The organism is Nocardia sp. NPDC055165, from assembly GCF_053606985.1.
This window is the reverse complement of the sequence record NZ_JBSGSS010000001.1, coordinates 448322-563664: the sequence shown is the minus strand read 5'-3', so window position 1 is coordinate 563664 and position 115343 is coordinate 448322. Positions and strand designations below refer to the sequence as shown.

At 65.9% G+C, this 115343-nt stretch carries 105 protein-coding genes and 2 pseudogenes (2 of these 107 running past the window's edge); 55 read left to right on the top strand and 52 right to left on the bottom strand.

Annotated features, from left to right (window positions below; all coding sequences use genetic code 11):
* A protein-coding gene (locus tag ACWFRF_RS02760) for a protein kinase domain-containing protein (RefSeq protein ID WP_452448656.1) crosses the window boundary here: on the bottom strand, positions 1-2987 show its 5' portion. 331 nt of this gene lie to the left of the window's left edge; the window shows 2987 of its 3318 coding nt (coding positions 1-2987); its start codon is at positions 2985-2987; its stop codon lies beyond the left edge, outside the window.
* Positions 2988-3103: 116 nt separating this feature from the next.
* Positions 3104-3754 carry an alpha/beta hydrolase gene (locus ACWFRF_RS02755; protein WP_452448833.1) on the bottom strand — a complete coding sequence of 217 codons (651 nt, stop codon included), beginning with the start codon at positions 3752-3754 and terminating at the stop codon, positions 3104-3106.
* Positions 3755-4070: 316 nt separating this feature from the next.
* On the opposite strand from ACWFRF_RS02755, the gene ACWFRF_RS02750 reads away from it, so the two are divergent.
* Positions 4071-4463 (top strand): pyridoxamine 5'-phosphate oxidase family protein, encoded by a 393-nt coding sequence (locus tag ACWFRF_RS02750; RefSeq protein WP_452448655.1) that lies wholly within the window; start codon positions 4071-4073, stop codon positions 4461-4463.
* Between the two features lie 200 nt (positions 4464-4663).
* Here ACWFRF_RS02750 and ACWFRF_RS02745 read toward each other — a convergent pair whose 3' ends face one another.
* A complete protein-coding gene (locus ACWFRF_RS02745; protein ID WP_452448654.1) occupies positions 4664-5878 on the bottom strand; it encodes an amidohydrolase family protein in 1215 nt (404 codons plus the stop codon).
* Positions 5879-6073: 195 nt separating this feature from the next.
* Positions 6074-6829 (bottom strand): hypothetical protein, encoded by a 756-nt coding sequence (locus ACWFRF_RS02740; protein WP_452448653.1) that lies wholly within the window; start codon positions 6827-6829, stop codon positions 6074-6076.
* 156 nt (positions 6830-6985) lie between these two features.
* Here ACWFRF_RS02740 and ACWFRF_RS02735 point away from each other — a divergent pair, with 156 nt between their 5' ends.
* Positions 6986-7402, top strand: a complete 417-nt coding sequence (locus tag ACWFRF_RS02735) for a hypothetical protein (RefSeq protein ID WP_452448652.1) — start codon at positions 6986-6988, stop codon at positions 7400-7402.
* Here the strand turns inward: ACWFRF_RS02735 and ACWFRF_RS02730 are convergent.
* Complete coding sequence (locus tag ACWFRF_RS02730) at positions 7332-8330, bottom strand: porin PorA family protein (RefSeq protein ID WP_452448651.1); 999 nt, start codon at positions 8328-8330, stop codon at positions 7332-7334. The two genes, ACWFRF_RS02735 and ACWFRF_RS02730, sit on opposite strands and share 71 nt — an antisense overlap.
* A gap of 284 nt (positions 8331-8614) precedes the next feature.
* Here ACWFRF_RS02730 and ACWFRF_RS02725 point away from each other — a divergent pair, with 284 nt between their 5' ends.
* Genes ACWFRF_RS02725 through mhpA (ACWFRF_RS02705) form a run of 5 tightly spaced genes read left to right on the top strand, consistent with a single transcriptional unit; the run spans position 8615 to position 14481 of the window.
* Positions 8615-9748: a VOC family protein gene (locus tag ACWFRF_RS02725; protein WP_452448650.1), complete on the top strand. Its 1134-nt coding sequence runs from the start codon at positions 8615-8617 to the stop codon at positions 9746-9748.
* Positions 9745-10683 (top strand): fumarylacetoacetate hydrolase family protein, encoded by a 939-nt coding sequence (locus ACWFRF_RS02720; RefSeq protein ID WP_452448649.1) that lies wholly within the window; start codon positions 9745-9747, stop codon positions 10681-10683. Before ACWFRF_RS02725 ends, ACWFRF_RS02720 begins: the two co-directional genes overlap by 4 nt.
* On the top strand, positions 10680-12596 hold the full coding sequence (locus ACWFRF_RS02715; protein WP_452448648.1) for an acyl-CoA synthetase: 1917 nt from the start codon (positions 10680-10682) through the stop codon (positions 12594-12596). Before ACWFRF_RS02720 ends, ACWFRF_RS02715 begins: the two co-directional genes overlap by 4 nt.
* Complete coding sequence (locus ACWFRF_RS02710; protein WP_452448647.1) at positions 12593-12949, top strand: DoxX family protein; 357 nt, start codon at positions 12593-12595, stop codon at positions 12947-12949. The genes ACWFRF_RS02715 and ACWFRF_RS02710 overlap by 4 nt, the downstream gene beginning before the upstream one ends.
* Positions 12946-14481: a bifunctional 3-(3-hydroxy-phenyl)propionate/3-hydroxycinnamic acid hydroxylase MhpA gene (gene mhpA, locus ACWFRF_RS02705; RefSeq protein ID WP_452448646.1), complete on the top strand. Its 1536-nt coding sequence runs from the start codon at positions 12946-12948 to the stop codon at positions 14479-14481. The genes ACWFRF_RS02710 and mhpA (ACWFRF_RS02705) overlap by 4 nt, the downstream gene beginning before the upstream one ends.
* Before the next feature lie 50 nt (positions 14482-14531).
* Here the strand turns inward: mhpA (ACWFRF_RS02705) and ACWFRF_RS02700 are convergent, their stop codons facing one another.
* From ACWFRF_RS02700 to ACWFRF_RS02685, 4 genes are all read right to left on the bottom strand, one after another.
* The gene (locus ACWFRF_RS02700) at positions 14532-15170 is read right to left on the bottom strand and encodes a TetR/AcrR family transcriptional regulator (RefSeq protein WP_452448645.1); all 639 of its coding nucleotides are present in this window, start codon (positions 15168-15170) and stop codon (positions 14532-14534) included.
* A 127-nt stretch (positions 15171-15297) separates the two neighbouring features.
* Entirely contained in the window at positions 15298-15960 is a 663-nt protein-coding gene (locus tag ACWFRF_RS02695; protein WP_452448644.1) for a TetR/AcrR family transcriptional regulator, read from the bottom strand.
* Between the two features lie 148 nt (positions 15961-16108).
* On the bottom strand, positions 16109-16903 hold the full coding sequence (locus ACWFRF_RS02690) for a hypothetical protein (protein ID WP_452448643.1): 795 nt from the start codon (positions 16901-16903) through the stop codon (positions 16109-16111).
* 210 nt (positions 16904-17113) lie between these two features.
* Positions 17114-18748: an MFS transporter gene (locus ACWFRF_RS02685; protein ID WP_452448642.1), complete on the bottom strand. Its 1635-nt coding sequence runs from the start codon at positions 18746-18748 to the stop codon at positions 17114-17116.
* 53 nt (positions 18749-18801) lie between these two features.
* Here ACWFRF_RS02685 and ACWFRF_RS02680 point away from each other — a divergent pair, with 53 nt between their 5' ends.
* Entirely contained in the window at positions 18802-19584 is a 783-nt protein-coding gene (locus ACWFRF_RS02680; RefSeq protein ID WP_452448641.1) for an LmeA family phospholipid-binding protein, read from the top strand.
* A gap of 116 nt (positions 19585-19700) precedes the next feature.
* Positions 19701-20351 carry a TetR/AcrR family transcriptional regulator gene (locus ACWFRF_RS02675; RefSeq protein WP_452448640.1) on the top strand — a complete coding sequence of 217 codons (651 nt, stop codon included), beginning with the start codon at positions 19701-19703 and terminating at the stop codon, positions 20349-20351.
* A 43-nt stretch (positions 20352-20394) separates the two neighbouring features.
* Here the strand turns inward: ACWFRF_RS02675 and ACWFRF_RS02670 are convergent, their stop codons facing one another.
* The 3 genes from ACWFRF_RS02670 to ACWFRF_RS02660 all read right to left on the bottom strand — a co-directional run bounded on the left by ACWFRF_RS02670 (position 20395) and on the right by ACWFRF_RS02660 (position 24007).
* Positions 20395-21117 (bottom strand): ABC transporter ATP-binding protein, encoded by a 723-nt coding sequence (locus ACWFRF_RS02670; protein ID WP_452448639.1) that lies wholly within the window; start codon positions 21115-21117, stop codon positions 20395-20397.
* The gene (locus ACWFRF_RS02665) at positions 21114-21908 is read right to left on the bottom strand and encodes an ABC transporter ATP-binding protein (protein ID WP_452448638.1); all 795 of its coding nucleotides are present in this window, start codon (positions 21906-21908) and stop codon (positions 21114-21116) included. Before ACWFRF_RS02665 ends, ACWFRF_RS02670 begins: the two co-directional genes overlap by 4 nt.
* Positions 21909-21982: 74 nt before the next feature.
* Positions 21983-24007 (bottom strand): ABC transporter permease, encoded by a 2025-nt coding sequence (locus tag ACWFRF_RS02660; RefSeq protein ID WP_452448637.1) that lies wholly within the window; start codon positions 24005-24007, stop codon positions 21983-21985.
* A 183-nt stretch (positions 24008-24190) separates the two neighbouring features.
* On the opposite strand from ACWFRF_RS02660, the gene ACWFRF_RS02655 reads away from it, so the two are divergent.
* Together ACWFRF_RS02655 and ACWFRF_RS02650 are read left to right on the top strand one after the other, a co-directional pair.
* Positions 24191-25438: an ABC transporter substrate-binding protein gene (locus tag ACWFRF_RS02655; RefSeq protein WP_452448636.1), complete on the top strand. Its 1248-nt coding sequence runs from the start codon at positions 24191-24193 to the stop codon at positions 25436-25438.
* A 308-nt stretch (positions 25439-25746) separates the two neighbouring features.
* Entirely contained in the window at positions 25747-26802 is a 1056-nt protein-coding gene (locus ACWFRF_RS02650) for a porin PorA family protein (protein ID WP_452448635.1), read from the top strand.
* Positions 26803-26873: 71 nt separating this feature from the next.
* Here the strand turns inward: ACWFRF_RS02650 and ACWFRF_RS02645 are convergent, their stop codons facing one another.
* Positions 26874-28133: an amidohydrolase family protein gene (locus ACWFRF_RS02645; RefSeq protein WP_452448633.1), complete on the bottom strand. Its 1260-nt coding sequence runs from the start codon at positions 28131-28133 to the stop codon at positions 26874-26876.
* 132 nt (positions 28134-28265) lie between these two features.
* Positions 28266-29138, bottom strand: coding sequence for an acyl-CoA thioesterase (locus ACWFRF_RS02640; protein WP_452448632.1), 873 nt, complete (start codon positions 29136-29138; stop codon positions 28266-28268).
* Between the two features lie 194 nt (positions 29139-29332).
* On the opposite strand from ACWFRF_RS02640, the gene ACWFRF_RS02635 reads away from it, so the two are divergent.
* Positions 29333-29554 carry a hypothetical protein gene (locus ACWFRF_RS02635; RefSeq protein WP_452448631.1) on the top strand — a complete coding sequence of 74 codons (222 nt, stop codon included), beginning with the start codon at positions 29333-29335 and terminating at the stop codon, positions 29552-29554.
* Between the two features lie 43 nt (positions 29555-29597).
* On the opposite strand, the gene ACWFRF_RS02630 is transcribed toward ACWFRF_RS02635, so the two are convergent.
* Together ACWFRF_RS02630 and ACWFRF_RS02625 are read right to left on the bottom strand one after the other, a co-directional pair.
* Complete coding sequence (locus tag ACWFRF_RS02630; RefSeq protein ID WP_452448630.1) at positions 29598-31001, bottom strand: amidohydrolase family protein; 1404 nt, start codon at positions 30999-31001, stop codon at positions 29598-29600.
* The gene (locus ACWFRF_RS02625) at positions 30998-32236 is read right to left on the bottom strand and encodes a CoA transferase (RefSeq protein ID WP_452448629.1); all 1239 of its coding nucleotides are present in this window, start codon (positions 32234-32236) and stop codon (positions 30998-31000) included. Before ACWFRF_RS02625 ends, ACWFRF_RS02630 begins: the two co-directional genes overlap by 4 nt.
* Before the next feature lie 81 nt (positions 32237-32317).
* Between ACWFRF_RS02625 and ACWFRF_RS02620 the strand changes: the two genes are divergently transcribed.
* Together ACWFRF_RS02620 and ACWFRF_RS02615 are read left to right on the top strand one after the other, a co-directional pair.
* Positions 32318-33370, top strand: coding sequence for an enoyl-CoA hydratase/isomerase family protein (locus ACWFRF_RS02620; protein ID WP_452448628.1), 1053 nt, complete (start codon positions 32318-32320; stop codon positions 33368-33370).
* A gap of 111 nt (positions 33371-33481) precedes the next feature.
* Positions 33482-34279, top strand: coding sequence for an SDR family NAD(P)-dependent oxidoreductase (locus tag ACWFRF_RS02615; protein ID WP_452448627.1), 798 nt, complete (start codon positions 33482-33484; stop codon positions 34277-34279).
* Here ACWFRF_RS02615 and ACWFRF_RS02610 read toward each other — a convergent pair.
* The 7 genes from ACWFRF_RS02610 to ACWFRF_RS02580 all read right to left on the bottom strand — a co-directional run bounded on the left by ACWFRF_RS02610 (position 34272) and on the right by ACWFRF_RS02580 (position 40309).
* Positions 34272-34760, bottom strand: coding sequence for a hypothetical protein (locus ACWFRF_RS02610; RefSeq protein WP_452448626.1), 489 nt, complete (start codon positions 34758-34760; stop codon positions 34272-34274). The two genes, ACWFRF_RS02615 and ACWFRF_RS02610, sit on opposite strands and share 8 nt — an antisense overlap.
* 156 nt (positions 34761-34916) lie before the next feature.
* Positions 34917-36107, bottom strand: coding sequence for an acyl-CoA dehydrogenase family protein (locus ACWFRF_RS02605; RefSeq protein WP_452448625.1), 1191 nt, complete (start codon positions 36105-36107; stop codon positions 34917-34919).
* 64 nt (positions 36108-36171) lie between these two features.
* Positions 36172-36630, bottom strand: a complete 459-nt coding sequence (locus ACWFRF_RS02600) for a MaoC family dehydratase (RefSeq protein ID WP_452448624.1) — start codon at positions 36628-36630, stop codon at positions 36172-36174.
* Between the two features lie 2 nt (positions 36631-36632).
* On the bottom strand, positions 36633-37844 hold the full coding sequence (locus tag ACWFRF_RS02595) for an acetyl-CoA C-acetyltransferase (protein ID WP_452448623.1): 1212 nt from the start codon (positions 37842-37844) through the stop codon (positions 36633-36635).
* Complete coding sequence (locus ACWFRF_RS02590) at positions 37837-38733, bottom strand: FAS1-like dehydratase domain-containing protein (RefSeq protein WP_452448622.1); 897 nt, start codon at positions 38731-38733, stop codon at positions 37837-37839. The genes ACWFRF_RS02595 and ACWFRF_RS02590 overlap by 8 nt, the downstream gene beginning before the upstream one ends.
* Positions 38730-39458 carry a 3-oxoacyl-ACP reductase FabG gene (fabG, locus tag ACWFRF_RS02585; protein WP_452448621.1) on the bottom strand — a complete coding sequence of 243 codons (729 nt, stop codon included), beginning with the start codon at positions 39456-39458 and terminating at the stop codon, positions 38730-38732. The genes ACWFRF_RS02590 and fabG overlap by 4 nt, the downstream gene beginning before the upstream one ends.
* 29 nt (positions 39459-39487) lie before the next feature.
* Positions 39488-40309 (bottom strand): mycofactocin-coupled SDR family oxidoreductase, encoded by an 822-nt coding sequence (locus tag ACWFRF_RS02580; protein ID WP_452448620.1) that lies wholly within the window; start codon positions 40307-40309, stop codon positions 39488-39490.
* Positions 40310-40556: 247 nt separating this feature from the next.
* Between ACWFRF_RS02580 and ACWFRF_RS02575 the strand changes: the two genes are divergently transcribed.
* Entirely contained in the window at positions 40557-41366 is an 810-nt protein-coding gene (locus ACWFRF_RS02575; protein WP_452448619.1) for an NAD(P)-dependent oxidoreductase, read from the top strand.
* 101 nt (positions 41367-41467) lie between these two features.
* Here the strand turns inward: ACWFRF_RS02575 and ACWFRF_RS02570 are convergent, their stop codons facing one another.
* Positions 41468-42655 (bottom strand): acyl-CoA dehydrogenase family protein, encoded by a 1188-nt coding sequence (locus tag ACWFRF_RS02570; RefSeq protein WP_452448618.1) that lies wholly within the window; start codon positions 42653-42655, stop codon positions 41468-41470.
* A gap of 198 nt (positions 42656-42853) precedes the next feature.
* Between ACWFRF_RS02570 and ACWFRF_RS02565 the strand changes: the two genes are divergently transcribed.
* Both ACWFRF_RS02565 and ACWFRF_RS02560 read left to right on the top strand, forming a co-directional pair.
* Complete coding sequence (locus tag ACWFRF_RS02565; protein WP_452448617.1) at positions 42854-43363, top strand: DoxX family protein; 510 nt, start codon at positions 42854-42856, stop codon at positions 43361-43363.
* Positions 43360-44853: a class I adenylate-forming enzyme family protein gene (locus tag ACWFRF_RS02560; protein WP_452448616.1), complete on the top strand. Its 1494-nt coding sequence runs from the start codon at positions 43360-43362 to the stop codon at positions 44851-44853. The genes ACWFRF_RS02565 and ACWFRF_RS02560 overlap by 4 nt, the downstream gene beginning before the upstream one ends.
* 50 nt (positions 44854-44903) lie before the next feature.
* Here the strand turns inward: ACWFRF_RS02560 and ACWFRF_RS02555 are convergent, their stop codons facing one another.
* Genes ACWFRF_RS02555 through ACWFRF_RS02540 form a run of 4 tightly spaced genes read right to left on the bottom strand, consistent with a single transcriptional unit; the run spans position 44904 to position 48417 of the window.
* The gene (locus ACWFRF_RS02555; protein WP_452448615.1) at positions 44904-45326 is read right to left on the bottom strand and encodes a PaaI family thioesterase; all 423 of its coding nucleotides are present in this window, start codon (positions 45324-45326) and stop codon (positions 44904-44906) included.
* A gap of 6 nt (positions 45327-45332) precedes the next feature.
* Positions 45333-46811 carry a class I adenylate-forming enzyme family protein gene (locus ACWFRF_RS02550; protein WP_452448614.1) on the bottom strand — a complete coding sequence of 493 codons (1479 nt, stop codon included), beginning with the start codon at positions 46809-46811 and terminating at the stop codon, positions 45333-45335.
* Positions 46811-47617 (bottom strand): enoyl-CoA hydratase/isomerase family protein, encoded by an 807-nt coding sequence (locus ACWFRF_RS02545; RefSeq protein WP_452448613.1) that lies wholly within the window; start codon positions 47615-47617, stop codon positions 46811-46813. The genes ACWFRF_RS02550 and ACWFRF_RS02545 overlap by 1 nt, the downstream gene beginning before the upstream one ends.
* Positions 47614-48417, bottom strand: coding sequence for an enoyl-CoA hydratase/isomerase family protein (locus ACWFRF_RS02540; RefSeq protein ID WP_452448612.1), 804 nt, complete (start codon positions 48415-48417; stop codon positions 47614-47616). Before ACWFRF_RS02540 ends, ACWFRF_RS02545 begins: the two co-directional genes overlap by 4 nt.
* Positions 48418-48528: 111 nt before the next feature.
* Between ACWFRF_RS02540 and ACWFRF_RS02535 the strand changes: the two genes are divergently transcribed.
* Positions 48529-49206, top strand: a complete 678-nt coding sequence (locus ACWFRF_RS02535; RefSeq protein ID WP_452448611.1) for a hypothetical protein — start codon at positions 48529-48531, stop codon at positions 49204-49206.
* Positions 49207-49212: 6 nt separating this feature from the next.
* Complete coding sequence (locus ACWFRF_RS02530) at positions 49213-50112, top strand: enoyl-CoA hydratase/isomerase family protein (protein ID WP_452448610.1); 900 nt, start codon at positions 49213-49215, stop codon at positions 50110-50112.
* A 3-nt stretch (positions 50113-50115) separates the two neighbouring features.
* On the opposite strand, the gene ACWFRF_RS02525 is transcribed toward ACWFRF_RS02530, so the two are convergent.
* The 3 genes from ACWFRF_RS02525 to ACWFRF_RS02515 all read right to left on the bottom strand — a co-directional run bounded on the left by ACWFRF_RS02525 (position 50116) and on the right by ACWFRF_RS02515 (position 53133).
* Positions 50116-50940: a TetR/AcrR family transcriptional regulator gene (locus ACWFRF_RS02525; RefSeq protein ID WP_452448609.1), complete on the bottom strand. Its 825-nt coding sequence runs from the start codon at positions 50938-50940 to the stop codon at positions 50116-50118.
* Between the two features lie 238 nt (positions 50941-51178).
* Positions 51179-51943 (bottom strand): SDR family NAD(P)-dependent oxidoreductase, encoded by a 765-nt coding sequence (locus tag ACWFRF_RS02520; protein ID WP_452448608.1) that lies wholly within the window; start codon positions 51941-51943, stop codon positions 51179-51181.
* Positions 51940-53133: a cytochrome P450 gene (locus tag ACWFRF_RS02515; protein WP_452448607.1), complete on the bottom strand. Its 1194-nt coding sequence runs from the start codon at positions 53131-53133 to the stop codon at positions 51940-51942. Before ACWFRF_RS02515 ends, ACWFRF_RS02520 begins: the two co-directional genes overlap by 4 nt.
* Before the next feature lie 159 nt (positions 53134-53292).
* On the opposite strand from ACWFRF_RS02515, the gene ACWFRF_RS02510 reads away from it, so the two are divergent.
* On the top strand, positions 53293-54789 hold the full coding sequence (locus ACWFRF_RS02510) for an acyl-CoA carboxylase subunit beta (protein ID WP_452448606.1): 1497 nt from the start codon (positions 53293-53295) through the stop codon (positions 54787-54789).
* 57 nt (positions 54790-54846) lie between these two features.
* Here ACWFRF_RS02510 and ACWFRF_RS02505 read toward each other — a convergent pair whose 3' ends face one another.
* Together ACWFRF_RS02505 and ACWFRF_RS02500 are read right to left on the bottom strand one after the other, a co-directional pair.
* A complete protein-coding gene (locus ACWFRF_RS02505; RefSeq protein WP_452448605.1) occupies positions 54847-55974 on the bottom strand; it encodes an NDMA-dependent alcohol dehydrogenase in 1128 nt (375 codons plus the stop codon).
* Positions 55975-56020: 46 nt separating this feature from the next.
* Positions 56021-56839: an enoyl-CoA hydratase/isomerase family protein gene (locus ACWFRF_RS02500; protein WP_452448604.1), complete on the bottom strand. Its 819-nt coding sequence runs from the start codon at positions 56837-56839 to the stop codon at positions 56021-56023.
* Between the two features lie 357 nt (positions 56840-57196).
* Here ACWFRF_RS02500 and ACWFRF_RS02495 point away from each other — a divergent pair, with 357 nt between their 5' ends.
* From ACWFRF_RS02495 to ACWFRF_RS02450, 10 genes are read left to right on the top strand one after another with little or no spacing between them, the layout of a single operon-like run.
* A complete protein-coding gene (locus tag ACWFRF_RS02495; RefSeq protein WP_452448603.1) occupies positions 57197-58822 on the top strand; it encodes an AMP-binding protein in 1626 nt (541 codons plus the stop codon).
* Positions 58819-59658, top strand: a complete 840-nt coding sequence (locus ACWFRF_RS02490; protein WP_452448602.1) for an amidohydrolase family protein — start codon at positions 58819-58821, stop codon at positions 59656-59658. The genes ACWFRF_RS02495 and ACWFRF_RS02490 overlap by 4 nt, the downstream gene beginning before the upstream one ends.
* Before the next feature lie 26 nt (positions 59659-59684).
* Positions 59685-60737 (top strand): acyl-CoA dehydrogenase family protein, encoded by a 1053-nt coding sequence (locus ACWFRF_RS02485; protein WP_452448601.1) that lies wholly within the window; start codon positions 59685-59687, stop codon positions 60735-60737.
* A gap of 13 nt (positions 60738-60750) precedes the next feature.
* On the top strand, positions 60751-61956 hold the full coding sequence (locus tag ACWFRF_RS02480) for an acyl-CoA dehydrogenase family protein (RefSeq protein ID WP_452448600.1): 1206 nt from the start codon (positions 60751-60753) through the stop codon (positions 61954-61956).
* Positions 61957-61979: 23 nt separating this feature from the next.
* The gene (locus ACWFRF_RS02475; RefSeq protein ID WP_452448599.1) at positions 61980-63638 is read left to right on the top strand and encodes a thiolase C-terminal domain-containing protein; all 1659 of its coding nucleotides are present in this window, start codon (positions 61980-61982) and stop codon (positions 63636-63638) included.
* Complete coding sequence (locus ACWFRF_RS02470) at positions 63635-64564, top strand: alpha/beta hydrolase (protein WP_452448598.1); 930 nt, start codon at positions 63635-63637, stop codon at positions 64562-64564. The genes ACWFRF_RS02475 and ACWFRF_RS02470 overlap by 4 nt, the downstream gene beginning before the upstream one ends.
* Entirely contained in the window at positions 64565-64993 is a 429-nt protein-coding gene (locus ACWFRF_RS02465) for a Zn-ribbon domain-containing OB-fold protein (protein ID WP_452448597.1), read from the top strand. It begins immediately after the preceding gene.
* A gap of 1 nt (position 64994) precedes the next feature.
* Positions 64995-66143, top strand: a complete 1149-nt coding sequence (locus ACWFRF_RS02460) for a thiolase family protein (RefSeq protein ID WP_452448596.1) — start codon at positions 64995-64997, stop codon at positions 66141-66143.
* Positions 66144-66180: 37 nt separating this feature from the next.
* The gene (locus ACWFRF_RS02455; RefSeq protein WP_452448595.1) at positions 66181-67191 is read left to right on the top strand and encodes an aromatic ring-hydroxylating oxygenase subunit alpha; all 1011 of its coding nucleotides are present in this window, start codon (positions 66181-66183) and stop codon (positions 67189-67191) included.
* Positions 67192-67217: 26 nt separating this feature from the next.
* Positions 67218-67835, top strand: coding sequence for an isochorismatase family protein (locus ACWFRF_RS02450; RefSeq protein ID WP_452448594.1), 618 nt, complete (start codon positions 67218-67220; stop codon positions 67833-67835).
* A gap of 73 nt (positions 67836-67908) precedes the next feature.
* On the opposite strand, the gene ACWFRF_RS02445 is transcribed toward ACWFRF_RS02450, so the two are convergent.
* The 5 genes from ACWFRF_RS02445 to ACWFRF_RS02425 all read right to left on the bottom strand — a co-directional run bounded on the left by ACWFRF_RS02445 (position 67909) and on the right by ACWFRF_RS02425 (position 72522).
* Positions 67909-68211, bottom strand: a complete 303-nt coding sequence (locus ACWFRF_RS02445; protein ID WP_452448593.1) for a hypothetical protein — start codon at positions 68209-68211, stop codon at positions 67909-67911.
* Positions 68208-69725 carry a class I adenylate-forming enzyme family protein gene (locus tag ACWFRF_RS02440; RefSeq protein WP_452448592.1) on the bottom strand — a complete coding sequence of 506 codons (1518 nt, stop codon included), beginning with the start codon at positions 69723-69725 and terminating at the stop codon, positions 68208-68210. The genes ACWFRF_RS02445 and ACWFRF_RS02440 overlap by 4 nt, the downstream gene beginning before the upstream one ends.
* Before the next feature lie 77 nt (positions 69726-69802).
* Complete coding sequence (locus ACWFRF_RS02435; protein ID WP_452448591.1) at positions 69803-71101, bottom strand: amidohydrolase family protein; 1299 nt, start codon at positions 71099-71101, stop codon at positions 69803-69805.
* 54 nt (positions 71102-71155) lie between these two features.
* Positions 71156-71302, bottom strand: coding sequence for a DUF1059 domain-containing protein (locus ACWFRF_RS02430; protein WP_452448590.1), 147 nt, complete (start codon positions 71300-71302; stop codon positions 71156-71158).
* Positions 71302-72522, bottom strand: a complete 1221-nt coding sequence (locus ACWFRF_RS02425) for a CaiB/BaiF CoA transferase family protein (RefSeq protein WP_452448589.1) — start codon at positions 72520-72522, stop codon at positions 71302-71304. Before ACWFRF_RS02425 ends, ACWFRF_RS02430 begins: the two co-directional genes overlap by 1 nt.
* 91 nt (positions 72523-72613) lie before the next feature.
* Between ACWFRF_RS02425 and ACWFRF_RS02420 the strand changes: the two genes are divergently transcribed.
* From ACWFRF_RS02420 to ACWFRF_RS02395, 6 genes are read left to right on the top strand one after another with little or no spacing between them, the layout of a single operon-like run.
* Positions 72614-74155: an aldehyde dehydrogenase family protein gene (locus tag ACWFRF_RS02420; RefSeq protein ID WP_452448588.1), complete on the top strand. Its 1542-nt coding sequence runs from the start codon at positions 72614-72616 to the stop codon at positions 74153-74155.
* 53 nt (positions 74156-74208) lie between these two features.
* Positions 74209-75057: a mycofactocin-coupled SDR family oxidoreductase gene (locus ACWFRF_RS02415; RefSeq protein ID WP_452448587.1), complete on the top strand. Its 849-nt coding sequence runs from the start codon at positions 74209-74211 to the stop codon at positions 75055-75057.
* Positions 75058-75060: 3 nt separating this feature from the next.
* Complete coding sequence (locus tag ACWFRF_RS02410; RefSeq protein ID WP_452448586.1) at positions 75061-75249, top strand: rubredoxin; 189 nt, start codon at positions 75061-75063, stop codon at positions 75247-75249.
* The gene (locus ACWFRF_RS02405; protein ID WP_452448585.1) at positions 75246-76508 is read left to right on the top strand and encodes an NAD(P)/FAD-dependent oxidoreductase; all 1263 of its coding nucleotides are present in this window, start codon (positions 75246-75248) and stop codon (positions 76506-76508) included. The genes ACWFRF_RS02410 and ACWFRF_RS02405 overlap by 4 nt, the downstream gene beginning before the upstream one ends.
* Before the next feature lies 1 nt (position 76509).
* The gene (locus ACWFRF_RS02400; protein WP_452448584.1) at positions 76510-77697 is read left to right on the top strand and encodes a thiolase family protein; all 1188 of its coding nucleotides are present in this window, start codon (positions 76510-76512) and stop codon (positions 77695-77697) included.
* A 34-nt stretch (positions 77698-77731) separates the two neighbouring features.
* The gene (locus ACWFRF_RS02395; RefSeq protein WP_452448583.1) at positions 77732-78502 is read left to right on the top strand and encodes an SDR family NAD(P)-dependent oxidoreductase; all 771 of its coding nucleotides are present in this window, start codon (positions 77732-77734) and stop codon (positions 78500-78502) included.
* A 56-nt stretch (positions 78503-78558) separates the two neighbouring features.
* Here ACWFRF_RS02395 and ACWFRF_RS02390 read toward each other — a convergent pair whose 3' ends face one another.
* A complete protein-coding gene (locus ACWFRF_RS02390; RefSeq protein WP_452448582.1) occupies positions 78559-80244 on the bottom strand; it encodes an FAD-dependent oxidoreductase in 1686 nt (561 codons plus the stop codon).
* A gap of 175 nt (positions 80245-80419) precedes the next feature.
* Between ACWFRF_RS02390 and ACWFRF_RS02385 the strand changes: the two genes are divergently transcribed.
* Positions 80420-81271 carry an SDR family oxidoreductase gene (locus tag ACWFRF_RS02385; RefSeq protein WP_452448581.1) on the top strand — a complete coding sequence of 284 codons (852 nt, stop codon included), beginning with the start codon at positions 80420-80422 and terminating at the stop codon, positions 81269-81271.
* Positions 81268-82068 (top strand): enoyl-CoA hydratase/isomerase family protein, encoded by an 801-nt coding sequence (locus tag ACWFRF_RS02380; protein WP_452448580.1) that lies wholly within the window; start codon positions 81268-81270, stop codon positions 82066-82068. The genes ACWFRF_RS02385 and ACWFRF_RS02380 overlap by 4 nt, the downstream gene beginning before the upstream one ends.
* Before the next feature lie 15 nt (positions 82069-82083).
* Here ACWFRF_RS02380 and ACWFRF_RS02375 read toward each other — a convergent pair whose 3' ends face one another.
* Entirely contained in the window at positions 82084-82962 is an 879-nt protein-coding gene (locus ACWFRF_RS02375; protein ID WP_452448579.1) for a TetR/AcrR family transcriptional regulator, read from the bottom strand.
* Between the two features lie 321 nt (positions 82963-83283).
* Between ACWFRF_RS02375 and ACWFRF_RS02370 the strand changes: the two genes are divergently transcribed.
* Both ACWFRF_RS02370 and ACWFRF_RS02365 read left to right on the top strand, forming a co-directional pair.
* The gene (locus ACWFRF_RS02370) at positions 83284-85227 is read left to right on the top strand and encodes a sensor histidine kinase (RefSeq protein WP_452448578.1); all 1944 of its coding nucleotides are present in this window, start codon (positions 83284-83286) and stop codon (positions 85225-85227) included.
* A complete protein-coding gene (locus tag ACWFRF_RS02365) occupies positions 85224-86120 on the top strand; it encodes an HpcH/HpaI aldolase/citrate lyase family protein (protein WP_452448577.1) in 897 nt (298 codons plus the stop codon). The genes ACWFRF_RS02370 and ACWFRF_RS02365 overlap by 4 nt, the downstream gene beginning before the upstream one ends.
* 42 nt (positions 86121-86162) lie before the next feature.
* Here ACWFRF_RS02365 and ACWFRF_RS02360 read toward each other — a convergent pair whose 3' ends face one another.
* The 7 genes and pseudogenes from ACWFRF_RS02360 to ACWFRF_RS02330 form a co-directional block, all read right to left on the bottom strand.
* Positions 86163-87383, bottom strand: a complete 1221-nt coding sequence (locus tag ACWFRF_RS02360; protein ID WP_452448576.1) for a CoA transferase — start codon at positions 87381-87383, stop codon at positions 86163-86165.
* On the bottom strand, positions 87383-88963 hold the full coding sequence (locus ACWFRF_RS02355; RefSeq protein WP_452448832.1) for an AMP-binding protein: 1581 nt from the start codon (positions 88961-88963) through the stop codon (positions 87383-87385). Before ACWFRF_RS02355 ends, ACWFRF_RS02360 begins: the two co-directional genes overlap by 1 nt.
* Before the next feature lie 333 nt (positions 88964-89296).
* Positions 89297-90142: pseudogene (locus tag ACWFRF_RS02350) on the bottom strand (AMP-binding protein); the annotation flags it as partial.
* Between the two features lie 118 nt (positions 90143-90260).
* Entirely contained in the window at positions 90261-91211 is a 951-nt protein-coding gene (locus ACWFRF_RS02345; protein ID WP_452448575.1) for an alpha/beta hydrolase, read from the bottom strand.
* 13 nt (positions 91212-91224) lie between these two features.
* The gene (locus tag ACWFRF_RS02340) at positions 91225-91938 is read right to left on the bottom strand and encodes a TetR/AcrR family transcriptional regulator (protein WP_452448574.1); all 714 of its coding nucleotides are present in this window, start codon (positions 91936-91938) and stop codon (positions 91225-91227) included.
* Complete coding sequence (locus ACWFRF_RS02335) at positions 91935-92741, bottom strand: enoyl-CoA hydratase/isomerase family protein (protein WP_452448573.1); 807 nt, start codon at positions 92739-92741, stop codon at positions 91935-91937. Before ACWFRF_RS02335 ends, ACWFRF_RS02340 begins: the two co-directional genes overlap by 4 nt.
* Before the next feature lie 4 nt (positions 92742-92745).
* On the bottom strand, positions 92746-93945 hold the full coding sequence (locus ACWFRF_RS02330) for a CaiB/BaiF CoA transferase family protein (protein WP_452448572.1): 1200 nt from the start codon (positions 93943-93945) through the stop codon (positions 92746-92748).
* Between the two features lie 268 nt (positions 93946-94213).
* On the opposite strand from ACWFRF_RS02330, the gene ACWFRF_RS02325 reads away from it, so the two are divergent.
* Positions 94214-95125, top strand: a complete 912-nt coding sequence (locus ACWFRF_RS02325) for a TIGR03619 family F420-dependent LLM class oxidoreductase (protein ID WP_452448571.1) — start codon at positions 94214-94216, stop codon at positions 95123-95125.
* A 21-nt stretch (positions 95126-95146) separates the two neighbouring features.
* Here ACWFRF_RS02325 and ACWFRF_RS02320 read toward each other — a convergent pair whose 3' ends face one another.
* Complete coding sequence (locus tag ACWFRF_RS02320) at positions 95147-95785, bottom strand: TetR/AcrR family transcriptional regulator (protein ID WP_452448570.1); 639 nt, start codon at positions 95783-95785, stop codon at positions 95147-95149.
* A gap of 203 nt (positions 95786-95988) precedes the next feature.
* Here ACWFRF_RS02320 and ACWFRF_RS02315 point away from each other — a divergent pair, with 203 nt between their 5' ends.
* The 8 genes from ACWFRF_RS02315 to ACWFRF_RS02280 all read left to right on the top strand — a co-directional run bounded on the left by ACWFRF_RS02315 (position 95989) and on the right by ACWFRF_RS02280 (position 105817).
* On the top strand, positions 95989-98115 hold the full coding sequence (locus ACWFRF_RS02315) for an ABC transporter permease (RefSeq protein WP_452448569.1): 2127 nt from the start codon (positions 95989-95991) through the stop codon (positions 98113-98115).
* Positions 98116-98243: 128 nt separating this feature from the next.
* A complete protein-coding gene (locus tag ACWFRF_RS02310) occupies positions 98244-99113 on the top strand; it encodes an alpha/beta fold hydrolase (RefSeq protein ID WP_452448568.1) in 870 nt (289 codons plus the stop codon).
* Entirely contained in the window at positions 99110-100117 is a 1008-nt protein-coding gene (locus ACWFRF_RS02305) for a VOC family protein (protein WP_452448567.1), read from the top strand. The genes ACWFRF_RS02310 and ACWFRF_RS02305 overlap by 4 nt, the downstream gene beginning before the upstream one ends.
* A complete protein-coding gene (gene mhpA, locus ACWFRF_RS02300) occupies positions 100117-101904 on the top strand; it encodes a bifunctional 3-(3-hydroxy-phenyl)propionate/3-hydroxycinnamic acid hydroxylase MhpA (protein WP_452448566.1) in 1788 nt (595 codons plus the stop codon). The genes ACWFRF_RS02305 and mhpA (ACWFRF_RS02300) overlap by 1 nt, the downstream gene beginning before the upstream one ends.
* Positions 101901-102704 (top strand): 2-keto-4-pentenoate hydratase, encoded by an 804-nt coding sequence (locus ACWFRF_RS02295; RefSeq protein ID WP_452448565.1) that lies wholly within the window; start codon positions 101901-101903, stop codon positions 102702-102704. The genes mhpA (ACWFRF_RS02300) and ACWFRF_RS02295 overlap by 4 nt, the downstream gene beginning before the upstream one ends.
* On the top strand, positions 102701-103642 hold the full coding sequence (locus ACWFRF_RS02290) for an acetaldehyde dehydrogenase (acetylating) (RefSeq protein WP_452448564.1): 942 nt from the start codon (positions 102701-102703) through the stop codon (positions 103640-103642). Before ACWFRF_RS02295 ends, ACWFRF_RS02290 begins: the two co-directional genes overlap by 4 nt.
* Entirely contained in the window at positions 103639-104649 is a 1011-nt protein-coding gene (gene dmpG / locus ACWFRF_RS02285; protein WP_452448563.1) for a 4-hydroxy-2-oxovalerate aldolase, read from the top strand. Before ACWFRF_RS02290 ends, dmpG begins: the two co-directional genes overlap by 4 nt.
* A gap of 40 nt (positions 104650-104689) precedes the next feature.
* Positions 104690-105817, top strand: a complete 1128-nt coding sequence (locus ACWFRF_RS02280; protein ID WP_452448562.1) for an amidohydrolase family protein — start codon at positions 104690-104692, stop codon at positions 105815-105817.
* A 2-nt stretch (positions 105818-105819) separates the two neighbouring features.
* Here the strand turns inward: ACWFRF_RS02280 and ACWFRF_RS02275 are convergent.
* A pseudogene (locus ACWFRF_RS02275) lies at positions 105820-105965 on the bottom strand (NAD-dependent epimerase/dehydratase family protein); the annotation flags it as partial.
* 1172 nt (positions 105966-107137) lie between these two features.
* On the opposite strand from ACWFRF_RS02275, the gene ACWFRF_RS02270 reads away from it, so the two are divergent.
* The 4 genes from ACWFRF_RS02270 to ACWFRF_RS02255 all read left to right on the top strand — a co-directional run bounded on the left by ACWFRF_RS02270 (position 107138) and on the right by ACWFRF_RS02255 (position 109947).
* Positions 107138-107482, top strand: coding sequence for a hypothetical protein (locus ACWFRF_RS02270; RefSeq protein ID WP_452448561.1), 345 nt, complete (start codon positions 107138-107140; stop codon positions 107480-107482).
* The gene (locus tag ACWFRF_RS02265) at positions 107479-107865 is read left to right on the top strand and encodes a hypothetical protein (protein ID WP_452448560.1); all 387 of its coding nucleotides are present in this window, start codon (positions 107479-107481) and stop codon (positions 107863-107865) included. The genes ACWFRF_RS02270 and ACWFRF_RS02265 overlap by 4 nt, the downstream gene beginning before the upstream one ends.
* Before the next feature lie 325 nt (positions 107866-108190).
* Positions 108191-108928 carry a hypothetical protein gene (locus ACWFRF_RS02260; RefSeq protein ID WP_452448559.1) on the top strand — a complete coding sequence of 246 codons (738 nt, stop codon included), beginning with the start codon at positions 108191-108193 and terminating at the stop codon, positions 108926-108928.
* Positions 108929-109095: 167 nt separating this feature from the next.
* Positions 109096-109947: a hypothetical protein gene (locus tag ACWFRF_RS02255; protein WP_452448558.1), complete on the top strand. Its 852-nt coding sequence runs from the start codon at positions 109096-109098 to the stop codon at positions 109945-109947.
* A gap of 233 nt (positions 109948-110180) precedes the next feature.
* Here the strand turns inward: ACWFRF_RS02255 and ACWFRF_RS02250 are convergent, their stop codons facing one another.
* The 3 genes from ACWFRF_RS02250 to ACWFRF_RS02240 form a co-directional block, all read right to left on the bottom strand.
* The gene (locus ACWFRF_RS02250) at positions 110181-111068 is read right to left on the bottom strand and encodes a DAPG hydrolase family protein (RefSeq protein ID WP_452448557.1); all 888 of its coding nucleotides are present in this window, start codon (positions 111066-111068) and stop codon (positions 110181-110183) included.
* Between the two features lie 196 nt (positions 111069-111264).
* A complete protein-coding gene (gene fdxA / locus ACWFRF_RS02245) occupies positions 111265-111591 on the bottom strand; it encodes a ferredoxin (protein ID WP_452448556.1) in 327 nt (108 codons plus the stop codon).
* A complete protein-coding gene (locus ACWFRF_RS02240; protein WP_452448555.1) occupies positions 111588-114065 on the bottom strand; it encodes a molybdopterin-dependent oxidoreductase in 2478 nt (825 codons plus the stop codon). Before ACWFRF_RS02240 ends, fdxA begins: the two co-directional genes overlap by 4 nt.
* Positions 114066-114169: 104 nt before the next feature.
* Here ACWFRF_RS02240 and ACWFRF_RS02235 point away from each other — a divergent pair, with 104 nt between their 5' ends.
* Both ACWFRF_RS02235 and ACWFRF_RS02230 read left to right on the top strand, forming a co-directional pair.
* The gene (locus ACWFRF_RS02235) at positions 114170-114745 is read left to right on the top strand and encodes a TetR/AcrR family transcriptional regulator (RefSeq protein ID WP_379312513.1); all 576 of its coding nucleotides are present in this window, start codon (positions 114170-114172) and stop codon (positions 114743-114745) included.
* 218 nt (positions 114746-114963) lie between these two features.
* Positions 114964-115343, top strand: the 5' portion of a protein-coding gene (locus tag ACWFRF_RS02230) for a TetR/AcrR family transcriptional regulator (protein WP_452448554.1). 211 nt of this gene lie beyond the right edge of the window; the window shows 380 of its 591 coding nt (coding positions 1-380); the start codon lies at positions 114964-114966; its stop codon lies beyond the right edge, outside the window.

Genomic DNA, 115343 nt, shown 5'->3' with positions numbered 1-115343 from the left:
TCCGCTACTGTCCCGGGATCGAGCTCGACGCCGAGTCGCACTCTTTCATTGCGCAGGCGGGCAGCCAGGCGGGGCAGATCGGGGTGTTCGGTATGGGACGAGCCCTCGTCGAGTAGCTCGAGAGCGCCGTTCCAGTCGCCACGCAGCGCGCGGACCCGCGCCCCGGTCGCGTAGGTGGCCAGCATGAAATCCACGCCGCCGCCACCCTCGGTGGACAGTTCTCTGCTCTGCTCGAGCAGTTCCGCAGCGTCGTCGAGATCGCCTGTTTCATACCGTAATTCGCCGAGTAGTGCGCAGGCGAGCCGGGTTGCGTACGACGCCGGGCCCATCGTCGACCGGGCGGTATCGAGTGCGGTCGTGAAGAGCTCGGCCGCGGCCGCGATGTCGAGTTGTTCCCGCGCCGCCAGCCCAGCGAAGCACCACCCGTACACGGACAGGAACGGGCCGGTCGCCTCGTGGAACGGCGCCGCCCAGAGTTGCCACCGCCGCGCCTCGTCGTAATCGAAGCGCTGGATCGCCGCGTAGGTGGCGACATTGGCCGCCACGCTGGGTATCCGCGAGGCGAATTCGTCGGGGCGGGCGAGCACTTCGCCGATTAGACCGTCCAGCTCCGTCACCCGGTCGGCGAACATCTCGCGGACGCTGATCGCCACGTCGGCTTCGGCGCGGAGGTTGGTGCGTTCGGGTTCGCCGGGTGCCGACGTGGCGAGTGCCGTTTCGAAACGGGCGAGACTGGCCGCAGTAGCAGCGTGCCTGCGCAGCACCAGGTTGATCCAGACGCCGAACAACTGGATCCGGGGTCGCCCCCGGCACACCCGCGCAGGCAGTTTGGTCAGAATGCCCTGCAGCATCACCATTTTCGATCGCTCCAGCAGGTAGCCCGCGCCCTCTTCGACGAGATCGGCCGCGCGTTCGGGGTTTTCCGCGGCCAGCGCCTGCTCGACCGCGTCGTTGAGCAGGTGATGGTGGGCGAACCAGTCGGCGGCCCGCAGCCGCAGCCCGGTGATCTCGGTGGGGCGGTCCTGGGCCAGTCTGCGGCACAGGTACCCGGCGAACAGCTGGTGGTAGCGGTACCAGTTGTGGTCGGGGCTTGTCGGAAGCAGGAACAGGCCGCGGTCGGCGATGTCGGCGAGCAGGGTGGCGGCGTCGGCGCGGCCGGTCAGTGCGGTGGCCAGTCCGCCGCAGATCCGCTCGCAGATCGAGGTCGTCATGAGGAATTGGAGTGTGTCCGGGTCCAGTGCGCCCAGTACGTTCTCGGCGAGGAACAGACCGATGTCGGGGTGGATGGCGAGGCTGTCGAGCAGATGTGCCGGGTTCTCGCCGGCACGTAGCGACAGGACCGTCAGCTGCAACGCCGCTACCCAGCCGTCGGTGGCGCGGGCAAGGGCGGACACCTCGTCGGTGCTCAGATGTACACCACCCGCTTCGGCCAGGAAGTCGCGCACCTCGTCGGGATCGAACCGCAGCGTCGAGGCACCGATATCGGCGAGTTCGGCGTGGATGCGAAGTCTGCTCAACGGCAGGTCGAGTCGCTCCGTGCTCGTGATGACCAGGGGCAGATGGTGACAGCCGTGCTCGAGCAGGAACCGGACCGCTGCGACAGAGGCGGGACTGGTGACTCGCTGCCAGTCGTCCAATACCAACGTCAGCCGATGCTCGCTGGTGTGTAGACCGTCGACGAGTGCGGTGAGCACGGCGCGGGTCGGGTCTTCGGGGTCGGCTTCCAACAGTCGGTCGAGGTCGTCGGAGAGAGCGGGGACCGTGGGTCTGATCGCCTCGGCGAGGTGGGTGAGGAACCAGGCGACATTGTTGTCGTCCTCGTCGACGGTCAGCCAGGCGACCGCGGCGCCGTGCTCGACCAGCTCGTCGTGCCACTGGGCGGCCAGCGTCGTCTTGCCGAATCCGCTCGGGGCGTGGATCGCGGTGAGCCGGGTGCGTTCGTTCCTGCGCAGGTGCTCGAGCAGGCGCTTTCTGGCGAGGGTGGCGCGCGCCGGGGTCGGCGGGCGGTATTTGGTGGCGGGGGTGGGTGGCGCGGTGGTGCGTTCGCGTGGCAGCGCGGCCCTGACAGTCGGCACTGCGACGGGCTGGTGAGTGCTCGGGACCCGCGGGACGTCGACCGGACCGCCGGTGCTGCGCTGGGCGGCGCACAGTTCGGCGCCGAGCGCCGCGGCAGTGTCCGGCCGGTCGGCGGGTTCGGTGGCCATTGCATGTTCGATGGCGGCGCGGACCTCGTCGGGCACGTCTCTGTCGGTGAGATCGGGACCGGGCTGCGCGGAGACCCGCAGGAACTGCGACAACACCTGCTCTCCCACCCGCCGCTCGTAGGCGACATGGCCGGTGAGGGCGCAGAACAGGGTGGCTCCGAGGCCGTATATATCGGCGGCGACGGATGCAGGAGCCCCGCGCAGCACCTCCGGCGCGGCGAATGCGGGGGACCCGGTGACGACGCCGGTAGTTGTGCGGAACCCGCCCTGGATCCGCGCGATGCCGAAATCGGTGAGCTCGGGTTCGTCGTAGTCGCTGAGCAGGATGTTGGACGGTTTTACGTCACGATGCAGAATGCCCGCTCGGTGCGCGGTCTCGAGCGCACCGGTCATCTTCACGCCCAGCTGTAGTACTGCTGCCCAATCGAGCGGGGCGACGGTGTGGATGCGCTGCTCGAGCGAACCTCGCGCGTGATAGGGCATCACCAGGTAAGGGTGGCCGCCGTGGGTGGTACCGGTCTGGAAGACCGCGACGATGTGCGGGTGTCCGGACAGGCGGCCCATCGCCTGCTGTTCGCGCACGAAGCGTTGCAGTCCGTCGGGGTCGAGCTCGGCGGTGAGTACCTTCACCGCGACGACACGGTCCAGATCGGGCTGGGCACACCGGTAGACCACCCCGAAACCGCCGCGCCCGATCTCCTCGGCGTCCTCGAAGCCCTCGGCGGTCAATTCCGCCGCGATCCCCGTGGCCGAGCTGCGTTGCGTCGGCATGTTGTCGGCCATCTCGGCTCGATTCGGTGCGGCTTTCTGGCGGTGCGCTGGTGCGCTCGCCCTCTACTGAGGATAGTCCTGGAGCCGCGAGCGTTCGCCCGGCTCGGTTGGTGTGGAAAAGTAAACGCTCAACGATTCAGCGCGGATTGTCGTGCCCAGCCTGCTCGATCGAAGCAGCGGACGAACTGTCGCGAGCGTTCGTCAACGATGGTGGGAGCGGGTGTGTCAGGCACCATCGCGTACAGGAAGTCGACAATCGCTTCGGATACCGCGCGTTGCGACGGTTCGTGTAAGAGGTCGTGCCCGGCGTCGGGGAGCTCCCGCATGGTGACCGTCGGGTGACCAGCACACCAGCTTCTGATCGGGCCGATCGGTGCACGGCGGTCGTCTTGTCCGTGCAGTACCAATGTCGGTACTTTCGGGGCCGGTACGGCAAGCGTTCGAGCTTGCTCCGGTGTTCCGGTGAGGACGACCGCTGAAATGTCTTGTGCGGCGATGGAACCGGACTGCATCGCTATCAGAGCTGTCCCGGCCCCCAGGGAATGCCCAACTATCACCAACGGAACCGCTGGGTTACCGGACCGGACCAAGGTGACCAGCTCCAAGGCCGATGCGGCTAGATCGTCTACCGGCGGAACGTCCTGGATCTCGCCTTCGCTCAGGCCATGACCGAGGTGGTCGATGCCGAAGACCTCGATGTCGTGCCGGTTCAGAAACCGGCTGAACCGATGGTAGTCGGCGCTCTGCTGGCCGAGTCCGTGTAGCAGTACCACTGCCATGCGCGAGCGCGCCACCTGCCAATGGCGGTAGTGCATCAGCCCGTTCGGTCCTTCGAAGAATGGCACATCAGGAGTGTGCCAGAACTTAGCTAAGCCTTACCTGTGCTGTTCATCACTGACGGCGGGGCGTTGCCCATATATTCGCGAGTGTATACAGTGAGGCATACTGTAATCATATCGGTGCGATCGCGTCTTCGCCTCGAACATGGGTGGCGGAGGTTGCCGAGAGGAGTGGGCAGCGCTCGCGCGACTCTCTGGTGAACCTGACGGTGCGGCAGCGGTATGTCTCACTGCGAACATATGGTGGAGGTTTCTCATGATCTCGAAAGTGCCGGCCGAATACGAGGATCTGCTTCAGCGGCCTCTTGTCGGCGTTCTCGGAACCGTTACCCCGCACGGCTCTCCGGACTTGTCGCCGATGCGCTTCAAGTGGGATGGCGCGCGCCTACGGCTGAGTCATACGATCCCCCGGCGCAAGTTCACCAGTTTGCAGGCGAATCCGAATTACTCCTTTCTCATCACTGATCCCGACGTGCCGTCTCGTTGCTTGGAGACGCAGGGATGGCTGGTCACGGTCCTGGCGGACGAGGAAGGTGTGTTCTATCGTGAGCTCGGTGAGCGCTACGGCGATACCGGCAACGCACTGCCCGACGACGTATATGACCGTGTCGTGCTGATTCTCGATGTCACCAGATTTACCGCAAAATGACTGGTGCTCAACAATTGTCAACATGATATCGCGAGTGCGGTGAGCTGCGTGTCCGGTCGGCGTCTGCGCCGATCGGACACGCTTTTGCGCGCATCATGGCGTGAGCATCCCGATGAATGTCGGCACCTGGATCGACGCGGGTCGCCCCACGCCGTCAGTTCTCAGAGAACCTGTTCGGCGCGGGGCGACCCGTTCGGATTTCAGGCCGTCGGCTGTGAGATCTTCGAGCCGAGCAGGGTGAGCGCATTCTCGCGCATCACCATTCGGGTGTCCTCGTAGGAGAACTCCGGAAACTGCGGGATGTCGGCGGTGAAGGTCGTCGGATCGGCGAGTCCTTCGCCGTGTGGCCAGTCGGAGCCGAACAGCACCTTGTCCACGCCGATCGTCGCGGCAAGCAGTTTGACGTCGTCCTCGTAGTAGGGCGCGATCCACACGTTGTTCTTCAGCTGCTCGACCGGATCCTCGGTGAAGTGGTACGGAGCGGTGTTCGCGGCCTTCTTCAGGCGCTTGATCAGTCGGTAGACGAAGTACGAGCCGTTCTCGATGCTGGCCACCTTGAGCTTCGGGTGGCGGGTGAAAACCTGGTGCACGATCATCGAGGCGATGGTGTCGTGGATAGCGCGATCATCGAGCAGGATCTGATCGAGCGGGTCCTTCTTGCCGAATCCCTCGAACGTCGCCTTGCCGCCCCACAGCGCGTTGATGGCGAGGTATCCGCTGTCGGACAAGTGGAAGCCGACCGGTACGCCGGCCTCGGCCAGGCGGGCCCACACCGGGTCGTGAAGCGGGTCGCCGAGGGATCGCGGGTGTGTCACGCCGGGTACCGGCGCCGGCCGGACCAGCACCATCTTGGCGCCGCGGCTCAGCACGAACTCGACTTCCTCGACGGCCGCTACCGGATCTGCCAGCGAGATGATCGGGGCGGAGATGATGCGGTGATCGGGGCGATCGAATCCCCAGTCCTCGTCGAGCCAGAGGTTGAAGGCGTGCACCGAGGCCATCGTGGCCGGGATGTCGTGCTTGAGCGCTTCTTCGACCCCACAGGCGAAGGTCGGCAGCATGAAGACAGTCTCCAGGTTCTGCCGGTCCAGGACGGTCACGCGGGCATCGCGATTCTGGTACTCGGGGTGATCTGCCATGCGATCGACCTTCATCAACGAGGCCGGATCGACACCCTCGGGGATCTCGCCGCGAAACAGCAGGTCGAGGCAGCCGGGCTCGATGATCGGGTCGAAGGTCGGGTTGGGGACGAACTGGTTGACCTTGCCGCCCATGATCGCCAGCGTGCGCTTGCCGTCGTTGACCATCTGGACGCCGCGCTGCTTGAACTCTTTGGGGAGATGGCGGGTGAGCGCATCCAGCGTTTCGTAGTAGTGGTTGTCGACATCAACTGCCAGGTAGTCCAGCTTTGTCATTCCTTGTCCTTTCGCTGTGGACTGTCGAGGTTCTGTCTTGGCGTCGGCCAAAGCGCGTGAGATCCGCGATGGACATCGTCATCAGACCTCCCGGCAGACCGTCGTGACGCAAACGTTAGACTTACTGTACCCCTTTCGGTACTGGCTTGTACAAGTCCGATTCCGGGGGCAGGGAGCGGCTGTTCGACGGCGATGTCACATGGTTCGGATCACGGCGACCGAGCGTTGGATCGTGTACGCGTGGGCGGCGATGACTGCTCGGGCTTGATCGTTGACGAGGGTGGCCACGCCGGGCGAGGCAAGCAATTCGGTCAGATGGTCGCGGCTGTTCGCGCCGATCACCAACGCGCCGTGATAGCGGCGGTGTGGGGGATTGTCGTGGGAGACGCCGGGGGTGGGATGGGCGAGTCGGTTGTAGGGCAGAAACGTATATGTTCTGAGATCGCGAGCCCCCGCGGCGTGCAAGGCTGGACCGAGATCCTGGTGGACGAAGCGGCGAAAGGTGCTGCCGCGCACCCCTCGGCGTCGCCGTAGTAGCACGGCGGTCCGGTGTGGCACCGCATCGTTGTGCCCGGGTGTCCACCATCGCCCGCCGGCTGGGCCGGTCGGGTGGCCGACGACCCGTTCGAAAACGTTCTGTTCGTCGAGGAAGACGCCCCGCATATGGATCGGCGTCGTCAAGGCTGCGACGGTCAGGCTGCGTAACCGTACCTCGGCGAAGCCGTCCACCTGCCACGCCGGCGCGACCGATGTTCCGACCCGTGGCGTTGCCGGCCAGTATCCGTGGTCGGTGGGTGAGAAATGGCGCTGGATGTATTCGAGGATATGTGGATGGCGCCGCACGATGTCGGCGTGCGGCCCGGCCCAGTAGGTAGTGGTGGCCTCGCGCGGCATGTCGCTACGCAACGACACCGGGTACAACGCGGAACTCGTGCGGCGCACGCTCGTCATCGCAGGTCCGCCGTCTCGGCCGGGTTGGCGTCGGTCACCCGAGTGAACCGCGCCGATACCTTTCGTGGTGATGGAGTTGTCAAATATGACCTGAACATCAAATTATAGTAACTGACACTCTCATCACATCTGACTGAACTGGCAGATAGCAATGAAATGATCGACGATCTGCTGGCCGTCTACGAGCCGAGGGTGCGAGCCGGGACGCCGAAGGACGGGTTCAACCTCCCCTTCGCTCGTCTCTTTGCTGAAGCGCTCGAGATTTCGGTGATCGTGGTCGGCGGATTTCATACCAAGGATGCGAGGGGGGACGCCATAATCAGTGGCTGCGCCGATGCTGTATCAGTCGCCAGGGCCCTCATTGCTGATCCCTGCCTCTACCGCGCGGTCACTACGGCTGACCTGGAAGATCCGGTCTGCGGGTACTGCAACGGATGCATCGCACGGTTCACTGGCTCACGTATCGACGGCTATAGCAACGACATTCGCGCGCGGCGCGAAGTCATGCTGAGCATCGTGCGCGGACGGGTCCGCCGAGAAGACTGGGAAGCCGACCTCGCACGGCAGTGGTGAAGACGACGATTGCCATGAAGCCCAACCCGATGGGGAGCCCGGTACCGAAAATGGTGAGCTTGCGGCCGCTATCGGCCATGTATCGCGCGGACAGCGCGGCTGATTCCTCATCGCTGTGCAACACGATCCGTGACAGTGGTACGACCGGAATCAGGGTGAAGTCGTCGAAGATGTTCAGGATCGTCGTCTGATCGCCTGACAGGGTGATCGGTGCACCCAATTGCTTGTCCAGATTCAGTGAGGTCGTGTCGAGGACGGTGAGCCGGACAGGGACCTCATTGGGGAGTTCGGGCAGGACAGCCGACAGCCCAGCGGCGTAGCGGGGCGGTAGATCGGCGGCGATCATCTCGAGGAGCAACTTCGGAAGGGTTGTCCCGTCACCGGTGTTCGCCATCTGAGCGATGGCGGATCGGTAGGGGGCGGCGAGCTGCTGATCGGCGAGCACGCCGGACGCGGTACCGCTGAAGCCGTTGGCTTCCCGGCCCGCGATCTCACGTGTACCCGTGAACGTCATGCGCTGTGTGCTGTCGATCAGAGGGTTGTATATGCGGAAGCTGTCGGTGCCGGCGCCGATCGGCCGAGAGATCACCATGCCTCCGTGCTGATTGCGGACGCTTGTCCCGAGCGGTGGGCGGTTCTGGCTGTAGTCGTAGCGATCCACGGAGTAGTGATATTCGGTGCGTTGCTCTCCGGATGGCAAGTTCACGACGGTGGCGGATTTGACGATCGCTGTCGACTGCGCGGTCCGCTCGACTGTCGTGTCCCGGCGGGCGTCGATGGCGGTCGGCGAGCCCAAGTCGAACGTTGCCGGGTCGAGCGTTTGATATGTGCCGACCAGCCGCTGTGACGAACTGAATCCGTCTTGCAGCCGGCATGCGAACGGCACGCCTACGAACACGACCAGCGCTGCTGTGACCAGCAGCGACACGCCAATTGCAACCCGTACTCGGATGGAACGCACGCCTATCACGACTCTCTCCGCCTCACTGGTAAACGACAGTGGTGTCCGCCATATCAGGTCGCGACAGTGACCCGGGTTACACCGTGTGGCAACAGAGTGTAGGTGCTCGTAACTGACATGTCGATCGGTATTGGCATATGCGAGCAGTAGTGACGATCTACTCAGTCAAATGCTGATGAATTCGTCAAAACCCTTGACTGAGGACCTTCTCGTAAGTGACGATATCGTCACAACCTAGAAGGGAGTGGTCCATGAGTGGCCATCACGACGTGCACAGCGGGCTGCACAGCGAGAGTGGTGCGGTGGCAGGTGAGCATCCCGGCCGAGCGCTCAACCCGGTGGTGAAGGTCCTCGATCTGGCATGGCTGGAGTTCGAGAAGCCCGATCTGGAGGCGGCCGAAACGTTCGCTCATGCTTTCGGGTTCACGACGGCGATGCGGTCGGCGGACGAGCTGCAATTGCGGGGTGCCGACTCCGGCGCACCCTGCGTGCTCGTCCGCCGCGGGGTGCGGTCGAGGTTTGTCGGTCCCGCATTCCGTGCTGCGGAACCAGCGGACCTGCTACGGCTGGCCACTGCCATGCATTCGCGACCGGTACCGCTACCGGAGCCGCTCGGCGGGCAGACTGTCGACCTCGTCGATCCCAGCGGTCTTCGGGTACGGGTGGTCGCCGGCACCCACGAGCTTCCCGCCCTACAGCCTCAACGACCTCAGGTGTACAACCTCGGGTACGAGGTGGCGCGGGTCAACGCGACCCAACGACCGGCTCGGGCACCAGCACGAGTGCAGCGTCTCGGTCATGTTGTCGTGCAGACCACCAAATATCGGCAGACCCTCGACTGGTACCTGCGGAACTTGGGTCTGATCGTCAGCGACTTCCTCTTCTACCCGGGCCAGCGCGAGCGAGGCCCGGTCATGAGCTTCATTCGCTGTGATCGGGGTTCGGTTCCGGCGGATCACCACACGCTCGCGCTGACGCTGGGTCCGTCCAACAGGTACGTGCACTCGGCCTATCAAGTGGCGGATCTGGACGCGCTCGCCGCCGGTGGAGAATTTCTGCGGGAGCACGGTTTTCACCGCTCATGGGGGATCGGCCGCCATATCCAGGGCAGCCAGATCTTCGACTACTGGCGTGACCCCGACGGCTTCATGGTCGAGCATTTCAGCGACGGCGACATGTTCGACTCGTCTCTCGAACCCGGCTGGGCTCCGATGAGTGCCTCCGGTCTCGCCCAGTGGGGACCCCCGGTCACCAAGGACTTCCTCGGTATCGCCCCCGGCACCGACTCGCTGCGGGAACTGCGCGCGGTCGTCGATGCGCTGCTCGGTAACAACGAATTCGATCTCCGCCGCCTGCGCGGCCTGTTGAAAGTAGCCAACTCATGAGCATTTCCGTACTCCGCACCGCCGAATCCTGGTGGGTGCAGACGCCCGCAGGCGCTGCCCGCATCGACACGGCCGCGTCGACCACACGGGAGCTGCTCGGCGATCGTGCGGCTGTCGCCGCCGCGGCATCCAGCTCGGACACCGTCCCCGTGGACAGCCTTTCGCTGCTCTCTCCGGTCACCGTGCCCTGCCGGGTGGTGGCCCAGATGACGAACTTCGTCTCGCATGTCGACGATTCCGGGATGGACCCGAAGACTGTGCCGTTGACGTTCTTTCGCAAGACCTCCGGCTCGATCAGCGGACCGTACGCGGATGTCATCCGGCCTGCCCACGTCCAGTTGCTCGACTACGAGGTGGAGATCGGGCTCGTCTTCGGCAAGGAGATGCCCGTCGGGTCCGAGGTCGATTCGGCGAACGTGGCCGACTACATCGTTGGCCTGGTCGTCACCAACGACGTCTCCGCACGTGATGTCCAGTTGCCGAAAACGCAGTTCTACGAGGCGAAGTCCTATCCCACTTTCACCCCGGTCGGACCTGCGCTGGTGCTGCTCGACGACGGCGAGCTCGAGCGGTTCGTCGACCTTCGGCTGCGCTTGTGGGTCAACGGCGACGTGCGCCAGGACATGACCGTGGCCGACATGATCTATCAGCCGACGCAGGCCCTGCGCGAACTGACCCGGTTCCAGCGAATGGAACCCGGCGACCTACTGCTCACCGGAACTCCGGTCGGCACCGCGATCAGCGCCCCCGCGAAAGTCGTCGAGATCATCGGCTCGTTGCTGCCGCCGAAAGTCAAGTGGAAGTTGTTCTTCCAGGGACAGGCGAAGAATCCGAAGTATCTGAAGGACGGCGATGTAGTGGAGGCAACCGTCGGCACCGACGACGGCGCCATCGATCTGGGTCGTCAGCGTACGGTCGTGCGGTACGCCCGATGACCGAGAACCCGACTCTTTCCGTGGCGGCCGAGGAACTGCTGTGGCCGCGGTACGCCGACCCGGAAGATCTCCGGGCCATCGAGTCCGTGGAGCTTTTCGCGCGCGGCCTGCCCGAATCCACCTACGCGCTGCTCGTCCGCGCGGCGACGCGGTGGCCGGAGCGCGACGCGATCACCGTGTTGCCCGAAGCCACGCGGTGGCGGGAACCGGTGCGGCGCACCTACGGCGAACTTCTCGCGGATGTCCATCGGTACGCGAATCTGATGCACGCTCTCGGAGTGCGGCGCGCTGACGCGGTCGCTCTGATCGCCCCCAATTGCGCGGAGTTGATCCCCGCGACCCTCGCTGCACAACTGGTCGGTATCGCGGCACCGATCAACGGCGGCCTTTCCCTCGACCACATGGCGGAATTGCTGGCCCGTTCCGGGGCACGGGTCTTGATCGCCGCCGGCCCCGATCTCGACGCCGACATCTGGGCATCGGTGCGGCAGCTGGCCGGTCGCGGATTGCTGGATGCGGTGTTGGTGCTGCGCCCCACTCTCGCGGTCGAGGTGGCTCCGACGTTGCCGTCGATCGACGGTGTGCCGGTCGGTTACCTCGATGCCCTTGCCGCTGAGCATGATTCGTCGCGCTTTGCCGGTGTGCCGCCGGGTGGTGAGGATCTGGCGGCTCTGTTCCACACCGGCGGTACCACCGGTGTGCCGAAGCTGGCCGCGCACCGGCACGTCGGTGAGGTCTCCAACGCCTGGATGCTCGCGGCCAACTCCTTGCTCGACGAGGACGCGGTCGTCTTCGCCGCATTGCCCCTCTTTCACGTCAACGCGCTCATCGTTACCCTGCTCGCGCCGCTGTTCCGCGGTCAGTCGGTCGTGTGGGCAGGTCCGCTCGGCTACCGGGACTTCTTCCTGTACACGGAATACTGGAATATCGTGGCGCACTATCGGATTGCCGCGATGAGCGCCGTGCCGACGGTATACGCCGTGCTCGCACAGTGCCCGATCACCGCTGACATCTCGAGCTTGCGCTACGCGATGGTCGGCGCGTCCGCGCTCCCGGTCGCGGTACGCGAGAACTTCCAGGGACACACCGGTGTGACCCTCGTTGAGGGGTACGGCCTTACCGAAGCCACCTGTATTACCGCCCGTAGCTTCCCGCATCGGCCACGGCCCGAATCGGTCGGACAGCGGATGCCCTATCAATCCGTGTCGGTCGTTCGCATCGACGAGGACGGCACGTGGGTGGACTTGCCCGCCGGGGAGACCGGCTTGCTCGTCATCAACGGCCCCACAGTCTTTGCCGGATACGTCATCGGCCGGGACGACCGCGGCCACCTCACCGGCGGATCGGGTGCGCTGGTCGACGGCTGGCTGAACACTGGCGACCTTGCCCACATCGACGATGACGGGTTCATCCATCTGCACGGCCGTGCGAAGGATCTGATCATTCGGGGCGGTCACAATATCGATCCAGCGACGATCGAAGACACCCTCCTGTCGCACCCACAGGTCGCCGCGGCGGGTGCGGTGGGTCGGCCGGACCCGCACTCCGGTGAGGTGCCCGTGGCTTACGTGACGCTCGCGCAGGGCGCGACCGTCAGCGAAGCGGACTTGGTCGATTGGGCGGCCGAGCGGGTACCCGAGCGCGCCGCCGCCCCGAAGACCGTCACCGTTCTCGACGTGCTTCCGGTCACCGATGTCGGGAAGCCCTACAAGGTGGGTCTGCGAGCCGACGCTACCCAGCGTGCGTTGGCCGAGGCACTCTCCCGACGTGTCGGAATCCACGCCATCACCACCGAGGTGGTCGACGGTGCGATAGTCGCGACCGTCACCCTCGATCCAGTCGTCGATCCGAGCGAGGTCGAGGCCATCCTCGGCCACTATGCGATCACCTGGAAAGTAGTGATCGGGCAATGAAAATCATCTCGATCGTTCTCGCTGGTGTGCTGGCGGTGGAATTCGTGTCGTTCGGCGCGGCCAAGCTGGCCGCAGTGGGCCCGATGCGGCAACGTGCCGCGCATCTCGGCGTGACCGAGGCAGTCTTTCGCGGCGTCGGTGCGCTCGAGGTCGCGGCCGCGGGCGGGGTGTTGTTCGGCCTCGTCGCTCCGGTGGTCGGCGTGGCAGCTGGTCTCGGACTGGCGCTGTTGATGTGCGGTGCCATCACATCTCATCTACGCCGCGGTGACGGCATGCTCGAGTTGTTGCCCGCGGCCGGGTCCGGTCTGGCTGCGGTTGCTTACATGGTGGCTGTCGTGGGAGCTTCCTCGTGACCGCCGAGGCGGTCCCGGTCGTGGTTGTCGGCGCAGGCCCAGCCGGGCTCACCGCGGCGACACTGCTGGCGCAATACGGGATCGAGACGACGGTCCTGGAACGGTGGGACGGGGTCTATCCGCAACCACGCGCCGTTCACCTCGACGGCGAGATTCGCCGGGTATTGGAGCGGCTCGGTGTCGGCGACCAATTCGACCAGAAGTCCAGGCCTGCGCTGGGATTGCGGCTTGTCGATGCTGACCAACGGGTGTTGGTCCAGTTCGACAGGGATCCTGCGGGGGGCCGCAACGGGCACCCGGAGGCGAATCTCTTCGATCAGCCCGAACTGGAAGCGATCCTGCGCGCGAACCTTCGCTCCTATCCAGAGGTCACACTGCGTGCCGGTGCCGAGGTTGTCGCTGTTGTCGAGGAGAACGGCTGCGTGCGAGTGGATTTCGAAGATCGGACGACGCGTCGGACCGAGTCGTTGCGCGCAGCATATGTGCTGGGCTGCGACGGGGCCAACAGTACAGTTCGCGGTGCGATCGACGGGCAGCTGCGCGATCTGCGGTTCGAACAACGCTGGTTGGTCGTCGACATCGCCACGACGACGGAACTGGGCTGTTGGGATGGTGTCCACCAGATCTGCGATCCTGAGCGTCCGGCAACCTATATGCGTATCGGGCAGACTCGCCACCGCTGGGAATTTCGGCTTCGTGCAGGTGAGACCGCCGCTGACTACCGCGACCTGACCCAGCTACGACCACTGATCGCGCCATGGATCGACGTGAATGCGGCGGAGAACCTCGAACTGGTGCGGGTCGCCGACTACACATTCCGTGCCCAGCTCGCTGACCGGTGGCGCGAGGGGCGGGTGTTCCTTTTGGGCGATGCCGCCCATCTCACACCACCGTTCATCGGCCAAGGGATGGGTGCGGGGATTCGCGACGCCGCCAACCTCACGTGGAAGGTGGCTGGTGTCCTGCGAGGTGAGCTGCCCGACAACGTGCTCGACACCTATCAGACGGAGCGGAAGCCGCACGCGCGGGCCATGATCCGGCTCGCGAAATTCATGGGTGTGACGATGACCGAGGGCGGCGAGTGGGGTAACCGACTTCGCGGTTTCATCGCACCGCGGGTGCCACGAGTGCCTGGCCTGACCGGCATGGTCGTCGGCGGCGAGTCTCCGCCCCTACATCGTTCCGAACTCGTGGTCGCACCGTTGTCGACGCGTCGCCTTGCCGGGCGCTTGATTCCGAATACCCGGCTTGCCGACGGACGATGTGTCGATGAGGTGATCGCTGGTCGGTTCGCCATCGTCACCACGGTCGAACTGACTCCCGAGGCCCGCGCTGTGTGCGATCAACGCAACGGCGTTGTTCTTCAGGTGGCGCCGGGGACAGACCTGCATCGCTGGCTACGCCGTGGTCGCTCAGCGGCGGTATTGGTTCGGCCGGATGGCGCCGTTCTGCGCAGTGCCCGGCAACCAGCCGTGCTGTGTGCGAAGCTACCGGCGTTCACACCGAGCCGTCAGCTGCCCCGCGTACGGTGAAACCGGGCGCGGGTCGGTGACCACTGCGTGGAAATGGTGAGCGGCCTCGGCTACAGCTCTGGCTGTGGGGGCAGGGCAGTGGTGGTGAGCTTCAGGGCGGTGCGCTTGTTCATCCCGAACATGCGAAGCATGTGAAAGGTCATCTCGTCGGTTCGTGCGTCGACGTCGGCATCGGGGTTCGCGTCGAGCAGCTGAAGCAGACCGAGAAGTGCGCCGCCCGCGGCCATGACCGCCATGTCGGGATCCATCTGTTCGAACCGGCCCGCCTCCTGCGCGGCGATGATGTCCCGGCGGGCGCGTGGGGCCAAGCCTTCATCCCGCAGTAGAACCGACATGCCGGAGTGCAGGATTACTCGCACCATCTCCGGTGCTTGCCGTTGAAGGCGACCGGTCATACGGAAGCTGACAGCGAAGACTTCGGCGGGATCGTCGTACAGTGCCACGATGCCGTCGCGCATCTCGCTGTAGACCTGCAACGCTGAGCGCACAGCTTCGTCGAAGAGCTGATCTTTGGAATCGAAGTGGTTGTAGAAGGACCCGAAACCTACGTCGGCCTCATCGGTGATCTCTTGGATGCTCACCGCGGAACGACCTTCGGACAGGAACTTCCGGGCCGCGCCGAGCAGCGCGTTACGGGTGCGCTCGCGTCGGCGGTCGACACGGTTGCGTACTACGGGTTCGGCAGTCACGGACTCGCCCTTCGTCGGAGTCGTTGTCGAAATCGTATCTGATCGAAGCGTCAGTGACGATTTCTGAGCCGGTGTGACCAGCGCCGGGTTGGGTGGCTTGCCGCGACGAGTCGCCGGGAAATGATGTTCAGTCGGCGGAGCCCGATTGCGGTAGTTCCGCGAGTGCCGGAAGTGGGCGATGGGCGATCTCGTGCGCTTCCTCGGCGGGAAGGCCGAACATCCGCAGGAGGTCTGCGGTGATCTGGTCCGCCGACGCGGCGTCGTCGCGTTCGGGCCGGCTGTGGAGCAGCTGGCCGAGGAAGACAGCAGAACCGGCGACGACGGTCATGGCGAGTTCGAGATCACTGATGTGGAATCGTCCTGTGCGGGCGGCATTGTCGATATCACGGCGAGCGCGGGGTGCGAGGCCCTTGTCGGAGTGAGTGAGGGCGAGACCGTTGGTCAGCAGGATCTTACTGAGAGTGGGATTGTGGCGGTGCAGGCGCCCGGTGAGTCGGAAGCCCTGGGCGAACGCGTGCGCCGGGTCGTCGATGTCCGCGCAGAGGAGGTCGAGCGCCGCGCCGTGCTGGTCGAGCGCTTCTTCGAGCGCGACCTCGAACAGTTCGTCGCGGGTCTGGAAGTGGTTGTAGAACGACCCCATCCCGACGTCGGCGGCCTGCGTGATCTCGAGAATCGGCACATTCAGTCTCCCGGTCGCGATGAGCGACTGTGCCGCGCGAACCAATGCGGCGCGGGTGCGCGCCTTACGGCGCTCCAGTCGGTTGGGCTCCGAACCAGTGTGCGTGGCCATCGCTGCTTACCTTTCCGTGACGAACTCGCACGTCACCCTAGCTCAATCGGTCAGTATTGACGAACTAGTCACTACTGTGGTCCGGCTCGCCGTGGAGCCGAGCTGGACCGGTATTTCTCGCGTGATCACCGTTGCTGACATGCCGCCTTCATCGGCTGGGGTGGAATGGCTCCGTGCCGAGCACCAGACGCAAGCCTGAGAGGCCGGAATGGGCTCGGGCATAGGAGAGTTCGCGATCGATGTCGCCGATATTGTTGACAATGGGCAGCGCCGCCCCCAGGGTCGACAGGGTGCCGAGCGCACGGCCTTCGCGGTCGAGGAACGCGCTGCCGCTGTCGCCGGGGATGCCGGGTGTAGGTGAGACGAGGGCATGTGTCCAACCGTTGGTGGCGGGGTCATCGTCCTGGCACTGCCCGGTTTGTGGGGACAGCCCGGTGATTCCGCCGCGGAGGCCGGAATTGCCGTAGCTGTAGACACGCTCGCCGGTACTGGCGCCGGAGGTATTCATACCGACCGGGCCGCCCCAGTACGGCAGGCTCGGATTCACCTTTCCGACGTCCTCGGCGGGCACCTCGACCAGTGCGAAATCGTTAAAGGCGCAGGTATTTCGGTCCGTCTCGGCGCTCTGCTGCATCGCCAGCCAGCTGCTGTAGACGAGTTTTCCGGTGGCGACTGCTGTCCCGTGGGAGAGCAGGGAGCCACCGCGATTGAAGGTCACGGCAGTACCGGTGGGGAGGCTGGTGGCGGCGCAGCCGTCGGTGATACTCGCCTCGCCGGTGGCGGCGCAGTGGGCGGCCTGGCCGAGATATATGGCTCCGGAGTCGTCGGTGAAGACATAGTTGGTTGTGCACTGTCCCGCGCCGTCGGTGTAGGTCTGAGTTCCGGGAGTGATTGTCGCGGTCGCTGCCGCACCCCACTGATGCCCGGCCTTGTCGGCGGCCACTGTGGCTTGCCGTCCGCTGTCGGTGGAAGGTCGTTGCGTCGTAGTCGAGGCCGTGTCGACCTCATTGATGGCGGAGTCGTGGGATCGACCGCATCCGGCAGTCATCGCCAACCCGGCGGCAAGAACAGCGGCAGTTACCGGGAGTGCTCGGCTACGGCGAGAGGTGAAGGGGCACATATTGATTACCTTTGGTAGTCAGTGCTCGAAGAGCTACTGGGGGGTGGTTTGGGTACGGGGTGCGCAGAGCAGCGCGCCGAGGGCGGCTACGGCCACCACTATCGCGACGACGATCAAGGAGGCTGACAAGCCGTCGATGAACGCTGCGCGGACGGCAGCCGCGAGTGCCTCACCCCCGCCGCCGCCGAGATGCTCGGCGACCTGGAGTCCGGCCGCGGTGGAGGACTCGACGGAATGCGCGGCGTCGGGCGGCAGTTGGTCGAGCGTAGGCAGCGACGACTTGTAGTGGCCGGCGAACACCGAACCCATCACGGCGATGCCGATCGCCGCCCCGACCTCGCGCGTTGCGTCGTTCATCGCCGAGGCAACGCCCTGCTGGTCGGCGCGTAGCGAGCCGACGATCACCGAAGTGCCGACCGCGCTCGTCAAGCCGATGCCCAGACCCGCGACTATCAAGCCGCCGAGGAAGGGAAGGTAGCCGGAATCGACATCCAGGAACGACAGCGCGAACAATCCACCCGCGAGCAGGAGCAGTCCGACGCTCATCACAGCCTTGATGCCGAGACGATCGGTCAGCCGCGGCGTGAGCGCGCTGACGGGCATGACGATCAGCGCGATGGGAATCAACGCGACCGCGCTCTTCAGCGGGCTGTAGCCGAGCATCAGCTGCAGGTATTGCAGCCCGACGAAGAAGAACCCGAACACGGCCATGAACTGGACAAGGATGGTGACCGCTCCGGCACGGAAACCGCGAATGCCGAACAGTCGGGGATCGAGCAACGCGTGCTGATTGCGCAGCCCGAGCACGGCGTAGAGCGTGAGTGCCGCGGCGGCGACGACGAAGCTGCCGATCACCCGACCACTCGTCCAACCGGCCTCACTGCCTTCGATGATTCCGAACACCAGGGCTCCGATCGCGACCGCGCTGGTGTACGCACCGGCATGGTCCAGGGGCCGGCCCTCCTCGTCGCGAGTGTTCGGTGCGAGCACCATGGCCAGAACTCCGCCGAGTAAGGCAACTGCCGCGCTGGCTACGAAGATCGAACGCCAGCTCCATACTTCGAGCAGCAGACCGGCCGCGAGCAAGCCGAGAATGGCCCCCGCGGCGGCGAATCCGGACCAGATCGCCACGCCCCGGTCCCGCTGTGCAGCCGGGAACGCTGACGTGATCGTCGACAGTGTGCCCGGCATGATCATTGCCGCACCCACGCCCATGACCACCCGCCAGACGATGAGCATGGTGGTCGAGTCGGCGAAGGCGGCCGCGGCTGAGCCGACCGCGAAGACCAGGGTGCCCGCCAACAGGACGTTGCGGCGGCCGAACTTGTCACCGAGCGCACCGATCGGCAGCACCAGCGCGGCCAGCGCCACCGTATAGGCGTCGGCGATCCAGGTCAGCGATGTCGTCGACGCCGACAGATCCACTGCCAATTCCGGCATAGCGAGGTTCAACGCCGATACCGACGCCACGACGAGCACCAGACAGGTGCACATCGCCAACAAGATCCCCTGTGTTCCCGCTCGACCGGCCTGGACGGTATCCGAACCCGGGCCGGGCAACGCTCGGGCTGTGTATCGCTTCATCGCATCTCCCTGGTCAGCGGCCGACTTGTCATCAACTGTCGATCTATTGATGACATCGTCACTTATGAGGGTAGGATCAGTCAACAGTTATGACGAAATAGTCATAAATGATCATCTCGTTCCGGAGGTCTGTCGAAATGTCCGAAGTTCCTACCCTGAGCAGCGACGAAGCGCCGTCTGATCGATCAACGTCCGGTCGGGAAACCGGATCGGGCCTGGGTCGTGGTCTGCGTACGCGCAAGCTGCGAGCGGCCCTCGTGGGTTCCGGGGTCGTGCTGGCGCTTGCCGTGTCCGGCACCGCCGCGGCCGAGATCTACTACCGGAATCGGATCGAAGGTTGTATCGCGCACGAGGTGGAACGGGAACTCGGGTCGCGGGTCTCGGTCCGATTCGGGCCGAGACCGCTACTGTTGGCTGAGCTCGACCATCGGATCCCCTTCGCGGATGCCGACAGTGCGGACACGCGGTTCGGTCCGGCTGTCGGTATGCGAGTGCGTGCGCGTTTACACGACATCGAGCTCGCCGACGGCGGGGCCGGCGCCGCCGTCGGCCACAGCAGCGCTCAGGTCGTCTGGGGCAATGACGGTATTGCCGAGACGCTGCACGAACCGACCGCAGTGGTCGCCTCGGACGCGAGCACGGGGATCCTGGCGGTGTCCGCGCTGGGAGGGTTGGCTCATCTGGAGCTGCGTCCGTACGTCGTCGATCATCGGATTCTGATCGACACTGTCGCGGTTCGCGGCCTGCCGACCGATCTGGTCGACATCATGGTCGAAACCCTCGTGCGCAGCCTGCAGGGCTATCCGCTGAATCTGCGTGCCGACACCCTCCGGGTGACTGACGCGGGCATCGTGGTTGCGCTGAGTGGTGGGCCTGCACCGCTCCGAGTGGACGGTAGTTCCGGGACGGAATGTAGTTGATATTACTGTAATGCATACGGTAACCTGACGACCGAACGGCCCACCGTAGTGGTCGACGGTTTTCGGTAACGAGTCTCCGTTGAGTTCGATGCCTCGGGAGACAAAGGAATCCGCGGATGAAATCGGTCGACGTACGCCGCCCGGCTCTTGCATCGACATTCGAGTTTCGAGGATCCGAGGCCCAGGGACGCCGGCGCGCCGCGGCACTGGTGGCCGCGCAGGCGGTTTTCGTCGCCAACGGCTATCACGGCGCGACGATGGACGAGATCAGTACGCGGGCGGGAATCAGCAAACCGGTGTTGTACGGATACTTCATCAACAAACTCGATCTGTATCTTACTGTCCTGCAACGTTATCTGGATACGATGGTAGATGGTGTCCGCGCCGGTCTGGCCGCGGACACCGGGCGTCGGGACAGGTTGCGCCGCACAGTGCTCACCTACTTCGACTTCGTCGAGGACGATTCGGGCGGGCACGTACTGGTCTTCGAATATCCGGTACCCAGTGAGCCGAGTGTTGAACTGCGGGTGCGTAGTGCGATGCGCCAATGCGCGACCCTGGTGAGCGCCGAACTTCGCGCGGCGGGCGTGGTTTCCGTGGCGGCCGACAGCTGCGCGTGGAGTTTGGTCGGCGCAAGCCACCTGGCTGCCCGTCAATGGCTGGCTACCGGGCGGCCGATCGCCAAGAACGACGCAGTAGACGTCGTCGTCGCGCTGTGCTGGAACGGGCTTTCGGCACTCGACATCGAGTTGGCCTCGCACAGTTGAGATTGCCGCAACGTGGAGATCGCGGCAACGGCTTGCCGCGGAATCAGGTGGCGCTGGCCGCGCCCAGGTAGCGATACAACAGTTCCTCGCGAGCTTGATCGGTCGGGCCTGCCCAGGACAAGTGTCCCCGCTGCAGGATGATGCAGTGCTCGGCAAACGCCAGTGCCCGGCCGGCGAACTGTTCGATCATGATCACCGATACGCCCACGGCGCGGGCCCGCGCGAGGCTGTCGAAGACCATGTCCACCATCTTCGGCGCCAAGCCCAGCGACATCTCATCGGCGATGATCATCCGCGGCGTCACCATGAGTGCTCTGGCCAGGGAGAGCATCTGTTGCTCCCCACCGGACAGCGTGCCCGCTTGCTGCCCGCGGCGCTCGCTGAGCACAGGGAATATCTCGAACGCCCTGGCGAGCGCTTCGCTGCGGCCACGCTTGTCGGCGACCAGCGCCATTCGCAGATTCTCCAGCACAGTGAGCCCGGGAAACACGCCGCGGCCTTCGGGCAGGTACACCAACCCGGTCCGGCGAATCCGGGAGGGGGAAAGCGACGTGATGTCATGGCCGTCGAAGCGCACCGAGCCGCCACACGACGGAACGAGGCCGGACAAAGTCCGGGCCAAAGTACTCTTGCCCGCGCCGTTGGCCCCCAGCACCGCGACCGCGGTGTCGGGGGGAACGTCGAAGGTCACGTCGAACAATGCCTGGGCGGCGCCGTAGCGGACGAACAGGCCACGGACCTCCAGCAACGGCTCGTCGGTACTCATGCCGGTTCTCCCTGCTCGTGGTGGATGCCCTCGCCCGTCGGCGGGTTGTCGATGTCCTCGCCGAGATAGGCCGCCCGAACTGCCGGATGCACACGAATCTCCGCCGGCGTCCCGGCCGCGATCTCGACCCCGAAGTCCAGGACATGGACGACGTCGCACATTCCGAGGACGAGTTCCACGTCGTGCTCGACGAGCAGAAGCGAGGCACCGTGGTCGGTGACCACGCGCCGCAGTGCGGCTGCCAGCTCGGCGGTTTCCTCTACATCCAGACCGGAAGACGGCTCATCGAGCAGCACGACCTCGGGTTCGACGGCCAACGCGCGAGCCACTTCCACAAGCCGAGCCGAGCCGAGCGGTAGGCCGGCGGCAGGCAGATGGGCGATAGGACCCAGATGCAGGGAGTCGATCAGCTCATCGACCCTGCTGTTCTCCACCGCAGCGGCTCGGCGCAATCCGCGTCCCGTCACCAGATCGGTCCAGATCCGGTGAGGGGTGTGCCGCATCCGATAGGCGAGGACGACGTGCTCGCGCACGGTCAGCGACAAGAAAAGCTCGGGGTGCTGAAAGGTCCGGGCCAATCCACGGCGGGCCCGCTGCTGGGGCGAAGTCCGGGTGACATCGCGCCCACCCATCAGGACTGTGCCCGCGGTGGGCTGGAGTAGTCCGGACAGGACAGCGAACAGCGTGCTCTTGCCGGCCCCGTTCGGGCCGACGAGCCCGATGATCGAACCGGCAGGGACTTCGAGATCGACATCGTCGAGGGCAACCAGTCCGCCGAATCGTACTGTCACCCCCCGCGCTGCGAGCCGGGGAACAACCGGTGTCGCCGGCTGTGTGTTCCCGGACGGAGGAGAGGTTGTGGTGCTCATGCTTTGCCTCCCGCGGGCAGCCGCTCAGTAGTGCTGAGAGCGCCCGGGTCCATCGATGGCGCCGACTTGCTCACCGGTGAGCTCGTGTTACCGGGAACGTCGATCGGGCGGAGTCGGCGCCGGGCGAGAACCCGCGCGCAGGCGTGAGCTGCCTGCATCACAACACCCTCGGGATGCAGCGCGAGCCCGACGGCGCCGAGGCCGAACAGGATGACCGGAATGTCGCTGAACTCCGACGGCAAGTAGGTGGAGAACAATGCCGGCACGAGAAGGAAGACAATGCCCGCGATCAGCGCCGCGATGATCGAGCGTGCTCCCATCGTCACCAGCACTGCCAGCCAGACGAGGCCGACGGATGGATGGAAAGCGTCCGGGAGTGTCGACTGGGCACTCATGGCGAAGAAGCCGCCTCCGACCGCCGCGACATAGGTGGCCAAGCCCGAGACCAGCACTTTCGTTTGAACGATGCTGATGCCCAGCGTGCGGGCGCCGTTCTCACTCCACCGCACGGCATTCATCGCGAGGCCGACGGTCGACCGGCGCACGTTGATGATCAGGAAGGCGAGGACGAGAAACGTGGCCAGCGCGAGGTAGGTGAATGACGCGTTCTCCTCGGCGAACGCCGGTCGGCTCATCGGCTGGCCTGAGCCGAAGTTGTAGAACGGGTCCCGAGTCAGCACCAGCGTCTGGATCAGAGATCCGAACGTCAGGGTCACCAGCGCTACGTAGAGGTTGCCCAGCCGGATGGTGAGCAGGCCGAGAAGGACGCCGACCGGAACGATGACGAGCGGTCCGGCGATCACAGCGACCAGCGGGTCCCAGTTCGCCCGGTTGACCAGCTCGGCAGTGAGAACCGCGCCGGCACCCGCGAAAGTGATCTGGCTCAGCCACACCATGCCGCCTTCGCCGGTCACCAGCGTGTAGGACAGCAGCGCGATTGCGAGCGCGATGCCGGATGCGAGCAATCCGGTCCAGTACGTGTCGAGTACGGCAGGCATGGTCACCACCACGCCGATAATCACGACCGTTGCGGCCAGGGCCGAACCGATCCGTCCGGTTCCGGTTGTGATCGGCGCCGAGATCAGTGATGGATCGCCACCCTGGGGGCGGATGGACACGTCGAGGGCCGCGCCCGATTGGGTGTTGCCGGTTTGTCCGCGGAGTGCGTAGTAGAGCAGGAACGCCAGCATGAACGCGAACGGCACGCTCGAGACCACTGCGGAGGTGAACTGACTCGACGCGTCGAGATATCGCTGAACGACCAGGGTGACGACGCCCATCACGAGCGCGACGACAACGGCCACCGGCAGGCTGCGCAACCGTGCCGCGACGACCGCCGCGAACGCCGCGGACATCATGTACGTCATTCCCTCGACCGAGAGTCCGGAAGTCGGGGCGATGAGGATGCCTGCCAAGCCCGCGAGGGTGGCGCTCGCCGCCCATACGCCGAGGGCCACGTGCCCGGGATTCGTGCCGCTGAGCCCTGTCAGCGCCTCGGAGTCGACCAGCGCCCGGACCTTCAGCCCGACGTCGGTGAAACGAAGGACGCCGACGCCGACGATCAGGACCACCACCAGCCCGGCATAGGTGACCAGTTGATCGGCGTTGACGACCGCGCCGAAGATGTGCACGACACTGAGGGGCCGGGGTGCGAGCCCCGGTGCGGTGACGTTGACCAGGCCACCGAGGACGAGACCGACCAGCGGTGGCAGGGCGACCGAGAGCCCCACGGTTACCATCAGTTTGACGACCGGCGAGCTGTGCCGCAGGTGCCGGAAGAGCGTCGCGTAGAGCGCCATGCCGAGCAACGGCGCGAAGACCAGGAGCGCGACCACCGCCGCCTCGACGTTGCCCCAGCTCATCTCCGTATCGAGGAAGTAGTAGAACCGGGCGACGGTGAAGGCCATCGCCGCGAACGCCAGGTTGAAGATTCCCGAGGATACATAGGTGATCACCAGGGATCCCGCCGCGATGGCATAGATGGACCCGAGACTCAGGCCTGCGAGGACGTACGAGAGCAATTCGTCTCCAAAAATCTTGGCGAAGTATCAGCCGCCCTCATATTGTCCATCTAACAGTAAGACGCACAGTATGATGCTCAGGAAGTATGGGCCAGAGCCTGAGGCATGTCAATCACGTTGCGGCACAGAACCCGCGGCTGTGAATGGTTGTGCGGCGGCTTCCGAGAAGAAGGTTGTGCAGTGATGCTTCCCAGCAAGGGTGCCGCCACGCGTGGCAGAGGTTCGGTACTCGCCGCGATATGCGCGGTGGTACTGACGGTCGCGGCGTGTGGCAGCGCCGGCGACGACACCGTTGGTACCGGCCCGGTGAAGATCGGGCTGCTGACCTCACTCAGTGGTCCGGCCAGCTCCGCCTACACCGGTGCGGCCCCGGGTGCGCAAGCCCGTTTCAAGGCATACGAGGCAGCGGGCGGCAAGTGCGCCGGCCGGGGCTTCGAAGTGTTGGTGACCGACGACCAATCCAGCGCTCAAGGCGCGCTGAGCGGGGCGCAGAAACTCATCCAAAAGGATCAGGTCTACGCACTCATCACGGTGAGCCCGTTGTTCTACGGCGCGTCACGATGGGTGACGACGCAGGGCAAGGGCACTCCGGTGCTCGGCGGAGCCTTCGAGGGGGCCCCGGAATGGCTGCAGGCCCCGGAGAACAATCTGTTCGCCGCCAGTCAGATTCAGGACTACCGCGACACGTACTCGACCCAGCCCGATTATCTGAAGACCAAGGGCGTGACCAAGCTGGCCGCGGTGGCCTACAACAGCCCCAGTTCGCAGGAGTCGATGCGCTCGGTGATGAACGCTGCGCAAGCCAGTGGGCTGCAGCGGGGGTATGTCATCGATACGGTTCCCTTCGGTAGTACCGACGTCGGCGCGATCGTGCTCGGCATCATCGCCTCGGGCACCGACGCGGTCACCATGGCGGTCAATCCCGACACGGCCTTCGCGGTCGTAGCCGGTCTACGGCAAGCCAACTATCCGCTCAAAGCCGTTATGTCGGCCACCGGCTATGGATCCGACCTGCTCCAGTCGGCGCCGGCGGTCGAGGCCGGTCAGGGGGTCAGTTTTCTGGTGGTCGGCGGTATCGCCCCGGTGGAGTCGGGTACACCCGCGGCCAAGGCGTTCTCGTCGGCTCTCGAGCGGTACGCGGGCAACGCGACGGGCATTCCGAGCTTCGCCAATATATATGGGTGGACGGCGGCCGATCTGTTCCTGCACGGATTGGAACTGGCCGGATGTGACGCGTCTCGGCAGGACTTCATGTCGACTCTGCGACACGATGCCACCTGGACGGCGGGTGGTCTGATGCCCGAACCGCTCGATATGAACACCACGAAGTACGACGATCTGTGCCAATACTTCGTGAAGCTGCAGGGCGCGGCATTCGTCCTCGACCCCGCGGACGGCACTCCGATCTGCGGCAAACTCATCACATCCTGATTGCAGGACCGCCGGTTTACCGAAAGCACTCCCGTAATGCCAACAGTTGACCTATCGTCAGTGTGTCGGATCACAGTGGGTCGACAAGTCGGCGGTATTTCCGACGGCATGACCGAGCCGGAATCGGCCGACCCCCTGTGCCGAGGCCTTACGGCTTGCGCGGCGTGGTACGTGGCGCACGAGGTGTCGAAAGCGTCAGCGCTTTCTTCGCATAACGACCGGTAGAACACCGGCCATCAACGGGCGTCGCCAAGCCCATATACATCCAGCACTGTGCTGGACTGATCTCCTTCAGGATAGAGGGTTTCATGACAAAGAGGTCATACACCGGGGTCGCGGCATGCGTCGCGGGGATCTCGGTTCTCGTTGCCGCGGCATTGTTGCCGACATACGTGCGTGGATCTGTCGTCGGTCTTCCGGACGATCTGGACCAAACCACGGTTGTGGTCGGAAAAGGTGAGTTGATCGACCGATCGAGCTTCCGATCCGCGACGCCGGTTCAGACATCGAAGGATGTTCCGGTGTCCATCACCTCCCGGCTGACCGCCGAGTCGTCCAGCGATTCCGTGGTCGTGGTCCACGGAAATCTGGTGGGGGCACGAGCCGATGCCACGGGTGATGCGGCGGTATTCATCAACAGCTCCGACGTCGTGAGCGTCGATCGTCAGGAATTCCTGGTGAACGGCACGCCCGTGCCGACGTGGACTGCGCCGCCCGCACCGGTTGTCGAGGAGCCTGCCCGGATCGGGACGCTGTTCACTTTCGCACCCGGCGTCGAGAAGACCGACCACCAGGTCTATGAGGTCATGGCACACGCCCCGGTGACGGCACGGTATGTCGACGATGACCGGACCATCGACGGAATGCAGTTGTACCACTTCCGTTCCGAGTTGAAGCCTGTGGATATGACGCAGACCGCAGGCGTCACGCAGCAGACGCAGTTGACTCTGCCCGCGTTCAAATGGGGTCTGCCGGGTGGCATGGAAATGGTGACGATGAACCAGTTCTATGGCAATGCCCGCGACATGTGGGTGGAGCCCACGACGGGGGCAACGGTAGACCTGCAGAGTCGGCCCCAGATCTATTACGCGCAGACCGCCGACGATCCCCACAAAGTGGTGGCGTTCTCCGGCGAGCTCCAGTACGACGAGGCGACCAAGGCGTCGATGCTCGCCGATGTGAAAGACGGCCGAGACATGATTCGGGGGCTTTTCCTGTGGCTGCCGATCGGACTTGCGGTCCTGGGGCTCCTCTTGGTCGGTACCTCGGTGATCATCGCTGTGCGCGGTAGGGCAAGACGTCGTTCCGGCGTCGCCGTGAATTCGACGGTTTCGACCGAAACCCCCGACGTCAAGGTCGGCTGAGAAGCCACGCGACCCAAAAAGGCGCAACGGACGAAATGTCCGTTGCGCCTTTTGGTGTATGCAGTACGGGCTCAGGCCGAGGTCGCCGCGTCTGCGTGCGACGGTATCCTGTTGTCGCCGGCCGCGGAATCCGGGTTGGCGAGGGGAAGGCCGAGGAAGCGCCTAGCATTGTCGCCCATGAAGTCATAGGTTCGCCGGACATCCATGCCCTCGGCGTACTTCCAGAAATCCTTCGGCTCCGCCAAGCCCTCCGGATGCGGGTAGTCCGAGCCGAACAGGACCTTGTCCCAGCCGACGGTGTCGACGACGTCGGCCACGCATCCTTCCCAGAACGGGCTGACCCAGATATTGCGACGGAAGACTTCGTGCGGATGCTCGGCGAAGTTCTGCGGCATCTTCTTGTAGAGGTCTTCGAAGTCGTGGAACAGCGGCTGGATCCACGAACTGCCGTTCTCGACGCTGGCGATGCGCAGCTTCGGGAAACGAGTCAGCGTACCGTGACAGATCAGGCTGGTGATCATGTCCGCGATTTCGCGATGCCCCAGCGTCATCCACCGAAACGGGCTCTGCGCCATGAAGTTCGCGGTATGCGGTGGCTCCCATTTGGCGATGTAGCCGTCCAGCGGAGGGTAGCTGGCGTGCAAGACGATAGGCAGGCCTGCGGCTTCGACGTCACGCCAGAACGGATCGAATTCCGGCAGCGCCGGTGAACGCCACCCGTGCAGACCGTTCACCGGGCCCGGTTTGATCAACGCGGCCTTGGCGCCGTTGGCCAGGACGTAGTCCAGTTCGCGCTGGGCCGCGTCGACCTCGGACAGATTGATGATCGGTGTCGAGAAGATGCGGTCGGCATAGCTGTAGGTCCAGTGCTCGGCCATCCATTGGTTGAGCGCGTGGATGATCGCCAGGGTGAGCTGAGGATCGTCCGCCGCCGAATGCTCGACAAGGCTGGCCAGGGTCGGATAGTTGAGTGCCTCGACGACCCCTTGCCGGTCGAGCTCGGTGATCCGGTCGACCGGGTTGCGCGTACCTTCGGGTGCCTCGATCGCCGGGCCCTGCATCTCCCGCAGAGTCAGCCCCTCGGTGTTCTCGCCCGCGAAGAACTTCTCGTGAGCACCGGGAGCGGCCACCCGCTCGAACGTCGGATTCGGGATGAAATCGGTGACCTTGTTGTTGATCACGATTCGCGTCTGACGACCGATCTGCGCGAATTGCACGGCCCGCTCGTACTGCTCCGGAAGGTACTTGGTCAGCGAATCCGGGGTCTCGTACATGTGCTGGTCGGCGTCGAAGATCGGCGCGTCGCGGAACTGATCCTCTGATCGGCTCATGATCGCGCTCCTCGGGGGGTGGGGATCCTCTCGCCGGCGCGTGCGCCGTGCTCCCGGATGGCAATGTCGGTCATCTGTTTCCTTCCGCCAATGCAGTGTTATCTACTGTAAACACTACAGTAATGGGGTATATCAGGTGCTGGGGATTGCTTCGATGTGGAATCTGAGCAGCGCTTCTTGAGCGAACGAGGCGATCAGCGTCCCGTCGGTGTCGAAGACGTCGCCGCGGCCGAAGCATCGGCCGTGGGCGACGATCATGTTGTAGTGCCGCATCAGAAGCCACCTGTCGGCGTCGAGCGGGCGATGGAACCAGATGGTGTGCGAGGTCGTGGCCGAGGTGAACGTGGTTCCGTTTCCGCGTTGGTCGACGCCGTCGAACGGCCGCAGGGCATTGCCGATCACGTTCAGATCCGTCGCGTAGGCGAGGAGGGCGGCCGTGGAATCGTTTCCGGCGTCGGGAATGCGCATCCACAGGTCGTAGTCGGTGTGCGGGCTGGGTGCGTCGAGGTCGGTCACCGACCGCGTGTCCCAGGGGAGCAAGTCGAAGACGACCCGGTCGGCGATGCCGGGAAGTGGCGCCGCGGGTCGGCTCGGTTGGTGCTGCGGGCCGCCCTCTTCGGAGTGCAGCGACACGGCGCACGTGGCGATCGGTCGGCCCAGCTGGGTCGCGGTCATGGCGAGTGCGCCGAATGAGCGCCCGTTGTGCAGTGGTTCGCAGCGGTAGCGGACGGGGCCCTCCGCGGTTCCCTCGCGAAGAAACGACACGTGCAGCGATTTGACGGTCTTGCCGGCGTCGATCGCGTTCGCCGCTGTGACGAACTGTGCCAGCAACTGCCCGCCGAACAGTCGCCGGTGCGGCAGGCGCTGATTCGCGCCTTCGAAGAAGGTCGGCGAATTCAGGGGTTCGGGCTGGTTGTCATCACCGGGTGGGTTCGGCAGTCGCCGCAGGTCGAGGCAGGCAGCGAGGTCGCTCCAGGTATCAAGCACCACTCGATCGTAAGTCATACGGGAAGCATTGCGGTAAAGCTCGTCGTTACTCTGCGAGGAGACTGTTGTGCGGCGTACTGTAATGACAACAGTAATGGTGATCAGAGTGGTGAGGATGATGGATGACAAAGTATTTGGGCTTCCGGCGGAAGTCTCGGTCAGGGAAACGTTCTGCGCCTACCGCGTCACCAGAGGCGTTCGATGAACAGGGCATGCGGATTCCGGGAGACCTGATCCGGACCACCACACGGGATCTGCTCGACTTCTTCGCGAAGTGCCCGCAGTGTGGGTACGCGGCTCAGGCGACGGAAACGGTGCGAGCCTTTTCCAGCGGGTTGCTGGAGCGGCGGGTGCACCGCACCTGCGGTCTGCCGTGTGGGTGGCATGAGTTGTCGTCCGAGATCGCCGACACGGTTCCGTCCGTCCAGCAGTGAACCGGCGGACACCCGCCGGCAGATCTCGCCGTCGATGTTCGGGCTATCGCGGTGGTGTCGGTTCGGCTGTCAGAGTGCGGCGTACCACGTCGGCCGACGGATTGCGCAGTGCCCGGTCCAGGGGCTCGTGCAGCAGGACGAGATCTGCTGCGGTTCCACGCCGAATACGGCGCGGCGGTCCGCCCGGATCATCCGCCGGGGCGAGGTAGGCGGCGAGTGCCTGTGCGGGGGTGAGGGATTCGGTGGGGTTGATGGTGTTCCCGGTCTCGGTCGAACGGAGCGTGGCCGCCGAGATCACGGCCCAGGGGTCCAGTGGCCCGTACGGGGCGTCGCTGGACAGCGCAACGGGGATGCTCGCGTTCAGCAGGGACCGGCAGCGGTAGAGGTCCGGCAGGTCGTCTGGGTCGACGTGATCGAGGTAGTAATCGCCGCGGTCGGCGAGAAATCCGGGTTGGGTCACCACCCGCACACCGTGGCGACGAAGTTCATCGATACTTTCGACGGGAACGAGCGCCGCGTGTTCGACCCGGTCGCCGGGGAAGTCGCCCGCGACATCGAGAGCGGCGAGCAGTACGAGCAGCGCCTCACGGCTGACGCAGTGTGCGGCGATCGCTCGTCGGTGGTCATGGACCATCCGGATTCGTTCCACCAGGTCGTCGAACGCCGGAAGTGCGGAATCGGCGATGACGATCTTGTACGGTCCGACACGGATTCGGCCGGGCAGGTAACTGCCGTGATCCACAGGAGCACCGAGAAGATGTACACGCTGGGGGAGATCGCCATTGGTGACAGCGGCGACAAGCGCGGCTTCTGAGCGTGACGACAGGTCAGGACTGGCGTCGGTGACCCCGGTCAGGCCGTAGCCGGTGAGGATGGCGCCGAGTGCGTTCAGGCGTGGTGGCTCGGCTGTGGGTAGTCGGGTCCGTAGCCAGTTGTCCGCGCGCCAGATTCGGCCTGTCGGGTTGCCTTCGTCGTCGCATTCGACGCCTGGATGCGCAGGGCCGGTGATCCCGGCCGCGGCGAGTGCGGCGGAATTGAGGATCCACATCGCGCCACTGCGGTGTTGCACACGGACCGGACGTGCAGCGTGGAGTGCGTCGAGCGCGGTCGCGTCGAGGTCTCCGGCGACGGTATCGACGTAGCCGACGCCGCGGACCCAGCCGTGCGTGTCCCCCGGGGCGGTGGTGAGTGCGGCGGCCAAGGTGCCGTGGTCGCGAACCATCGGCGGTCCGCAGCGCACCGAGGCGGCATCGGCGGCTGTCGCGTGCAGGTGCAGGTGATGGTCGTGTAAGCCGGGGATCAGTGCACCGCGGCGTGCGTCGATGACCTCCGTGGCGCCGAGAGTGGACAGCGCCGACCCGATCTCCTCGACGCGCCCATCACAAATGCGCAGGTCCATGCCCGGGCGGCCACCGATCTCCGCATCGCGCACCACGATCACGGTCATGGAGCGGGGATTCGGAGTGAGTTGAGCACTCGGGAGGTGTCGGCACCCGAGGCCGAGGCGGTGCCGGTCGGTACGCGAGCGGAGGGCCCCGCCACCGGAATCGGCTCGTCGGCGACGTCGACGAACCAGTCGTCGCCACGACGCACTGTTCGGGGCACCGGATCGGTGGTCAGGGTACTCGCGACGACCTCGGTCATCGAGATGTCCCACAACACACCCGATCCATCAGGCGGAGCGGAAAGAGCGAGTGTGGCCGCAGTGAGCCCGGTGAGCGGATCGGCGATCGCGTCCCCGACGAAAACTGGTGTGGCCGTGGGAGTCTCGCGTGCAACGAGGCCTGCGGCCGCCGCGACGTCGTCTCCGAAACCGATGCGGTTGGAGGCTCGACCGGCGGCCGTGATCGACACCCAGGTCGCGCCACGGGCGACCGCGGCATCGGCATCCAGTCCGAAACCGGTGAGTGCCCGGGGGCGGGACGCTTCGATGACGATATCGGCGGCGTCGACCAGGGCGGCCAGCGCCGACCGCCCGGCCGGGACGGTCGGATCGAGCACCACCGATTCGTGTCCGTGGTGCAGCAGGTCGTAGAAGCGTGGGCTGCCGCGACGTGCGCCGTCGGGCCGGTCGGGAGTCTCCACCTTGACAACCCGCGCGCCTGCCAGGCCGAGGAGGTGGGCGCACAACGGGCCTGCCCACAACGCGCTGAAGTCGACGACGAGGAGCCCGTCGACTGCCCGTGGCGTCGCCGGGGGGAATTGTGTGGGCGCGCGACGCCGCACCGGACCCGCGGCGACGCCGAGCAGTTCGGCGCGCTCGGCGAGTTCGTCGCCGCGATGGCGCCGCAGCCAGGCCGCGACCACGGACCACAGGTTGTCGGTGTTCAGATCGGTACCGACGAGCGCGCCCAGCAGGAGGGGATCATCGGGACGCGCGCACGAGACCGCCGCCCACCCGTCGGCGGTGGGCAGCAGTCGGCATCGGCCACCGGCCGAGATCTCGCCGCGGCGACGCAGGCCGGTGAGCGCGGCGCGTTCGCCCAATAGGCGGGCGCCGTCGACGGTGACCTGTCCAGCGGTGGAGGCCGTGATCGACGCGGTCAATTCCCGCGCACGCGTGGCCGCGCGACCCGGCGGTACCAGAGGTGGCCCGTCGGGCGGACCGGTTATCGCGACCACTCCGCTGTCCGCCCAGTCCACGGCGAGCGGGCCGAGATCGGGGGATGTCGAAGGGTGCACCGCTCGATAGTAGGTCCGCGCCCGACCGGGCCGGTGGGGAGAGCGTGACCCCTTGTCCGGACGGCGTGTCACTATTGCGCGGTGAGCCGCGATGCGACCGATCTCGCCCCGGCGGATCTGGAACTCGAGATCAGCCCGGATGGCACGCCCGAGAATCCGCTGCTGGTCATCCCGCTCGACGCCTGGACGAGGGAGACCCCGGAGCGGATCGACAGTGCTGCCGCTCTGCTGGCCGGATCTCTTCGACTGACGATCGGGACCCTGCGTGGCCCGGCGACACCGAAGCTGACCCCGTTGTTGCGCGCGGCGACGCTGACCCTCGCCGAGCGCGCTGACCAGGCGATGATCGTCGAGCATCCTGATCCGGCCGCGGGCGTGGACCACCTGGCCGACGCGGTCCGGCGCAACCCACGAGCCAGTGTGGCGCTGGGGCGGCTGCTGCGTCAGACAGCAGTGCCCGACACCACCGCGGGACTCGGGGCCGAGGCCGCTGTGTACTCGATGCTGTTGGCGGGCAGCGAGTTCCGGCGATGGCTCACCGCGCGGGGTGGGCCGAAGGCTGTGGCTTTCCCCGACCGCCCGCTGGTTCGGATCGAGCGCGACGACGACCAGTTGTCGGTGGTGCTCGACCACCCGGAGCGACGCAACGCACTCAGCGCCCGTCTGCGCGAGGAACTCCTCGACGCCGTCCGGTTCGCCGAGCTCGATCCCGGCATCGAGCGGGTGCTGCTGCGTGGCTCCGGGCCGGTCTTTTGTAGCGGTGGCGATCTCGACGAATTCGGTCGGGCGGCAGACGTGGTCGCCGCATACCAGGTACGGCTCGAACGGGCGCCGTGGCGTGTCATCGACCGGCTGCGCGATCGGGTCACAGCCCATGTCCATGGTGCGGCCATCGGCGCGGGGATCGAGATGACGGCCTTCGCCGGTCGGCTGGTCGCCGCGCCGGACACGTACTTCCGGCTGCCCGAGATCGAGATGGGGCTGGTTCCCGGGGCGGGCGGCACGGTGAGTATCCCTCGGCGCATCGGCCGGTGGCGTGCGGCGTGGATGATGCTGACCGGTGACCGCGTCGATACCGCAACGGCGTTGCGGTGGAGCCTGATCGACGAGGTGGCCGACATCACCACCACCTAGCGGCCGATGCCGCGGCCACTCCGTTGACTTTACTGAATGAATTACAGTAAACAATATTGGACAGCCGGTGCCGAGTTTCGCTGTCGACGACTCGACGTGAGGTGGATGCGGATGGACCTGGGATTGCGTGACGCGGCGACGGTGGTCGTCGGGGGAAGCCGTGGAATGGGCTTGGCCACGGCACAGTGCCTGGCGGAGGACGGGGCCAGGGTCGCCGTGGTCGGTCGCTCCGCCGAGGATGTCGAGCAGGCGGCGAAGGATCTCGCCGGGCGTGGCAGCCCGGATGCGGTCGGCCTCGTCGCTGACGTCCGCGATACCGCGCAGGTCGAGAGGGTGTTCTCGGTGCTGGGCGATCGGTGGGGTGGAGAACTGAACTCGCTGATCAACACCGTCGGGCCGAATGTGCAAGGCACCGTGGAGGACTTGTCCGACGACCAGTGGCGCGAGGCGGTCGATCACGGCGTGCTCTCGATCGTGCACTGCGTCAACGCCGCGCTGCCTCTGCTGCGCAACGCCGCGTGGGCTCGAATCGTGAACTTCTCCGCGCATTCGACGCAGCGCCAGACCGCCTCCCTCGTCGCGTACACCGCCGCCAAGGCGATGGTCACGAGTGTGTCGAAGAATCTGTCGTTGCTGCTCGCCAAAGACGAGATCATGGTCAATGTGGTCTCTCCCGGGACTTTCGTGACTCCGGCGCTGCTCGATTGGGCACGCTCGGTCGGTGTCGACGACGACGATCCCTACCGGCTGATGCAGGCGATCGAGACCCACTACGGCCACCCGGCGCAGATGCCGCGGGCGGGTCTGCCCGAGGAAGTGGGCCCGGTGGCCGCCTTCCTCGCTTCGCGCCGCAATTCCTATATGACCGGGGCCAACGTGAACGTCGACGGCGGGTCCGACTTCATCTGAGGGAGTCGGCGCGCTCGAGCGGTGCGAAGAAGGCATCCATGCCGCGGGCACTCAACGCGTGGCCGAGCGCGATGAAATCGAACCAGGATCCCGGCTTCGCCGAATTCCGGCCGATCGCGGCGAGGCGGGCGTGGGAGTCGTCCGCGATCCCTACCGCGCGCAGGCGGGTGAAGTCGATCGGTGGGGTGAAGTCGGCGGTGCCACGTCGAGCTTGTACTGCCTCGGCGTAGTCGATCATCAACGCCAGGCACAGCTGCTGCGCCGGCGTCTGCGGCCGGGGCATGATTCCCGTCGACACCGTTGCCGACAGGGCGGTGAAGGCCAGCTCGGTGTAGTAGAGGAAGACCGGTCGTGGGCCGCGCAGGGTCGTACTGCGCACCTGGGCGGCCAAGACATTGCCTGCCGCGAGCAACGTCGAGGCTGCCTGCGGGGACAGTGCGTGGTAGCGCGCGGGCATTACATGGGTCGTCGGTGCACTCACTGGTTCTCCTGGATGTCGGCCGTCGCATCATCGCGGGGCGCGGAGTCAATACTGTATTGGCCAACTGTAAGGCTTACAGTACGAGTCATCAAGGGTTTGTGATCACAATCGAGACAACTGTGCCCCTGACGCAAGGTCGTCAGGGGCACAGTTGTCTCAAATGCGGTAGTCGCGCAGCACGCCCTTCTCGATGATCCGCTTCTGGATCTCGCTGGTGCCCTCTCCGATCAGCATGAACGGTGCCTCACGCATGAGGCGCTCGATTTCGTACTCGGTGGAGTATCCGTATCCGCCGTGGATGCGGAAGCTCGCCTGGGTGACCTCGTTGCAGAACTCGCTGGCCAGGTACTTGGCCATGCCCGCGGCGACATCGTTGCGCTGGCCGGAGTCCTTGAGCCGGGCCGCGTTGACCATCATGAGGTGGGCTGCCTCGACTTTGGTGGCCATCTCGGCGAGCGAGAAGCCGATGGCCTGATGTTCGACGATGGGCTTGCCGAAGGTGGAGCGTTGCTGGGCGTAGCGAGCACCGAGTTCGAAAGCACGCAGGGCGATTCCGCACGCGCGGGCGGCCACATTGACGCGGCCCACTTCGATCCCGTCCATCATCTGCCTGAATCCGCGGCCGGGATCGCCACCGAGCACCGTGTCCGCGGCGACGACGTGGCCGTCGAGCAACATCTCGGTGGTGTCGATGCCCTTGTAGCCCATCTTGCTGATCTTGCCGGGGATCGTCAGTCCCGGAGCGACCTCACCGAATCCCGCCGGCTTCTCGAGCAGGAAGGTTGTCAGGTTGTCGTGCGGACGCTCGTGGCCTTCGTCGGTGCGTACCAGCGTGGCGACCAGGGTGGCCGTCGATCCGTTGGTCAGCCACATCTTCCGGCCGTCGAGGGTGTACGAACCGGAGTCGTCGCGGACAGCCTTGGTGCGGATGGCAGCCACGTCCGAGCCGAGTTCGGGCTCCGACATCGAGAACGCTCCGCGGACTTCGCCGGTGGCCATACGTGGCAGGAAACGCTGCTGCTGCTCCGGGGTGCCGTGGTGGGCAAGCAGGTAGGCGACGATGAAATGGGTGTTGATGACCCCGGACACACTCATCCAGCCGCGCGCCAGCTCCTCGACGCACAGGGCATAGGTCAGCAGTGACTCGCCGAGGCCGCCGTACTCCTCGGGGATCATCAGCCCGAACAGGCCCATCTCGGCCATCCGATCGACGATGGCCTGCGGGTAGGTATCGGCGTGTTCGAGTTCCTGCGCGACCGGGATGATCTCCTTGTCCACGAAGGTGCGTACGGTGCTGAGGATTTCGGCCTGCACCTCGGTGAGGCCGTGTGTTTGTCCGAGTTTCATCGGGAGATCCGTTCGGGGGAGTCGGAGCCCGCGAGCAGGGTGCTCGCGGCGGATACGGCCTGGCTCACAGCATCACCACCGTGAGAGTTTCGGCGACCAGCACCGGCTTGTCCTGACCCTCGTTCTCGACCGCCCAGCGCACCGTGATCAGGGCGCGGGAGTTCTCGATCGACACCGCTGCCGGCGTCGCTGTGGCTCGAACCCGGGAACCGACGCGGACGGGTGCAGGGAAGCGAACCTTGTTGCTGCCGTAGTTGACTCGTGCGGTGCCGAAATCAAGGGTGAACAGATCGCGGCCGAGGAACGGAATCATCGACAGCGTCAGATAGCCGTGGGCGATGGTCGTGCCGTAGGGGCCCTCGGCGGCGCGAGCCGGGTCCACATGGATCCATTGCTCGTCGCCGGTGCACTGGGCGAAGGTGTCGACGCGGTCCTGGTCGATCGTGAACCATGCTCCGGGACCGACTGTTTCGCCGATCGCCGTCGACAGATCCTCGACAGAGGTGAAGGTACGGACGGGCACGCTCACACCACCCGCTCGAAGACCGCGGCCAAGCCCTGGCCGCCGCCGATACACATCGTCTCCAGGCCGTAGCGCAGCTCACGGCGGTGCAGTTCCCTGGCGAGGGTGGCGAGCATCCGGCCGCCGGTGGCGCCCACCGGGTGCCCGAGCGAGATGCCCGAGCCGTGCACGTTCGTGCGGTCCAGATCGTGCTCGCCGAACTTCCATTCCCGCATGACGGCGAGAGCCTGGGCCGCGAACGCTTCGTTGAGCTCGATCAGATCGATATCGGCGAGCGAGAGTCCGGCCTGACCCAGAGCGGCCTCGGTAGCGGGCACCGGCCCGATGCCCATCACATCGGGCCGGACACCGGCTACGGCCCACGATTTGAGAGAGACCAGGGGAGTAAGGCCGAGCTGGTCGGCCTTCTCGCGGGTGGTGACCAGACACATCGATGCCGCGTCGTTCTGTCCGCTGGAGTTGCCCGCGGTGACCGTCGAATCCGGATCCAGCTTCGCCCGAACGGCTTTCAGTGCCGCCAGCGACTCGAGGGTGGTTTCGGCGCGCGGATGCTCATCGGCGTCGACGACCGCCTCGCCCTTCCTCGACGTCACAGTGACCGGAATGATCTGCTCGGCGCTCGCACCACCGCGGTGTGCCTGGACTGCCCGCTGATGGGAAGCGAGCGCGAGCCGATCCTGTTCCTCGCGAGCGATCGAATAGGTTCGGCGCAGGTTCTCCGCGGTCTCGAGCATGCCACCGGCGACCGGATGGTGCTTGCCGCCGGCGGTTTCGCGTCCACGGGCCAAGGCGTCGTGCATCCTGACACCGCTGCGGGCACCGCCCCATCGCATGTCGAGCGAGTAGAACGGAGCATTGGTCATGCTCTCGACGCCACCGGCGACCACCATCGAGCTCGCGCCACTGGCGACCTGCATGACCGCTTGGATGACGGCCTGCAGGCCCGACCCACAGCGCCGGTCGATCTGCATGCCACCGACAGTCACCGGCAGCCCCGCGTCGAGCGCGACGACCCGGCCTATCGCGGGAGCCTCGCTGTTCGGATAGCAATGGCCGAGGATGACGTCCTCGATCGTGTCGGGGTTGATGCCGGTGCGCGTCAGCAAGCCCTGCAAGGCGGTGACGCCGAGGTCGACCGCGGTGAGCGAGGCGAACACCCCGCCATAACGTCCGATGGGGGTGCGGACTGGTTCGCAGATCACTGCTTCACGCATGGGCTCGGTCTCCGTCTAGGTCGAAATCGGCGGTCAGAACGGTGTGTTCGACGGGTCGGTCGGTGCCGTGGCCGGTGCGGACGGCCAGGGCGAGATCGGCGTCGGTGAGGTTGCGACGCTCGATGCGGGCGGGTTGGGCACAGAAGAGCGGTGCGTGATTGCGGTGCCGCAGGCGCACCGGGGGCGTACCGGGCTGTTCCCGCCGGAGAGCTTCGGCCAGCGCCAATGTCATCAGCGGCCCGTGCACCACCAGGCCGGGATATCCCTCCACCCCGGTCGCGTATGGCCAGTCGTAATGGATGCGATGGGGATTGGCGGTGGCGGCGCTGAACCGCATCAGCACGGTGGGGTCGGTGTGTAGTTCCCAATCCCAGTCGCCCATTCGGCGTAGCGGCGGGCCGACGGGCGCCATCTCGAACAGTGCCGCGGGGCGGGAAGTTCCGGCCGCCGTCGGCGCCTCTCGGTAGATGAGGTGCTGGCGTTCGGTCACGGCGAGAGTGTCGCTGTCGGTGTAGAGGCGGATCTCGACATCGACGACTACGAGCGGACCGGTGCGTCCGGTCTTCCGCGTCACCGCGACGACAGCTGCCTCACGCCGCACTGTCGACCCGACGATCACGGTGTCGTAGAAGGACACCTCGCCGCCGGCGAACATTCGCCGCGGCAGTTCCACCGGGGGAAGAAACGAACCGCGCGCCGGATGTCCGTCCGGGCCGATCGCCGATGACGCGGGCCAGCGGGCCAGCGCGGCCCAATGCCACAGTGGCGGAAGGGGATGGCCGGGGCCGACCGGTGGCGCGCCGGAATCGAGTACCGCGCGCAACGCCGCCACCGGTGCGGGATCTACGTACTCCTCGGTGACGACGGTGTGTGCCTGCCACTCGGTCACATGAATCGCCCGCCCGTCACTTCCAGGGTGGTGCCGGTCATGTACGAGGAAAGGTCCGAGGCGAGGAACAACGCGACGTTGGCGACTTCTTCGGGCTCACCCGCCCGCGACATCGGGATCTCCGACATCTTCTGCTCCCAGATCCGTTCGGGCATCGCGGTGGTCATGGGAGAGCGGATCAGGCCGGGCGCGATCGCATTGACCCGCACCCCGAAACGCGCCGTTTCCTTGGCCGCTGCCTTGGTCAAGCCGATGATTCCCGCTTTGGCGGCCGAGTAGTTGGTCTGTCCGGCCATGCCGACCTTGCCCGACAGAGACGAGATGTTGACGATGCTGCCCCTGCCCTGCTCACGCATGATCGAGGCCGCGAGCCGGGTGCCGTGCCAGCTGCCTTTCAGATGCACCGACACCACCTGGTCGAAATCCTGCTCGCTCATCGTGCGCATGGACGCGTCGCGGGTGATGCCCGCGTTGTTGACCATCACGTCGACCGCGCCGAACTCGGTTACCGCGGTATCGAGCAACGCTGAGACGTCCTCGGCGCGGGTGACATCGCAGCGGACCGCGCGCACGCCGTCCGTGCCGAGTGCTTGCTGTGCGGCTTCGGGATCGAGGTCGCCGACGACCACTCGTGCGCCCGCGCGCAAGAAGCTCGACGCGATGGCGAGGCCGATGCCCTGCGCCCCGCCGGTGACGACCGCGACGCGGCCCTCGAGAAGTGACATTGCGTAGATCCTTTCCGCGTGCGGGGCATTCAGTACTGGGTGGAGCCGAGGTCGACCGCGATCTGAGTGGCGGTGATGTACCGGGACTCGTCACCGGCGAGCCAGCTCACCGTGGCGGCGATATCGTCGGCCTCGGCGATCCATGCGGGCAGGAACGGTGTGGTCATCTGTGCCAGTTGAGGATTGGACTCGAGAGCATGGGTGAGTGCGGCCACCATGTCGCCGCTGCCCATCGGTGTGTTCACCGCACCCGGGTGGACGCTGTTGACGCGGATCCGGTGCTTGCCGAGTTCGGCGGCCAGCGCCCTGGCCATGCCTGTCACCGCGTGCTTACTGGCGGTGTAGTGCACCATGAACGGCTGCATCTTCATTCCGGCGGCGGAGCTGATCAAGATGATCGAGCCGCCGCGGCCGCCGTCGATGATGTGTTGTGCGCCGGACAAGACGGTGTTCCAGGTGCCGGTGACGTTGATGTCCATCACGTCGCGAAACGACTCGGGCGTGATCTCGTTCCAGATCTGGGGGATGCAGATGCCGGCGTTGGCGACGATGATATCGAGCCGGCCGAGCACGGCGACCCCTTCGTCCACCGCCTTGCGCAGACCGTCGAGATCGCGGGTGTCCACGGTGGCGGCGACGATACGGCGCCCGGTCGCTTCGACCAGCCGCACTGTCTCGTCGAGATCCTGGGCGGTCGCCGAATCGTAAGGAACTGCGGCGGGCAGCGGAGCCGCGATGTCGACAGCGATGATGTCTGCGCCTTCCTCGGCCAGACGCACCGCGTGGGCGCGTCCTTGGCCACGTGCTGCCCCGGTGATGAAGGCGACTTTGTCTGTGTGTCGGCCGGTCACGTGCTCTCCTCGTGCTCTGGGGGTGGTCGGCAGTCGCGCCGGAAATATTTATCGTATGGCATATCGTAAAGGCAACGGTAATGCCTGTGTCCGGTCAGCCTATGGTCGCGGTGATCGAGGCGCAAGAAGGCCGTGAACGGCGGCCGCGGTCCGCGCCCACTGTTACAGTTGTTATTACTGTAATCACGATTGTCCGTGGCCTCATGCGGTATCCCTCATGTGACTCACGGCGAAGGAGGAGGCGCGGATGTCGCACGTAGTCGGGTTTATCGGGGCTGGTCAGATGGGTGAGCCGATGGTGGCTCGTCTGGTGGCCGCGGGTCATCGGACCATCGTGTACGCGCGCCGCGACGACGTCCGGGGGCGACTGCGGGCCGTGGGCGCGGAGATCGTCGATTCAGTGGCGGCTGCGTCGGTCACGGCCGATGTCGTCATCGCCTGCCTCTTCTCGGACAAGCAGTTGGTCGAGGTGCTCGGAGGGCCGGAGGGGGTGCTGGCCATGACTCGCCCCGATGCGGTGGTGGTGTCACACACGACCGGGGCGGTGTCCACGATCACCGAGCTGGCTGCCCTGCGCCCGGACGGGCCTGTCCTGCTCGACGGGCCGGTCAGCGGATCGGCTGAGGACATCGCGGCGGGTCGTCTGACGGTTCTGCTCGGTGGTCCGTCCGATGCTGTCGAGGTGGTCCGGCCCGTGCTGGCCGCCTACGCGAATGCGGTGCTGGCGACCGGTGCGCTGGGCAGTGCGCTCGGCGTGAAGCTGGTCAACAACGCGCTGTTCGCCGCGAACGCGCAACTGGTCGCCGTAGCCGCCGAGGTCGGCAAGAAGCTGGGCATCGGGGAAGGCCAGCTGCTCGAGGCGCTGGCCGTCGCGAGTGGCAACAGCTACGCCGCTGATTCCATCCGGCGTACAGGCGGTTTCGCCGAATTCGAGAAGCGGGCCGCACCATTCCTGCGCAAGGACGTCGCTGCCTGCCTGGCCGCCACCGCCGAGCTCGGTATCGATCTCGGCGGCCTCGGTGCCGCCATCTCCGACGGCCCGTTCGATCTGACCTGACGCAGACCGGGCGGGATGAGTGTCGTCGGTCTCCTTCGTGGCGATGGCACTGACCGATGAGGTCGACCGCGCCAGTGGTGGTGCGGTCGACCTGCCGGTCGCTACTGCGCGTCCCGCTCCGCTTTCCTGACAAGTCCGCCGCCGATGATGAGGCGCTGGATCTCGCTGGTGCCCTCGTACAGGCGCAACAGCCGCACGTCGCGGTAGATCCGCTCCACCGCCACGTCGCGCATGTAGCCCGTTCCGCCGTGCACCTGGACCGCCGAATCGGCCACGCGCCCCGCCATTTCCGTGCAGAACAGCTTGGCCACCGACGGTGCGAGGCGACGGTCTTCCTCGGTCACCCACGCGCGCGCGGCCTCACGTACCAGCGCACGGCCTGCCATCACCCCGGTCTGCATATCGGCCAGGTGTGCCTGCACGAGCTGGAATCGTCCGATGGGGGTGCCGCCTTGGGTGGCCGTCGCGGCGTAGGCGACGGATTCGTCGAGTGCCCGTTGCGCGGTGCCGACGGCGAGTGCGGCGATGTGCACGCGGCCGCGCGCCAACGAGGTCATCGCGGCGCGGTAGCCGATGTCCTCGTTGCCGCCGACGAGTGCGTCGGCGCCGACCCGGACGTTGCGGAAATAGACTTCCGCGGTCCACGCTCCCTCCTGACCCATCTTGCGGTCCTTCGGGCCGATCTCGACGCCGGGGGTGCCGGCCGGGACGAGAAAGACCGAGATGCCCGCGCCGTTCTCGTCGGCGGGACGGGTGCGAGCGAAGACGACGAACAGGTCGGCAACCGGAGCATTCGTGATGAATCGCTTCTCGCCGTTGATGACCCACTCGTCGCCTGATCTGGTCGCGGTCGTCCGCAGTGCGGCCGGATCCGAGCCGGCACCGGACTCGGTGAGCGCGAAAGATGCCACGACACCGCCGGACGCGATGCCCTCGAGCCACCGCGACTTCTGTTCCTCGGTGCCGAACCCGACCAGGACCTGGCCGGCGATGCCGTTGTTGGTGCCGAACAGTGAACGCAGCGCGAGGGTGGTGTACCCGAGTTCCATCGCCAGTTCGACATCGTGGGCGAGGTCGAGCCCCAGCCCGCCCCATTCCTGGGGAATCGCGTAGCCGAACAGCCCCATCGCCTTGGCCTGTTCGACGATCTCCTCGGGCATCCGGTTCTGCTCGGCGATCTCCCGCTCTCGCTTCATCACCACATTGCGGACGAAATCCCTGGTCTGGGAAAGTATTTCGCGGAAGTCCTCCGCGGTCACCGCGCCGGGTGCGGTGGATGCGCTCGTCATTGGCAGGGCCTCCTCGTTTACGGCGATCTGTCGCCGAAGTACTGGTCGGAGCGTGTGGGCGGATGCGTCGACTAGGGGGTCGCTTGACCACACGCTTCTTATGTCTAACATTACTGTAATGACAGCAGTATGTATGACGGTAAGCATTCCTGTAGTAGCGAATGCTGTGCGGATCGCCACGGAACGGGCAGTGCGCTGATGACTGCTTACGATGCGGGTGCCCTGATCTTGCGAGCGTGCCTCGGCCTCACGATGGCCGCGCACGGCTACCAGAAGTTCTTCTCCGGTGGACGGATAGCCGGTACCGCGCGGTGGTTCGACGGCATGGGAATGAAGCCAGGTATCGCGCACGCGCGACTCGCGGCGAGTAGCGAGGTCGGTGTCGGTATCGCTCTCGCGCTCGGGTTGTGCACACCGGTCGCCGCCGCGGGCTTCGTTGCGCTCATGCTGGTCGCCGGGTGGACCGTGCATCGTTCCAACGGCTTCTTCATCGTCCGTGAAGGTTGGGAGTACAACCTCGTTCTCGCGGTCGCCGCCGTGAGCGTGGCGGTCTCCGGCCCGGGGCGGGCCAGCATCGACGAACTGATCGTCGGCTCGGACGTGGTGGACGGCTGGTGGGGCTTCGGCATCGCCGCCGGGCTCGGCCTCGCGGCTGGGGTAGGTCAGCTGGCAGTGTTCTATCGGCCACCGACCCCCGCTGCGTCGTGACCGAGCACGACGCGGGCCTTGACGCCGCTACCGAACTCGTGACGAGGTTGGCCGACGGCATCGCCTCGTTCGGCGATGAGCCGTGTATCGAGTTCGAAAGGCGTTGGTATTCCGGCACCGAGGTAACCGCCTATCGCCGCCGGATAGCGACGGAGTTGGACCGGGCGGGAGTCGGCAGTCAGGAGCGGATCGGAATCGTCGTTCGCAACCGGGTGCCGCACGCGGCGGCGATCCTCGGTTTTCTTACCGAGCGGCGCCCGGTTGCCATGATCAACTCGTATCAGTCCCCAGCCGCGATCGCTCGCGACATCGAACAGTTGCGGTTGGGTGCGGTTGTCGCCGACCGGCAGGACTGGACGGTTCCGGTGGTGTCCGCGTGCGAAAAGGCGGGCAGCGCGGGTATCGCGGTGGCGCTGGAGGATCCGCGGGTCGAGGCGATCGTGAAGCCCGCGCACGATCGAGAAGCGGCACCGGCTGAGCCCGGAATTCATATCTTGACCAGCGGGACGACCGGTCCGCCCAAGCGTGTGCCGATTCCGTTGTCCGCCTTGGGCCATACCGTCCGCACGATGACCGGCGGCGCCACCGAATTCGAGCCGGCCGGCCCCCCGGACATGGTGTACTGGCCGTTCGGCAGCATCGGCATCTGCCAGCTGCTCGCGGCGCCGTTCCTCGGCAAGCGAATGGTCCTGCTCGAGAAATTCACTGTCGAAGACTGGGTTCGGGCGGTCAAGACCTATCGGATCACCCGGACCGGAGTGCAGCCCACGATCCTTCGGATGCTCCTGGAAGCCGATGTGCCTCGAGCGGATCTGGCCTCGCTGGCATACCTGCCTGGTGGTTCCGGTCCCCTCGATCCGGAATTGCGCGAAGAGTTCGAGCACCGCTATGGCATCCCGCTGCTGTGGGCTTACGGCGCGACCGAGTTCGCAGGCTCGGTCAGCGCGTGGACCCCGGAGCTGCACCGGCGATACGGCGCCGCGAAACCGGGCAGTGTCGGCAAGCCACTTCCGGGCGTCGACGTCCGCATCGTCGATGCGGAGACCGGGAACGAGGTAGCTGCCGGGGAATCGGGACTGCTGGAGGCACGAGTGTCTGCTCTCGGTCCCACGTGGGTGCGGACCACCGATATCGCCTCCCTCGATGACGACGGCTTTCTGACGGTGCACGGACGGGCCGACGGCGCGATCATTCGCGGCGGCTTCAAGATCCTCCCGGAGACCGTCCGCGCCGCGCTGCTCGCTCATCCCGCGGTCCGCGACGCCTGTGTGGTCGGTGTCCCCGATCTTCGCCTCGGCCAGGTCCCCTTCGCTGCGGTTCAACCCCGACACGGCACAGCGCCTTCGGAGTCCGAGCTCCTCGCCCATGTGCGGGACCGCCTGCCGAGCCACCATGTGCCGATAGCGGTAGTCATCACCGATGACCTGCCCCGTAATGCCGCGATGAAGGCGAGAACGGACGCGGTAGCGGCCTTGCGCACCGAGAAATGACTTCGGGCCCGATCCGCCAGGATCGGGCCCGAAGTCGCGGTGGGATCGGCCTATTCGGGTGCCGAGGCCGAACCGTCGGTAGCGAATTCGACGGTCGCGAAATTGACCGTGGCGAGGGCGGCCACAGAGTCATCGTCTCGGTCGAAGATCTCGACCTGGACGACGATGGACCGCTTGCCTGCGTGCACGATCTTGCTGACCGCTCTGGCCGCGCCGGTGGTGATCGCGCGGAAATAGCGGACGCTGAGGTCTGAGGTGACCACACCGGTGTGCGGTGGGCGCTGTGCCATGGCCAGCGTGCCCGCGGAGATGTCGGCGAGGGTGGCGATCAGCCCGCCCTGAAGGCCGCCGGAGGTGTTGATCACGTGCTGTGCGACGGGCAGTTCCCAGACTTGTTCGCCCTCGGGGCCGGTTTCCTTGTGGAAGCCGATGTGGTCGAAGAGTCCGCCGATCCCGTGAATCGTTGTTGTCATGTCAGCTCAATTCTTTCGGATCAGGGTGCTGTCGAAATGGTGCCGGACCGCGGACAGGTCCGCCTTGCCCGACGGAGTGCGGGGGATGGCCTCGACGATGGCGATGTCGGTGGGGATTTCGTAGCGCGCCAGCCGGGCGCTCAGATACGCCACGAGTTCGTCGACGTCGGTGCTGCGCTCGGCCCGCAGTTCGACCATCGCGACCGGCGTCTCGCCGAGGCGCTCGTCGGGCCGGGAGACGACGGCGGCGCCGCGGACCGCGGGATGTCCTTCGATGGCGGTGCGAACATCATCGGGCATGATCTTGAATCCACCGCGGATGATGGCCTGGTCGGCGCGACCGAGGATCCACAGGAATCCGTCGGTGTCGATCCGGGCCATATCGGTGGTGCGAACCCAGTCCGCGCCGGGACCGAGCTGTCCGGGCACGACCTCGAGCAGACCGGGCTCGTCCGGGCCGAGTACTGTGCCGTCGTCGCCGACGACGCGCAGGCGCGCACCGCCGCTCGCTCGACCGACACTGCCGCGCTTGGTATTCCAGAATTGTTGATGGTCGGGCAGCGTCCAGCCGGCCACGCCGCCGCCGAACTCGGTGGCAGCGTAGGACGTCAGGACCGGGATCCCGAACTTGTCCTGGAAGGCGTCGGTGTCAGCCGCCGAGAGTGGGGCCGTTCCGGAGGTGACCACCCGGATGCTGTCGAGGTCCTGCTTCGCCAGATCCGAGTGCAGCACCATGCGCAACGCGGCGGGTACCAGCGACACCGCTCCCGGTCGATGCTCTCGCACCGCTGCCGCCCAGCGTTCGAGGTCGAAGCGTGGCAGGAAGACGAACGGCCGCGCGTCGGCGATGCACTGCAGAATGCGGAAGATCCCGCCGATGTGGACCAGGGGAGCGTTGACGATCGCGACGCCGCGGCGCGGGCTCGCGGGCGCGGGTGCCTGCTCGGGATCGGCACCCATCACACTGCGGGCCAGCATGTCGTAGGTGATGTCGACGCGTTTGGGCGGGCCGGTCGTGCCACTGGTCAGCATGCGGACCGCGACCCCCGGCATCGGCATCCACGCATCGCCGACCCGTGCCGACGCATTGAGCACCGGTGCTGTGTCGAGGTCGGTCACGGTCATGGTGGCGGCGCCGGGTGTCACGAGCGCCGTGAGGTCCTCGGCCCCGCCTATGACCAACGGAAGATCCAGCACGGCGATATCGGATCGGGTCCGCTCATCGCCGCGCGAAGGATTGATCACCACCACGGTGCCACCGGCGAGCAGGACGCCGAGGAAAGCCGCGACATGTTCGGGACGGTTGCGCAGCAGGATGCCCACGCGGCGCGGAGTCGGGATCAGCGCTTGGACGCGGCGTGCCGCGGTGCCGAATTCGCCCCAGGCATGCCAGTTCCCGTCGAATTCGACGGCTCGTGCGCTCGGGGCGAGATCGAGGACATGGGCGATGCGCCCGCTCAGTGGATGGTCGTGGGTGTAGGTCATCAGCGGATCCTCGGTTCGGTCGTAACAGCTCGGCGCCCTGGATCTTTCGTGGCGGCGGCCAGCTCCGCCTTGGCTATCGGGTTGCCCAAGCGGGTGTAGATCAGGCCCTGGTCGAGCGCGGCGCGGTAGGGCTTGTCCAGCGATTCCCAGATCGCCTTCACCGTGCCTTGCGTAGCCGTCGGCGGCTTCGCCGCGATGGCAGCTGCGATGGCGTGCGCGCGTGCCCAGAGCTGGTCGCCGGCAACCACCTCTGTCACCAGGCCGATGCGCAGCGCCGTGTCGGCGCAGACCCGTTCGTCGTTGCCCATCAACGCGATCCGCAACGTCTCACCGAGCCCGACCCGGCGCATGAGACCGATCGGTTCGAGAGCGCAGACGAGTCCGGCCGAGACATGGGAGTCGAAGAAGGTCGCTTCCTCCGAGCAGATCACCACATCGGACTCGTTGACGAAGTAGAACGCTCCCGCCGTGCACATGCCGTTGACAGCGCACACCACCGGCTTCCACATCTTCTGCCACTTCGGGCTCAGGGCTTCGCCGGGATCTTCGTGGTGCCAGATCCCCTCCGGCTGACCGTAGGGGACCTTGATGTCGAGTCCGGCGCTGAAGGCGCGCGAACCCGCCGCCCGCAGGACGACCGCGTTGACGGAGTCGTCGAGCCGGATCCGGTGCCAGGCGTCGCGCACCTCCTCACACATGGTGCGATCGAAGGCGTTCAGTCGGTCCGGTCGGTTCAACGTGAGCGTCGCGACGTGGTCGTGCGGGTCCACCTCGAGCAGGATGGTGCGGTAGGTAGTTGAGGTCATCGGCACTGCCAATCCGGGGTGCGCTTGTCGACGAAGGCGCGGGGGCCCTCGAGGGCGTCCTCGGTACGGGTGACTCGTTCACGGAACGACTCGGCCAGCATCTCGGCCTCGTGTAGCGGCACATCCAACCCTTTGACGATGGCCAGCCGGGTTCCGCGAACCGCCAGTGGCGCATTGGAATTGAGAATCTCGCCGATTTCCTTCGCCCGCTCGAGCAGACGGTCGTGCTCGACGACCTCGGTGACCATGCCGAGCTCGTAGGCGCGCTGGGCGCTCATGCGCTCGTGCTTGCCCATCATGGCCATGCGCAGCGCCACCGATCGGGGCAGCACCCTGGCCAGCCGGACCACTTCCCGGCCCGCTACCAGCCCGATGCTGACATGCGGATCGAAGAAGGTCGCACGGTCCGAAGCGATGACGATATCGCCCGTGGTGACCCAGTCGAGCCCAGCGCCGCAACATATTCCGTTGATCGCGACCAGAATCGGCTTGGTCATCGTCCGGAACGGCGGCGTGCCCTCCTGCGGGGCTTCCCACTGCTCGTAGGTCGACAGGTACGGGCGTTCGTTGAGTACCTTGCCGTCGCCTGGGATCGCCTTGACATCGGCACCGGTGCAGAAGGCGCGACCGTTGCCGGTGACGATCAGCAACCAGATCTTGTCGTCGTTCTCGGCCTCCTCATACGCCGCGCGGAGCTCGGTGATCATGTGCGGGCTCAGCGCGTTGAGGGCATCGGGGCGGTTCAGCGTGATGGTGGCCGTATGCCCGTCGACCTCGTAGCCGATGGTGTCGAACGGCATGTATTCCTCCTGGGTGCGCGGGTTTGAAGACCATACTGTTATAGATACAGTAGACAATACCGGTAACCTTCTGCCAAGGTGGCGTGAAGTGCCGGCGAGGAAAGGGTGTCGATGTCCGAGAGCGCAAGCACATCTTTCGGCGAGAGGCCGTTGCCGCAGACAGTGGCCGCGGCCGCGGCGATCCGGCGGCTCAGTGGGTTACTGCTGTCGCTGGAGCACGCACACCCGGCGGTGGACGGCATACTCGGCGATCTGGCCTACTGGGAACGCGTGCTCGCCGCCATAGCGCCACCGGATTCGGCACCGCGAATCGGCGATGCCGCCGACCTTCTATCCCACCGGGTCTACCTCGATCACGCCGTCGACATCGGCGCGTACAACCCGTGCTTTCCCCAGTACACGTTCGACCACATCGACGCCGAATCCGCTCGGGGTCGCATCGCCTTCCCGCTGGTGTACGAGGGCCCTCCCGGCCTGGTGCACGGGGGATTCCTGGGTGTCTTCTTCGATTCGGTCGTCCAGCATCAGAGTTGCACGACCGGGCTGGCCGGCAAGACGCGATCGATGGAGATCACCTACCGCCGCCCCACCCCGATTCTCGCCGAACTCGACTTCGACATCGTTCGGGCGGTAGGGGACCGGGACATCGAATCGACCGCCCGGCTCTTGCGCGACGGGGAGGTGCTGTGTTCGGCGCTCGTCCGGACCGTCGCCGTGCCACTGGACCGTCTGACCACCACGCGCTATGGAAAGCGCGCGACCCATTCGCAACGAACGACAGGAAAGTGACATCAGATGACCAGCTCCAGCGCCGCCGACGGCCGTGTGCTCTACGAGGTCGATCCGGACCGCAGGATCGCCACCATCACGCTGAACAATCCCAAGCAGCACAATTCCTACGACGCGATTATGCGTGACGGGGTCGAGCGCTATCTCGACGAGGTCGCCGAGGATGACGACATCACCGTCGTGCTACTGCGTGGTGCGGAGCGGGTGTTCAGCACCGGTGCCGACATGAACAACGCTTACGGTTGGTACGGCGAGCGCGCGAAGGTCGACGGCGACCGCCCGGCCAAGAGCAGGCCGAGTCAGCGCAGGCGGCTCACCGTGGATCGCAAGTCGTTCGGCTTCTATCACAATTTCATGGGCTTCCCGAAGGTCACCGTCGGCGAGATCAGCGGCTATGCGCTCGGTGGTGGGTTCGAGATGGCCTTGATGACCGATATCTCGGTCATCGCCAGGGATACCAAGATCGGTATGCCTGCGGCCCGTTTCCTCGGGCCCGCACTGGGCAGCTTGCACATGTTCTTCCATCGCCTCGGCCCTGTCCTCGCGCGCCGAATGCTGTTGACCGGCGACATCATCGGCGCCGATTCGGTCGAGCACCTCGGCGTCTTCACCGAGACGTGTGAACCGGACGCGGTCACCGCGCGCGCTCGATACTGGGCGGAGAAGGCCGCGAAGATGCCGGCCGACGGTGTCGTCATCGCCAAGGAGGCGTTCCGGATGGTCGAGCAGAGCCAGGCCTATCAGGGCGAGGAAGTGGCGAGCTATCTGTTCCACGCATACGGCACCAACCTGCAGTTCGCGCCGGGGGAGTTCAACTTCGTCAAGACCAGGGCCGAGCACGGGACCAAGGAAGCGTTCCGTCTGCGCGACGCCCACTTCCACGTGCCCGAACCCGACCTGGGCTAGCGGCTAGCCCGCCACCCGTTCGATGGCTCGATGCGATCGTGTCGACCCATCGAGCGCGTGGCGCAGGCGCGGTTCCGGCCGGTTGGCACGCTCGTCTCGGCGCCAGGGGCCTGCCCGGCGCATGTCGCCGCCGCTGATCTCGATCAGCTCGCTCGCGCGGTCGAGGATGCAGTCGAGGCCGATATCGAAATTGTGGTCGTCGGGTGCTCCGGTCTTGCGGCCCTTGGCCATCGCCTCGGCGAGCAGGGGAGTGGTCGCGGGTTCGATGCGGATCTCGTCGTAGTACGCCCCGGCCTCGGCATCCTGATTCTTGTTCTTGTCGTAGAGCCGTTGCAGCACAACCGATCCGCGAACATGCAGATTCAGTGCGGAGTAGGTGTCGAAGGCGTCCTCGACCGACAGCCCCGCCTCCACCAGGCTCGCGATCGCGTGTTCCATCTGCCGTGCGCCGAACTGTGCGGCGAGTGGGCTCAGGGCCGAGCGGATCAGGATCAGGTCGCACAGAATCGGATTGCCCAGGAACACGCTGCGCATGCTGTGAGCGTGTTCGGTCAGCGATTGGCGCCAGTCACTCGACTCGACGAACGGGGTGGCGAAGGCGTATTTGCTCAATGCCCAATCGGTCATCGCGTTGAGCAGGTCGTCCTTCTTGCGGAAGTACCAGTAGATGCTCGTGACGCCGACATCGAGGTGCCTGCCGAGCATCGGCATGCTCAACCCGTCGATCGATACCTGCTCGGCGAGTTCGAAGGCGCCCTCGATGATGTCTTGCGGGTTGAGTGACCCACGCTCGCGCCTCGGTCGCTTCGCGACGTTTCGTTTCGTCATAGCCGATCCCACTTCCGTGATAGGTCCTCGTGCCTGACTGCTCGCTCAACAGATCAGGCCCAGGCCGGGGGCCTGGGCCTGAAATCCGGTCCGTAAGCAGTCTTTCCGGGCAACCATCGTCCTAACTGGAAGCCGCACAGTAAAACATACCATGATGACTACTGTCTTGGATTCAAGGAAACCTGTCTCACATTTTCGGCGCGAGGTAGGCTGCGTCACGATTACTGGTCGAGCGTCATCACATGACCAGACCGCCATCGACCGGCAGTACCTGGCCGGTGATGAACGACGCGGCATCGGAGGCCAAGAAGACGAAGGCGCCGGCGACCTCGTGCGGTTGCGCCCAGCGACGCAGCGGGATTCGACTCAGCATCTGCTCAGCGAATTTGGGGTCGGTGCGGATCGTCTCGGTCATCGGTGTCGCCGCGGCGGGTGCGAGGGCATTGACCGTGATCTGCTTGCGAGCGAGTTCCTTCGCGAGTGATTTCGTCATTCCGACGATGCCGGACTTCGCCGCTGAATAGTTGACCTGGCCGAGTGTGCCGACCAATCCCGCCGACGAGGTCACATTGATGACGCGCCCGGTGCCGTCGGTCGGCAGATAGGGCAACGCGGCCTGGGTGCACCGGAATGCGCCGAGCAGATGGATGTCGAGCATACGCAGCACCGATTCCTCGGTGGTGGCGCCGAACATCGCGGGCTCGGTGACACCGGCATTGTTCACGACGATGTGCAACGTTCCGTCGGCGAGTTCGGCCGCGGCCGCGGCGGCCGCGTCGGCGGCCGCGCGATCGCGGACATCGAGTGCCGCCGAGGCGGCGCGGCCACCGTCCCCGACGATCTTCTCGGCCGTGGCCGCCGCGGCGTTCCCGTCGACATCGGTGACCAGTACCGCGGCGCCCTGTGCCGCGAGAGCGGCGGCGACCGCTGCACCGATGCCGCCCGCGGCGCCGGTGACCAGCGCGGAACGGCCGGTGAGATCGAAGATGTTGCGCTCGGTCACCGGTCTCCTCGCGCGATGTCGAAGGTCACCGGCAGCTCGGTCGGGGAGCGGAACGGCTGGCCGAAGATGTGCGGGTTGCCCTCGGTCAGCAGGGTGATGTTGTCCAGGCGCTTCAGCAGCGATTCCATGGCGACCCGGGTCTCCAAGCGAGCCAGGTGCAGGCCGAGGCAGGTATGTGCCCCCGCGGTGAAGCTGATGTGTGGAATATGGGTGCGGAAGATGTCGAATTCCTCCGAACGCTCCCAGCGGGTTTCGTCACGGTTCGCCGAACCGAGGCACAGATCGAGTACCGCGCCTTCGGGAATGGCGACACCCTCCAGTTCGGTGTCCTTGGTGACGTAACGCTGCACCAGGGTCAGCGGTGTCTCGAAGCGCAGTCCTTCCTCGATCGCCTGCGGCAACAGGGCATGATTCTGCTGAACCGCGGCGAACTGGTCGGGGTGGGTGAGCAGCTGGAAGAGCAGGTTTCCCGACGATCGGTAGGTCGTTTCCAGCCCGGCGGGCAACAGCAGCCGCAGGAAGGAATAGATGGCCCGGTCGCTGAGCTTCTCGCCGTCGATCTCGGCGGTGACCAGATCGCTGATGATGTCGTCGCTCGGCGCCGCGCGCCTGTTTTCGATATGACCGAGGAAATACTCTTTGAGTTCCTTGGCGGCCTGCAGGGCCCGCGGCACGTTGCCGGCGTAGCTGATGATGGCGACGGCGGCTTCCCGGAAGAAGGGCAGGTCCTCCGCGGGCAGGCCGAGCAGGCGGGCGATGACGCGAGTGGGGAACTCGAAGGTGAAGTCGCGCACCAGATCTGCGCGCCCTTCCGCGATGAACTCGTCGATGAGTTCCTCGCAGATCGGACGCACGACGTCCGGCTCCCACACCGCCAGGGACTGCGGTTTGAAGGCGGCGGATACCAGATTGCGGTGCGCGCGGTGGCTCGGTCCATTCATCGCGAGGATGGTCGGACCCATGAACACCCCGATCGTGGTGTCGTAGAGCTGGGTGCTGAACACGGTGTTGTCGCGCAACGCCTTGTTGACCGCGCTCCAGGACACCGCGGCGTAGCTGTCGGCGGGCCGCAATTCCTTCGGGGTTCTGGAGTAGTCCATCACTGTCCCGTGGAACACGCCGCCCTCCCGCCTCCGTGCGGCGAAGAAGGGATAGGGGTCGTGGGGATCGGGGACCTCCCCGATCGTCACGGATTGATCCTCAACTGGGCTGTTCACAGCTCACCTCTGGCTTCGTCACACCGTACGGCTGTTCGGGGTTATGCTTACTGTAAGACATACGGTATCTGACCGTGGCGGCGCGGGCAATGTGACCGCTCCGCTCGACCACTCACAGAAGACAGGCCCGATATGACAAATGCCAAGACCTGGAACGAGACGCTCGACGACCTCGAACTACGTCGCGCGCGTGTGCTGGAGATGGGAGGGCCCGAGCGGGTCGCCAAACATCACGGGAAGGGAAAGCTGGATGCCAGAGCGCGGATCCAGCGACTGCTCGACCCCGGCACGTTCCAGGAGTTCGGCACTCTCGTCGGCGGCGAGGTGGCCGCCGACGCGATCGTGACCGGATCCGGCCTGATCAATGGTGTCCCGGTCATGGTGGGCGCCGAGGACTTCACCACATTGGCGGGCACTATCGCCCCGGGTAGCAACTCCAAGCGCTACCGGCTGGCCGAGTTGGCGGTGCGTGACAAGGTGCCGCTGGTGATGCTGCTGGAAGGAGCCGGATTCCGGCCGACCGGCGACCATTACGGGCGCACTCCCACCGATCTTCTCGCCCAGGCCAAGTGTTCGGGCAAGGTGCCGATGGTCACCGGCGTGCTCGGGCCCTCGGCGGGGCACGGCGCACTCGTCGCACCGGTCGCGGACTTCTCGATCATGAGCAGGCAGGGCGCCATCTTCACAGCGGGTCCGCCGGTTGTGAAAGTCTCCACGGGCGAGGACATTTCGAAGGAAGACCTCGGCGGCCCCGGCGTGGCGCTGCCCAGCGGTGTGATCCACAATGTCGCCGAGACCGACGAGGACGTCCTCGACGAGATCCGCCGCTACCTGTCCTACTTCCCGCCGAGCGCGTGGTCCTACCCGCCGACCTATCTCCCCGACGAGTCGACCGGTCCCCGCGCGACGCCGGAACTGCTGGATCTGATCTCCCGCGACAACCGGCACAGCTACGACATGCGTGCGGTGCTGGACGTGGTCTTCGACGGCACCGACTGGTTCGAGGTGCAGCCGGAACGCGGGACGCCGATCATCTGCGCGCTGGCACATCTGGGCGGTCATCCAGTCGCGGTGGTGGCCAATCAGCCACAGGTGCTGGCCGGGTCGATCGACACCGAGGCTGCCGACAAGGCAGCGCATTTCATCATGGTCGCGGATTCCTTCCACTTGCCGATCATCTTCCTCGCCGACAACCCGGGCATGCTGCCGGGCAGCGAGTCCGAGCGCGAGGGTGTGCTGCGCGCCGGAGCGCGGATGTTCGTCGCGCAGACTGCGGCGACCACGCTGAAAATGCATGTGACGCTGCGCAAGGCGTACGGATTCGGGTCGATGGTGATGTCGCTGATCGGTTTCGACGGTCAGGAGGGCACCTTCGCCTTCCCCGGCGCGACGATGGGGGCGATGGGTGCGGCCGCGCTGAGCAATGCCTCGAACGCTGAGGCGGACCTCGCCGCCGAACTGCGCGACATGGAACTGAAGGCGTCCTATCATTCTGCCGAGCACATGGGCTTCGACGAACTCATCCGGCCCGAGGAGACGCGCGACGTCCTGCTGCAATCCTTGCAGCGCGGCCTCTACGGCAGGCAGACGCCCGCGGAGCCGGTGCAGCGCACCGTCATCATTCCCTGAGCAGGCGACATGAAGGGGCCGGACATACTGTCCGGCCCCTTCTCTTTCGGCAAGGGTTCAGCGGTCGGCGTCGGTGAATCGGATGATCCCGCGCAGCCCGTTGGCTCGATGGATCTCCTGATAACCCTCGTTGATCTGGTCGAGCCGGAATTCCTTGGTGACCATGCCGTTCAGGTCGAGCTCGCCGAGCTTGTACAACGCCAGGACCTCGAGGATGTCTTCGTGCGGATTGCCGCCGCCGAACAGGCTGCCCTGCAGATTCTTCTGCATCAGCGTGCGCATCGACAGAGTGAGCGGCACTTCAGCGGCCATCGTGGTGCCCATCGCGGTCAGGACGCAGGTGCCCGCCCTGGCGGTGAGATCCATCCACGCCTCCAGTTCGTGGCTGTCCCGACGGCCCATGGACGCGATCACCTTGTGGCACATGCGTCCTCCGGTTGCCTCGGCGATACCCGCGGCGGCGGTCTCGAGGTCGGGATAGACGTCGGTGGCGCCCAGTTTCTCGGCTTGCTTGCGTTTCCACTCGATCGGATCGACGACGAAGATTCGGTTGGCGCCTGAGATGACCGCGCCCTGCAGGGTGGATGAGCCGACGCCGCCGAGGCCGATGATGGCGACATCCTCACCCGGCTGGATCCGCGCGGTGTGCACGGCTGACCCGTAGCCGGTGGTGATGTCACAGCCGACGAGGCAGGCGACGTCGAACGGGATCGACGGGTCTATCTTGACCACCGAGGCACGATGGACCACCGTGTACGGTGCGAACGCTCCGACCAGGGCCATCGGATGGACGCGATGTCCCCGCGCGGTGACGCGGAAGGTGCCGTCCGCGACGGCGGCGCCACCGAGTAGGCCGGCACCGAGGTCGCACAGATTGCACAGCCCTGCCCGGCACGGCTGGCACGTGCCGCACGACGGGACGAACGACATCACTACATGGTCGCCGACGTTCAGGTCGTGGACGTCCGCTCCGACTTCGACGACCACACCCGCGCCTTCGTGTCCGCCGAGGACCGGAAAGTCCGCCATCGCGATGTCGCCGGTCACCAGGTGATGATCGGCATCGCAGAGCCCGGCGGTCTCCATCCGGACGGTGACCTCGTCGGCTCGTGGCTCGCCGATCTCGATGTCCTCGATCGACCACGGCTGGTCGCGCTCCCAGATCAGGGCGCCTTTGGTCTTCATCCGAACCTCTTCGTTGTCTCGGGCTTGATCGGGGGTGTTCGCGTTCTCAGTAGCCGAGGAACTCGGGAGTGCGCCGTTGCCGGAAAGCCGCCAGCCCTTCTTTGAAGTCCTTCGTACGGCAAGCGAGCTCGAGTCCGTAGAGCTCGTTGTCCATCGCCTCGGTGAGACCGGCGCCGAGGTTGCGGTGCAGAGCCTGCTTGGCGAGTCCGACGGCAACGGTCGGTGCGGCGGCCAGTCCGGCCAGCAGATCCTCGGTGGCCCGGTCGAGGTCGTCGGGTGTGGTCGTCTGGTGGATCAGCCCCCAGTCGGCCGCCTCGGGAGCGCCGATCCGTTCGCCGAGCAACAGCATCCGCTTGGCTCTGGCCAGACCCACCAGCCTCGGGAGCAACCAGGTGGAGCCGGAGTCCGGGCTGAAGCCGCGTGGCAGGAACGGCTCCCAGAACACCGCGTCGGTGTCGGCGAGAGTGAAGTCGGCGGCGATCGCGAGATTGCAGCCGAGTCCGGCGGCCCAGCCGCGCACCGTGCACACCACCGGCAGGTGCAGGGTGTGTACGAGCTCGATGAGGCGGTGCGCGGTATGCGGGATGCGGCGGACCAGGTCTCCGGTGCGAGGACGGGCGTCCCCGCTGTTCGTCGCGACCCAGTCCACGCCCGAGCAGAAGTCCGCGCCCGCACCGCTGATGTGCACCGCTCGCAGCTCGGGATCGGTGGCCGCGGCGGTGAGCGCGGCGACGAGGGTGTCGATCATCGCGGGTGAGAGTGCATTGCGCCGGCTCCCACGGTCGATGGTCAGGCGAAGAACCGGCCCGTCGTAGGTGACGCCGACGGCCCCGGAGCCGTCATCGGATGCGTTCTCGGTGGTCACTGTTCCCCGATTCTTCCTGGTCGGTCCATATTTCCAGACATACTGTTGCGAATACAGTAAATGATACTGTCTTGTTGTCGCGTCAGTGGTGGATCCGGGCGGGTGGGAGGCGCGAGCGATGCCGGGCATTCCCGCGCAAACCCTTCGCGATACCTTGCGCAAGGCGCTACTGTTACGTATACAGTAGTCGTATCTATTTGGTTTGCGGCAAGCCTTTCGGCGGCAGAAGGGTACGGCCGGATCCGATGACTCTCTCGATCTGCTCGGCGTGCCCGTCGCCGCGCTTTCCCGCTAGGACAACGAGGACCGAACCATGCATACAGTGACGATTTCCGGCTCCGGCATCGGAGTGTTCTGTTGACCGAATGGACGATCAGCGCAGTCTTCGACGAGGTCGCGGCCGCCGTGCCCGATCGGACGGTGACCGTGTGCGGCGAGCGCCGTCGCACCTTCGGCGACACTGCGCTGCGAACGAGGAAGTTCGCGAACTACCTGGCCGAGCGCGGCTTCGGTGAGCGCACACCCCGCGCCGAGCTGGAACGGTGGGAGTGCGGGCAGGATCGCGTCGCGCTGCTGATGCGCAACGACCAGTACCTCGACGTGATGATCGGTTGCATGAAGGCGCGTGTCGTGCCGGTCAACATCAACCACCACTACACCGAACACGAGATCCGGGATCTGCTGGCCTACATCCGGCCGACTGCCATCGTGTTCCACAAGTCCTTCGGGCCCGTGGTGGAGCGGGCCGCGCCGGAGGGCGTCGAACTGCTGATTTCGGTCGATGACGACAGCGATGTTCCCGAGCTCGAGAGCGCGGTCGTCTACGAGGACGCGATAGCCCTCGGCGCCGACGAACCGGTGATCGAGACCTCGCCCGACGATCTGGTCATGTTGTGCACCGGCGGCACGACGGGCAGGCCCAAGGGCGTGCTCTGGCGCCAGGGCGACATGTACGTCTCGTCGATGAACGGCGCCGATCACGAATCCGGTGAGGGGCTGCGCCAGCTCGCGCTGATGACCGGGCACGTCTGGTTCGCGGTGTCGCCGCTGTCGCACGCGGCAGGCATCTGGACCTCGTTCGCCGGTTTGCTCTCCGGCCAGACAGTCGTGCTCTACGACGATCGGCAGAAGTTCGACGCGCACAACGCGCTGCGGATCGCCGAACGGGAGAAGGCGGCGTTGTTGACGATCGTCGGTGACGCGTATGCGGGCCCGCTGGTGCGGGCCCTGCGTGAGGGCACCTATGACATGTCCTCGCTCATGGCGATCGGCAGCGGCGGCGCGGCGACCAACCCCGTGCACAAACACGACCTGCTGGAGCTGATTCCCCACGCCTTCGTGGTCGAGGGTTACGGCTCGTCGGAAACCGGCGGCATGGGCTTCGGCCGCAGCACCAAGGGCAACGAAGTCGACGCTTTCGCGCCGATGCCGGGTGGAACCCTGGTCTCCGACGACCGCACCCGATTCATCAAGCCCGGGGATCCGGAGGTCGGCTGGGCTGCCCGGACAGGTCGTGTCCCGCTGGGATACCTCGACGATCGCGCGGCCACCGAGCGGACCTTCCCGGTCATCGACGGGTTGCGCATGGCGATCCCGGGTGACCGGGCGACCGTCGACGCCGACGGCGCACTGCGTCTGCTCGGCCGTGACGCCCTTGTGGTGAACACCGGTGGCGAAAAGGTGTTCGTGGAAGAGGTCGAGGAGGTGTTGCGCGGACATCCGCAGATCAACGACGCGCTCGTCGTCGGCAGGCCGAGCGAACGGTGGGGCAACGAAGTGGTCGCCCTGGTCTGCGTCGGATCCCGCGACGATGCCAGCCCGAAGTCGTTGCAGCAGCTGTGCAGGTCGCGACTGGCCGGCTTCAAGGTGCCCAAGGCAGTGATCTTCGTCGACGAGATCCGCCGGCTCGGCAACGGCAAGCCGGATTACCGATGGGCGATGCAGCGGGCCGTGGAGGCCGCAGGCGAAGAAGTCGGGGCATGACGATGCGCAAGGTCAACGACTGCTTGGTGAATGTTCACTTCGGTGAACGCGAGCAACCCACCTGGATGCTCAAGGTGCGCGACGACTACTTCAAGGGCGCGAGCTCGATGTACGCCCAGGTCGAACTCTCCGAGCTGGTCGACGAGATGGACGAGCAGGGCGTCGAGAAGGCCGTGTTGATGTACTCGATGGTGAAGCCGTCGAAGACCGCGCTGTCGTTCGTAGAGGCCCGCCCTGACCGGTTCTCGTTGGCGGTGAACGGGGTGGATCTGCTGCACCCCGTTCCCTCGCTGCGTGAACTCACCGCGCTGGTCGAGAGCCTGCCTGTCACCTACACCACCACCGGGGCGAGCTTCTGGGGTGACGGCCGGTATCCGCCGACCGACGCGGTCTACTACCCGCTCTATTACAAATGCGCCGAAATCAGTCTGCCGCTGTGCATGAACACCGGGATCCCGGGTCCTCCGATCCCGGGTGAGGTCCAGAATCCGATCTACCTGGACCGGATCTGTTACCAGTTCCCCGAACTGCGGCTGTGCATGATCCACGGTGCCGATCCGTGGTGGGAGACCGCGATCCGGCTGCTCATCAAGTACGACAACCTTCGGTTGATGACCTCGGCGTGGTCGCCGAAACGGTTGCCGGACAGCCTCATCCACTTCATGCGTACGCGTGGCAAGAACAAGGTGATCTTCGGTTCGGACTGGCCGGTGCTCTCCATGCGCAGGCTGGTTCCCGAAGCCGAGGCGCTGGATCTGCCAGAGGACGTGCTGGACAACTACCTCTACAACAACGCGCAGGAGTTCTTCTTCGGCGACCGATCCGTCGGCGATTGACGCGCCGGAACCAGGAGCAAAGGAATATGGACCGTTACGAATTGCGTCGCCAGGACTACAGCCTGTCGGCGGATCAAACCGAACTCCAGGCCGTATACGCGAAGTTCTTTCGTTCGAAATGCTCACTCGACACTGTCCGGGCGGCCGAGGAAACCGGCTTCGACAAGAACTTGTGGGAGCAGTTGTGCGCCACCGGCGCGACCACGATGGCGCTGCCGGAGTCGGTGGGCGGCGACGATGCCACCTTGGTCGAACTGTCGCTGGTCGCCGAGGAACTCGGGCGCGTGATCGCCCCGCTGCCGTGGATCGATCATGTCTGCGCAGCGCGCCTGCTGGCCAGGCTCGGCGCATTGGGCGAGAACGACAGTGCGGCCGCCGACATCGTCGAGGGTAGGCAGTTGCTCGCCCTCGACACCCGCGTCGGCCACGCCGATGGGGTGCGGTTGATCGGCGCCGGCTCGGTCGCCGACCACATCGTTGTGCGCGACGGCGAGGAGATCGTGCTGCTGCGCTTCGACACCCGGCCTGCGGCAGTAGACAATATCGGCCGACTGCCGATGGCCTGGGTCGACCCGGCCGCCGCGAACCAACGGACCGTGCTGGCCAGTGGTGCCGAAGCACTCGCCGAATACCAGCGTGCTCTCGATGAATGGCGTGTGCTCACGGCGGCCGCCCTTGTCGGTCTGGTCGACGAAACACTGCGGATCGCCGCGGAATTCGCCACAACCCGCTACACGATGGGGGTCCCGATCTCGACGCTGCAGGGTATTTCGCACCCACTGGCGAACATCGCGATCACCGTGAACGCTGCGCGCAACCTGACCCGGCGCGCGGCCTGGTTCCTCGAACACGAACCCGGCTTCCAGCCCGGCCTGTCCGCGGCGGCGTTCGTGTTCATCGCCGAGGAAGCACCGCGCGCGGCAACGATGGCGGTTCAGGTCCAGGGCGGACTCGGGGTCTCCGAGGAAGCGGCCGCGTCGGCCTATCTGCTGCGCGCAAGGGGCTGGCCGCTGGCCGCCGGCGATCTGGGCGCCAGCGCCGTAGAGGTCGCTGAACTTTTCGCCGCAGCGTCGGCATAGGACGGAGTAGAACATGGATTTCTCACGAGTCGAACTCGCCGATGAGGACCAGAAGTTCCTCGATGAAGCGCGAGCTTTCCTCGACACCCACGTCACCGACGAGGTCCGTCGCCGTGATCGCGAGACCGGTGACAACTTCGACGAGGGCGTGCATCTCGCGCTCGCCGAGGCCGGCTGGCTGAGTGCCGAGCTGGCCGCTGAGGAGGACGGCGGTCTGAGCCGTCTGCGGCGCCGGATCTGGGATCTGGAGCGGCGACGGGTGCACATCCCCTGGGTCACCTGGGGGACGACCGGGATCGTCTCCAAATCTGTCCGCACCCACGGTTCGCCGGAACTCCAGCAAGAGGTCCTGCCCGGCCTCGAGCGCGGCGAGATCCGGTTGTGCCTGGGATACACCGAGCCCGAAGGTGGGTCCGATGTCGCGACGTGCAAGACAAGGGCGGTGCGCGACGGCGATCAGTGGGTGATCAACGGTTCGAAGATGTTCACCACTGGCGCGCACAACTGCCAGTACGTCTTCCTCATCACCAACACCGATCCCGAGGCGTCGTCGAAGCACAAGAGCCTCACCATGTTCCTGGTTCCGCTGGACAGTCCCGGCATCGAGATCCAGGGCATTCGCACGGTCGACGGCGACCGCACCAACATCGTCTACTACAGCGATGTCCGGGTGGACGACAAATACCGCCTCGGTGAGGTGAACGGCGGCTGGGCGGTGCTGATGGGCCCGCTCAACGAGGAGCACGGCGTCGTCGGCGCCGGCGACGACGGCCTGCAGGACGTCTCGATCCTCGTCCATCAGGGCACGATGATGGCGACCTCGGTCGACGCGGTGGTCTCGATCGCGGACCGCAAGGGCCCCGACGGGCGCAGGCTCCTCGACGACCGGTCCGTCGGCTACCGCCTCGGCCGCAGCATCGCGCGGATGGAGGCGTCGCTGTCGGCGCCGCACATGTTCGGCCGCGTCGCGATCGCGCAGACCATGCGTGACATCTCGCCCGATCTGATGGACATCCTCGGCCCCGCCTCGGCGCTGCCGGTGGACGCCGACGGCGCCGCGGACAACGGCGCGATGGAGTACATCTACCGCTGGGCGCCGCTGTGTGGCATCTACGGCGGCACGCTCGAGGTGTTCCGCAACATGATCGCCCAGCACATTCTCGGACTGGGCAGGCCCAACTACTCGCTGCCCGCCAAACCCAAGGCGAAGGCGAGCTGACACCCAGCTCGGAAGGAGTACCCGTGGCCGAGGCCACCCAGCGGCCGCAGCCGTCGATCACGCCGGAGACCGAGTTCTACTGGGCCTCCGGCGCCGACGGGCGCCTGCGGATCAAGAAGTGCGGGTCCTGCGCCGCACTCGTCCACCCGCCGCGCCCCGCGTGCCGGTACTGCCGAGGCGAGCACCTGGAGGTTACCGAGGTCTCGGGTTTCGCGACCCTGATCGGATTCACGGTGAATCACCGATTCACCGTGCCCGGACTACCCGCGCGGTATGTGGTGGCGCAGGTCGCGCTCGAGGAGGACACCCGGGTCCGGCTGACGACCAATGTCGTGGAATGCGATCCCGCCGACCTGGTGCTGGGGCAGCGGATGGAGGTGGTGTTCGAACAGGCCGGTGCGGCGTGGATCCCGCTGTTCCGGCCCGCGGACCCGGCGTCACCGCCTGCCCCCTTACCCGCCGATCCGATCGAGCCGTCCGCCATGCGCGAGCACGTCCGGCCGATGGTGACTCGCGAGAAGTTCGAGGACAAGGTCGCGATCACCGGTATCGGAAGGTCGCGGATCGGGCGCAGGCTGATGGCCGATCCGCTGGCACTGACGCTCGAAGCCTGTCGTGGCGCGGTCGAGGACGCCGGGCTGAGCCTCGACGATATCGACGGGCTGTCCACCTACCCTGGTTCCGGCAACCTCGGGCCTTTCACCGAGGGTGGCGTCACGGCCGTGGAATCGGCGCTCGGCTTGCACCCGACCTGGCACAACGGCGGGGCGGAAACTTTCGGACCCGGCGGGTCGATCATCGCGGCGATGCTCGCCGTGGCGACCGGCCTGGCCCGGCACGTCCTGTGTTTCCGCACCGTCTGGGAGTCGACCTATGGCGAACTCGTTCGCGCCGGGTCGATCTCGCCGTCCGGCGGCATCACCGACCCGTGGCTGACCCCGTTCGGCGCGATCTCGGCGGCACACCTGCTCGCGCAGACCGCTCAACGGCACTTCCATCGCTACGGCACAGATCGGGAGACGCTGGGCTGGATCGCCCTGAACCAGCGGGCCAACGCGGCGCTGGACCCCTCGGCGATCTACAGAGATCCGCTGACCATGGACGATTACCTGTCCGCCCGCACCGTCACCACGCCGTTCGGGCTCTACGACTGCGACGTACCGTGCGATGGCGCTGTCGCAGTGGTGGTTTCGGCGCGGGAAACCGCAGCCGATCTCGCACAACCACCGGTCTTCGTCGAGGCGGTCGGAACCCAGATCATCGAACGGCTCGAATGGGATCAGAGCACGCTCACCCACGAGCCGCAGGTGCTGGGACAAGCGGCGCATCTGTGGTCGCGCACGACCCTGGGCCCCACCGATGTGGACGTCGCCGAACTCTACGACGGCTTCACCTTCAACTGTCTGTCGTGGATCGAAGCGCTCGGATTCTGCGGTATCGGCGAGGCCAAGGATTTCCTCCAGGGCGGCAAGAACATCGCCCGTGACGGACTCCTGCCCCTGAACACCCACGGTGGTCAGCTCTCACACGGACGCACGCACGGTATGGGCCTGGTCTACGAGGCGATCGAGCAACTGCGTGGGCGGGCCGGTGCGCGCCAGATTCCGGACGCGCGGGTTGCGGTCGTCAGCAGCGGTGGTCTGACTCCCAGCGGTGTGATGCTGCTGCGGGCGGACGCATGAACATCGACAGCACCGGCCTGCTGCCGGATCCGAACGCGGTCGACAACGTCGTCGCCCGCGAAGTCCAAGTGGACGGAATGCGGTTCTCGGCGCTGTGCGCCGAGGTCGCCGACCCGCGCGCGGTGCTCGTCGCCGTCCACGGCGGGGCAACCACCGCTCGCTACTTCGACCTGCCCGGCCTGCCCTGGTTGTCACTACTGCGGCTCGGCGCCAGGCTGGGATACACCGTCCTCGCGCTCGATCGCCCGGGCTACGGCGCCTCCGAATCATGGGGCTGGGCTTTCGACGTACCTCAGCGCCGAGTCGACGTGAGCTATGCCGTGATCGATGAACTGCTGGGAACGAGCCGTCGCGGCGCGGGTGTCTTCATTGCCGGACATTCGGCGGGCTGCGATCTGGCGGCGCGCATGGCCGCCGACGACCGCGGTGATGATCTGCTCGGCCTCGAACTGGCCGGCACCGGTATCCACAAACGCCCCGACGCGATCCGGATCATCGAACAGATCCGCGCGACCGGCAACGCGAGCGGGATTCGAGACCTGCTGTGGACCCCACGTGGGGCTTACCCGGCGGAGGTGTTCGGCGGCCGGTCGCTCACCTCGGGCACGCCGCGATACGAAGCATCCGTTGTCCAGACCTGGCCGACGGATTTCCCGGCGCTCGCCGCACGTGTACGCGTGCCCGTGCGGGTAACCGACGCCGAGTACGAGCGGGTGTGGCGGACCGACCCTGCCGCACGTGCAGAAATCGAAGAATCCTTCACCGCGACACCACGTTTCGTGGGCTATGACCAGCACGGGTCCGGGCACAACATGAGCGTCGGTTTCGGCGGTGTGGCCTATCACCTCGGCCTGCTGTCGTTCGTCGAGGAATGTGCCCTGCGGTCGAACCACTCTGGCAACGAATCCGAAGTCGAGGAACGATAAATGCAACGAATTATTGCCCCCGAGATCTCCAACTGGCCCGAAGACGACTTCCGGCTGGTCGGGGGATCGTGCGCCGATTGTGGCGCCACGGTCTTCCCGATCCAGGACTTGTGTCCGAAGTGCAGTATGCCGTCGATAGCACCGACCACTTTGCCCCGCACCGGAACTCTGGTCGCGTGGACAACGCAGGGCTTCCTGCCCGGCGCCCCGTACCTCGGTGACGAGACGCCGAAGACGTTCGTCCCCTTCGGCGTCGGCCTGGTTCAGCTCGGTGACGTGATCCGCGTCGAAGGCCGGCTCACCGAGAACGATCCGAAGAAGCTGGTATTCGGCATGGCGGTCACGCTCACCACCGCCCCGCTCGGTACCGACGACGAGGGCAACGAGGTCCTCACCTTCGCCTTCCAGCCTGTGGAACAGGAGCTTTGAGATGACCGACGAGGTAGCGATCATCGGCGTGGGGATGCATCCCTTCGGCCGGTTCGACGGTAAGTCCGCGATGCAGATGGGAACCGACGCGATCCGTGCCGCGCTCGCCGACGCGGGTTTGGCATGGCGCGATATCCAATTCGCTGTCGGCGGCAGCTGGGAGATCGCCAATCCCGACGCGATCGTGGGCATGATGGGGCTGACCGGCATCCCGTTCACGAACGTGTTCAACGCGTGCGCGACCTCGGCCAGCGCCACCGAGGCGTGCGCGGACGCGATCCGGCTCGGCAAGTACGACATCGGCATCGCGATCGGCATGGACAAGCATCCCCGCGGAGCGTTCACCGTCGATCCGACGCTGGTCGGCATGCCCAAGTGGTACGGCGAGAACGGCCAGTACCTGACCACCAAGTTCTTCGGCATGAAGGCCAACCGCTACCTGCACGATCACGACATCTCGGTGGAGACGTTGGCCAAGGTAGCCGCCAAGAACTACCGCAACGGTGGATTGAATCCGAATGCCTTCCGCCGCAAGCCGATATCCGAGGAAGAGATCCTCGGTGCGCCCATGTTCAACTACCCGCTGACCCACTACATGTTCTGCGCGCCCGACGAGGGCGCGGCCGCGGTGATCATGTGCCGGGCCGATATCGCGCACCGGTACACGAGCAAACCCGTGTATGTGCGCGCGGTCGAGGTTCGCACACGTACCTATGGCGCCTACGAGGTCAATACGACTTATGCGCCGGTCCAGGAGGATGTGTCCCCGTCGGTGTACGCGTCCCGGGCCGCGTTCGAGACGGCGGGCATCTCGCCGAACGACATCGACGTTGTGCAACTGCAGGACACCGACGCGGGCGCGGAGGTCATCCACATGGCGGAGGCCGGCTTCTGTGCCGACGGCGACCAGGAGCGGTTAATTGCCGAAGGCGCCACCGAGATCTCGGGGTCACTGCCGGTGAACACCGACGGTGGACTCATCGCCAACGGCGAACCGATCGGTGCCTCGGGTATGCGCCAGCTGCACGAACTGGTGCTGCAACTGCGCGGGACCGCGGGCGAGCGGCAGGTCGCCGGTTCGCCCAAGGCCGGATTCGCCCTGCTCTACGGTGCTCCCGGCACCGCGGGTGCCACGGTCGTCACCACATGAATCACCCCGAAGATTTCTCACGCACTGGAGGTGCCCTGTGAAAGTCCCGTTCACCTGGAAGGTCACCGGCTGGTTCATGGTCGGCTGGTCGGCGGAATTCCCGATCGGCGAAACCCGCCCGCTGCGGTACTTCGGCGAGGACCTGGTCGCCTACCGTGACGAGGCGGGCGAAATGCACATCCTCACCGGCCACTGCCGCCACCTCGGCGCCCATATCGGTCACGGCGGCAAGGTCGTCGGTGACTGTGTGGAGTGTCCGTTCCACGGCTGGCGATGGGGGCCCGACGGCACCAATCGCCACATCCCGGGGGAGGACCGGGTCAACCGCGGCCTGAAGTTGCAGGTGTACCCAGTGAACGAGCAGAACGGCTGCGTGTTCATGTGGCATCACCCGGAGGGCAAGCCCCCGACCTGGGAGATGCCCGACATCCTGACGATGTTTCCCGACCTCGGTTCCGATCCCACCCAGTACTACCGGCCCTACCCCGAGTTCTCGAGCAAGACCGAACGCGAGCCGGTGCATCCCCAGGTCGTTCTGGAAAACGGTCCGGACAGCCTGCATTTCGAGTATGTCCACGGCGCGACGGTGACCCCGCAGATGCTCGACTACAGCGCGGTCGATCACAATTGGAACTTCCTGACCGGCTGGCCCGACGCGCGCAGCGACGACCCGAACAAGATGGCGTTGAAGATCCACGCGCAGATGTTCGGCCTCGGCGGCTCGATCAGCGCCTTCGAGGGATCGTCGAAACACCGGCTGATCTTCGCCACGACCCCGGTCGATGACGAATGCTCGGATCTGTTCTATTCGATCTGGTGGCCGAAGAACCCGGGCGACGACTCCGACGTGCCCCCGCCGGAAGTCCGCGCGCGTGTGGAGAAGCAGTTTTTGGTGACGGTCTGGGAAGACCTGAGTATCTGGCGCTACCAGAAGTATGTCGAGCGCCCACCGCTCTCACCCAAGGACGCCAAACCGTATCTGTCGCTGCGGAAGTGGGCCACCCAGTTCTACGACGTTCCACCCGCGGACGCTTCGGTTCCGGTGTGAGCGCGGCGGGCGGGGGTGGTGGTCGAATGAGCACACGGTCGCTTGCCGATTTGGTGGCGCCGGCGCATACCGCCCTCATCACGCAGGAGTGCCAGGGTGCGGTGGTCGGCCGGGCCGCCGGTCTGCCCGCTCTGGCGCAGGAGGCACGCCGTGCCGCGCTACCCAATATCGCCACTTTGCTCCCGGCCGCGCGTGCGGCCGGGGTGAAGGTGGTGCACTGTCTGGTCTGGCGGCGAGCCGACGGTCTCGGCTCCAACCACAACGCCAAACTGTTCGCGCTCGGCCGCCGCGGCGTCGCGGTGACACCGGGAAGCGAAGGCGCGACCCTGCTGCCCGAATTCGGTCCGGCTCCCACGGATCTGGTGCTCGCCCGTCAGCACGGACTGGGGCCGATGGGTGGCACCGACCTCGACGCTGTCCTGCGCAACCTCGGAGTCAGAACCGTGGTGACGGTCGGGGTCTCGTTGAACGTGGCCATTCCGAACCTGGTGATGGACGCGGTCAACGCCGCCTACGAGGTCGTGGTTCCCCGCGATGCGGTGGCAGGCGTCCCGCGCCAGTACGGGGAATCGATCGTCGACAACACGCTGTCGCTGATCGCCACCGTCACCACCACCGAGGAACTGCTGGCCGCCTGGCATTGACGAGTCCGCACGAAACGACGAACGGCGCTCCACCTCCTCGAGGTCGGAGCGCCGTTCGCGTCGGCACGGTAAGTCAGTCGCTGGACGGAAGTTGCTTGGCGTCCTTCAGATTCAACGGGACCGCATCGACCGCGAGTGTGCCGCTACCCGCCTGGGTGACCAGGATTTCGGCGCCGGTGTCGTGCACGTACCGCTTGCCCACCGCGGTGCCGGTGGAGAACTCCGGATCGATGACGGCCTCAGCATCCTTGTCCTGACCGAACGGCACCATCGGGGCGCCACCACACCGCAGCCCATCGACCGCCTCGGTGTACTTGATGACGATGACCTGGGTCTGACAGACCTGGCTCTCGAGCCGGGTGCCGCTCTTGATCACGATGACTCCTCGCGGGTAGTGGAAACAGGTGAGAATTCCTGGATGAGGGTGCGCCGCAGAATCTTTCCTGTCGGCGTGGTCGGGAGTTCGTCGCGGAAGACGACCCGATCCGGGGTGCGCGATCCGCGCAGACTCAGGCGCACATGGGTGCGGAGCAGCTCGGGATCGGGTGCGGTGCCGGGGGCCGCCACGACCACGGCGACGATGATCTGGCCCCACTCGTGGTCGGGCACGCCGACCACGGCGACGTCGTGCACATCGGGATGCTCGACGAGAACGTCCTCGATCTCCGCGGGTGCGATGTTCTCGCCGCCGCGGATGATCGTGTCGTCGGACCGGCCGCCGATGAACAGGAAGCCGTCGGCGTCGAGTTCGGCGAGATCCTTGGTCGGGAACCAGCCGTCGGCGTCGAGTACCGAGCCGATCTCGGCGTAGACGCCCGAGACCTGGGGGCCGCGGACGAACAATTCGCCGACCTCGCCGGAGGTGAGGACGGTGCCGTCGGCGTCACGGATCTGCAACTCGACACCGGGTACCGCGCGGCCGACGGAGCCGAGTCGTCGCACGATCGCCGGATCGTCGGACTCATAGGCGGTCCGGTGATCCTCCGGCGTCGAAACGGCGATGGTAGAGCTGGTTTCGGTGAGACCGTAGGCATTGACGAGACCGACCGAGGGCAGCAGCTCGAGTGTCGCGCGGACCAGCGGCAACGGTGCCTTCGATCCGCCGTAGGCAAGGGTTCGCAGGGTCGGCAGTTCGATACGAGGCATGCTCTGCAGCGCGGTGACGATGCGGTCGAGCATGGTGGGCACGACGGTGGCATTGGTGATCGGTTCCTCGCGCACGAGCTCGATCCAGCGGGCCGGGTCGAAGTGGCGTAGATACACGACCTTGCGACCCGCGTACAGATTCGACAGCGCCGCACCTACTCCGGCGATGTGATAGGGCGGCAGACAGACCAGCGCGGCGTCGCCCGGTTCGGCCGAGGCGAACTCGACCGTGCCCATCACGTAGCTGGTCAGGTTGGCGTGGGTGAGTTCCACCGCCTTGGGCCGCGATGTCGTCCCCGAGGTGAACAACAGCACCGCGACGTCGTCGGGGGAGACCTCGGCGATCGTTTCGTTCCCCCCGGCTTCGGCAGCGGCGATGAAGGTCTGCGAATCGACTACCTGCTTGCCGCAGTCCGCGACCATGGCGGCGTATTCGGCATCGACGACGACCAGCGGCGCGGGGAGCCGCTCGATCAACTCGCGCAACGCCGATGCGCTGAGTCGGTAGTTCAATGGCGTGAACGGTTTGCCGGCTCGCGCGGAGCCGAACATCAGCAGCGGCAGCATGATTCCGCCGGTGCCGACATAGGCGACGTGTTCGGCGCCGGAGTCGGCGATCGATCCGGCGGCCCGGTCGGCCAGTTCGCTCAGCTCCGCCGCGGTCGTCCTGGTGCCGTCGCAGACGACGGCTATCCGGTCCGGTTCACTCGCCGCGACCATCTCGAGCATCACCGAAATGCTCAATACATCACCTCATCGGTTTCAGAGAAGGAAGCGGCCACCGTGGCCATGGATGCCAGGGTGGCCGCACCGTCGTACGGTCAACTCGCGTTCTGCGCGGTGGCCGCTTTGATCTGGGACTGGAATGCCTGGAGTTTGTCCTCGGACGAGGTCGACCGGTGGCTGCGCGCCTGGATGCTCACATCGTGGTCGGCAGCCGCGGCCCGCAGTGCCCCGACGGTGGCCTGCTCGCGCGGGATGTGCTTGAACGGGTCGAAGGAGTACCAGCGCATCGCGTTGAGATGGGTCATCTTGTCGATCTCGTCGTCGGGCACCTGCTCGCGCCCGAGCACCTGCGCGAGCACCTCGGGTGCGTCGGGCCACATGGAATCGCTGTGCGGGTAGTCCATCTCCCACATGATGTTGTCGATGCCGATCTCGTGGCGCAGCCGCACGCCGATCGGATCGCTGATGAAGCAGGTCATGAAGTGGTCGCGGAATACCTCCGAGGGCACCTTCCCGCCGAAGTCCTGCATCGTCCAGGTGGAGTGCATCTCGAAAGTCCGGTCGACGCGCTCGAGGAAATACGGAATCCAGCCGGTGCCGCCCTCGGACAGCGCGATCTTGAGGTCCGGATAGTCCTTGACCGGGCGTGACCAGAGCAGATCCGCCGCGGCCTGGACGATGTTCATCGGCTGCAGCGTGATCATCACATCCGGAGGCGAGTCGACCGCGGGGATCGACAGGCGGCCCGAGGAGCCGATGTGGACGTTGAGCACGGTGTCGGTGTCGACGAGTGCCTTCCACAGCGGATTCCAGTACGGATCGTGGAAGCTCGGGTATCCCAGCGCGGCGGGGTTCTCGCTGAAGGTCAGTGAGCGCACGCCTTTGTCCGCGACTCGGCGGACCTCGGCGGCGCACAACTCGGCGTCCCAGATCACCGGCAGCGCCATCGGGATGAAGCGGCCGGGGTAGGCGCCGCACCACTCGTCGATGTGCCAGTCGTTGTAAGCCTGCACCAGGGCGAGGGAGAAGTCCGAGTCCTCGGTCGCGAACAGTCGTCCCGCGAAGCCGGGGAACGACGGGAAGTTCATCGATGCCAGGACCCCGCCCGCGTTCATGTCCTTGATGCGCTCGTGGACATCGAAACATCCGGGGCGAATCTCGTCGAGGCCGTCGGGCTCGAGGCCGTATTCCTCCTTCGGGCGTCCCGCCACGGCATTGAGCGCCACATTGGGGATGACGATGTCCCGGAACTTCCACACATCCGCGCCGTCAGGGGTGCGCACCAATTGCGGCGCCTCGGCCGCGTACTTCGCGGGGAGATGGTTCTTGAACATGTCCGGCGGTTCGATGATGTGGTCATCGACGCTGATCAGGATCATGTCGTTCTTGTCCACGATCACACTCCTAAAATCGTTACAGTAAGGCTTACAATATAGCTCATGGTCGCCTCAGTAGGCCATGAACAGAATCTGTTCGCGGGTGTAGCTGTGGTCGGGGTGCTGCTCGGTGAGGTGCAGGCGGGCCTTGACGACGAGGTCCTCCTCGTCCTCGCCGACCAGGAACTCCCCGCACGGGCAACTCAGGTGCCGCTTCATCAGAGGATCGCTCCGCTCTCCTTGGCCGCGATGATGTCGTCCCACTCCATGCCGAGCTCGAGCAGAATGGTCTCGGTGTGCTCGCCGTATTCGGGTGCTCGGCTCGCCGGTGCCGGCGTTTCATCGAATTGCACAGGGGCGGAGACGGTTCGGTATTCGTTTCCCGCACTGTCGGTCGGGGTCATCAGATATCCGTTGGCCACGACCTGGGGATCGTCGAGTACCTCCTGCGGGCTCGCGATGGTGGCCCACACGCCGGGCTCGTCGGCGAGCGCCTTCTGCCAATCGGCGAGGTCACGCTCGGCGAAGGTCTTGCGCAGCTCGGCGGTGGCGGCTTCGTGGTTGACGACCAGGTTCGCGAGCGGCACGAACCGCTCGTCGACGCCGAGGTCGGGCCTGCCGATGCGCTCGCAGAAGCCACGCCAGTAGCGGTCGGCCTGCAGCAGGACGAGCTGAACCCAGCGGTTGTCCCTGGTTCGGTAGCGGTTCACGGCCGGATTGAGCGCGGTGCCCGCTTCGCCGGCCGGAATGCGGTCGATGCCGTAGTAGTCGGCGGCTGCGATGTCGGGCGCGACAGCCCACATTCCCTGGGCGAGCAGGGAGCTGTCGACAAGGGGGGCGTGGCCGGTGCGTTCGCGGTGGAACAGTGCCGCGGTGACGCCGCCGGCCAAGGTGATGCCGCCCTGGAGGTCGCCGAAGGCGGGGCCCTGTGCCATGGGGAATTCGGCGTTGGTCGGTGTCAGGGCGTAGGCAACGCCGGCGCGCGCGAGATAGCTGGCCGCGTCGAACCCGCCACGGTCCTTCTCCGGGCCACGGCTGCCCTGACCGCTGCCTCGGGCGATGATCACATTCGGGTTGAACTCGCGGATCTGCTCGATGGTCAGGCCGGCGCGCTCGAGCGGCGCGGGCAGCCAGTTCGTGAGGAAGACATCGGCTTTCGCGATCAACCGGCCGAGGATCTGCCTGCCCTGTTCGGACTTGATGTCGATCCCGATGCTGCGCTTGCCGTGATTGCCGAGCTCCATCATGAAGTTGGCCTCGACCTGCGTACCGGTGCCGTCGAGTCCGCCGATCGTCAGGTTGCGGCACGGATCGCCACCGTTGGTGTCCTCGATTTTGATCACGTCCGCACCCCAGTCGGCCAGCGCGGCCCCCGCGCTCGGGACGTAGGTCCACGATGCCAATTCGACCACTGCGACGCCACTGAGCAGACCGGACATCGGTGCTCCTTTCCGGTGATTGATACGTGTCGAAAAGTACTATACGGTAAGCATTACAGTTATTCATCCAGGATGGTTATCGGGAGGCAATGTGAGCGACGTCGTCGAAGTGCGGACAGCGCTGAGTCCGGAGCTGGGGCTCGCCGCCGCGGAGCAAGCGGAGTTCCGCATGCTCATCGACGGTGAGCTGACGGCAGCAGCGTCGGGCGGAGCCTTCGACAATCGCAGTCCGGCGACCGGGCGCGTGCTCGGCAGCACCGCCGCGGCGGACGAGCACGACATGCTGCGCGCGATCGCGGCCGCCCGTCGAGCTTTCGACCACACACCGTGGTCGACCGACGGCGCCCTGCGCAGGCGCTGCCTCGAGCAGTTGCAGTCGGCGCTCGAGTCGGAGAAGGAACTGCTGCGCACCGAACTCGTCGCCGAAGTCGGCTGTCCGGTGATGACGACCCAGAACGCGCAACTGGACTGGCCGCTCACCGAAGCGCTGCGCTATCCGGCGAAGCTGATCGAAGAATTCGAGTGGGAACGCGTCCTCGACGGCGGTGGGTTGTTCGGTGACCGCAACAAGCGCACCGTCCTGCAGGAACCGGTCGGCGTGGTCGCCGCGATCTGTCCGTCGAACTTCCCGATCGAGGTCATCCTCAACAAGCTCGGTCCCGCCCTGGCAGCGGGCAACACCGTCGTGCTCAAACCGGATCCGAATACGCCGTGGAACGCCACGCGGCTCGGCCGGTTGATCGCCGAGCACACCGACTTCCCGCCCGGGGTGGTGAATGTCGTGACCACACCGTCCAACGAGGTCGCTGGATTGCTGGCGACCGACCCGCGCGTGGACCTCATTTCTTTCACCGGTTCGACCGGCGTCGGGCGCACTCTGATGCGTCAGGCCGCGGGCACCATGAAGCGCACCTTCCTCGAACTCGGCGGCAAGTCTGCGCTGATCGTGCTCGACGACGCGAAACCGGAGAGCGCCTTGCGCGCGGCGGTGGGCGTGTGTGTGCACGCGGGCCAGGCATGCGCGGCGACGAGCCGAATGCTGGTGCATCGCTCGATGTTCGACGACATGGTCGCCGCGGTCGGCGCGGCCTTCGCGGCCGTACCGGTGGGGGATCCGGCGCTGCCGCAGACGCTGGTCGGCCCGCTCATCAGCGCGGGCCAGCGGACGCGGGTGCTCGATACCTGTGAGCAGGCCATCCGTGACGGGGCACAGCTGGTCACCGGCGGCGGCGTTCCCGCCGATCTCGCCCCCCACCTCGCCGACGGTCACTTCGTTCAGCCGACCGTGTTCGTCACCGAGGACCCGGGGTTGGCGATCGCTCAGGAGGAGATCTTCGGACCGGTCCTGGTGATGATCCCGTACTCCGATGACGAGGAGGCGCTGCGCATCGCCAACAACAGTGCCTTCGGTCTGGCCGGTGCGGTGCTCTCACGATCCGACGAACGAAGCATGGACATCGCACGTCGGCTCAGGACCGGTGCGGTCGGCGTCAACGGCGGGATGTTCTACGGCGCCGACGCACCGTTCGGCGGTTACAAGAACAGCGGAGTCGGGCGCCAGTGCGGCATCGAAGGATTCCAGCAGTACCTCGAGACCAAGACCATCGGATCCAGGATCCCGCGCACGAGCTGACCGCTCGTCCGGGACAGATCACATCATCGAGAAATATCGAAAGGTTGTCAGCAGTGGGAAAATTGGACGGCAAGGTCGCGGTCATCTCGGGTGCGGCCCGAGGCCAGGGCCGATCGCACGCGGTGAATCTCGCGGCCGAGGGCGCGAGCATCATCGCCTTGGATATCTGCGCCGATCTCGACGGCAACACCTACCCGCTCGCGCGGCCCGAGGATCTCGAGGAAACGGGCCGACTGGTCGAGAAGGAGGGAGTTCGCTTCCATCCTGTGATCGTCGACGTGCGTGAGCGCGCCGCCGTCTGGGCGGCGATCGGCGCGGGCGTCGAGGCGCTCGGACGGCTCGACATCGTGGTGGCCAATGCCGGCATCGCCGCGATGGGCAAGGGGCAGACGATTCAGTCGTGGTCGGACACCATCGACACCGATCTGGCTGGTGTGTTCAACGTGGTGCAGGCGAGTCTGCCGCATCTCGGTGCGGGATCGTCGATCATCGCGACCGGCTCACTCGCCGCGCAGCTGGGCAGCTCCACCAAGCAGGGCCCCGGCGGTTCCGCGTACAGCCTCGCGAAACAGGTGGTGGCGCACTATGTCAACGATCTGGCGATCCAGTTGGCGAAGCAGATGATCCGGGTCAACGCGATCCACCCCACCAACGTGGACACCGACATGCTGCACAACGAGGGCATGTACAAGGTGTTCCGTCCCGATCTGGAAACTCCGACCCGCGAGGACGCGGAGATGTCGTTCCCGGCGATGCAGGCCATGCCCGTCCCGTACATCCAGGCCCAGGACGTCTCCAACCTCGTCGTCTTTCTCGCGTCCGAGGAAGCCCGGTACATCACGGGCAGCCAATTGCGCGTCGACGCGGGCGGTTTCGTCAAGGCAGTGCCGTGGGGGAAGTGAACCATGACGACTACTACCGCCTATAAGCTCTACCGCTGCATCATCTGCGGCTGGGAGTACGACGAAGAACTGGGCTGGCCTGATGACGGCATCGCGCCGGGCACCCGCTGGGACGATATCCCCGAGGACTGGACCTGCCCGGACTGCGGCGCCGAGAAGGCCGAGTTCGAGATGATCGAGGTGCAGCGATGACTGTCCCGCGCACCGGCCGGGTGGTCATCATCGGGACCGGAATCGCTGGGGCCACCGCAGCGGAGACGTTGCGCAAAGAAGGGTTCGTCGGATCGATCGTGCTGGTCGGCGACGATCCGTCGGCGCCCTACCGTCGGCCGATGGTTTCCAAGGAGTTGCTGTCCGGAACGGCCACCGCGGACAAGGCGCGACTGAAACCGCCCGGATTCTGGGCCGAGATGTCGATCGAATTGCGCACGGGTGTTTCCGCTCGTGACCTCGACACGGCTTCTGCCCGTGTCGAACTCGACGACGGCTCCGGCCTGGAGTACGACGCTCTCGTCTTGGCGACAGGTGGGCGCGCTCGCCGGCTGGAATCGGTGCTGCCAGAGGCTGAAACGCTGCGAGATCTGCAGGATGTCACCGCGCTGCGTTCAGTGTTCGAGCGCGTGGGTGCCACCGGAGAGGCGCCTTCGGTTCTCGTCGTCGGTGGCGGCCTGGTCGGTATGGAGGCCGCGGCCGCGGCCCGCACCATGGGCGCCGAGGTCACCGTGCTGGAAGCGGCCGACCGGGTGCTCGAACGTGTGGTGCCCACGAACGTATCGGCGAGTTATGAACGGCTGCACCGGGATCGTGGGGTAGCGGTGCACACCGCGATACGGCTGGACACGGCGCACCACGAGAACGGTCGAACCCGATTGGTGGACGAGGACGGACGGGAGTGGATCGCCGATGCCGTAATCGTCGCCGTCGGCATGACGCCCAACGCCGAACTGGCGGTCCGTGCCGGCATCACCGTAGCCGGGGGCATCGTCGTGGACGAATTCTGCGCGACCTCGGTGTCCGGGGTGTATGCGGTCGGCGACGTGGCTCGGCTCCCCAACCTGGTCCTCGGTGGCAGTGAACGAATCGAGCACTGGAACCACGCCCAGGCCCACGGCGCCGCGGCCGCGCGCACGATCCTGGGTGCGCGCGAGCCGTACGCGGAAGTCCCGTGGTGCTGGACGAATCAGTTCGGACGCAGCCTGCAGATCGCCGGCTGGCCCCGGCTCGGCAACGAGTTGGTCGTGTTCGGTGACATCGACGCGGGGCCTTTCCTGGCGGTCAGCCTGGCCGACGGCCGACTGGTCGGCGCGCTCGGCGTCGGTCGGCCGCGTGATATCCGCGCCGCGCAAGCCCTGATCAAGAGCGGAACACAGTTGTCGAGAGCCGCTCTCGGTGCCGATGAGCTCGACCTCGTCGAGTTGGCTTCGGCACCAGCACAATTCGTCGGAGGTTGAAATGCCCGAACCCGTGATCGTCAGCGCGGTCCGTACCGCCATCGGGCGCTCCTTCAAAGGTGCGCTCGTGAACGTGGCGTCGGAGACGCTCGCGATCGAAATTCTCACCGAAACCGTCCGCCGGTCGGGCATCGACCCGGCGGAGATCGACGATGTCATCCTCGCCGAACTGAACTATGGCGGCGGTGACCTGGCGCGTTATGCCGCGGTGGCCGCAGGCATGGAGAGCGTGCCGGGCCAGGCGGTCAACCGGCACTGTGCGGGCAGCCTGACCGCGATCGCCAACGCGGCCGCCCATATCGGGGCCGGAATGGAACGAGTCGTCGTAGCCGGTGGCGTGCAATCGCTGTCGACCGCTCCAGCGATGACCTGGCGGGTGCCGGGCTCGGGGCCCGAACCGGAGTTCATCGAACGGTGGATGCCGCCACCGCATCCCGAGACGCCGGACGCGCCCGCCTCCGACATGTCGATCACGGTCGGCTGGAACACCGCGAAGAAGGTCGGTATCAGCCGTCAGGAGATGGACGACTGGGCGGCGCGGTCGCATCATCGCGCCGTCGCCGCGATCGACGCGGGCAGGTTCACCGACGAGATCCTGGCGTTGAAGGTGGCCCGAGCCGACGGTTCGGTGATCGACTTCGCGGTGGACGAACACCCTCGCCGTGATACGACGCCGGAACGGTTGGCTGCCCTGCCGGTCCTGCATCCCGAGATCGAGGGCTTCTCGATCACCGCCGGAAACAGCAGTGGCATCAACGACGCTGCCGCCGCTGTCACCGTCACCTCGGACGACTACGCGGCAGGCGCGGGCCTCGAGGTGCTGGCCTCGGTGCGAGCGTGGGCGAATGTCGGTGTCACGCCGGCGGACAACGGCCTGGCCGCGGTGAAGGTCATCGGCAAGGTCCTCGACCGTGCCGGACTGACAGTCGAGGACGTGGCGCTGTGGGAGATCAACGAAGCGTTCGCGTCCGTGCCGATCGCCGCGTGCCGGGCCTACGGCATCGACGAGGAGAAGGTGAACTTCTCCGGCAGCGGATGCAGCCTCGGCCACCCGATCTCGGCGTCGGGAGCACGCCAGGTGACGACGCTGATCTACGAGCTCCGGCGTCGTGGCGGTGGCATCGGGGTGTCGGCGATGTGCGCGGGCGGTGGCATGGGCGGAGCCCTCGTCATCGAAGTGAACCCCTGACCGGCCATCCATCCATGAAAAGTGAGGAGACACAGTGTCGTTCGAAGGTGAAGTAGTACTGGTTACCGGTGGCGCCGGTGGCCTGGGAGATGCGACAGTGCGTGAGCTGCATGCTCAGGGCGCCGCTGTGGTCATCGCCGATGTCGACGACGCGAAGGGCAACGCGCTGGCCGCCGAACTCGGCAACAAGGCTGTCTACGTGCGCACCGATGTGCTCGACGACGCGACGATCGAGACCGCCTTCGCGAAGGCCGCCGAGCTCGGCACGCTGCGCTACGCGGTCATCGCGCACGGCGGTTTCGGTGTTCTGGAGAAGGTCGTCAATCGTGACGGGAGCCCGCACACTCTGAAGGGATTCACCGACACGATCGCGCTGTATCTGACGGGCACCTACAACGTGCTCAGGCTCGCCGCGGCCGAGATCGCGAAGCTCGAGCCCAAAGGCGACGGCGAACGTGGCGCGATCGTCATGACCAGCTCCATCGCGGGGTACGAAGGCCAGATCGGGCAATCGGCGTACGCGGCGGCCAAGGGTGGGGTGATCTCGCTGACGCTGACCGCCGCCCGTGACCTCGCTGCTCTCGGTATCCGGGTGAACAGCATCGCGCCGGGAACAATCCACACCCCGACAATGGACGTCGTCGGCGAGGAGAAGCTCGCGAAGTTCGCGGCTTCCGTGCCGTTCCCGAAGCGCCTCGGTGCGCCGGCCGAGTACGCGTCGTTGGCTCGGCATCTGCTGGAGAACCCGTACATCAACGGCGAAGTCGTCCGCATCGACGGTGCGCAGCGGTTCCAGCCCAAATAGCCGTCAGACCTCAGCACTCGACCGCCGCTCCGGATTCGGAGCGGCGGTCGTTGTTGTCAGTGCCGCACCGGGCCGTTCGAGGCGGCCTTCAGTAGGTCCTCATGGGTGGTGAGTTTGATTCGGGGCCTGCCGGATGCCCGGCCCGCAGTGACTTCGGCGGTGTCGATGGCGTGCCAGCCGTCCTGATCGACGAGATCGGGTTGGCGTTCACTGATCAGGCTCCGCAGCGCTTCTCGATCGCCGATCGGCGTGGTGAGCCTGCCCGCGATGAAGTCGGCGATGAGACAGTCGACCGTCTCCTCGGAGTCCACGCGGTTGGACCCGATGACACCACGCGGTCCGCGCTTGATCCAGCCGCTGACGTAGACCCCGGTCATCGGCGCCCCCTGGTCATCGATGACCCGCCCGTGCTCATTGGGCACCACGGCCCGCGCGTCGTCGAAGGGGAGGTCGGCGACAGGGGTGCCTCGGTAGCCGATGGAACGCAGGACCAGCCCGGTGTCGATGGATTCGGTTCGCCCGGTCGTTCGCGCCACTCGCTGCCCGTCCACGTCGACGAGCTCGTTGTGCTCGAGTTCCAGGGCATGAACTCGGTCGCCGCCGTGTATCGCGGTCGGCGACGCCAGGTAACGCAACACGATTCGCTTGTTGTGCGCGTCGGGCCGCGCGGTGGCGTACTCCTGCGCCAGGTCGTATTTCAGTTTCACGGACGGGTCGACTTCGGGGTCGTCGAGTATGGCCCGGTCGGTCGGGTCCATCGTGAGATCGGCCTCGTCCACGACCACGTCCACGCCCTCGAGGTGGGTCAACGCCAGGAATTCCGGGCTGGTGTAGGCGGCCTGCAACGGGCCACGCCGTCCGAGGACGACGACCTCGCGGATATTGCTCGCGCGCAGTGCTGCCAAAGCATGGTCGGCGATATCGGTTTCGGCCAGCGCATCGGGGGACATGGTCAACACCCTGGCGATATCCAGCGCGACATTGCCGTTGCCGACGATCACCGCGCGGTGACCTGACAGATCGAACGACCGCTCGGCGAAGTCGGGGTGGCCGTTGTACCAAGCGACGAACTCGGTCGCCGAGTGCGAACCCGCCAGGTCCTCGCCGGGTACGCCCATCCTGCGGTCGGCTGCGGCACCGACGGCGTAGAGCACCGCGTGATGATGGGCCGCGAGCTCCTCGTGTGAAATATGATTTCCCACTTCCACATTCAGATAGAACTGCACGGCCTGGCCACGGAACGCGGTTTCGAACAAGCGCGACACCGCCTTGGTGCCCGCGTGGTCCGGAGCTACGCCTGCCCGCACCAGGCCCCATGGTGTGGGCAGACGGTCGAATATCTCGACCTCGACATCACAGCGCCGACGCAGCTCGTCGGCCGCGTAGCAGGCGGCGGGGCCCGCTCCGACGATCGCTACTCGCAGAGTGCCGAGATCCTTCGCAGGCCGGGTCGGCACGTGGGCCGCAGCGAAGTTCGACTCCAACGGATTCCGTTGGAAGTAGTCGGCGTTGATGTCGCGGAATCGCACCAGTGGCACTGGCAGTTCGTCCGCTGCGTGGATGGCGTCCACCGGGCACGCGTCGACGCATGCGGCACAGTCGATGCAGGTGTCGGGGTCGATGTACAGCATCTCGGTGGTCGCGAATTCCGGCTGGTCGGGCCGGGGACGGATGCAATCGACGGGACACTCCGAGACGCAGCTGGCGTCGTTGCAACAACGCTGCGTGATCACATATGCCATGGTCTGCTGCTCCTCTGAAAAGCGATGTACCCCTCCGCTGGTTCCCGTGGACGCGCGATGGGTTGATGGTGTTACTGTAATAGTAACTGGAATACATTCGGTACAACGCCTCGTGTCCGCGCACCTTCCCGGAGCGGAGGACTCGCCGGGGCCGAACAGACGGGAGAGCCGGTCGATGCCGGACAGCGACAAGCCGCTCGCGCACAGAACCATGATCATGTCGGGCGGCAGCCGTGGCATCGGACTCGAAATCGCCAAGCGGGTGGCCGCGGACGGAGCGAATATCACCCTGATCGCCAAGACCGATCAGCCACATCCCAAGCTGCCCGGCACCATTCACACCGCGGCGGCCGAACTCGAGCGGGCGGGTGGCACGGTGATCAAGATCGTCGGCGACGTTCGTGACGACGCGGTGGTCGAGGCGGCCATAGATCGGACGGTCGAGACATTCGGCGGGATCGACATGGTGGTCAACAACGCCTCCGCGATCGACTTGGCCACTACCGAGACCTTGGCGATGAAGAGCTATGACTTGATGCTCGATATCAATTGCCGCGGTAGCTTTCTGCTCTCGAAGCTGGCAATTCCGGCACTGAAGCGCTCGGCTCTGGCCGGACGCAACCCGCACATCCTGACCCTGTCGCCACCGCTGAACCTCGATCCTCGCTGGGCCGGTGCGCATCTGGGCTACACGATCGCCAAATACGGGATGTCGCTGACGACGCTCGGTTTGTCCGAGGAACTGCGTGCCGACGGTATCGGCGTCAACTCCCTGTGGCCGCGCACCACGATCGCCACGGCGGCGATCAGGAATCGTCCCGGCGGTGAGAAGCGGATCGCCGCGTCGCGCACCCCCGATATCTGCGCGGACGCCGCCTATCTCGTCCTCACCTCGTCGGCCGACCGGACGACAGGGAACTTCCTGATCGACGAGCAGGTGCTGGCCGAGCACGGGATCACCGACCTCGACAGATATCGAGCGGTGCCGGGAGACGAACCGCTGGCCCTGGATCTGTTCCTGTCATGACAGTGGATCTTGTGCTGCACCAGCTGCGCCGAGGTGGTGTGTGCACGTTGACTCTGCATCGTCCACACCGGCGCAACGCGATCAATATCGATCTCTGGGTCGCACTGCGGGAAGCGCTGGATACGATCGGCCATGATCCGACCGTGCGGGCCGTCGTCCTCACCGGCGCAGGCGGGACTTTCTGTGCCGGCGCCGATGTAGTCGACAGCGATCCGTATGCCGCGCCCTTCGTGAAACTGCAGGCGATCTCGGAAGTTGCTCAACGACTCCACGACCTGCCGGTCCCGACTGTCGCCAAAGTGCGTGGCGCCGCGGTCGGAGCGGGATGGAATCTCGCGTTGGGATGTGACCTGGTCGTCGCGACGCCGGACGCGAGATTCTCGCAGATCTTCGCCCGGCGTGGGCTGTCGCTGGATTGTGGGGGTTCCTGGCTGCTGCCGAAGCTTGTGGGCGTACAGCAAGCCAAGCGGCTGGCTCTGTTGGCCGACATGATCGATGCGGCCGAGGCGCTCGACCTCGGGCTGCTCACATGGATCAAATCGGAGGAGGAGATCGACGACTTCGTCGACGAGATCGCACAGCGGCTCGCGACGAGTCCGCCGATCGCCGTCGCTCAGACCAAAGCGCTCCTCAACGAAGGCGCCGACCACACGATGCGCGAGGCGCTGGCCAACGAGTCACGCGCGCAAGCGGTGAACTTCGCGACGACCGATGTTCCGGAGGCGTACGCGGCCTTCGCGCAGAAGCGCGAGGCCGCGTTCACCGGTGAATGGAACGTCCGTCGTCCTGAGGTCTAGAAGCCGGCCTCCGGGCTATTCCGTCCCGGACGTCGACGGCCTGCGACGCGGGGCTGTGGTCTTCTTCGTGGGCGTGGTCTTCTTCGCTGCCGCGGAGCTCTTCGCAGGAGCGGCCTTCTTCGCGGGTGCGCTCTTCTTCGCCGGGCGAGTCGGCGCCTTGTCGGCGGGAGCGATCTTCTTCGCCGCCGAGCGTGGTTTCGCGTCGATCAGCTTGCTCGCACGATCGAGGATCGACTCGAGACCGTACTCGAAGTTGTGATCATCGGGCGCGCCGCTGCGGTGACCACGGGCGCCGGCCGCGGCCAGCAAGGGCGTGGTCTCCGGGGAAATGGTGAGGTGCTCGTAGTAGGCGCCCGACTCGTCGCCGGATTCCTTGTTCTTGTCGTAGAGCCGCTGCAGGACAATCGATCCACGGGTGTGCAGCTGGATCGCCGAGTAGGTGTCGACGGCGTCATCGGGAGACAGGCCGGCCTCCACCAGGCTGGCGACCACCTTCTCGGTCTGCTGTGCTCCGGACTCGGCGGCCCGGGGGCTCAGCGCAGACCGGATGAGGATCAGATCGCAGAGAATGGGGTTGCCCAGGAACGTCTTGCGCATAGTCCTGGCGTGATTGCGCAGTGTCTCGCGCCAGTCGTCGGCCTCGATGAACGGCGCGGCGACCGCATACTGTTGCAGCGCACGGTCGGTCATCGCGTTGAGCAGCTCGTCCTTCTTGCGGAAGTACCAGTAGATGCTCGTCACGCCGACATCGAGGCGCTTGCCCAGCTCGGGCATGCTCAGGTTGTCGAGTGAGACCTCCGCGGCGAGCTCGAACGCACCGTCGAGGATGTCCTCAGGGTTGAGCGAGCCTCGTTCGCGTCGTGGCCGCTTGTCCGCGGTTGCCTGCTTCGCCATGTCGTAACCACCTCCGTGAAGTCCCTTGTGGTGCCGACGGTCACCGTTGTCGGCGCGGCGTCACCGTTCTCGGTGGTGCGCGCCACAGTAAATACTACCGCGAGGCATTCTATCGGTTCGGCAAGCGGATCTCGGTGAGGGTTCGAACCGGCGACTTCCGCGTGTCCGGCAACCTTCTTGCGCATATACAGTAATTAGTACAGTATAGCGTTCTATCGCAGGTTCGGTATTCCCTCGGACGATGGCTCCAGCTCGTCTGTTTCGGCGATGTGCCACGAAAACCGGCCGCGATCTCAGTCCCCTTTGCGTGAGGATTCCGTGGTGTTGAAACCAAGGCTCGGTGTTCGTGGCCGCATTCTGGCTATCGCGTTGGTCCCGAGCGCGGTCCTACTCGGCGTCGGGGCGACCACGGCGGGCTCGATGATGATCAACGGATATCGCAGTGAACGATGGGCGTCGGGAATGCTCGACGGCATCGACCCGATGTCGGAGATGGTCGCCGCGTTTCAGCAGGAGCGTCAGGCGACGCTGTGGTTGTACGCGGGCGCGGAAACCGACCGGGGGGTACTGACGACGGCTCGAACGCGGGTGGACGCGGCCCGGCAGCGGATCGCGCCGACCGAGAACGTCGCCCAAGTACAGGGGTCCGAACAGCTGCGCTCGAACATCGGCGACCACTCCGCGCTGATCCAGCAGCTGTTCCGGGTGCGCTCGGGAGTCGACTCGGGCACTCTGAGCATGGTCGACGCGTACGCGTTCTACGGTGTTGTGCCGCAGCTGATCATCCTCGGCACGAGCGTCATCCAAGATGAGGCACCCTCGACCGCCACCGCATCCGAACTCGCCGTCGCGGTCGAGGTGCTCTCCGCGGTGGAATCGCTGAGCCGCGCCACCGCTCTCGGCGCGGTCCTGGCCCGCGAACGCGAACTGCCGGAATCGCTTGCGACCGAGTACGTCCGGTTGATCGGCTATTACCACACCACCGTCGAGAATCTCACCAAGGACCACGACGCTGGTCGTGCCGACGCGGTGAAACGGCTCATGGAGGGCTCGGCCTGGGTCGATGTGACTGCTATGGAGGCGGCACTGACCCGTCGCGCTGTCGTACCGAACGGACCCCGGACACCGCTACCTCTCGGCACCGAGGAGTGGCAGTCTGCCGTCGATTCGGTCTCGCGCTCTCTGCTGGGGCAATGGGACGTGCACAACCGCACCGCGCAGAGCATCGCCGTCACGGCGGCGAAAGAAACCCGGCGCGATTCGGTGATGGCGGGCGTGACTGTGCTCGTGCTGGCCGTCGGTGCGTTCCTGGTGGCGTTGTGGATGGCGAACCGCATCATCCGGCGGCTGACCCGGCTGCGTGATCAGGCGATGCTGCTGGCCGACGAACAGTTGCCGGAGATGATGCGCCGACTGCAAGCCGACGAGCCGGTGGATCCGAAGACACACGCCCATCTGGACTTCGGCAGCGATGAGATCGGGCAGGTTGCCAAAGCATTCGATCATGCCCACACCGTCGCGGTGGGGGCGGCGATCGCCGAGGCCCGTACCCGCGAGGGCGTGAAGTCAGTGTTCCTGAATATCGCCCATCGCAGTCAGCTTGTTGTCCACCGACAGCTGGAGATCCTCGACGAAGCCCAGGCGCGACAGGAGAATCCGGCATTGCTGGACATCTTCTTCCGCCTCGACCATCTGGCCACCCGTGAACGTCGCCATGCCGAGAATCTCACCGTTCTCGCCGGCGGCAAGCCCGGGCGTCAATGGCGGCAGCCGGTTCCGCTGATCGAGGTCGTGCGCAGCGGCGTCGGTGAGGCTGTCGACTACACGAGAGTTCGGATCTCGACGCTGCCCGATGTGTCGGTCGCCGGGATCATGGTCGCCGACCTGGTACACCTGATCGCCGAACTGGTCGACAATGCCGCGTCCTTCTCCCCGCCGACGTCGCATGTGGACATTCGCGGCGGTGTCGTCGGCAGAGGTCTGGCGATCGAGATCATCGACCAGGGAATCGGCATACCGGCGACCGAACGGGTGCGTCTCAACGAATTGCTGGAAAAGCCACCCGGGTTCGGGGTCAGCGCGTTGGCCGAGGGCTCGCGGCTCGGCCTGTTCGTGGTGGCCAGACTGGCCGCGCGCCACGGCATCACCGTGCGCCTCACCGATTCCGACTACGGCGGGATACGCACCATCGTCCTGGTGCCCGCTGACCCGAACGCGCAAGGACAGGTTGCCGTACACGTTCTCGAGGGAGTGGATCGACGATGAAACCAGTGGACTTCCAGGCCAGGTCGTGGCTTTTCGCGCCGGGCGACAGTGAGCGAAAGATGGCGAAGGCCGCAGCCGGGCCAGCCGACATCGTGCTCATCGATCTCGAAGACGCCGTGGCGGTAGAGGCCAAGCCGGGTGCTCGCGCGCGGACCGCCGAGTTCCTCGCGGCCCACTCGGACGAGGACCGGCGCCGGTTGTGGGTCCGAGTCAATCCTCTCGACGGTCCACATACCTTGGCCGACCTGGCCGCTGTCATGGTCGCGCGGCCGGGCGGCATCATGCTGCCCAAATCGCGCGGCGGTGAGGACGTTCGAATCCTGGACCACTACTTGTCCGCGCTGGAAGCCGCCAATGGCGCCGATCTGGGGAGCACCGCGGTGATCGCGCTGGCGCCGGAGTCTGCCGACGCTGTCTTCACCACCGGAACCTACGGTGGCGCACCACGATTGGCGGCCCTCACGTGGGGTGTAGCCGATCTCGCCGAGTCTGTCGGCGGGTCCGCCGCGCTCGGCGCGGACGGTCGCTACGGCTTCACCTATGAGCTCGCGCGGAGTCTGTGCCTGCTCGGCGCTACCGCTGCCGGTGTCTCGGCGGTCGACACCATCCACGGCGACTACCGCGATCTGGACGGCCTGCGCACCCGTTCCGAGCAGGCTCGTCGCGACGGCTTTCGCGGGATGTTGGCCATCCATCCGGCCCAGGTCGAGGTCATCAACGAGGCCTTCATGCCGAGCGCGCAAGAGATCGCCGCTGCCCAGGAGATCGTCGACCTGTTCGCGGCCCAGCCCGAGGTGGGAGCGATCGGGCATCATGGCACGTTGCTCGATCGCCCCCACCTGGTCAGGGCGCAGGCGGTGTTGGCCGGTTCGCGTCGGCGGTCATCGCCGTAACGCGATGCTCGAGCGAGTCCGCCAGGAAACTCGGCGGACTCGCTACGCGATGACCGCCGCCGACCGCAGCTCCGAGACCACGCCGCTGGAGAGACCGAGGAGCTCACCCAAGACCTGGTCGGTATGGTCGCCCAGACGCGGTGCGGGACGTGCGGCCGTGTGCGCGCCGTTCACCGACGCGGGCGCGCCAGGTGCGTGATAGATGCCGATCCCGGGCTGGTCCAGCGACGTGAACAGTGGATTGGCGGTGACGCGGGGCTCGCTGACCACCTCGCCGAAGGTGCGGTAGCGCTCCCAGAGGATCGGGGTCTGCCCGAGCGCCGCCGTGATCTCGTCGCTTGTGCGTTCACGAAACCACGGTGTGAACAGGCCGGTCAGGACATCGCGATGGTGGTAGCGGGTGCCCTCGTCAGAGAAATCGGCCTCGAGTGCCGCAGCCAGGGCATCGACGGCCTTGCGGGTCTCGGTGAGTTCGGTGAGGGCGTGAAAGTGCCTGGGCGTCAGGGCGACCACCATGAACGCACTGCCGTCGGCGCCGGTGAAATGCTGGCCGTACTGGCCGAAGATGGCGTTACCGAGGCGCGGTCTCGGCGTCGCGCACAGCATCGCTTCGGTGAGGAAACCGAGATTGCCCGCCGTGGCCAGCGCGACGTCCTCGAGTGGCAGGATGATCCGGCTGCCCTGCCCCGTCGCGTCGCGGTGGCGTACGGCCGCGGTGATCGCCAGTGCCGCGTACATGCCACAGAGCAGATCCCACGCGGGCAGGACCTGATTGATCGGTCCCGAGTAATCGGATGGACCGGTCACCAGCGGGAATCCCGTGGTGGCGTTGACGGTGTAGTCCACTGCGCTGGATCCGTCGGCGCGACCGAGAATTTCGAGCCGGATCAGATCGGGGCGCCGGGCAGCGAGAACGTCGTGGTCGAGCCAATCGCGCCCGGCGGTGTTCGTGAGCAGGATGCCGCCCTCAGGTCCGCCCTCGGTGATGAGGCGGGTGACAAGTTGTTGCCCGGCGGGGGAGCGCAGATCGGCTGCCACCGACCGTTTGCCCTTGTTGAGCCCGGTCCAGTAGATGCTGGCGCCGTCGTCGGTGAGTGGCCAACGGTGGTAGTCGGCCGCGCCACCGATCGGATCGACACGGATGACGTCGGCGCCGAGCTGGCCCAAGGTCATCCCGGCCAGCGGCGCGGCGACGAAACTCGAGATCTCGACCACCCGTACGCCGGCGAGCGGTTGGGCCGCGGTCTGTTCGTTTGCGTTCATCAGGCGGCCCCGACCGCGGGTGCGTCGGGCAGGAGGGCGCGCAGGCCGACGAGGTCCGCCTTGCCGGTAGCTCCGCGCGGCACGCTGTCGGGAGAGTCCAGCAATGCCCACGCTGTCGGTACCTTGAACGCGCTCAACGATTCCCGGACCTCGGCGCGCAGCGACTCGGGTGTAGTGGTCGCGGTGTTGCACACCACGACCGCCCCGACTCGAACTCCGTGGGGGCCGGGCGTATCGGTGACATACGCCTCGATCACCCCGTCGACTGCGCGCAGCGCCTGCTCGACCTCACTGGGATACACGGTCGCCCCGCTGACCTTGAACATGTCATCGGCGCGCCCGTGATAGAAGAGAAATCCCTCGGCGTCGAGATGGCCGAGATCGCCGGTGGGATAGAACCCATCGGTGGTGAAGAGATCGTCGCGGTTGCGCCTGCACATGCCGCGCAGCGCGTGCGGTCCGCGGATCTCGATGACGCCGGTGGCTCCTACCGGAACGGGTCTGCCGTCATCGGGATCGGTGATCCTGACCTCCGTTCCGGGGAACGGTCGGCCACAGCTGCCCCACGCGGACGGTGGCATGTCGATGTTCGCCGGATATCCGCAGTACGGGCCGAACGATTCCGTCATCCCGAACAGATTGGCGCGCGCACCGGGCCGGGCTCGCATCTCCGGCGGCAACAGCGCCTCGAGGCTGCCCGACCGGAGTGTGGGAATCGAGACGCCGAGTTCTTCGGCCCTGCGGGCCAACGCTTTCGCCTGATCCGGCCAACCACGGAACAGGGTCACCCGCTCGCGCCGCAGGAGTTCCAGGGTGGTGTCGGGCTGCGGGATGTCTTCGGTGATCAGTGTGGCACCGGCGAGTAGGGCGGAAAGGATCCCCCCGCCGAAGCCCCCGACCCAGAAGAACGGCATCGGCAGGTACAGCCGGGTCTCGGCGTCGATGCGTCGCGAGGGCAGTCCGGCCCGCACCGCGCCGAAGGCGCTGCCATGGGAATGCACGACGCCCTTGGGCATGCCGCGGCTGCCAGAGGTGAACAGAATGGCCAGCGGATCGCTTGCGGTGACGGTCTCGGTGAGAGCGTCGGCGATGCGGGCCGCGGGTGCGCCGGCCGTCCCGGCGCGGAGACGATCCACGGTCCAGATCTGCTGTAGCGCGGGCAGTGCCGGATCTCGCAGGGATTCCTCGGCAGACGGGGCGGAGGGCAGGTCGTCGAGATACCGGCGGCCGCGGAACTCCTGCACCGTGACCAGCAATTGCACGGATGCCACTCGCAGTTGTGCGCGGAGTTCCGGTGGACGCAGCAGAGTGCTCAGCGGCACGAGTACGGCGCCGATTCGGGTCAGTGCCACAGCGACCTGAATCCAGTCGACGCCGTTGGGCAACAGGACCCCTACTCGCGTGCCCTTGCAGACGCCGGCATCGACGAATACGGCCGCCAGTTCTCGGGTGGTCGCGTCGAGCTCGGCATAGGTGAGCCGGGCGGTCGGTTCGATCACCGCGTGTTTGTCGGCGTACCGGGTGGCATTGGCGCGAATCAGCCGGTCCATCGTCTCAGTGGGGCCGGTTGCTTGCCCCAAGGTCTCGCGGGTCGCGTCGTCGTGCCCGATGATGTGGATGGAGCTGCCATCGATGCATGCGAGTTCGCCGGTGTGGAACCATCCTTCGGCGTCGAAACACTGTTCGCGACCGCGGCCTTGATAGCCGTGGATGACATACGGGCCGCGAAGGCACAGCTCGCCGATCGCGCCCGGATCGACGGCCGCACCCGTCACCTGCTCGACGATCTTCGTCTCGAAACCAGGAGCCGGGATACCCTCGCCGATTCGGTGAGATGTCGTGTCGCCGGGCCGGGTGTCGGCGGGGGGGTGGGCAAGGTGGACTACGTCGGATGCGAAAGTGCAGGATATGGTCGGCGTTTCGGTAGTCGGCAGCTCGACAGTCGAGCCGCGATCGGTGCTGTTCGAGCACAGCAGGGTGGATCCGGCGGCCAGGGTTGCGAGCAGCCCGTAGCCAAGGCCCGCGGTCGAGGTCAGCGGTGCATCGCAGGACAGGATGTCCTGGTCGGTCAAACCGCGGATCTCGTTGAGGGCCTGCTGGTTTCCCAGCATGGAGGCATGCGTGTGTATGGCACCGAGCATTGTGCCCGTGGAACCAGGGGAGTACATGACCGCCAGCGGATCGGATTCGTGGACGTCGTCCTCGAGCGCATGGAGGTGTTCCTCGTCGGTCCTGATCGCGAGTGCGTCGATATCGAGTACGTAGGGCCGCGGCGTGTGGTGACCGCCGATCGCGAGGTAGCGCAGTTGGGGTAGGGCCGTGTTGTAGTACCTGCCCCTGTCATCGAATTCGGGGTTGCCCAGCGCTTCGGTCAGCTGTTGGGCGAGGGTGTCGTCAGGTGTGGCGCCGAGCAGAATCTGAACATCGCTGTGCACCAGTCTCGCTCGCAGTTCGCGCGCGTCGGCTTGCTGCGAGAGCGGTACCGAGATCGCCCCGATGCGGGCGGCGGCGAGAAAGCCGACGACGAACTGCGCGCCGGTGGGGTAGAGCAGGCCGATACGGGTGCCCTTTCCTGCGCCCACCGCGACGAGGCCGCGCGCGAGTCGTGCCGAACGCCGCTCGGCATCGCCGTAGGTCAGCTGTTCATCGTCGCAGACCAGCAGATTTCTCGCTGGATGGGCGTGTGCGGCACGACGTAGTTCCGTCGCGAGGGTAGGAGAGGCGAGGACGATCGGCTCTCGGTAGTCGATATTGCTCATCAGCTGCCCCAATCCTTACTCCGGCGCTTATGTGGTATCGCTTACGGTAAGTATTACCGTTGCACATTCAGGATATCAAGGAGCAGTCCTCGGATCTGGTGCGGGGCCGAGGTTGCTGCTAGCTCGGGGTGCTGGCGTTGAACGCCTCATCGAGTGCCGTCAGCTGCGCACGACGGAACGCGCGCGCGACCGGCGTCCAGCTCTCGATCAGGTCGAAGCCGTGATAGGCGCCGTGCACCAATTGCAGGGTGCACGGAACGCCTGCCTGTCGCAGCCGCGTGGCGTAGGCGAGGTCCTCGTCGTAGAAGAGGTCGTTGGTTCCCACCCCGATCCACGCCGGGGCAAGTCCGCTGAGATCCTCACACCGGGCCGGTGCTGCCAGAGACGGAATCGGGCCGCCGACGGCAGGCCCGAGATAGGCCTGCCAGCCGAGTCGATTGCTGTGCTCGTTCCACATCCGCAACCGCCGGTCGATGCTGGTACGTGCCGCCGTGCGGTCGTCGAGCATCGGATAGGACAGCACTTGGAGTACCGGTCGTACTCGTGGGCTCCAGGTGCACAGCTGCGCTAACGCCGCAACCAATCCGCCGCCGGCGCTCTCGCCGACGATCGCCAGGCGTTGCGGATCGACGTCCGGCTGCGCGGCCAGCCAGCACAGCGCCGCGTGGCAGTCCTCGAGCGGCGTCGGAAATGGGTGCTCGGGTGAGAGTCGGTACTCGACCGAGGCGGCGACAGCGCCGATTTCGCGGGCGACGCGTCGGCAGAACCGGTCGCCCATCGCGGCGTTGCCGATGACGTATCCGCCGCCGTGCACGTACAAGACCCCAGGTGCTCGTCGTTGCTCGTGCTCGGGCCGGAATATCCGCACCGAAACGTTGGTATCGACATGCTCCACCGAGCCGAACGCCGGTGGGCGCCGACCGGCACGGTCGGTCAGCTTCCGGACAAGGCCGACCGATCGCGGTCCGACAACGGTGCGCGGCAGGAACCCCGCCAGGCGCAGGTCGGGGTGGAAATCGGGTGTTGCGCGGACGGCGGCCTTCCTGCGAGACGACCTGAACTGCTTCATTTTCTGGTTACGCCTAGCTCTTTCGTGCGTCTATGGCCCGCTTGGCGTAGTCGAGGATCGACTGCAGGCCCCATTCGAAGTTCCGATCGTCCGGCGCGCCGGACCGTCGTCCGGCGGCCATGGCCGCGGCCAACAGGGGAGTGGTGCTCGGCTCGATGCGGATGACGTCGTAGTACGCGGCGGCCTGACTGCCCAATTCTTGGTTCTTGTCGTGGAGCCGTTGCAGTACCACCGAACCCTGGACGTGCAGGTTGACCGCCGAGTAGACAGTGAACGCATCGTCGACCGACAACCCGGCGCGCACGAGGCTGGCCACGGTTCGCTCGACTTGCTCGGCCCCCAGCCTAGCTGCGTGCTGACTCAGTGCCGAACGGATCAGGACCAGATCGCACAGAATCGGATTGCCGAGGAACGCGCGCCGCATGATGTGTGCGTGGCGCGAGAGCGACTCGCGCCAATCGTGCGCCTCGACCGCGGGGAAGGGGACCGCGTAGATGTATCGGCGCAGCGCGCGGTCGGTCATGGCGTTGAGCAGGTCGTCCTTCTTACGGAAGTACCAGTAGATGCTCGTCACCCCGACGTCGAGATGCCTGCCGAGTAACGGCATGCTGAGGCCGTCGACAGAGACCTGCTCGGCGAGCTCGAACGCGCCGTCGATGATGTCCTCGGGATTGAGCGATCCTCGTTCGCGCCGCCGCCGTTGATCGCCGAGCTGCCGGCCGGTCATAGTGCGGCGGTCGGATCGGCGGTGGCCGCATACCTCGGCTCGCGCTTCTCCGCGTAGGCGGCGAAAGCTTCGATGACATCGGCACCGGTGAGATTGACACCCGCCGCTGCCGCCTCGGCGTCGAGAGCCTCGCCCAGTGTGCGGTCGGTTCCGGCATTGAGAAGGTCCTTGGTCTGCCGCAGCGCGGTGGGTGGTCCCGCTGCGAGCCTTCGCGCCAGATCGTCGGCGAATTCGTCGATCGTCTCGTCCGGCTGTACCCAGGTGACCAGGCCGAGCTCGCGAGCCTGTTCGCTGTCGATCATCTCTGCCAACAAGGCCAGTCGTTTGGCCTGTTGGAGGCCGACGAGCCTGGGCAGCAACCACGAACCGCCGCAGTCGACCGACAGCGCCCGGCGCGCGAAGATCTGGCAGAACCGTGCCTGGGTATTCGCGACGACGAGATCACAGGCCAGCGCGAGATTCCAGCCTGCGCCGACCGCGACGCCGCGCACCTTGGCCAGGGTCGGCACGGGCAGTTCGTGCAGCATTCGCACAGTGTCGTTGATGGTGTGCAATTCACGGGTCGGATCGGGGAACTCGTCCATGCCCTCGGTCGCGGCGATATCGGCGCCCGCGCAGAATGCTTCCCCCGCTCCCGTCAGTACCACGGCGCGGACATCGCGGTCGTTGGCGATGTCGTGCAGTGCCGCGCGCAGGGCGTGCCACAGCGGTGTGCTGATCGCGTTCTTGCGGTGCGGGCGGTTGAGGGTCAGCGTGCGCACGCCGTCGGTGTGGTCGATGAGAAGTACGGGCTCGTTCGTCACGAGGTCATCCTTTCGTCGCCGCCGCGGCGGACGGGAGGGGGTTGGTGGAGCCGATCGCGCCTCGTCGACGAAGCTCGGCAATGTCGGACTGGTCGAAACCTGCTGTGGCCAACACTGATTCGGTGTGCTCACCGAGTCCGGGCACCGCGCCCATCGGTGGTTCGAAGCCCGCGATCACCGGAGGCGGCAACAGTGCGGTCACCGGTCCCGCCGGAGTACCGATGTCGCGCCAACGTCCACGTGCCCGCAGGTGTGGGTGCGCGATCACTTCGCTGGGAGTGCGGTACCGGGAGTTCCCGATAGCGGCCGCGTCGGCCCGCGCCTGGACGGTGTCGACGTCGTGGCGCGCGCACCACAACGCGATCTCCTGATCCAATTCCGCCCGCAGCCGGACCCGATCCGCGTTGCTCGCGTAGCGGGGGTCGGCGGCGAGGTCGGGCCGGTCGAGCAGATCGCCGGCCAGGCGTTGCCATTCCCGGTCGTTCGTGGTGCCGAGCACCACCGTTTCGCCATCCGCTGTCCGGTAGGCGCCGTAGGGCGCGACCGCCGGAGAACTCATCCCCAGCGGTTGCTGGTCGATGCCGGTGTGGCGGGTATAGGTGAGCTGGTAGCCCATCAGTTCGACGGCGGTGTCGAAGAGGCTGACCGATGCCGTGGTGAATTGATCACCGGGCTGATCGAGTGCGGGGGCGGGGTGCACGCCAGACCGCTTGCCGCAGATCATGGCGAGAATCGTCAGGGCGGCGTACAGGCCGGACCCGACATCGGCGATCGGTGGGCCGGGTTTGGCAGGCGCACCGGGGGATCCGGTCACCGCGCACACCCCTGACTCGGCCTGAATCAACAGGTCGTAGGCGCGTTTGTGCGACAGCGGCCCACCCTGACCGTATCCGTCGATCTCCATCACGATGAGGTCGGGATGGCGGATCGCGAGGTGCTCGGGCGAAATGCCGAGTGCGGCAGTCGCTCCCGGCGCGAGGTTCGAGACGAATACGTCCGCGGACTCGAGCAGCCGGTGGAGCACCGCCTGGCCATCCGGATTCTTGAGGTCGAGTGCGACCGATTCCTTGCCTCGGTTGGCCCAGACGAAGTGCGCGGCCATCCCGTGTACCGCGGTGTCGTAGTGACGCGCGAAATCGCCGCCCCGAGGATTCTCGATCTTGATCACTCGCGCGCCGAAGTCGGCGAGCGTCCGCGTACACATGGGCGCTGAGACTGCTTGCTCGAGCGCCACGACGGTGATCCCGGCGAGGGGTCCCGTGCGTGTCGGGCCCGGAGGTTGGTCCGCGGCTTCCGACTCGTCCTGAACAGGGATGTGCACAGCTCACCTCATCGGCATCGTCGAACCACACGGCTCTGATGGAGAAAATTGTACTGTAACCTATACAGTATGGATTCCTAACAGGCTACTTCCGCGCTGTGATGGTGATCGGCGGCGGAGTGCACACCGATCTCGACAAGGAATCTGCGCAATGAAGTACGTCCTCGAATATCCCAGCGAGTTGCCTGCGGCCTCCGACGTTTTCCTCGAACCGGGGGTGATCCGAGACATCGTCAGCGAGGCGGAGGACGCGGGTTTCGACGCGGTGGCGCTCAGCGAGCATCCGGCGCCGTCGCTGAAATGGCGTCGCAACGGTGGACACAACACGCTCGACCCGATCGCCGCGCTGAGCTACATGGCCGGTGTCACCGCGCGCATTCGGCTACTCACCAATCTGTATGTGCTGCCCTTCCGCAGTCCCTACCTCGCCGCGAAGGCGCTCGGCAGCGTGGACATCGTGTCGGGCGGCCGATTGATCGCCGGTGTCGGTGCGGGGTATCTGCGCGCCGAGTTCGCCGCGTTGGGTGTCGACCACGACCGGCGTGGCGCATTGCTCGACGAGGCGCTCGACGCGGTTCGGCGCATCTGGACCGACCCTGAAACCCCGGTCTCCGGAGCAGATTTCGGTGCCCCTGGGCCGCTGTGGCTGCAAGCCCCCGTACAACGTCCGCATCCGCCGATCTGGATCGGCGGCAACGGTGCGCCCGCCCGCCGCCGAGTCGTCCGACACGGCAGTGGCTGGATGCCCATCATCGCCGACGCGAATATGGCCGCGGCGATGCGCACGAGTGCGATCGAGAACCCGGATGCGTTCGGTGCGGGTGTCGATCAACTACGCCGGGGGCTGGCGCAGGCCGATCGCGACCCCGACACCGTCGATGTTCAAGTCGTCTGTCCGCACTTGGATTTCACCGACCCTGCCACGGTGAGGGCGGCGCGGGAGTTCCTCGACGACCTCGAAAAACGAGGTGCGACATGGGCTGTGGTCCACGTCGACGGGTCGAGCCCGGCGGCCGCTACCGAGTTCGTCAAGACCTTTGGTGAGGTCGTGATCGCGGCCTGAACTCGGCGGTGCCCGCGTGCGCTATGGGACGCCGATATCGGGATTCGTGACCGGCGCGCTGAGCATGCCCGCGCACGCGTCGGTCAGGAAGTATCCGAGTGCGTTCCATTGCGGCGACTCGCCACCGGCGTCTATCCGAGCCTCGTAGTCGGCGCAGACATCGACGATCATGCGCCCGAGGACTACCTGTCGTGCACGCAGGACATCGGCCGGAATCGGGGGCAGCAGCGTGGACATCCGCTCGACGAGTTCTTTGGTGAGTGGATCGGACCCGACGATGTCGAAACCTATCTCCGAAGCCGACGCTGTTACGCGCAGGTACTGCAGGAAGCGTGCCAGCCGACTGGGCGCGGGTAGCGCGGCCAGATGTTGCGTCATGGGCAGGATGAGACACCGAAGGTAGTCGTCGACACTCGCGTCGTCGGTCAAGCCTTCGGCCAGGTCCGCTCGAATGCGGCGGATGGGCTCGGAGTGGCGTTGCAGCGTCGCGCGGATCAATTCCTCGCGCCCACCGAAGTGGTAGGTGACTGCCGAGTGGTTCGACTGACCGGCGTGTTCAGCGATGCGGCGGTTGGATATCGAGTCGATTCCATGGGTCGCGAACAGCTCTTCGGCGGCGTCCAGCAGCGCCTCTCGGGCCCGGTCACCGTGTCTTCCCATGCTTGCCTCCCTCGCGCGTTCGCGCCGCCGCAGGGCGCTGCGACAAGTATCACAGGCTCCCGGGCCGTCAATTTTAAGTCACTTGGCGTAAATTTGAACAGACGCGCCGCTCATCGGCGAGCGCATTCGCGTCGACGTCCCGCTCGGTGATCGCCGGGGACACATTGCGCCTCATCCTGCTGCGAGTCCGAAGGAGAACATCGGTGACGACAAATCCAGTCTCGAGTGAGGACGCCACGGCAAGTCCGCCCGCAGTCGACAATGAGGACGCGCCGGCCGGCCCGGGCGCAGTCGACGACGTCGCGTTGTCGGCTGAGGACAGGAAGGAACGGATCGGCCGCATCGTCGGGATGTTCCTGTTCCCGTTCTTGATGGTCTCGATGATGATCACCGGGTACCTGGGCGCCATGCACGCGCCGACGCCCCACGACATGCCGATCGCGGTCGCAGGCCCGGTGGTCGACGCCCAGCGCTTCGCCGAATCGCTGGAATCCGGCAGTCCCGGCGCCGTCGAAGTCCGTGTTGTCGGCACCGACGCCGACGCCCGGCAGTTGATGCTCGACCGTGAGGTGTCGGCCGCGGTGTCCCTCCCGGAAACGGGCAAGAACGCGGTTCTCTATACCGCGGGCGGCGCAGGCGCGTCGCAAGCTTCCATGGCCGCGGGGCTGGTGGCTCCGTCGATGATCGAGCAGGGGTTTGTGGTGACCTCGCACGACCTCGCGCCGCTGCCTGTTCACGACGGTGCCGGACTGTCGGCGATGTTCATGATGAACGCTCTGTTGCTGGCCGGTTATATGCCGTTGAGCTTGTTGCTGTCGACCTCCCCCCACCTTCTCCGTCTGCGGACGTTCCTTCCGTTGCTGGCCGGCTGGTCCGCGCTGGCGTCGGTACTGGTGTGGTTCATCGCCGGACCGATCATGGGCGCGGTCGAGGGACATGCCATCGGGATCGTGGGGATCGGATTCCTCACGGTCTTCGCAGTCGGCATGGTGCAGCTGTTCTTCACCCGCATTTTCGGTCCGTTCGCGGTGCTGGTCGGCATGCTGTTCGTGATGGTGCTGGGCGTTCCCGCGTCGAATATGGGCATGTCGGTGCACGCGCTCCCCGCGTTGTATCCGGTGTTGCACACCTTCCTTCCCGGTCCGGCCGCCGGCGAAGCCCTGCGCTCGATTCTGTACTTCGGCGGCGCTGGAATCGGTAGCCACCTGATCGTGTTGGCGGTGGGGGCGGTCGCCGCGCTGCTGGCGACGGTGGTGGTCGATGTGGTGAAGCGTCGCCGCGATCCGGACAGCGCGCTTCCGGCGCCGACCCTGGTGTCGTTGACCGGCGGTGGGCGGGCCCGCAAACCGGTTCTCTACACCACGGTGGCACTGTTTCCGCTGGCGATGATCACCCTGATGATGTCGGCGATGCTCGGTGCGATGAACGAGCCCGCGCCCAAAGACATGCCCGTCGCCGTTGCCGCGGGCTCGCCCGAGCACACCGATCGGGCGATCACCGGACTGCAGCAGAGCATGAGCGGCCTACTGGATCTTCGTGCGGTCGCCGATGGCGACGAAGCCCGTCGGCTCGTGCAGGATCGTTCCGTTGTGGCTGCCTACCTGCTGCCGACCGCGGATGCCCCGCACGCCACGCTGATCACCAACGAAGCTGCCGGAGTGAGTCAGCAACAGGTCGCCGAACAGGTGTTCACACGGGTAGCGGCGGGTCAGCAGATACCCCTGGTCGTCGAGAATGTCACGTCCTTGAGCAGTGACGACACCATGGGAACAGTGACGCTGTACGTGGCCATGGGATGGATCATGGCCGGGTTCATGATCATCGTGGTCGCGGCCAATGCCTTCCCGCCGGCGATGCGGATCAGGAATCTGCTGCCGATCGTGGCGGGGTGGTCTGTCGCCATGGCGGTGGTCCTCTGGGTGATCGCCGATCCGCTCGTCGGCGCGGTCGACGGGCACTTCTGGCCGCTGGTGGGTATCGGTTGCCTGGCGATATTCAGTACCGCGATGTTCACCACCGTGTTCGTCCGGCTGATCGGCCTGTTCGCCGTGGTACCCGTGATCGGGGTGCTGATGTTCCTCGGGATACCGGCCTCGGGCGGCGCGATGTCCATCTACATGGAGCCGTTGGTGTTCCGGATATTGCACGGCATCCTGCCGATGCCCGCGGCGGTCGAGTCGGTGCGGTCGGTCTTGTACTTCGGTGCCGACACCGTCGGCGACCATCTGGCCGTATTCGCGATCTGGGGTGTGATCTCGCTGCTGGCCGTCGTAGCGATCGATCGGTTCAGGCCGTCGACGCACTCCGATGTCGAGGTTTCACCCCAGTAGTCACAGCTGATGAAATGATCAATTTGTGACCGGCGAAGGCCGTCAGTTGGTGATCATTTCATCAGTTAAGTCTTGACAAGGGTGTTGGTCATACTTGATGCTTTCATCATTAACTGATGGAGGCAGCCTTGACCAGCACGCACGACGGAGTCGAGACCGGGCGCACGGTCCGGGTCGGCGACCGCGACATCTTCTTCACCGAAGCCGGTTCCGGGCCGGTCGTCGTCCTGCTCCACGGGGGTGGACCCGGTGCTTCCGGACTGTCGAACTACTCCCGGAACGTGGAGATCCTGGCTCGGCAGTTCCGGGTGATCGTGCCGGATATGCCGGGATACGGGCGGTCGACGAAGCGGATCGACGGCTCCGACCCCTTCGGTGATCTGGCATCGGCCGTCGCCGGACTGCTGACCGCGCTCGACATTCCGCGGGCCCATCTGATCGGCAACTCCTACGGCGGTGCGGCCGCGCTGCGGCTGGCCATGGACCAGCCCGACATGGTGGATCGGCTGATCCTGATGGGCCCCGGCGGCATCGGCACAACCCGCGGCCTACCCACCCGGGGCCTGCGATCCCTGCTGTCGTACTACACCGGCGGCGGACCGAGCCGCGACAAGCTCGCCACCTTCGTGCGTGACTATCTGGTCTACGACGCGAGTGCGATCACCGAGGACCTGATCGACCGCCGCTATCAGGCCAGTCTCGATCCCGAGGTGATCGAGAACCCGCCCCTGCGTCGACCTTCCGGGCCGTCGGCTCCACGGACGTTGTGGCGGATGGACTTGACTCGCGATGCCCGCCTGTCCCGAGTCGAGCACCCCACGCTGGTCGTTTGGGGGACACAGGACAAGGTCAACCGGCCCTCTGGCGGACGCATGCTCGCTGATCGGATGCCGAACTGCGATCTGTTCCTGGCCGCGCGCACCGGGCATTGGGTGCAATGGGAGCGCGCGGCACTGTTCAACAGGATCGCCATCGCGTTCCTGGAGAAGTCGTCATGACCGGCACCGGCGGCTCCGTGTTCGGCGCGGTTCATCTCGGCTATCTGGTCGTGGAATCCCAGCGGCTGACCGCTTGGCGGCGCTTCGGCGCACAGGCGATCGGATTACACGTCGACCAGCTCGACGATCTGTTGCGCTTTCGGCTCGACGACCACGCCTGCCGTTTCCTGATCCAACCCGGCGCCGCCGAGGACGTCACCGCGATCGGCTGGCAGATCGACGATCATGAAACCTTCGACCGCATCCTGGCCCGGCTCACCGACCGCGGCGTGCCGATCGAGGAGGGCACGGCTGAGCAGGCGGCGCTGCGCGGGGTGACGCGACTGTGGCGCTTCCCAGGGCCCAAGGGGATCGCGACCGAGATCTTCACCACCGCGCTCACCACCGCCGAACCGCTGCAGATGCTCAACTCCGCTTGGGTGACCGGCGAGGCGGGCATGGGCCACGTCGCGATCGTCTCGCGCGAACCGGAGGCGATGCGTGCCTACTACCGGACGCTGTTCGACGCGCGCCTCACCGACTACATCGACGAGAACATTTCCGGACTGACGATGAAGATCCGGTTTCTCCGCGTCAACGAACGCCATCACTCGATCGCGGTCGCCAACATTCGCGGCATCAGAATCGACCCGATCCGCACGCGTGTTCAGCACGTCAACATCCAGGCCGGCACCCTCGACGACATGCTCGGATCCTTCGGGCGCGTCACCGAATCGGGGTTCCGGATGGCGTGGTCGGTCGGCCAGCACACCAACGATCGCGAACTGTCGTTCTACTGCGTCACACCGTCCGGGTTCGAACTCGAGGTGGGCTGGAACCCGGTCGTCCTCGGACCCGAAACGGAAGCGACCTGGGAACCGAGCACCTACCAGGGCATCAGCATCTGGGGTCACAACCCGGTCGGGGAAACCGTGCTGGACAAGCTCGCGCAGATCCGGCAGGCCGTCCGGACAGTGCGGACACCGGAGCTCACCGTCCCCCAACTCACCGAAAGCCCACGCTGATGACTGAATTCGACTACGAGGTCGTGATCGTCGGCCTCGGACCCACCGGCCTCACCCTCGCCAACCTGCTCGGTCGACGCGGTGTGGATGTCCTGGTCCTCGAGCGAGAGCCGCAGCACTACGGTTTGGCCCGCGCCGTCTACACCGACGACGAAGGAATGCGGGTCTTCCAAACAGCGGGCGTCGCCGACGAAGTGGCCGCCGACATGAACATCGACTCCACCGTGCAATGGGTGCGTGCCGACGGGCGTCTGCTCGCCCAGTTCCATCAGATCGGTCGGCCGTTGGGGTGGCCGGTGGTGAACTTCCTCTATCAGCCGTACCTCGAAACCACCCTCGAACAGGCGCTGCAGCAGTATCCACACGTCACCGTGCGTCGCGGGCGCGAAGTGCTGGGTGTCGACCAGGACACCGACGGCGTGGAGATCGAGCATGCCCACTGCGGCGGCACCGAATACGGCAAGCACGCACCCGACACCGATCGCACGAAGACCGAGCGAATCCGGGCCCGCTACGTGATCGGCTGCGACGGTGGGCGCAGCGTGATTCGTGCTCGCCTCGGCATCGAGATGACCGGAACGAAGTTTCCCGAGCGCTGGCTGGTCGTCGATCTGAAGGCACGCGCCGGGATCGATGCCTTCCGTCACCTGCCGTACTTCGACTTCGTGTGCGAGCCCGCACTGCCGATCGTGTCGTGCCCGCAACCGGACGGTCATCACCGATTCGAGTTCATGCTTCGCGATTCCCAGACCACCGAGGAAATGGAGGATTCCGCCACGGTACGGCGCCATATCGCGCGCTTCGTCGATCCCGACGAGGTCGTGGTCCTGCGCAAACTGGTCTACACGTTCAACGCCGTGATCGCCGACAGCTGGCGCGACGGACGGATCTTGCTCGCGGGCGACGCCGCGCACATGACCCCCCAGTTCATCGGCCAGGGTATGAACTCCGGTGTGCGCGACGCGGACAACCTGTCCTGGAAGCTCGCCGCCATCCTGAGGCACGGCGCCGACCCGTCGATCCTCGACAGCTACGAACGCGAACGCCGACCGCACGCGAAAGCGATGATCGACCTGTCGGTACTCAACAAGACCATCGTCTCGCTGGACAACCCGTTGCTGGCGGCCGCCCGTGACGTGGGGCTGACGACGGCACTTCGAATTCCCGGATTGAGTGGATGGATTCGTGGCGCGAAGATGAAGCCGCGACCGAGGTTCCGCCGTGGCGCGTACCTGGGGCTGCCACGGCCCCCGTTGTTCGGGGTTGCCGGCACGCTCGCTCCGCAACCGCAGGTGCGTAGCTATGACGGCCGGCCTCGTCGACTCGACGACGTCCTCGGGCTCGGCTTCGCGGTGCTGGGCAACGGTGCAGACCCTCGAATGTCGTTCAGCGCCGGGCAGTTGGCCTTGCTCGAGCACCTGGGCACTCGATTCGTCACCGTCTACCCGTTCGGCGGGCGCCCGCAAGGCTCTCCCGGGGACGGTCGTGGTGATGTGGTCGACATCGAGGATCACACCGGCGTCCTCACCCGATGGTTGCGCAAGGCCCGGATGAACCAAGGCGGCACGGTGCTCCTGCGCCCCGACCGATACGTCTTCGGCACCGCGTCGACCGCCGAAAGTGATGGCCTTGTCGACGAACTCGCTCGCCAACTGGGGCTCACAGTCCCGATTGCCGAGCACGATGTCAGCACCGGCGCGGGCACAGTCGACACAGATCCTGCGCCGCTGAGCACAAGCTCCACACCGACCACGACTACCGTGCCCGAAGACGAGGAGACCCGGTGACCTCCACGCACACCGAGATACTTGTGAGCCGTGCCGCCGCCCGTCTCGCGGAAGCCGCCGGCACGGGCATTCCGGTCCCCCCGGTGCGCGACCTCATCGGTCGCGACGATGTCGAACTCGCCTATGCGGTCCAGCGGCTCGGCACGACACGCAGGTTGGCATCCGGTGCACGGATCGTCGGTCGCAAGATCGGCCTCACCTCACCGGCGGTCCAACGGCAACTCGGAGTCGAGCGTCCGGATTTCGGAGTGCTGTTCGCTGATATGAATGCCGCAACGACGCCGTTCGCGCGCAGACCGCCGCTGCTGCAACCCAAGATCGAGGCGGAGCTCGCATTCGTGCTCGCGTCCGATCTCGATTGCGCCGACCTCGACATCGACACCGTCCGTGGCGCGGTCGGCTATCTGGTCGCAGCGCTCGAGATCGTCGACAGCCGCATCGTGAACTGGGACATCAGTTTCGGCGACACCGTGGCCGACAACGCTTCCAGCGGCTGGTTCGTCCTCGGCGACGAGCACAGGACTCTCGATGAGGTCGAACCTCGCGAGGTGACGATGCGGATGTCGATCGACAGCGTTCTGGTGTCGGAGGGCACCGGACAGGACTGCCTCGGCGACCCGTTGATGGCGCTGGCCTGGCTGGCCACAACGGCCAGGGAGGTCGGTGCGCCGCTGCGCGCCGGAGAAATCGTGTTGTCCGGTGCGCTCGGTCCGATGGTGCCGCTGCAACCGGGAACCCACGCACGCGCCGACCTGGGCGCGGCAGGCAGCGTCGAATTCTGTTGGGAGGTCCCGGCATGAGCCGAACCAAGGTCGCCGTGATCGGGTCCGGCAACATCGGCACCGATCTGATGATCAAAATCCTGCGTCTGTCCTCGTCGCTGGAGATGGCCGCGATGGTCGGTATCGACCCGGAATCCGACGGCCTGGCGCGCGCGACCCGGCTCGGAGTGCCCACCACCGCCGACGGAGTGCGCGGGTTGATCGCCCTGCCCGACTTCGAGGAGATCGACATCGTTTTCGATGCAACCTCCGCTCGCGCGCATGTGGCGAACGCTGCCGCGCTCGCACCGCACGCGAAGCGGTTGATCGACCTGACCCCGGCCGGCGTCGGACCGTTCGTCGTCCCCGCGGTCAACCTGGACGCGAACCTGGACGCGGGCAACGTCAACATGGTCACCTGCGGCGGGCAGGCCACCATCCCGATCGTCGCGGCGATCACTCGGGTGACCGCGGTGCCGTACGCCGAAATCGTCGCGTCCATCGCATCGAGATCGGCGGGACCGGGCACCCGCGCCAATATCGACGAATTCACCGAAACCACCAGCCGGGCCATCTGCGAGGTTGGCGGCGCCGACCGCGGGCGCGCGATCATTGTGCTCAACCCCGCCGAACCGCCACTGATCATGCGTGACACCGTGCTCGCACTGATCGACGATCCCGAAGCGCATGCCGCGGACGCGATCCGCGCGTCGGTACGTGCGATGGTCGACGACGTCGCCGCCTACGTGCCCGGCTATCGGCTCAAACAGGACATCCAGATCAGCCCGATCGACCACGGCACATCCGTGCGCACGCTGGTCGACGATCGCCGGGTCACCCACCAGGTGTCGGTGTTCCTCGAAGTCGAAGGCGCCGCACACTATCTGCCCGCCTACGCGGGCAACCTCGACATTATGACCTCCGCCGCGCTGCGCGTCGCCGAGCGCATCGCGCACTCCCGAAAGGTCCCGCGATGACCGAGGTGTTCCTCCAAGATGTGACACTGCGTGACGGCATGCACGCACTGCGCCACCGCATCACCCCCGAGCACGTCGCGACGATCGCTGCCGCGCTCGACGCCGCCGGGGTCGACGCGATCGAAGTCGCCCACGGCGACGGCCTCTCCGGTGGCAGTCTGACCTACGGCCCCGGCAGCAACACCGACTGGGAGTGGCTCGCCGCGGCCGCCGACGTGCTCACCGGTGCACGCCTGACGACATTGCTGTTGCCGGGCATCGGCACCGTCGACGATCTGCGTCGTGCCTACGACCTCGGAGTGCGCTCGGTGCGCGTTGCCACCCACTGCACCGAGGCCGATATCGCCGCCCAGCACATCGAATTCGCGCGCGAGTTAGGTATGGATGTTTCAGGGTTCCTGATGATGAGCCACCTCAATTCCCCTGCGGGTCTGGCCGGGCAAGCCCGGCAGATGCAGTCCTACGGCGCGCACTGCGTGTATGTCACCGACTCCGGTGGCCGACTCACCATGGACGGTGTGCGCGAACGTGTCCGCGCCTATCGCGATGTTCTCGACCCGACCACCGAGATCGGTATCCATGCCCACCAGAACCTTTCGCTGGCGGTGGCCAACAGCGTCGTCGCGGTGGAGCAGGGGGTCACTCGCGTCGACGCCTCACTGGCCGGTCTCGGTGCGGGGGCGGGGAATACGCCGTTGGAGGCGTTTGTCGCGGTCGCCGAACTCACCGGCTGGAAGCATCACGCGGACCTCGATGCGCTCACCGACGCCGCCGACGACCTGATCCGGCCCCTGATGGACCGGCCGGTACAGGTCGATCGGGAAACACTGACGCTCGGTTTCGCGGGCGTCTACTCCAGTTTCCTGCGCCACGCCGAGAAGGCCTCGGCCGCTTATGGAGTCGACGTGCGCACACTGCTCGTCGAGGCAGGCAAGCGCGGCTTGGTCGGCGGCCAGGAGGACATGCTCGTCGACATCGCTCTCGACGTGTGCGCACGCACCACGTGAGCGCACCACCCATCGTTCACCTCATGAAAGTGAGCCTCGATTGACCACCTCCGCTTCCGCCGCGACCGGGCCCAGCCGCCGCCGTATCCTCGGCAGTGCTGCTGTGGGCGCCGCCGCGGTACTCGCCACTCGCCTTCCTGCAGGGAACGCGACGCCCGCACGCCGGCAAGGTCCTCCCTCGGGCAACTACCGCATCGATCTGCACGCGCATTTTCTGCCGCCGGACTATCGCGCAGCCCTACTCGAGCACGGTCACAGCACCATCGGTGGCTATCCGACACCCACTTGGTCTCCCGAGGCGGCCATCGCCTTCATGGACTACTACGGCATTCAAGCCCAGGCGCTGTCGATCTCCGATCCGGGGGTGAGCTTCTTGCGCGGAAGGGAAGCCGACGACATGGCGCGCTACTGCAATGCCTACGCCGCTGACCTGTTCAAGAGCCACGCCGGTCGTTTCGGCGCGTTCGCGGTCCTTCCGATGCCGGATGTACTCGCCTCCGTCGCCGAGACGATCCACGCACTCGACACCCTGCACCTCGACGGCGTGGTGTTGCTGTCCGCCTACGACGGCATCTACCTCGGCGATCCGCGATTCGAACCACTCATGATCGCCCTCAACCAGCGCAAGGCGTTCGTCTTCGTGCACCCGGCAGCCATCCCCACAGACGCGAAACCCGAACTGCCCCTGCCGGATTTCCTCGCAGAATTCACCTTCGACACCACCCGCGCGGCCACCATGATGATGGTCACCGGCATGACCCAGCGCTACCCCGACATCCGCTTCCAACTCGCCCACGCAGGCGGTACTGTGCCGTTCCTGTCCCATCGGATCAGCGTCGCCTCGCAGACCGTCCTCGGCGACCTGTGGCCAGACGGCCTGCCCAGACCGTCCGTCCTGGACATGGAGAACCAGATCTCACGCTTCTATTACGACACGGCACTGAGCGGCTCCGCCGCCGCCATGGCCAGTGTCCTCGCCGTCACCAGCCCCGACCACATCGTCTTCGGCTCCGACTGGCCCTTCAGCGCAGCCACCCTGCCCCAGTCCGGATCCAACGACCCCGCACCGGGACTGAGCGACATCTTCGGCGCCGACCAGCGAATGGACGTCGAACACCACAACCCACTGCGGCAGCTACCGCGCCTCGCCGAGGCAGTCGGCGGGTGAACGTCGAGGACTTGATTGTTGGAGAAGCCGATACCGTTGCCCAGATTGTAAATTCGGTGCTCGGGCGGATGGCGGCAAGCGCTAGTAGATGCGCTTGCGCGAGGTCGGTGACGTGGATGTAGTCGCGGATGCAGGTGCCGTCGGGAGTGGTTCGCCACCCACGCATCGACCAGTTCAGCGAGTTCAGCTCTGCGCGTATCGATTCGAGCAGTGTTTGCGGGGTTGATATGGGCGGCAGCGGTGCAGGTGGGCGAAGGCTCGAGCCCAGCGTGCGATCAGGTGGTCACCGGGAAAGTGTCCGAATGCGCCACGGAAGGCGGAGATCAGCTGGCAGCCGGTTGGTAGTTCGTGCGGGGTGGGAACAACGTCGACGGTTTCCGTAGCATGGGGATTGTCTGCGACAGGGGAACTCGGGGTTGCCAGGGTGAGGTTGACCCAACGGGCTTCTCTCATTACTTCGACCAGCCTGATCAATTCGGTGAGCAAGTGGCTCGACATGTGCGGTCTCCCTGGCGACGCATCCGGCAGTGAAAGGCATCCGAACTGGCGGCCTCGCCATGGATTCCCGGGAACAGGTACGGATGAAAAGCGTCGCCCACCAGCGGTATCGGAGGTAACCGCGTAGTGATCGCGTACCGTAGGCGTATCGTGTGCGCTTCCGAGATCAGGTGCTGAAAAGTAGGAAGCGGCGATGATGCGAGGGCGGGCTCGGACAGGAATTGAGGCGGCTGCGCTTCAAGAGGCGATGCGAAAGTCGATTCGAGAGTTCGCCGTCCTTCTCGGTGTCGAGACGACCACGGTCGACAACTGGCGCTCGGGCCTGAACGCCGTGAAACCCAGATCCACGGCGCAAGCAATCCTGGATACGACTTACCTGCAGCGTGCATCTCCGGCGGATAGAGAACGCTTCGACCAGATCGTGGCGGACAGCGACAATGGCTCTATGACCTTATCGATGAATATAGCTACCCGAAACAGCGGAGCGAACTGTTCGACATAGCCGGCGAAACTTCGGGACTGCTCGGCTATATAGCCGTCGGAACTGGCAATTATTCGATGTCTCGAGCGTATTGCCTGGAGTCTTTCCATCTGGGGGACAATGCGTGAGAATGCTAATCTCACGGCCTGGGCGCGTGGGCTGCAAAGCTTCTGTGAGTATTACGCGGGGAGATATGAGCCAGCGTTGGACTATGCTCGAGACGGCCTCGCTCGAGCGGAGGGTGGGCCGCAAAGTGTACGGCTAGCGATCGACGGAGTTGCGCGAGCAATGGGAAAGCTCGGTGATACTGACGGTGTGCGGGAAGCTACAGTGCGGCGCAGGTGGCTGGAAATGCCGCGACATCGTATCTGTCCTTGGCGATGCCGGACAAGGTCGAACAGTATGCGGAGCTCGCGTTGGCGGATATGAACAACACGAACTCGCCGTGGGGTAGGTCGCTGGTGATGATCGATGTGGCACGCTCGCATGTCTTGGCCGACGCTGCCGACCTGGATGCTGCTGTGGCGATAATGCATGATGCCCTCGACACTTCGCCGGGCAAGCCTATAGCCCAGGTTCAGCGCCGAGCTTCGGAATTTCTCCGTGATGTGGCCGAAAAATGGGGCGATACCTCGCAATTGAAGGGCATCCGGGATGCGCTGGCCAGTAAAGGCGGTGAGAAGTGACCGGAAATCTGGGCAGTCTGCGTCCACGCCCGCTCGAGAACGGCCCGCTCGGCTACTACTGGTTCCTGACCTTCGATCATGCCTCGGAACTTCATTCGCGGACCAAAGAGTGTCAGGAGGTTATCGATCCGGCGCACTTCAAGACCACCCCTACTGACGGCCTCCACCTGACGTTGGATCGAATCTCGCGCCCTCGCGCGTGCACGGTCGAACAACGTGTTTCTATTGCGGTAGCTGCGCAGCATGCTTGCCGAGGCCCGCTGCCGCTAAGTGTTCGACCGCCCGTCCTGGTCGAGGCGAGCCGCCACCCGACGACGCCCAACTGGAGGCCGGTGCAGCCCGGCTACTGCGAGGATCTGTATCGCGGGACAGCGGAGTATTGAAGCCGGTATGCCCCGCCTACCTCGAGCCAGTGAAGCGAGTAGTCGAGTACTCGTGCACGCTGCGCCCGCATGGCGCATTCTCGTCTCATTTGCGCGATAGGAGCGGGCGATGCGATGCGAATCCGATCGGTGTGACACGGCGCGCGGTCGACGTCGTCTCGGCGCTTGTTCGGCCGCTGGAATCACCCCTGGATGGCTGGTGATCGTGACCGCGGCCGCGATTGCGACGATATCGGCCGGATGCGTCCGCCCCCCGCCCGAATCACTCTCGCCCGCACCGACAGCCGCGAATGTAGAGGCTTCGGCAACGGAACCGGGAGGGCAATTGCCTGGCAGCGGCCCCGCGCCCGGTGGACCGATCGGCCAGGACGGCGCGGGAGTTCCCGCGCCCGGCGGCCCGGTAGGTCCGCACTCACCACCTCCTGCCGGCGGCGCACCACCTCCGGATAAGCCGGGTGGCGGAAACCAGGCGAAGGGTTCTCCGGTCAAAATCCCGTCTTTTCAGGAGAAGGGCTCTCCGCTCACCGCGGACTTGAAGGGACGCATCGATGCCGCGTTCGCGTCGGCCTGCCAGGAGGCAGGCCATGCAGCGGGTTGTGTCGAGCTCGCCTACACCATCACGTTGCCACTGGAATCCGATTGTGCGTATTCGGGATTCTCGCCGACCGACGGGGCGACCGTCGAGGCTGGGACGACCGTGACGGTCCAGCTCTCCGGTAAACAACCTTGCCCCATCAGCGGCGGCGGAGACGGTACCGGTGGTGGCGGTGGCGAGACAACGGAGGGCGGCGGCACGACTGGCGGCGCCACGACAGAGCGCGGCGGCACGACTGGAGGCGCCACGACCGAGCGCGGCGGCACGACTGGAGGCGCCACGACCGAGGGCGGCGGCACGACTGACGGCGGCACGACCGAGGGCGGCACCGGCGGGAGCGGCAGTACCGGCGATGGCGCGGGTACGGGCAACAGCAAGTCCGGGGGTGGTGAGACGGCCCCGGGCACCGGCAACAGCGGAGCCACGAACGGCGGCACCGATCATCCACCAGCACCGTCCGGTGGATGATCGGCAACTGATAGGACGACGATATGGGCTCTGGATTTCGTCCCGCCGGGACCGCGCGTTCTGGACGCGCCACACACCGGTCGACGGGTGTTCCCCGACCGGCGCAGCCACCGCAAGCCTCGACCTCGGCTGCACCGGGAGACACCGGGCTGTCCCGCCTCAGCCTGATGATCCGCAACTTCGCTGCGCCCACGACGTTGATCACCGCACTGCTGTTCTTCTTCGGCTGGTCTCACGCCTACTGGTTTTTCGACTACTTCGGCGTGAACGCCACAACTCTTGGCCTGACCACCCAGGACTACTTGATGCGCAGTCAGGATTCCCTGTTCATCCCGCTCGCGGCGAGCGCCTGCCTGTTCACGGCATATCTCTTCTGCCGCAGGATGTTCCGGGAATTCGCGCTGCCGCGGATCAGTCCTGAGAATCGCCGCAGACTGGTGATCGCATCGATGGCCGCCGGCTTCGTGCTCGTGGCCGCCGGACTGCTCACCATCGTGATCTCGACACCGCTGAGGATGATTGTCGGAGCGCCGGGCCTGTGCATGGTCGGTGGAATCTTTCTGATCGTTTCCGCCGTCCGATCGAGACGCACTGATCAGGCCACCACCGAATCATCGGCAGACGTCCTCACCGCCGGAGAATGGGGCGCTGTGTTCGTTCTCGTCGGTGTCGGGCTCTTCTGGGCGGTAGCCGATTACTCGGCCGCCGTCGGCACCGGCCGAGCGATCGATCAGGTCGAAACGTTCGCCGAACAGCCGAGCGTGTCGGTCTATTCGGACAAACGCCTCGGCCTGGCGGCGCCGGGCGTCGTGGAACTCACCTGCCCAGCTCCCGACGCGGCCTACCACTTCCGTTACGACGGCCTCAAACTCATCCTGCAATCAGGAAACCAGTATCTGCTGCTCCCGACCTCCTGGAGCCGTACGCACGGAGCAGCCTTCCTTCTCCCTCGATCCGACGCGAACCGAATAGATTTCTTCCCTCCGCAAGCCATCCCACCCGCACACAGCTGCGAGTGAGTAGGAACCATCGCCATACTGAATCGCCCCGGGTCGGCCGACTCCGGCAACTTGCTGGATGAGGCTGGAATAGCAGTCGGCTACGTACTCGATCAGCGGTTTGCGGACGAGGCGGTGCACCGGCCGGGAGCGGCTGAACCGGCCTTCCCCGTCCGCAGTGCCTTCGCTCCCGGACCGAATCTCGCGGCGTCCTCCCCACGGTCGAAGTTCTCCTGACAGCGCCCGGTCGCTCCCTACGTGTTCGCGAATTCCTGGTAGAGATCGGGCAGGAACTGGGCCAGGTGGTGCATCTCCTCCCCACAGTGCAGCAGGAGATCGCGGGCGAGATCGGTGCCGAGGACGAGATCCGCTGCATCGACCGCGGCGCCCCGGCTGATGGCTTGTGCGGCTCGGACCAGGTCGGGGCTGTGGAGCCCGTAGTGGTTGAGATAGAAGCGGCTGCGCATTTCGCATCCGCCGGGAACGGGCCGAACCTGATGCGCGAGCCACCCCAGATCGACGGGCGCCACGCTGCTGCCTACCCGTCCGAAAATCACTGTGTGTCCAGCGGGTACATCGAATCCGTGGTCCTGTGGATCGAGAAAAGCGATAGCCAGCTGTTGTAGTTTCGGGCCGACGTACTCATCGACATAGGAGATATTGCCGACGTACTTCGCGCGATCCGGCACCGCGTGGCCGGTCTTGTCCACGCTGATTCCGGCATAGAGGTGTGCGTCAGGATGCCACAGCTTGTATCTCGCCGATTCCGCCGAATGCCAGCCGAACCACCAATCCCACATCGCCGCAGAGACATTCGGCATATCGGTGCGTACTGCCGCCCACACCATCCCGCTCGCGGTCTGTCCGTATCCGGTCTCGACCGGAGAGTAGCCATGGGCGGCGAGATCGTGCGAAAGTGCCGAAAAATCCGGAATGGTATTCGGCGGCACCGGCGGACCGTCGTAGGTGGTGAGCACTGATGCCGGTGCGGGTGCGGTTCGTGCGGCCATGAACCGCGCATAGGGCTTCGCCCGGTCGTCGGCGGAGTACCCCTGGTATCGGACGCCGGGGTCCTCTTCGGCATGTGACACGGCCGAGGCCCCCGCGCCCGAGAACGCTCCACCGACCAGCAGGGCTCCCATCGACAGAGTCTGCCGTCGAGTCCACCGCCGGTGTCTCCACATGTGTCGACGCTATCGAAAGCCGCCCGGCGCGGACCGCGGAACGGCGTGAGCAGGCCGCGTTCTGTGGGAACTAACAGACCGGCTCGCACACAAGTAGGTCCCGTCGACATTCATCGAGGCGCGACGCGTGTGCTGAGCGGCAGTGTCACCGAGCTCAGCCGTCGGCGGTGTTGGGCGCCAAACCGGCCACGAACGGGGTATCTCCGTCGTATTTCCCGAATTTGGCGGCGCCACCGGGGGAACCGATCGTGTCGAAGAAGTCCACGTTCGTCTGCGTGTAGCCCGTCCACTGGTCGGGGACGTCGTCCTCGAAGAAGATCGCCTCGACCGGGCAGACCGGTTCGCAGGCACCGCAGTCGACGCATTCGTCGGGCTGGATGTAGAGCATCCGGTCGCCCTCGTAGATGCAGTCCACCGGGCACTCTTCGATGCAGGCTCTGTCTTTGATGTCGACGCAGGGTTCGGCGATCACGTAGGTCATGCGGTCGGGATTTCTTCGAGTGCTTCGAGTCGGGCCGGGACATGTTTGTGCCATGGGGTGCCTGCGAAGGCGTCTTTGAGTTCGAGGCCGGTCAGTTCGTTGGGGGAGACCCCGGCGCTGGTCGTTGTTCCGTCGCCGGTGGGGTAGTCGAGGCCGAAACCGTTGGGCAGGGCGATGTTTCCTGCCCGCATCATGTCGCTGACCTCGACGATCACGGTGGCGGATCCATTCGCGGTGACCAGTCGTGCCGGGGCGCCGTCGGTCAGCCGCAAGACGTTGGCATCCTCGGCGCTGATCCGGAGGTGGCCGTCGCGGTCACGGCGACGCCAGTCGGGGTTGCGGAAGATCGTGTTGGCGGTGAACGAGCGCCGCTCACCGGCGGCCAGGACCAGCGGGAACTCCGGGGTCGTCCACGCCGTGCGTGCGGTGGGCAGCCGGCGGACCTGGTCGAGCAGATTGTCGATGTCGATGGTGAAGCGGCGGTCCTTGCGTTTGACGTAGTGCCAGACGTCATCCCAGGTGTCGTCGGTGAAGACCACGCCGGTCGGGGATTCGATGATCGCGTCGAACAGCCGGTTGCCCGGCGTCAGGCCGGTACCGGTGAAGCCCGCTCGGGCAACGGCTTTCGGGTTCGACATCGCACATATCTGACTGATACCCCACAGCACCGCGGCGCCCCTCATCTGTGGCGCCATCGTGGTGCCGAGCGTTTCGTACAACAAGTACGGAGCGATCTTTCCGAGGGCGGGATCAGCGGCGACGGTGGCCAAGAAGGTCGCACCGAAGGTGTCACGGCCGGTCTGCGCGGCGCGTCGGAGCCGGGCGATGGTATCGGTGTCGAGGACCCGCATGCGTCGAAGTACCCGCGCGTAGATCTCGGGTTCGGGCAGCGTGCCGTCGAGCGGCTCCATGAGCGGTTTGCGGAGGTGAACGACATTGCGCGGGAATTCGAAGTTGAAGAACGTCGCTTCGGGCTTCTCGTACTGGCTGGCGGCGGGCAGCACATAGTCGGCCTCACGCGCGGTTTCGGTGAACGCCACATCGATCACGACCGACAAGTCCAGTGCGCGCATCGCGGCCCGGAAGCGGGGCGAATCGGCGAGGGAATGCGCCGGGTTGGACGAGTCGATCCACATCGCGCGGAAGCGATTCGGGTGGTCGGTGAGGATCTCGTCGGCTATCGAATTGCAGGGGATCAGGCCGCCGATGATCTTGGCGCCGGTGACCGGTGAGGTCCGGCCGCCGCCGCCACTACCGCCGCTGCCGAGCATCCCGCCCGCCAGGGGAACCATCGCGTCGAGCAGGGCCGAGGCCCCGGCCTCCACCCGCGCGCGCAGCGGAGTCACCCGGGCGAGGGTGGGCAACGTCGCGCTGATCGCCGTGGCCGCCGCGGTGACGGTCCGCGCCGTCAACCGCTTCTGCGCGCGGGCCAGTGCGCTCGGCTTCTTGCGCGGTGATCCGGACCCGGAACCGCCGGTCAGCATCGCGAAGGAGGAGTGCAGGTACATGGTGCCGGGTCTGCCGAAGTTGCCGGTGACGATCCACAGGAGTTTGTTCAGGTAGGACACCAGGGTGCTGTTGGGCGCCTGCTGGATTCCGAGGTCCTCGTAGACGCACACGCTCGACGCGGTCGCGATCCGGCGTGCTGCCGCCCTGATCTCGCCCTCGCCGACACCGCTGATCGTCGCGAAATCCGTGATGTCGCAGGCCTGGAACGCCGCCTGGACCTCGTCGTAGCCGGTGGTGTGCGCGGCGATGAAGTCGGCGTCGACCAGGTCTTCCTGCACGATCACCGCGACCAGTGCGGCCATCAGCCAGGCGTCGCGCCCCGGCAACACCCGCAAGTGGTGCTCGGCCATCGCCGCGGTTTCACTGACGCGCGGATCGATCACGATCATCGAACGGGTCGGGTCGGCGGCTACCTGCTTGAGTACCGGTCTGGCCCGCGGAAAGCTGTGTGATTGCCAGGGGTTCTTGCCGACGAACACCAGTACTTCGGCGTGTTCGAAATCGCCTTTGGTGTGACCGCCGTACAGGCGGCCGTCGACCCAGATCTCCCCGGTCTTCTCCTGTGCCAACGCATTGGAGTGATAGATCGAGCCCAGTGCCCCGCGCAGCCCGGCCGCGTTGGCGGCCCCGAGGTGGTTACCTTGGCCGCCACCGCCGTAGAAGAAGATCTTGTCTCCGCCGTGTTCGTCGGCGATGGCGGAGAGTTTCGCGGCGATCTCATCGATCGCTGTGTTCCAGTCGATCTCCTGGTAGGTGCCGTCGGGCCGGCGTTTCAGTGGGGTGGTGAGGCGGTGGGCGCCGTTCTGGTACAGGTCGAGGCGCATCGCCTTCTCGCAGGTGTAGCCCTCCGATGCCGGATGCGCCTTGTCGCCGCGGATCTTCGCCAGGCGGCGACCCGCCACCTCGACGGTGATCCCGCAGTTGCACTCGCACAGCACACACGCGGTCGCCTTCGGTTCGGCCATGTCACACCCCTTCGACGATAGTATGCTAGGCAACATAGCATATTACTATGCCAAGTAGCATAGTATTGCTGAGTTGACCCGAATCTCGTAAGGAGCGCGACGACATGGGAGCCCGCACCGACACCCGGCAGAAGATGCTCTACAGCGCTGTCGAGCTCCTTCGCGAACGTGGCTCGGCCGGGGTGACCATCGACGCCGTGCTGGCGCGCAGTGAGGCACCGCGCGGATCGGTCTACCACCACTTCCGCGGTGGACGCGCCCAGATCATGACCGAGTCGCTCGCGCTGGCCGGTGACGCCATCGGCACCATCATCGACAAGGCGGTGGAGCAGGGATCGGTCGCGGCGTTGCGGCGATTCGGGCAGTTCTGGAACACCCTGCTCGCGCAGTCCGACTTCGAGGCAGGCTGCCCGGTCGTCTCGGTAGCAGTCGGTAGTTCGCCCGATGACCGGCACCTGCAACCGGCGGTCGCGGGCATCATCCAACGGTGGCAAGCCGCCCTCGTCACCGCGCTCGAAGCCGACGGTGTCGAATCCGAGCGCGCCGTTCGGCTGGCCACCATGGCGATCGCCGCCATCGAAGGCGCGGTGATCCTGTGCCGGGTCAATCGATCCACGACGGCGCTCGACGATGTCATAGAAGAACTCGAGGGGCTGCTCACCTCGGTGGTCGCCGGCTGAGGTGCCTTGGCGCCTGGCGTCGCGATGGTCGCCCGTGTTCCGAGCTCCGCAGGGAGCCGGCACTCTGGGGCCATGGGAGCGAATTCCTATTGCTGCATCTAGTGCAGCTACAGTGTGTGTAGAATTTTCCTCTGCGCTGTCGCTGGACTCGCTCGGCGCGGAGAGGGTGGTACGCGATCGTGGCCGAACGGCAGAGCAGGGCAGCATATGCCCCGCGAATGGCTCCTGAGCAGCGCCGGGAGCAACTGTTGGACGCGGTTTTGCGGGTCATTGTCGGGCAGGGCGTACACAAGGTGTCCATCGACACTGTCGCGAAGGAGGCCGGTGTGAGTCGCCCGGTCGTCTACGGCCATTTCGACGACTCCGACCAGCTGCTGCTGGCCTGCCTCGACCGGGAGGAGGCCGCGGCGGTAGCGCAGATGGCCACCGTAGTCCCGATGATGACGACCGATCCGATCCAGGCAATGGCGGACAGCCTCGAGCATTTCCTCGACGCGGTGCAGGCCGCGCCCGATAGATGGCGGGCGGCATTTCAGCTCGCCGACTCCAGCACTCCCGCCTTCCGTCGCCGTCTGGAGCGCGGACGCCGAGCGTTCAC

Bases quoted from the DNA above. Each gene is read 5' to 3' on its own strand.
- ACWFRF_RS02630 (WP_452448630.1), bottom strand. From the start codon at position 31,001: ATGACCGTGATCGTGGTGCGCGATGCGGAGATCGGTGGCCGCCCGGGC.
- ACWFRF_RS02605 (WP_452448625.1), bottom strand. From the start codon at position 36,107: ATGAAACTCGGACAAACACACGGCCTCACCGAGGTGCAGGCCGAAATC.
- ACWFRF_RS02675 (WP_452448640.1), top strand. From the start codon at position 19,701: ATGAAATCGGTCGACGTACGCCGCCCGGCTCTTGCATCGACATTCGAG.
- dmpG (WP_452448563.1), top strand. From the start codon at position 103,639: ATGACCGAGGTGTTCCTCCAAGATGTGACACTGCGTGACGGCATGCAC.
- ACWFRF_RS02615 (WP_452448627.1), top strand. From the start codon at position 33,482: ATGGACCTGGGATTGCGTGACGCGGCGACGGTGGTCGTCGGGGGAAGC.
- ACWFRF_RS02735 (WP_452448652.1), top strand. From the start codon at position 6,986: ATGATCGACGATCTGCTGGCCGTCTACGAGCCGAGGGTGCGAGCCGGG.
- ACWFRF_RS02755 (WP_452448833.1), bottom strand. From the start codon at position 3,754: ATGGCAGTGGTACTGCTACACGGACTCGGCCAGCAGAGCGCCGACTAC.
- ACWFRF_RS02525 (WP_452448609.1), bottom strand. From the start codon at position 50,940: ATGACGAAACGAAACGTCGCGAAGCGACCGAGGCGCGAGCGTGGGTCA.
- ACWFRF_RS02750 (WP_452448655.1), top strand. From the start codon at position 4,071: ATGATCTCGAAAGTGCCGGCCGAATACGAGGATCTGCTTCAGCGGCCT.
- ACWFRF_RS02255 (WP_452448558.1), top strand. From the start codon at position 109,096: ATGATCCGCAACTTCGCTGCGCCCACGACGTTGATCACCGCACTGCTG.
- ACWFRF_RS02390 (WP_452448582.1), bottom strand. From the start codon at position 80,244: ATGGCATATGTGATCACGCAGCGTTGTTGCAACGACGCCAGCTGCGTC.
- ACWFRF_RS02545 (WP_452448613.1), bottom strand. From the start codon at position 47,617: ATGACCTCAACTACCTACCGCACCATCCTGCTCGAGGTGGACCCGCAC.
- ACWFRF_RS02640 (WP_452448632.1), bottom strand. From the start codon at position 29,138: ATGACTTACGATCGAGTGGTGCTTGATACCTGGAGCGACCTCGCTGCC.
- ACWFRF_RS02490 (WP_452448602.1), top strand. From the start codon at position 58,819: ATGACGATGCGCAAGGTCAACGACTGCTTGGTGAATGTTCACTTCGGT.
- ACWFRF_RS02650 (WP_452448635.1), top strand. From the start codon at position 25,747: ATGACAAAGAGGTCATACACCGGGGTCGCGGCATGCGTCGCGGGGATC.
- ACWFRF_RS02375 (WP_452448579.1), bottom strand. From the start codon at position 82,962: ATGGCGAAGCAGGCAACCGCGGACAAGCGGCCACGACGCGAACGAGGC.
- ACWFRF_RS02405 (WP_452448585.1), top strand. From the start codon at position 75,246: ATGACTGTCCCGCGCACCGGCCGGGTGGTCATCATCGGGACCGGAATC.
- ACWFRF_RS02480 (WP_452448600.1), top strand. From the start codon at position 60,751: ATGGATTTCTCACGAGTCGAACTCGCCGATGAGGACCAGAAGTTCCTC.
- ACWFRF_RS02570 (WP_452448618.1), bottom strand. From the start codon at position 42,655: ATGACGAGCGCATCCACCGCACCCGGCGCGGTGACCGCGGAGGACTTC.
- ACWFRF_RS02305 (WP_452448567.1), top strand. From the start codon at position 99,110: ATGACCGGCACCGGCGGCTCCGTGTTCGGCGCGGTTCATCTCGGCTAT.
- fabG (WP_452448621.1), bottom strand. From the start codon at position 39,458: ATGTCACTTCTCGAGGGCCGCGTCGCGGTCGTCACCGGCGGGGCGCAG.
- ACWFRF_RS02535 (WP_452448611.1), top strand. From the start codon at position 48,529: ATGTCCGAGAGCGCAAGCACATCTTTCGGCGAGAGGCCGTTGCCGCAG.
- ACWFRF_RS02505 (WP_452448605.1), bottom strand. From the start codon at position 55,974: ATGAAGACCAAAGGCGCCCTGATCTGGGAGCGCGACCAGCCGTGGTCG.
- ACWFRF_RS02485 (WP_452448601.1), top strand. From the start codon at position 59,685: ATGGACCGTTACGAATTGCGTCGCCAGGACTACAGCCTGTCGGCGGAT.
- ACWFRF_RS02645 (WP_452448633.1), bottom strand. From the start codon at position 28,133: ATGAGCCGATCAGAGGATCAGTTCCGCGACGCGCCGATCTTCGACGCC.
- ACWFRF_RS02465 (WP_452448597.1), top strand. From the start codon at position 64,565: ATGCAACGAATTATTGCCCCCGAGATCTCCAACTGGCCCGAAGACGAC.
- ACWFRF_RS02670 (WP_452448639.1), bottom strand. From the start codon at position 21,117: ATGAGTACCGACGAGCCGTTGCTGGAGGTCCGTGGCCTGTTCGTCCGC.
- ACWFRF_RS02695 (WP_452448644.1), bottom strand. From the start codon at position 15,960: ATGGCCACGCACACTGGTTCGGAGCCCAACCGACTGGAGCGCCGTAAG.
- ACWFRF_RS02720 (WP_452448649.1), top strand. From the start codon at position 9,745: ATGAGCATTTCCGTACTCCGCACCGCCGAATCCTGGTGGGTGCAGACG.
- ACWFRF_RS02530 (WP_452448610.1), top strand. From the start codon at position 49,213: ATGACCAGCTCCAGCGCCGCCGACGGCCGTGTGCTCTACGAGGTCGAT.
- ACWFRF_RS02460 (WP_452448596.1), top strand. From the start codon at position 64,995: ATGACCGACGAGGTAGCGATCATCGGCGTGGGGATGCATCCCTTCGGC.
- ACWFRF_RS02235 (WP_379312513.1), top strand. From the start codon at position 114,170: ATGGGAGCCCGCACCGACACCCGGCAGAAGATGCTCTACAGCGCTGTC.
- ACWFRF_RS02575 (WP_452448619.1), top strand. From the start codon at position 40,557: ATGTCGCACGTAGTCGGGTTTATCGGGGCTGGTCAGATGGGTGAGCCG.
- ACWFRF_RS02320 (WP_452448570.1), bottom strand. From the start codon at position 95,785: ATGGGAAGACACGGTGACCGGGCCCGAGAGGCGCTGCTGGACGCCGCC.
- ACWFRF_RS02340 (WP_452448574.1), bottom strand. From the start codon at position 91,938: ATGACCGGCCGGCAGCTCGGCGATCAACGGCGGCGGCGCGAACGAGGA.
- ACWFRF_RS02385 (WP_452448581.1), top strand. From the start codon at position 80,420: ATGCCGGACAGCGACAAGCCGCTCGCGCACAGAACCATGATCATGTCG.
- ACWFRF_RS02345 (WP_452448575.1), bottom strand. From the start codon at position 91,211: ATGAAGCAGTTCAGGTCGTCTCGCAGGAAGGCCGCCGTCCGCGCAACA.
- ACWFRF_RS02655 (WP_452448636.1), top strand. From the start codon at position 24,191: ATGCTTCCCAGCAAGGGTGCCGCCACGCGTGGCAGAGGTTCGGTACTC.
- ACWFRF_RS02425 (WP_452448589.1), bottom strand. From the start codon at position 72,522: ATGTCCGGTCTGCTCAGTGGCGTCGCAGTGGTCGAATTGGCATCGTGG.
- ACWFRF_RS02710 (WP_452448647.1), top strand. From the start codon at position 12,593: ATGAAAATCATCTCGATCGTTCTCGCTGGTGTGCTGGCGGTGGAATTC.
- mhpA (WP_452448566.1), top strand. From the start codon at position 100,117: ATGACTGAATTCGACTACGAGGTCGTGATCGTCGGCCTCGGACCCACC.
- ACWFRF_RS02400 (WP_452448584.1), top strand. From the start codon at position 76,510: ATGCCCGAACCCGTGATCGTCAGCGCGGTCCGTACCGCCATCGGGCGC.
- ACWFRF_RS02450 (WP_452448594.1), top strand. From the start codon at position 67,218: ATGAGCACACGGTCGCTTGCCGATTTGGTGGCGCCGGCGCATACCGCC.
- ACWFRF_RS02725 (WP_452448650.1), top strand. From the start codon at position 8,615: ATGAGTGGCCATCACGACGTGCACAGCGGGCTGCACAGCGAGAGTGGT.
- ACWFRF_RS02330 (WP_452448572.1), bottom strand. From the start codon at position 93,945: ATGTGTACGCGGACGCTCGCCGACTTCGGCGCGCGAGTGATCAAGATC.
- ACWFRF_RS02325 (WP_452448571.1), top strand. From the start codon at position 94,214: ATGAAGTACGTCCTCGAATATCCCAGCGAGTTGCCTGCGGCCTCCGAC.
- fdxA (WP_452448556.1), bottom strand. From the start codon at position 111,591: ATGACCTACGTGATCGCCGAACCCTGCGTCGACATCAAAGACAGAGCC.
- ACWFRF_RS02680 (WP_452448641.1), top strand. From the start codon at position 18,802: ATGTCCGAAGTTCCTACCCTGAGCAGCGACGAAGCGCCGTCTGATCGA.
- ACWFRF_RS02740 (WP_452448653.1), bottom strand. From the start codon at position 6,829: ATGACGAGCGTGCGCCGCACGAGTTCCGCGTTGTACCCGGTGTCGTTG.
- ACWFRF_RS02745 (WP_452448654.1), bottom strand. From the start codon at position 5,878: ATGACAAAGCTGGACTACCTGGCAGTTGATGTCGACAACCACTACTAC.
- ACWFRF_RS02555 (WP_452448615.1), bottom strand. From the start codon at position 45,326: ATGACAACAACGATTCACGGGATCGGCGGACTCTTCGACCACATCGGC.
- ACWFRF_RS02380 (WP_452448580.1), top strand. From the start codon at position 81,268: ATGACAGTGGATCTTGTGCTGCACCAGCTGCGCCGAGGTGGTGTGTGC.
- ACWFRF_RS02470 (WP_452448598.1), top strand. From the start codon at position 63,635: ATGAACATCGACAGCACCGGCCTGCTGCCGGATCCGAACGCGGTCGAC.
- ACWFRF_RS02635 (WP_452448631.1), top strand. From the start codon at position 29,333: ATGCGGATTCCGGGAGACCTGATCCGGACCACCACACGGGATCTGCTC.
- ACWFRF_RS02550 (WP_452448614.1), bottom strand. From the start codon at position 46,811: ATGACCTACACCCACGACCATCCACTGAGCGGGCGCATCGCCCATGTC.
- ACWFRF_RS02410 (WP_452448586.1), top strand. From the start codon at position 75,061: ATGACGACTACTACCGCCTATAAGCTCTACCGCTGCATCATCTGCGGC.
- ACWFRF_RS02510 (WP_452448606.1), top strand. From the start codon at position 53,293: ATGACAAATGCCAAGACCTGGAACGAGACGCTCGACGACCTCGAACTA.
- ACWFRF_RS02540 (WP_452448612.1), bottom strand. From the start codon at position 48,417: ATGCCGTTCGACACCATCGGCTACGAGGTCGACGGGCATACGGCCACC.
- ACWFRF_RS02365 (WP_452448577.1), top strand. From the start codon at position 85,224: ATGAAACCAGTGGACTTCCAGGCCAGGTCGTGGCTTTTCGCGCCGGGC.
- ACWFRF_RS02360 (WP_452448576.1), bottom strand. From the start codon at position 87,383: ATGAACGCAAACGAACAGACCGCGGCCCAACCGCTCGCCGGCGTACGG.
- ACWFRF_RS02430 (WP_452448590.1), bottom strand. From the start codon at position 71,302: ATGAAGCGGCACCTGAGTTGCCCGTGCGGGGAGTTCCTGGTCGGCGAG.
- ACWFRF_RS02565 (WP_452448617.1), top strand. From the start codon at position 42,854: ATGACTGCTTACGATGCGGGTGCCCTGATCTTGCGAGCGTGCCTCGGC.
- ACWFRF_RS02595 (WP_452448623.1), bottom strand. From the start codon at position 37,844: ATGCGTGAAGCAGTGATCTGCGAACCAGTCCGCACCCCCATCGGACGT.
- ACWFRF_RS02290 (WP_452448564.1), top strand. From the start codon at position 102,701: ATGAGCCGAACCAAGGTCGCCGTGATCGGGTCCGGCAACATCGGCACC.
- ACWFRF_RS02240 (WP_452448555.1), bottom strand. From the start codon at position 114,065: ATGGCCGAACCGAAGGCGACCGCGTGTGTGCTGTGCGAGTGCAACTGC.
- ACWFRF_RS02250 (WP_452448557.1), bottom strand. From the start codon at position 111,068: ATGGGAGCCCTGCTGGTCGGTGGAGCGTTCTCGGGCGCGGGGGCCTCG.
- ACWFRF_RS02715 (WP_452448648.1), top strand. From the start codon at position 10,680: ATGACCGAGAACCCGACTCTTTCCGTGGCGGCCGAGGAACTGCTGTGG.